This window comes from Caballeronia sp. A2-2 (assembly GCF_057612605.2).
In genome coordinates this window covers 288,021-403,363 of sequence record NZ_CM173618.1, presented here as the reverse complement: position 1 = coordinate 403,363, position 115,343 = coordinate 288,021, and the positions used below count along the sequence as shown (strand labels likewise).

At 56.7% G+C, this 115,343-nt stretch carries 97 protein-coding genes and 1 pseudogene (2 of these 98 cut by a window edge); 67 read left to right on the top strand and 31 right to left on the bottom strand.

From position 1 onward, the window contains the following. Positions 1–980: the 3' portion of a methyl-accepting chemotaxis protein gene (locus tag ACZCWR_RS25405; RefSeq protein ID WP_487305792.1), read on the top strand. The gene continues 610 nt to the left of window position 1, outside the view; 980 of the gene's 1,590 nt are visible here — the last part of the coding sequence; its start codon lies off the left edge, out of view; it ends in the stop codon at positions 978–980. Positions 981–1,110: 130 nt separating this feature from the next. Here ACZCWR_RS25405 and ACZCWR_RS25400 read toward each other — a convergent pair whose 3' ends face one another. After that, positions 1,111–2,055: an AraC family transcriptional regulator gene (locus tag ACZCWR_RS25400; RefSeq protein WP_487305791.1), complete on the bottom strand. Its 945-nt coding sequence runs from the start codon at positions 2,053–2,055 to the stop codon at positions 1,111–1,113. 300 nt (positions 2,056–2,355) lie between these two features. Between ACZCWR_RS25400 and ACZCWR_RS25395 the strand changes: the two genes are divergently transcribed. After that, positions 2,356–3,369 carry an SDR family NAD(P)-dependent oxidoreductase gene (locus ACZCWR_RS25395; RefSeq protein WP_487305790.1) on the top strand — a complete coding sequence of 338 codons (1,014 nt, stop codon included), beginning with the start codon at positions 2,356–2,358 and terminating at the stop codon, positions 3,367–3,369. A gap of 162 nt (positions 3,370–3,531) precedes the next feature. Continuing rightward, positions 3,532–4,614 (top strand): aldo/keto reductase, encoded by a 1,083-nt coding sequence (locus ACZCWR_RS25390; RefSeq protein ID WP_487305789.1) that lies wholly within the window; start codon positions 3,532–3,534, stop codon positions 4,612–4,614. A gap of 307 nt (positions 4,615–4,921) precedes the next feature. Here the strand turns inward: ACZCWR_RS25390 and ACZCWR_RS25385 are convergent, their stop codons facing one another. Beyond that, a complete protein-coding gene (locus ACZCWR_RS25385; RefSeq protein WP_487305788.1) occupies positions 4,922–5,773 on the bottom strand; it encodes a fumarylacetoacetate hydrolase family protein in 852 nt (283 codons plus the stop codon). Positions 5,774–5,892: 119 nt separating this feature from the next. Next, on the bottom strand, positions 5,893–6,816 hold the full coding sequence (locus ACZCWR_RS25380) for a LysR family transcriptional regulator (RefSeq protein WP_487305787.1): 924 nt from the start codon (positions 6,814–6,816) through the stop codon (positions 5,893–5,895). A gap of 181 nt (positions 6,817–6,997) precedes the next feature. Between ACZCWR_RS25380 and ACZCWR_RS25375 the strand changes: the two genes are divergently transcribed. The 6 genes from ACZCWR_RS25375 (at position 6,998) to tnpC (ending at position 13,236) form a co-directional block, all read left to right on the top strand. Beyond that, positions 6,998–7,756, top strand: coding sequence for a hydroxypyruvate isomerase family protein (locus ACZCWR_RS25375; RefSeq protein ID WP_487305786.1), 759 nt, complete (start codon positions 6,998–7,000; stop codon positions 7,754–7,756). A 64-nt stretch (positions 7,757–7,820) separates the two neighbouring features. Beyond that, positions 7,821–9,062, top strand: a complete 1,242-nt coding sequence (locus ACZCWR_RS25370; RefSeq protein ID WP_487305785.1) for a Rieske 2Fe-2S domain-containing protein — start codon at positions 7,821–7,823, stop codon at positions 9,060–9,062. Positions 9,063–9,162: 100 nt separating this feature from the next. Beyond that, positions 9,163–10,497, top strand: coding sequence for an MFS transporter (locus ACZCWR_RS25365; protein WP_487305784.1), 1,335 nt, complete (start codon positions 9,163–9,165; stop codon positions 10,495–10,497). A 379-nt stretch (positions 10,498–10,876) separates the two neighbouring features. Beyond that, positions 10,877–11,278, top strand: a complete 402-nt coding sequence (tnpA, locus tag ACZCWR_RS25360) for an IS66-like element accessory protein TnpA (RefSeq protein ID WP_465470193.1) — start codon at positions 10,877–10,879, stop codon at positions 11,276–11,278. Continuing rightward, entirely contained in the window at positions 11,275–11,619 is a 345-nt protein-coding gene (tnpB, locus tag ACZCWR_RS25355; RefSeq protein WP_487305783.1) for an IS66 family insertion sequence element accessory protein TnpB, read from the top strand. Before tnpA ends, tnpB begins: the two co-directional genes overlap by 4 nt. A 30-nt stretch (positions 11,620–11,649) precedes the next feature. After that, positions 11,650–13,236, top strand: a complete 1,587-nt coding sequence (gene tnpC, locus ACZCWR_RS25350) for an IS66 family transposase (RefSeq protein ID WP_487305782.1) — start codon at positions 11,650–11,652, stop codon at positions 13,234–13,236. Positions 13,237–13,706: 470 nt separating this feature from the next. On the opposite strand, the gene ACZCWR_RS25345 is transcribed toward tnpC, so the two are convergent. Next, a complete protein-coding gene (locus ACZCWR_RS25345; protein ID WP_487305781.1) occupies positions 13,707–14,780 on the bottom strand; it encodes a tartrate dehydrogenase in 1,074 nt (357 codons plus the stop codon). Positions 14,781–14,821: 41 nt separating this feature from the next. Then, positions 14,822–15,790, bottom strand: a complete 969-nt coding sequence (locus ACZCWR_RS25340) for a PDR/VanB family oxidoreductase (RefSeq protein WP_488876521.1) — start codon at positions 15,788–15,790, stop codon at positions 14,822–14,824. A gap of 621 nt (positions 15,791–16,411) precedes the next feature. On the opposite strand from ACZCWR_RS25340, the gene ACZCWR_RS25335 reads away from it, so the two are divergent. Both ACZCWR_RS25335 and ACZCWR_RS25330 read left to right on the top strand, forming a co-directional pair. Next, a complete protein-coding gene (locus ACZCWR_RS25335; RefSeq protein WP_487305779.1) occupies positions 16,412–16,906 on the top strand; it encodes a DUF305 domain-containing protein in 495 nt (164 codons plus the stop codon). Then, entirely contained in the window at positions 16,903–18,369 is a 1,467-nt protein-coding gene (locus ACZCWR_RS25330) for a YncE family protein (RefSeq protein ID WP_487305778.1), read from the top strand. Before ACZCWR_RS25335 ends, ACZCWR_RS25330 begins: the two co-directional genes overlap by 4 nt. Before the next feature lie 388 nt (positions 18,370–18,757). Here the strand turns inward: ACZCWR_RS25330 and ACZCWR_RS25325 are convergent, their stop codons facing one another. Continuing rightward, positions 18,758–19,558 (bottom strand): IclR family transcriptional regulator, encoded by an 801-nt coding sequence (locus ACZCWR_RS25325; protein WP_487305777.1) that lies wholly within the window; start codon positions 19,556–19,558, stop codon positions 18,758–18,760. Between the two features lie 224 nt (positions 19,559–19,782). On the opposite strand from ACZCWR_RS25325, the gene ACZCWR_RS25320 reads away from it, so the two are divergent. The 9 genes and pseudogenes from ACZCWR_RS25320 (at position 19,783) to ACZCWR_RS25280 (ending at position 28,053) form a co-directional block, all read left to right on the top strand. Beyond that, positions 19,783–20,436 (top strand): ABC transporter substrate-binding protein, encoded by a 654-nt coding sequence (locus ACZCWR_RS25320; RefSeq protein WP_487305776.1) that lies wholly within the window; start codon positions 19,783–19,785, stop codon positions 20,434–20,436. 177 nt (positions 20,437–20,613) lie between these two features. Continuing rightward, positions 20,614–20,853, top strand: a complete 240-nt coding sequence (locus ACZCWR_RS25315; RefSeq protein ID WP_487305775.1) for a hypothetical protein — start codon at positions 20,614–20,616, stop codon at positions 20,851–20,853. A 42-nt stretch (positions 20,854–20,895) separates the two neighbouring features. Then, positions 20,896–21,771 (top strand): annotated as a pseudogene (locus ACZCWR_RS25310) (branched-chain amino acid ABC transporter permease). Beyond that, on the top strand, positions 21,768–22,742 hold the full coding sequence (locus ACZCWR_RS25305) for a branched-chain amino acid ABC transporter permease (protein ID WP_487305774.1): 975 nt from the start codon (positions 21,768–21,770) through the stop codon (positions 22,740–22,742). The pseudogene ACZCWR_RS25310 and the gene ACZCWR_RS25305 overlap by 4 nt, the downstream one beginning before the upstream one ends. Further along, positions 22,742–23,512, top strand: a complete 771-nt coding sequence (locus ACZCWR_RS25300; RefSeq protein WP_487305773.1) for an ABC transporter ATP-binding protein — start codon at positions 22,742–22,744, stop codon at positions 23,510–23,512. Before ACZCWR_RS25305 ends, ACZCWR_RS25300 begins: the two co-directional genes overlap by 1 nt. After that, positions 23,490–24,197 (top strand): ABC transporter ATP-binding protein, encoded by a 708-nt coding sequence (locus ACZCWR_RS25295; protein WP_487305772.1) that lies wholly within the window; start codon positions 23,490–23,492, stop codon positions 24,195–24,197. Before ACZCWR_RS25300 ends, ACZCWR_RS25295 begins: the two co-directional genes overlap by 23 nt. A 77-nt stretch (positions 24,198–24,274) precedes the next feature. Then, on the top strand, positions 24,275–26,032 hold the full coding sequence (locus ACZCWR_RS25290; RefSeq protein ID WP_488876520.1) for a hydantoinase/oxoprolinase family protein: 1,758 nt from the start codon (positions 24,275–24,277) through the stop codon (positions 26,030–26,032). Between the two features lie 15 nt (positions 26,033–26,047). Continuing rightward, positions 26,048–26,365 (top strand): hypothetical protein, encoded by a 318-nt coding sequence (locus ACZCWR_RS25285; protein ID WP_488876519.1) that lies wholly within the window; start codon positions 26,048–26,050, stop codon positions 26,363–26,365. A 23-nt stretch (positions 26,366–26,388) separates the two neighbouring features. Next, entirely contained in the window at positions 26,389–28,053 is a 1,665-nt protein-coding gene (locus ACZCWR_RS25280; protein ID WP_487305771.1) for a hydantoinase B/oxoprolinase family protein, read from the top strand. Positions 28,054–28,312: 259 nt separating this feature from the next. Here ACZCWR_RS25280 and ACZCWR_RS25275 read toward each other — a convergent pair whose 3' ends face one another. Next, positions 28,313–29,902, bottom strand: coding sequence for a putative bifunctional diguanylate cyclase/phosphodiesterase (locus ACZCWR_RS25275; RefSeq protein WP_487305770.1), 1,590 nt, complete (start codon positions 29,900–29,902; stop codon positions 28,313–28,315). A 254-nt stretch (positions 29,903–30,156) separates the two neighbouring features. On the opposite strand from ACZCWR_RS25275, the gene ACZCWR_RS25270 reads away from it, so the two are divergent. Next, entirely contained in the window at positions 30,157–31,080 is a 924-nt protein-coding gene (locus tag ACZCWR_RS25270; protein WP_488876518.1) for a D-2-hydroxyacid dehydrogenase family protein, read from the top strand. Between the two features lie 443 nt (positions 31,081–31,523). Here ACZCWR_RS25270 and ACZCWR_RS25265 read toward each other — a convergent pair whose 3' ends face one another. Further along, on the bottom strand, positions 31,524–31,856 hold the full coding sequence (locus ACZCWR_RS25265; protein ID WP_487305768.1) for a hypothetical protein: 333 nt from the start codon (positions 31,854–31,856) through the stop codon (positions 31,524–31,526). Between the two features lie 202 nt (positions 31,857–32,058). On the opposite strand from ACZCWR_RS25265, the gene ACZCWR_RS25260 reads away from it, so the two are divergent. After that, positions 32,059–32,844, top strand: a complete 786-nt coding sequence (locus ACZCWR_RS25260; RefSeq protein WP_487305767.1) for an SDR family NAD(P)-dependent oxidoreductase — start codon at positions 32,059–32,061, stop codon at positions 32,842–32,844. 263 nt (positions 32,845–33,107) lie between these two features. On the opposite strand, the gene ACZCWR_RS25255 is transcribed toward ACZCWR_RS25260, so the two are convergent. Continuing rightward, positions 33,108–33,584: an EthD domain-containing protein gene (locus ACZCWR_RS25255; protein WP_487305766.1), complete on the bottom strand. Its 477-nt coding sequence runs from the start codon at positions 33,582–33,584 to the stop codon at positions 33,108–33,110. Positions 33,585–34,315: 731 nt separating this feature from the next. On the opposite strand from ACZCWR_RS25255, the gene ACZCWR_RS25250 reads away from it, so the two are divergent. Then, positions 34,316–35,452, top strand: coding sequence for an iron-containing alcohol dehydrogenase (locus tag ACZCWR_RS25250; RefSeq protein ID WP_487305765.1), 1,137 nt, complete (start codon positions 34,316–34,318; stop codon positions 35,450–35,452). Positions 35,453–35,501: 49 nt separating this feature from the next. On the opposite strand, the gene ACZCWR_RS25245 is transcribed toward ACZCWR_RS25250, so the two are convergent. The 7 genes from ACZCWR_RS25245 to ACZCWR_RS25215 form a co-directional block, all read right to left on the bottom strand. Beyond that, the gene (locus ACZCWR_RS25245; RefSeq protein WP_487305764.1) at positions 35,502–36,818 is read right to left on the bottom strand and encodes an MFS transporter; all 1,317 of its coding nucleotides are present in this window, start codon (positions 36,816–36,818) and stop codon (positions 35,502–35,504) included. Between the two features lie 337 nt (positions 36,819–37,155). Continuing rightward, positions 37,156–38,103, bottom strand: coding sequence for an NAD(P)H-dependent flavin oxidoreductase (locus ACZCWR_RS25240; RefSeq protein ID WP_487305763.1), 948 nt, complete (start codon positions 38,101–38,103; stop codon positions 37,156–37,158). 21 nt (positions 38,104–38,124) lie between these two features. Beyond that, positions 38,125–39,456, bottom strand: a complete 1,332-nt coding sequence (locus ACZCWR_RS25235) for an MFS transporter (protein WP_487305762.1) — start codon at positions 39,454–39,456, stop codon at positions 38,125–38,127. Between the two features lie 66 nt (positions 39,457–39,522). Then, on the bottom strand, positions 39,523–41,178 hold the full coding sequence (locus ACZCWR_RS25230) for an AMP-binding protein (RefSeq protein WP_487305761.1): 1,656 nt from the start codon (positions 41,176–41,178) through the stop codon (positions 39,523–39,525). Beyond that, positions 41,178–41,954 carry an enoyl-CoA hydratase/isomerase family protein gene (locus ACZCWR_RS25225; RefSeq protein WP_487305760.1) on the bottom strand — a complete coding sequence of 259 codons (777 nt, stop codon included), beginning with the start codon at positions 41,952–41,954 and terminating at the stop codon, positions 41,178–41,180. The genes ACZCWR_RS25230 and ACZCWR_RS25225 overlap by 1 nt, the downstream gene beginning before the upstream one ends. Before the next feature lie 30 nt (positions 41,955–41,984). After that, a complete protein-coding gene (locus ACZCWR_RS25220; RefSeq protein ID WP_488876517.1) occupies positions 41,985–43,103 on the bottom strand; it encodes a CaiB/BaiF CoA transferase family protein in 1,119 nt (372 codons plus the stop codon). A gap of 86 nt (positions 43,104–43,189) precedes the next feature. Next, positions 43,190–43,960 carry an enoyl-CoA hydratase/isomerase family protein gene (locus ACZCWR_RS25215; RefSeq protein ID WP_487305759.1) on the bottom strand — a complete coding sequence of 257 codons (771 nt, stop codon included), beginning with the start codon at positions 43,958–43,960 and terminating at the stop codon, positions 43,190–43,192. A 318-nt stretch (positions 43,961–44,278) separates the two neighbouring features. On the opposite strand from ACZCWR_RS25215, the gene ACZCWR_RS25210 reads away from it, so the two are divergent. The 7 genes from ACZCWR_RS25210 (at position 44,279) to ACZCWR_RS25180 (ending at position 51,196) form a co-directional block, all read left to right on the top strand. After that, on the top strand, positions 44,279–45,238 hold the full coding sequence (locus ACZCWR_RS25210) for a hydroxymethylglutaryl-CoA lyase (protein WP_487305758.1): 960 nt from the start codon (positions 44,279–44,281) through the stop codon (positions 45,236–45,238). Further along, positions 45,235–45,639, top strand: coding sequence for a PaaI family thioesterase (locus tag ACZCWR_RS25205; protein ID WP_487305757.1), 405 nt, complete (start codon positions 45,235–45,237; stop codon positions 45,637–45,639). Before ACZCWR_RS25210 ends, ACZCWR_RS25205 begins: the two co-directional genes overlap by 4 nt. A gap of 232 nt (positions 45,640–45,871) precedes the next feature. After that, positions 45,872–47,059 (top strand): alpha-hydroxy acid oxidase, encoded by a 1,188-nt coding sequence (locus ACZCWR_RS25200; protein WP_487306142.1) that lies wholly within the window; start codon positions 45,872–45,874, stop codon positions 47,057–47,059. A gap of 184 nt (positions 47,060–47,243) precedes the next feature. Beyond that, entirely contained in the window at positions 47,244–47,963 is a 720-nt protein-coding gene (locus ACZCWR_RS25195) for a (2Fe-2S)-binding protein (RefSeq protein WP_487305756.1), read from the top strand. After that, the gene (locus ACZCWR_RS25190; RefSeq protein WP_488876516.1) at positions 47,956–48,642 is read left to right on the top strand and encodes an FAD binding domain-containing protein; all 687 of its coding nucleotides are present in this window, start codon (positions 47,956–47,958) and stop codon (positions 48,640–48,642) included. Before ACZCWR_RS25195 ends, ACZCWR_RS25190 begins: the two co-directional genes overlap by 8 nt. A 50-nt stretch (positions 48,643–48,692) precedes the next feature. Beyond that, positions 48,693–48,935 carry a hypothetical protein gene (locus tag ACZCWR_RS25185; protein ID WP_488876529.1) on the top strand — a complete coding sequence of 81 codons (243 nt, stop codon included), beginning with the start codon at positions 48,693–48,695 and terminating at the stop codon, positions 48,933–48,935. 29 nt (positions 48,936–48,964) lie between these two features. Next, entirely contained in the window at positions 48,965–51,196 is a 2,232-nt protein-coding gene (locus tag ACZCWR_RS25180; protein WP_487305755.1) for a xanthine dehydrogenase family protein molybdopterin-binding subunit, read from the top strand. Between the two features lie 429 nt (positions 51,197–51,625). Here ACZCWR_RS25180 and ACZCWR_RS25175 read toward each other — a convergent pair whose 3' ends face one another. After that, a complete protein-coding gene (locus ACZCWR_RS25175) occupies positions 51,626–52,573 on the bottom strand; it encodes a LysR family transcriptional regulator (protein WP_487305754.1) in 948 nt (315 codons plus the stop codon). Positions 52,574–52,851: 278 nt separating this feature from the next. Continuing rightward, on the bottom strand, positions 52,852–53,658 hold the full coding sequence (locus ACZCWR_RS25170; RefSeq protein ID WP_487305753.1) for an IclR family transcriptional regulator domain-containing protein: 807 nt from the start codon (positions 53,656–53,658) through the stop codon (positions 52,852–52,854). Positions 53,659–53,903: 245 nt separating this feature from the next. On the opposite strand from ACZCWR_RS25170, the gene ACZCWR_RS25165 reads away from it, so the two are divergent. The 11 genes from ACZCWR_RS25165 (at position 53,904) to ACZCWR_RS25115 (ending at position 66,344) form a co-directional block, all read left to right on the top strand. After that, positions 53,904–55,070 carry a porin gene (locus tag ACZCWR_RS25165; protein WP_487305752.1) on the top strand — a complete coding sequence of 389 codons (1,167 nt, stop codon included), beginning with the start codon at positions 53,904–53,906 and terminating at the stop codon, positions 55,068–55,070. A 283-nt stretch (positions 55,071–55,353) separates the two neighbouring features. Beyond that, the gene (locus tag ACZCWR_RS25160) at positions 55,354–56,178 is read left to right on the top strand and encodes an NAD-dependent epimerase/dehydratase family protein (protein WP_487305751.1); all 825 of its coding nucleotides are present in this window, start codon (positions 55,354–55,356) and stop codon (positions 56,176–56,178) included. After that, positions 56,175–57,245 carry an alpha/beta hydrolase gene (locus ACZCWR_RS25155; RefSeq protein WP_487305750.1) on the top strand — a complete coding sequence of 357 codons (1,071 nt, stop codon included), beginning with the start codon at positions 56,175–56,177 and terminating at the stop codon, positions 57,243–57,245. Before ACZCWR_RS25160 ends, ACZCWR_RS25155 begins: the two co-directional genes overlap by 4 nt. Next, positions 57,235–58,128, top strand: a complete 894-nt coding sequence (locus tag ACZCWR_RS25150; RefSeq protein ID WP_487305749.1) for a hypothetical protein — start codon at positions 57,235–57,237, stop codon at positions 58,126–58,128. Before ACZCWR_RS25155 ends, ACZCWR_RS25150 begins: the two co-directional genes overlap by 11 nt. Before the next feature lies 1 nt (position 58,129). Then, the gene (locus ACZCWR_RS25145; RefSeq protein WP_487305748.1) at positions 58,130–58,969 is read left to right on the top strand and encodes a cupin domain-containing protein; all 840 of its coding nucleotides are present in this window, start codon (positions 58,130–58,132) and stop codon (positions 58,967–58,969) included. 202 nt (positions 58,970–59,171) lie between these two features. Next, on the top strand, positions 59,172–60,005 hold the full coding sequence (locus ACZCWR_RS25140) for an HpcH/HpaI aldolase family protein (protein WP_487305747.1): 834 nt from the start codon (positions 59,172–59,174) through the stop codon (positions 60,003–60,005). Further along, positions 59,995–60,786 carry an amidohydrolase family protein gene (locus tag ACZCWR_RS25135; protein ID WP_487305746.1) on the top strand — a complete coding sequence of 264 codons (792 nt, stop codon included), beginning with the start codon at positions 59,995–59,997 and terminating at the stop codon, positions 60,784–60,786. Before ACZCWR_RS25140 ends, ACZCWR_RS25135 begins: the two co-directional genes overlap by 11 nt. Before the next feature lie 188 nt (positions 60,787–60,974). Further along, positions 60,975–62,339, top strand: coding sequence for an MFS transporter (locus ACZCWR_RS25130; RefSeq protein ID WP_487305745.1), 1,365 nt, complete (start codon positions 60,975–60,977; stop codon positions 62,337–62,339). Further along, on the top strand, positions 62,336–63,367 hold the full coding sequence (locus tag ACZCWR_RS25125) for a D-2-hydroxyacid dehydrogenase (RefSeq protein ID WP_487305744.1): 1,032 nt from the start codon (positions 62,336–62,338) through the stop codon (positions 63,365–63,367). Before ACZCWR_RS25130 ends, ACZCWR_RS25125 begins: the two co-directional genes overlap by 4 nt. A gap of 67 nt (positions 63,368–63,434) precedes the next feature. Beyond that, positions 63,435–64,196 (top strand): class II aldolase/adducin family protein, encoded by a 762-nt coding sequence (locus ACZCWR_RS25120; protein WP_487305743.1) that lies wholly within the window; start codon positions 63,435–63,437, stop codon positions 64,194–64,196. Positions 64,197–64,964: 768 nt separating this feature from the next. Then, the gene (locus tag ACZCWR_RS25115; RefSeq protein ID WP_487306141.1) at positions 64,965–66,344 is read left to right on the top strand and encodes an amidase; all 1,380 of its coding nucleotides are present in this window, start codon (positions 64,965–64,967) and stop codon (positions 66,342–66,344) included. Positions 66,345–66,993: 649 nt separating this feature from the next. On the opposite strand, the gene ACZCWR_RS25110 is transcribed toward ACZCWR_RS25115, so the two are convergent. Beyond that, a complete protein-coding gene (locus ACZCWR_RS25110) occupies positions 66,994–68,412 on the bottom strand; it encodes an MATE family efflux transporter (protein ID WP_487305742.1) in 1,419 nt (472 codons plus the stop codon). A gap of 383 nt (positions 68,413–68,795) precedes the next feature. On the opposite strand from ACZCWR_RS25110, the gene ACZCWR_RS25105 reads away from it, so the two are divergent. From ACZCWR_RS25105 to ACZCWR_RS25080, 6 genes are read left to right on the top strand one after another with little or no spacing between them, the layout of a single operon-like run. After that, on the top strand, positions 68,796–70,058 hold the full coding sequence (locus ACZCWR_RS25105) for a tyrosine-type recombinase/integrase (protein WP_487302446.1): 1,263 nt from the start codon (positions 68,796–68,798) through the stop codon (positions 70,056–70,058). Beyond that, positions 70,033–71,577, top strand: a complete 1,545-nt coding sequence (locus ACZCWR_RS25100) for a site-specific integrase (protein ID WP_487302447.1) — start codon at positions 70,033–70,035, stop codon at positions 71,575–71,577. The genes ACZCWR_RS25105 and ACZCWR_RS25100 overlap by 26 nt, the downstream gene beginning before the upstream one ends. Beyond that, complete coding sequence (locus ACZCWR_RS25095; RefSeq protein WP_487302448.1) at positions 71,574–73,583, top strand: integrase; 2,010 nt, start codon at positions 71,574–71,576, stop codon at positions 73,581–73,583. Before ACZCWR_RS25100 ends, ACZCWR_RS25095 begins: the two co-directional genes overlap by 4 nt. Then, the gene (locus ACZCWR_RS25090; RefSeq protein ID WP_487302449.1) at positions 73,580–74,014 is read left to right on the top strand and encodes a hypothetical protein; all 435 of its coding nucleotides are present in this window, start codon (positions 73,580–73,582) and stop codon (positions 74,012–74,014) included. Before ACZCWR_RS25095 ends, ACZCWR_RS25090 begins: the two co-directional genes overlap by 4 nt. Beyond that, positions 74,014–74,454 (top strand): VPA1267 family protein, encoded by a 441-nt coding sequence (locus ACZCWR_RS25085; RefSeq protein WP_158948125.1) that lies wholly within the window; start codon positions 74,014–74,016, stop codon positions 74,452–74,454. The genes ACZCWR_RS25090 and ACZCWR_RS25085 overlap by 1 nt, the downstream gene beginning before the upstream one ends. After that, the gene (locus tag ACZCWR_RS25080; RefSeq protein WP_487302450.1) at positions 74,451–76,694 is read left to right on the top strand and encodes an ATP-dependent DNA helicase; all 2,244 of its coding nucleotides are present in this window, start codon (positions 74,451–74,453) and stop codon (positions 76,692–76,694) included. Before ACZCWR_RS25085 ends, ACZCWR_RS25080 begins: the two co-directional genes overlap by 4 nt. A 664-nt stretch (positions 76,695–77,358) precedes the next feature. Here the strand turns inward: ACZCWR_RS25080 and ACZCWR_RS25075 are convergent. From ACZCWR_RS25075 to ACZCWR_RS25035, 9 genes are all read right to left on the bottom strand, one after another. Then, positions 77,359–78,603, bottom strand: a complete 1,245-nt coding sequence (locus ACZCWR_RS25075; protein ID WP_487305741.1) for a CaiB/BaiF CoA transferase family protein — start codon at positions 78,601–78,603, stop codon at positions 77,359–77,361. Between the two features lie 20 nt (positions 78,604–78,623). Continuing rightward, on the bottom strand, positions 78,624–80,069 hold the full coding sequence (locus ACZCWR_RS25070; protein WP_487305740.1) for an NAD-dependent succinate-semialdehyde dehydrogenase: 1,446 nt from the start codon (positions 80,067–80,069) through the stop codon (positions 78,624–78,626). Further along, positions 80,066–80,986, bottom strand: a complete 921-nt coding sequence (locus ACZCWR_RS25065; protein ID WP_487305739.1) for an NAD(P)-binding domain-containing protein — start codon at positions 80,984–80,986, stop codon at positions 80,066–80,068. Before ACZCWR_RS25065 ends, ACZCWR_RS25070 begins: the two co-directional genes overlap by 4 nt. A 130-nt stretch (positions 80,987–81,116) precedes the next feature. Next, positions 81,117–82,448 (bottom strand): MFS transporter, encoded by a 1,332-nt coding sequence (locus ACZCWR_RS25060; protein WP_487305738.1) that lies wholly within the window; start codon positions 82,446–82,448, stop codon positions 81,117–81,119. 222 nt (positions 82,449–82,670) lie between these two features. Continuing rightward, positions 82,671–83,177, bottom strand: coding sequence for a MarR family winged helix-turn-helix transcriptional regulator (locus ACZCWR_RS25055; protein ID WP_487305737.1), 507 nt, complete (start codon positions 83,175–83,177; stop codon positions 82,671–82,673). Positions 83,178–83,963: 786 nt separating this feature from the next. Further along, positions 83,964–84,989 carry a PDR/VanB family oxidoreductase gene (locus ACZCWR_RS25050; protein ID WP_487305736.1) on the bottom strand — a complete coding sequence of 342 codons (1,026 nt, stop codon included), beginning with the start codon at positions 84,987–84,989 and terminating at the stop codon, positions 83,964–83,966. A gap of 98 nt (positions 84,990–85,087) precedes the next feature. After that, entirely contained in the window at positions 85,088–86,416 is a 1,329-nt protein-coding gene (locus ACZCWR_RS25045) for a Rieske 2Fe-2S domain-containing protein (protein WP_487305735.1), read from the bottom strand. A 75-nt stretch (positions 86,417–86,491) separates the two neighbouring features. Then, on the bottom strand, positions 86,492–87,667 hold the full coding sequence (locus tag ACZCWR_RS25040) for a Gfo/Idh/MocA family protein (protein WP_487305734.1): 1,176 nt from the start codon (positions 87,665–87,667) through the stop codon (positions 86,492–86,494). 780 nt (positions 87,668–88,447) lie between these two features. Beyond that, on the bottom strand, positions 88,448–89,128 hold the full coding sequence (locus ACZCWR_RS25035) for a GntR family transcriptional regulator (RefSeq protein WP_487305733.1): 681 nt from the start codon (positions 89,126–89,128) through the stop codon (positions 88,448–88,450). Between the two features lie 430 nt (positions 89,129–89,558). On the opposite strand from ACZCWR_RS25035, the gene ACZCWR_RS25030 reads away from it, so the two are divergent. The 6 genes from ACZCWR_RS25030 (at position 89,559) to ACZCWR_RS25005 (ending at position 96,375) form a co-directional block, all read left to right on the top strand. Further along, complete coding sequence (locus tag ACZCWR_RS25030; RefSeq protein ID WP_487305732.1) at positions 89,559–90,572, top strand: DODA-type extradiol aromatic ring-opening family dioxygenase; 1,014 nt, start codon at positions 89,559–89,561, stop codon at positions 90,570–90,572. Positions 90,573–90,612: 40 nt separating this feature from the next. Then, positions 90,613–91,104, top strand: a complete 492-nt coding sequence (locus tag ACZCWR_RS25025) for a RidA family protein (protein ID WP_487305731.1) — start codon at positions 90,613–90,615, stop codon at positions 91,102–91,104. 13 nt (positions 91,105–91,117) lie between these two features. Beyond that, entirely contained in the window at positions 91,118–92,644 is a 1,527-nt protein-coding gene (locus tag ACZCWR_RS25020) for a gamma-glutamyltransferase family protein (protein WP_487305730.1), read from the top strand. A 346-nt stretch (positions 92,645–92,990) separates the two neighbouring features. Continuing rightward, entirely contained in the window at positions 92,991–93,824 is an 834-nt protein-coding gene (locus ACZCWR_RS25015) for an ABC transporter substrate-binding protein (RefSeq protein ID WP_487305729.1), read from the top strand. A 51-nt stretch (positions 93,825–93,875) separates the two neighbouring features. Continuing rightward, positions 93,876–95,474 carry an amino acid ABC transporter permease/ATP-binding protein gene (locus ACZCWR_RS25010; RefSeq protein ID WP_487305728.1) on the top strand — a complete coding sequence of 533 codons (1,599 nt, stop codon included), beginning with the start codon at positions 93,876–93,878 and terminating at the stop codon, positions 95,472–95,474. A 49-nt stretch (positions 95,475–95,523) separates the two neighbouring features. Continuing rightward, on the top strand, positions 95,524–96,375 hold the full coding sequence (locus ACZCWR_RS25005) for a fumarylacetoacetate hydrolase family protein (protein WP_487305727.1): 852 nt from the start codon (positions 95,524–95,526) through the stop codon (positions 96,373–96,375). A gap of 410 nt (positions 96,376–96,785) precedes the next feature. Here ACZCWR_RS25005 and ACZCWR_RS25000 read toward each other — a convergent pair whose 3' ends face one another. The 3 genes from ACZCWR_RS25000 to ACZCWR_RS24990 all read right to left on the bottom strand — a co-directional run bounded on the left by ACZCWR_RS25000 (position 96,786) and on the right by ACZCWR_RS24990 (position 99,553). Beyond that, positions 96,786–97,541 (bottom strand): IclR family transcriptional regulator, encoded by a 756-nt coding sequence (locus tag ACZCWR_RS25000; RefSeq protein ID WP_487305726.1) that lies wholly within the window; start codon positions 97,539–97,541, stop codon positions 96,786–96,788. A gap of 134 nt (positions 97,542–97,675) precedes the next feature. Continuing rightward, positions 97,676–98,722 (bottom strand): transporter substrate-binding domain-containing protein, encoded by a 1,047-nt coding sequence (locus ACZCWR_RS24995; protein ID WP_487305725.1) that lies wholly within the window; start codon positions 98,720–98,722, stop codon positions 97,676–97,678. 60 nt (positions 98,723–98,782) lie between these two features. Next, positions 98,783–99,553 carry an SDR family NAD(P)-dependent oxidoreductase gene (locus ACZCWR_RS24990; RefSeq protein ID WP_487305724.1) on the bottom strand — a complete coding sequence of 257 codons (771 nt, stop codon included), beginning with the start codon at positions 99,551–99,553 and terminating at the stop codon, positions 98,783–98,785. A 218-nt stretch (positions 99,554–99,771) separates the two neighbouring features. Between ACZCWR_RS24990 and ACZCWR_RS24985 the strand changes: the two genes are divergently transcribed. The 14 genes from ACZCWR_RS24985 to ACZCWR_RS24920 form a co-directional block, all read left to right on the top strand. Continuing rightward, complete coding sequence (locus ACZCWR_RS24985) at positions 99,772–101,838, top strand: hydantoinase/oxoprolinase family protein (protein ID WP_487305723.1); 2,067 nt, start codon at positions 99,772–99,774, stop codon at positions 101,836–101,838. A gap of 1 nt (position 101,839) precedes the next feature. Beyond that, complete coding sequence (locus ACZCWR_RS24980) at positions 101,840–103,525, top strand: hydantoinase B/oxoprolinase family protein (RefSeq protein WP_487305722.1); 1,686 nt, start codon at positions 101,840–101,842, stop codon at positions 103,523–103,525. Positions 103,526–103,550: 25 nt separating this feature from the next. After that, a complete protein-coding gene (locus ACZCWR_RS24975; protein ID WP_487305721.1) occupies positions 103,551–104,489 on the top strand; it encodes a fumarylacetoacetate hydrolase family protein in 939 nt (312 codons plus the stop codon). 15 nt (positions 104,490–104,504) lie between these two features. Then, a complete protein-coding gene (locus ACZCWR_RS24970) occupies positions 104,505–105,719 on the top strand; it encodes a pyridoxal phosphate-dependent aminotransferase (RefSeq protein WP_487305720.1) in 1,215 nt (404 codons plus the stop codon). Then, positions 105,716–107,065, top strand: coding sequence for an NAD(P)/FAD-dependent oxidoreductase (locus tag ACZCWR_RS24965; RefSeq protein WP_487305719.1), 1,350 nt, complete (start codon positions 105,716–105,718; stop codon positions 107,063–107,065). Before ACZCWR_RS24970 ends, ACZCWR_RS24965 begins: the two co-directional genes overlap by 4 nt. Before the next feature lie 49 nt (positions 107,066–107,114). Continuing rightward, on the top strand, positions 107,115–108,272 hold the full coding sequence (locus tag ACZCWR_RS24960) for an ABC transporter permease subunit (RefSeq protein ID WP_487305718.1): 1,158 nt from the start codon (positions 107,115–107,117) through the stop codon (positions 108,270–108,272). After that, on the top strand, positions 108,272–109,369 hold the full coding sequence (locus ACZCWR_RS24955; RefSeq protein WP_487305717.1) for an amino acid ABC transporter permease: 1,098 nt from the start codon (positions 108,272–108,274) through the stop codon (positions 109,367–109,369). Before ACZCWR_RS24960 ends, ACZCWR_RS24955 begins: the two co-directional genes overlap by 1 nt. A gap of 16 nt (positions 109,370–109,385) precedes the next feature. Beyond that, positions 109,386–110,162 carry an amino acid ABC transporter ATP-binding protein gene (locus ACZCWR_RS24950; protein ID WP_488876515.1) on the top strand — a complete coding sequence of 259 codons (777 nt, stop codon included), beginning with the start codon at positions 109,386–109,388 and terminating at the stop codon, positions 110,160–110,162. Positions 110,163–110,201: 39 nt separating this feature from the next. Further along, the gene (locus tag ACZCWR_RS24945) at positions 110,202–110,552 is read left to right on the top strand and encodes a RidA family protein (protein ID WP_487305716.1); all 351 of its coding nucleotides are present in this window, start codon (positions 110,202–110,204) and stop codon (positions 110,550–110,552) included. 28 nt (positions 110,553–110,580) lie between these two features. Then, positions 110,581–110,967, top strand: a complete 387-nt coding sequence (locus ACZCWR_RS24940; RefSeq protein ID WP_487305715.1) for a RidA family protein — start codon at positions 110,581–110,583, stop codon at positions 110,965–110,967. Continuing rightward, entirely contained in the window at positions 110,954–111,625 is a 672-nt protein-coding gene (locus ACZCWR_RS24935; RefSeq protein ID WP_487305714.1) for a glutathione S-transferase family protein, read from the top strand. The genes ACZCWR_RS24940 and ACZCWR_RS24935 overlap by 14 nt, the downstream gene beginning before the upstream one ends. Before the next feature lie 100 nt (positions 111,626–111,725). Then, on the top strand, positions 111,726–112,814 hold the full coding sequence (locus ACZCWR_RS24930; RefSeq protein ID WP_487306139.1) for a branched-chain amino acid ABC transporter substrate-binding protein: 1,089 nt from the start codon (positions 111,726–111,728) through the stop codon (positions 112,812–112,814). Positions 112,815–112,832: 18 nt separating this feature from the next. Continuing rightward, complete coding sequence (locus ACZCWR_RS24925) at positions 112,833–113,531, top strand: dienelactone hydrolase family protein (protein WP_487305713.1); 699 nt, start codon at positions 112,833–112,835, stop codon at positions 113,529–113,531. Between the two features lie 783 nt (positions 113,532–114,314). Next, positions 114,315–115,343: the 5' portion of a porin gene (locus tag ACZCWR_RS24920; RefSeq protein WP_487305712.1), read on the top strand. It continues 120 nt past the right edge of the window; the window shows 1,029 of its 1,149 coding nt (coding positions 1–1,029); it begins with the start codon at positions 114,315–114,317; its stop codon lies off the right edge, out of view.

Sequence of the window (115,343 nt, the reverse complement as noted above, 5' to 3'; positions counted from 1 at the left end):
GCTGGAGACAGTTGGCCAAAGCGATTTCCCTGCCTCTTGCTGACGCGACTAAACATTTTGAAGCGATCGAGCGCGGGGACCTGACTTCCAAAATCGTTATAGCTCGCGATGATGAATTAGGGAAGCTCTTGGGGGCATTGGAGAACATGCAGAAGGGCCTGCGCTCAATGGTGTCAGAAATGTCAGTGGGAGCACGTGAGGTGGCGGAAGTTGCTTCAAACATAGCTGAGGGAAACGGAGACCTTTCAAAACGGACCGAGGAGCAAGCAGCCTCTCTCGAGGAAACCGCTGCCAGTATGGAGCAGTTATCGTCGACCGTGACGCAAAATGCGCGCAACGCGCAGCAGGCTAGCAGCCTCGCGATGTCGGGCAGTAAAGCTGCGGAACTCGGCGCCGAGTCGCTACTTCGCCTCTCGTCAACTATGAATGATCTCAAAGACGGTTCGGGGGAGATTGCAGAGATCACTTCGCTAATCGAGGGCATTGCCTTCCAGACAAATATCTTAGCTCTCAACGCCGCCGTCGAAGCCGCCCGGGCGGGTGAGCAGGGCAAAGGATTTGCTGTCGTAGCTAACGAGGTTCGCGCTTTGGCACAGAAGTCAGGCACCGCCGCCCGCGAAATCAAAGAGCTGATCGACAGTTCGCTAGCCAAGGTTAGCGCAAGCGCAGTTCAAGCCACTGACGCCCGTGCAAAGATGGATAACTCGGTTGAAGCGATTACCGCAGTCTCAGGGTTATTGCAGGAGATTGCTCAAGCCTCAAAAGAGCAGGCTCAAGGCGTTGAACAGATCACTGTAGCGGTATCTCATATGGATGAGGTTACACAGCGGAATGCGACGTTAGTAGAGAAATCCGCGTCGGCGGCTAATGTCATGAGCGACCGCGCTAAACTGATGCAAGCCTTGGTCGACGGCTTCCGGGTTGATAACGCAAGCGAATACCGAACCGTGGAGGCCAGGCTCGGCAACTCGGAGCGGTAGTCAGCCGAGGCTTGTAAAAGCATTCCACGGTAGAAGACGCCAAAAAAATGCCGCTGTGGAGTGCGCGCCGACCGGATCGGGCGTCTTCGCCGCGGCGATCACGTCGTTCGATGACCGATGGGGACGCTTTTCAATCCAAAGGCATGTTTTGCCCATTTGCATCTTCACAAATGGATCTCTGATATTTACCAGGGGAAACATTCGTGAACCTCTTGAACGCGCCACTAAATGCGCTTTCAGACGAATAACCAATCGCCGATGCTACCTGTGAAACCGAAGCTCCTGTGCGAAGCTCCCTTTTAGCCAGAGACATTCGCCAAGCCGTTAAATAGCTAAGCGGAGGTACGCCCATCATCGTGCGAAAACGGACAGCCAACGAAGTCCTGGACATTCCCGCTTTCTTGGCAAGCTCCTCAAGACTCCAATTTTTTGAAGGCTCACGGTGAATGCAGCTCAGAACGATAGCTAGTCGTTGGTCGCCGTATGCCTTCAGCCAGCCATCATCGTCGGCATCTGCCTGTAAGAGATAAGCTCGAAGCGTCTCCACGAACAAAAGCTGCGCTAGGGAAGAGACGACAAGTTGGCTTCCTGGGCGCCGCCATTCCATCTCCGCGACCAGTTGTTCGAGAAGCCAAGAGAATCGTTCGGCGCCCACCGCGGACTGCCGTACATGTATCAATGGCGGAAGGCTACTGAGCAACATCGCCTTTCGGTTTTCGTCGATATGGACCGTACCTCCGACCAAAACAAAATCACGGCCTTCCCCTAGGATAAAGCTGTGCTCACTATTTTTAGATAGTGGCGTTGCTGTCGCTCCGACTAGCAAAGAAGGAGAGCTTGCAAGCTTTAGAGCTCGTGTGCCGCTCGTAATGAGAATATCGCCAGCAAAGACCTGCTTGGCTTGATCGGTCCCCTCGAGTGAATACCAGCACTCGCCCTCCGCTATCGTGCAGAACTTCACAGCGCCGACATTGTTGAACTTGCGCGCCCACTTTCCTCCAGCGACCATGCGCCCTGAAACAGTGCACTCAGGCTGGAGAAAACCAAGCAAATCAGAAAGTGGATCAACACTCACGTGAACTCTCGCGCATAAATTTCGAACCTTTGAAGCTGTTCCGTACACAATGTGCAGTGTACCATTTGCTCGATGCACCGGCCTAACGATTCGGAGATCAGCGCATTTTTCGGAGCGATTATTACGGTCATAGGCGTCAAGTCGCCTTGCGGAACACTGACCTTTCTGCGTAAGCGATGTATTGGTCGACCGCTCAACGCGAAACGCACCAATATAAGCTGGAATCTGAGAGATAAGGTCATTTGTAACTCGGAATCCTTGATGGAGCCGATAAACGAGTAATGAAGGAAGGAACAATCTATGACAACACCTCAAATCGCTATTAGCTCAGGGTTCGACCGCTCATCGACGACGGTCGACGTCATTCGCGGAGTCGATTTAGTGGGCAAGGTCGCCATTGTGACAGGAGGGCACTCCGGACTCGGCCTGGAAACTGCGCGCACTCTCGCAAGCGCGGGTGCACGAGTGATCGTGCCAGCACGTGATTGCGACCGTGCGACCAAGGCGGTGTTGCAAGCAGGAGCTGGCATCGAAGTCAAACCGATGGACCTAAACAACCGATCGTCAATAGACGACTTCGCTCGAGAGTTTATAGATAGTGGTTTGCCGCTACATATCATGATCAATAACGCAGGGATCATGGCATTGCCGTCTCTGCAACGGGATCGTCACGGAAACGAGATGCAGTTTTCAACCAATCACCTCGGGCACTTCTATCTAACGTCGAAACTGTGGTCTGCCTTGAAGCGGGCAGGAGGAGCGCGAGTGGTATCCGTTTCTTCCGCGGGTCATCGATTTTCGCCGGTTATATTCGATGACATCAATTTTGAACGGAGGCCGTACGACCCATTCAAAGCCTATGGACAATCGAAGACTGCGAATGTCCTGTTCGCCGTTGCGCTTGATAAGCGAGGTGAGCGCGACAACATCCGAGCGTTTTCGCTTCATCCGGGCGGAATCGCGGGAACCAATCTTGGCACCCATGTTGGTACAGAAACGCTGAAGAAAAGCGGATTTTTGGATCAAGACAACCGGCCAGTTGTCGATTTGGCACGGGATATGAAGTCAGTGCCGCAAGGAGCAGCAACGCATGTCTGGTGTGCAGTCAGCCCGCAGTTGCAGGGTAAGGGCGGTGTGTATTGCGCTGATTCGGACATCGTTTCGATTCTCCCTGAGAATGAAACGGTTGATCTGTCTTCCGAGGATCGCAGCAAACGGCTCCCTGGTGTGAAAGCATATGCCGTGGACGGGGAAAATGCAGAACAGCTTTGGCGAGTTAGCGAGCAATTGACTGGCGCGTCCCTGGCCGCGTAGTCATCCCCGTAATTGTCTGCTGTTCATCACTGGTTGCCGAATCGGCAAGCAGTGACCAAGACGATCTAATGAAGAGGAGCGTGCAATGCTCCTCTTTTCGATATTCAAGCTTTCAGTTGAAGCTTGAAAACCTGATCAAGTTTTTTCCTGCAAGGGGAGTCAATGCCTCTCGATTCGTATATTTCGCTTGGGAAATCAGGACTAAGAGTAAGCCGTTTTTGCCTTGGGACAATGACATTTGGCGAAGATTGGGGATGGGGTGCGACCGTAGCTGAGTCAGAGTCCATCATGACCGAATACTTCGAGCGAGGCGGAAACTTTATCGACACGGCGAATTTATATACAAACGGCCATTCTGAGGCGATCATAGGGAATTATTTTTCCCAACGCAAAGGCACGCGTAACAAGATCGTTTTGGGAACCAAGTTTTTCGGAAACTTGGAGCTGGGAAACCCGAATGGCGGTGGTGCAGGGCGGAAGGCAATTATCAGGCAATGTGAGGAATCACTTCGTCGCCTTCAAACTGACTATATCGACCTTTACTGGTTACACAACTGGGATCGAGGTGTTCCGATAGAAGAAACACTCCGAGCTCTCGACGACTTAGTTACTCAAGGCAAAGTACGTTACATCGGGCTATCTGACTTGCCGGCATGGAAGGCTGCGCAGGCACAGATCGTTGCATATTTCCGCGATTACACACCGGCGATTGCGTTCCAAGCGGAGTACTCACTCCTTGCTCGCACCGTGGAAGGGGAGATCGTACCTATGGCACAAGAGTTAGGTTTAGGCTTGATGCCTTGGGGACCGTTATGTGGTGGAAAGTTGTCAGGTAAGTACGGGAGCCACAATGCTAAGTCTGTTAGGTCGGATCGAATTGGATCGAATATAGAATTAAACGAGAAAGAAGCCCTCGTACTTGGCGTCTTGGGTGATGTCGCCGCTGAGCTCGGTTGTAGTCGTGCGGCAGCCGCGTTGGCTTGGGTTCATGCACAGCCTGCAGTGTCATCGACGCTCATAGGTGCGAGGCGGCTAGATCAAGTCAGGGATAATCTAGATGCGATCAATGTGGTGCTCAGCCGCGACCAAATTGATCGCCTGAGCGCCGTCACTAAGCCCGCACTTAATTTCCCTGCGGATAACAACCGCGACCTAGCACCTAACCTGGCTTTTGCCGGCGCCGAGGTAGATGGAGTCCAGACTCGAGCACTGCCAATGTTGCAAAACAGTTCTACGCGCTATTAGCCCTACGTCTCCAGCGGAGTTTTGTCAATCGTGAAGGAGAGGCGGGGTAGGGACCAGTTTCTTCGCCTGCAGCAGCTGAGATGGGTTGGGGCTTTTCAGCCTGTCTCCATCGATGCAGTCGCGATTTATTTGCACTGCGCAGCGCTCGATTTTGCTTCACCATAGGTCGCTCATCAAGCTGAGACTGCAGGACCGGTCCGCAACAGAACACATGCGATGCAGCCATGCAATGGAACGAGCGCCAATCCCGACGCTCTGTTTCACTTAAGCTCAATATCGTTTGGTTTCGAGCCAAATGATGAAAGCGTCAACCTTCTTCGGCAACTGTGTTGACAAGCGTGCCAACACTGCTAACCTCAACTTCAACTCGATCGCCAGCTCGCATGAAGACCGGAGGTTCCCGTTTAAATCCTACTCCGCCTGGCGTCCCGGTCACTATGACGTCACCCGCTTGAAGCGTTGCAAAACGCGAGAGATAACTTACCAGGTACGGGATCGAGAAGGTCATCATGGCGGTTGTAGCTCGCTGCATCTCTATACCGTTCAGCCGTGTCACGAGCGCCAACTCAGAGCCATCAGCGATTTCGTCGCGCGTCACCAGCCAAGGACCAAAGGAAGCAGTAGCGTCGAAGTTCTTCCCAGGAGTCCATTGGGTCGTATGCCTTTGCCAGTCACGGATCGATCCGTCGTTGTAAACGGAATACCCCGCAATATGCTGCCAAGCGTCGGACTCGCTGATTCGCCTGCCGGCTCGGCCAATAACGACGGCGATCTCGCCTTCGAAGTCAAACTCTGTTGATTCGCGGGGGATGATTAGCGGCGCGCCGTGGCCCACCTGCGATGTGGCGGTTCTCAGGAAAATGGATGGCTCGCCGGTCTTCGGCCGATTTGCTTCAACTCGGTGAGCCTCGTAATTGAGTCCGACGCAGAAAATTTTTTGCGGTTCTGTAATCACTGGAAGCAAGCGCACGTCAGTAAGCTGATATTCGATTGGCTTCCCTGGTACTTCGTCTTCAAAGGTAGAAAGCACATCAGCCGAGATCGCGCTTCGTAGCGTCGGGTACCGCCCGCCGGACAGTCGCCCGAGATCAACGATACCTTGCTCGTTCACAACCCCCCAGCTCGCCGTACCACCCTGCTCAAAACTGACTAATTTCATTTCAGCTCCTCCATGGTGCTTTTGTGGCCTCGATCTTATGGCGACGGAGCAAAGGCAACAATACTCATTCGCTTATGAGTCGATGAGTTATCTTGTTAGGTGCGGACAGCCACTTCGGCCTAGCTTGGGGGGTTAAGCCGATGCGATAACGTGGGGGCTGCCGTGTAGTGCAGTAAAAAGTCGTGAAACGATTGGGCAGCGGGGGACAGAGTCTTACCCCGTCGCTGAAAGAAGCTCACCTGCCGCTCGACGATGGGCGAGGTCACCTCAAGAACCGTCAGCTCGAAGAGGGTGACTATCGGCATGGCGGACGCTGGAAGGGCTGCGATACCGTGACCGAACTTTACCATTCCAAGTGCCGTTGTCAGGAACGCGACTTCGTGTGCAGGGCGCAGCAGCAACGTAGGCGAGTGCGAAGCTAAGTCAGCTTGTAAGCGCGCTGTATAGTCGCTAGTGAGCGTTACGAACGGATGTTTGAGTGCATCTTCCCACGTGACGGCATTTGAACTTGACAAGGGGTGGTCCGAACGGCAGACCAGCTGGAATCGATCCCGAAAAAGTGGTTCTTGGAGGATGTCTTGTGAGGTCGGCCTAGTCGGCGCCACTGCAAAGTCGACTTCATCTCGAGCTACGCGAAGCAACGCTGCCTCGTTCAAGGAATCAAGGAGGCGCACATGGATCGCCGGAAATTCGCGCTGATATTCGCGCATTGCCGCAGGCAACAATCCGCTGCTGTAGAGCGGTGTACAGGCAATGCGAAGCGTCCCGCGTTGCATATCCTGCAACTGGAGCGTGCTGTTTACCGCGCTGTCAAGGTCTTGGAGTACCCGCAGGGCTAAAGGGTAGAAGTCCGCCCCCGCAACCGTCAATGTGATCCGCCGTGTACTGCGATCGAACAGACGTAAGCCTAGCTCAGTCTCAAGCTCCTTGACCAACAGGCTAAGTCCGGACTGCGTCAGGTACAGACGGGTCGCCGCATCCGTGAAACTCCCGGCGTCTGCGACGGCTGTAAACGCGCGCAGCTGTTTGAGCGTGATGTTCATAAGTTTCTGTCATAAATCGATGAGCAAGCCGGATTGGATGATAGGCCGTCCCGTTCTACGCTGTCACCTGTGGCCGACCCAGGTGTGATGGCGGATGGCGGCACATTCGAACAACTTTGACACGAGACTCACGATGCTACGATTTGATCCCAATTTGCGCTGGCTCTATACGGAGCTACCGATGGAAGAGCGTTATCGAGCAGCAGCACAGGCCGGCTTCAAAGGCGTAGAAGTGGCGTTTCCCTATGAGACCCCAGCTTCTGAGCTCGCAAGCCGTCTACAAGATAACGATTTGACCCTGGTGCAGATCTTGACCCCGTTCGACTGGGCAGCAGGCGAGCGTGGCATTGCAGCGTTGCCCGGACGTGAAGCCGAATTCCGTAAGAGCGTAGATGTGGCGGTCGAATACGCGACCCAGGTTGGCAAGCCACTATTACATGCAATGGCAGGCAACTTGACTGAAGGCCTTTCGCGCGAGGCTTGCCACGACACCTTCTTGAAGAATATTGACTACGCTGCGCGTACCGCCGCTCGTGAGGGTATGACGATCATTCTCGAACCGTGCTGCAGTGTACGTTTCCCAGATTACTTTTACCACCGGCTCGAAGAGGGCGTTGCTGCGATTGAAGCTATTGGTCATTCGAACGTGAAACTTTGCTTCGACACGTTCCATATTCAAAACGAAGAGGGCGCGCTGGCACAGAAGCTCGAGTCAACTTTCGCGCATATTGGACACATTCAGGTGGGCGATGTCCCCGGCCGAGCCGAGCCGGGTACTGGAGAAATCAGGTTCGCCTATCTTTTTGAGCTTATCGAGCGTCTCGATTGGCAAGGATGGATAGGTTGCGAGTATTCACCGTCGACACAAGACACAAATGCCGCGTTGGACTGGGCTTCAGCGTTTGGCATCGGCGTCGACAATTCCGCAGAAAAGAACTAGGGGGTTCGAGATGCTAAGTTTCCAGGACAATGAAACGCTGACCCGGACCGGCCCAGGCACAAGCATGGGGCAACTGTTCCGCCGCTTCTGGCAACCAGTCGCACTTTCCCGTGAGCTCCCCGAGAATGACTGTCCGCCGATCCGCGTGCGATTGCTAGGGGAAGACCTAGTCGCGTTCCGTGACTCGAACGGGCGCGTCGGTCTCGTAGAGCCGAAATGCCCGCATCGAGGTGCTGACCTATTTTTCGGCCGTAATGAAAAATGTGGACTGCGCTGTGTCTTTCATGGATGGAAGTTCGATGTTGACGGTCGGGCGGTTGACCTCCCGAACGTCCCGTCTGACTCAAATTACCACCAGAAGATTTCAATCCGAGCTTACCCAACTCGTGAATTTGGTGATGTGGTTTGGGCTTGGCTTGGACCGCGCGAGGCGATTCCCGAGTTGCCTCAACTCGAGTTCGCGACAATGCCCGCCTCGCATCGTTACGTCACGAAAAAGCTCCAAGAGTGTAATTGGGCTCAGTCAGTTGAGGGCGCACTGGATACGTCCCACTTTTCATTTTTGCACATGCCAGCGCCGAGTGTACCGTCGAACCATAACCCTGACGCTCCCGCAGACGAGCGCCGGTTGCGATGGATACGTGAGGATCCGATGCCGCGCTTTTCAATTCTTGACCATGAGGTGGGTTTCGTCGTGGGCGGGGCGCGCCGCACGGACAGCGAGCAAGTCTACTGGCGCAGCGCTCAGTTTGCAGTTCCATCGCACAGCACGACGCCCTCTACGCTACCTGGCGAAAATCACTTCGGGTACACGTTCGTGCCGATTGACGACGAGAATTGCTGGATTTACACGTATGTGTGGAATCCAGAGAGGGAGCTCACCGGTGAGGAACGTGCGCAGTTGCGCGGAGGTCATGGGGTCGTTGCGGAAGTGGACGACAGCTACGTTCCCTTACGCAATCGCTCGAACAATTATCTGCTGAGTCGTGCGGACCAAAAAACTATATCGTTCACCGGTGTGCGCGGCGTTGCAGAGCAAGATGCAATGGTGCAGGAGGGGCAAGGTCGCATTGCGGATCGCACGCGAGAGCACCTCACCGCGACTGATGCGGCTGTCGTCCGTTTTCGTCGAGTCATGTTAGGGCTCGCTAAGTCACTTGTCGCTGGCGAGGAACCGCAAGCCCCTTGGCATGCTGAAAGCTACAAATTGCGCTCGGGAAGCTGGATGGCCAGCGAAGGGACTTCATTTGAAGATGTGATGCGAGAACGCTTCGGTGACCCAGTTGGCCGAGTGCACAATCGTTAACTAACGTATTGGTCAAATGTAGTCATTCTCGCATCTTGCGAGAATGACCTGCGCGTCCGTAGTGCACGAAACATGATAACTAGAGCTACCGGAGACTCAAATGGAGAATTTAGTCGGCCCCCTCACTTCTGACGTGCCAGGCTCAAAATTAAGCGCAACAACCTACGCATTGGTACAGCGGAGGCTGCTGCCTTTTTTGTTTATCTGCTACGTTTTGAACTTCATCGATCGAGTTAATATTAGCTTCGCTCATTTACAGTTCAAGACGGATCTCGGTTTCAGTGACGCCTCGTATGGGCTTGGCGTTGGACTTTTTTTTATCGGCTATGTGTTGCTCGAGGTGCCCAGCAATTTGCTGCTGCAGAAAATCGGAGCACGCCGTACGATCGCGCGAATCATGATTTTATGGGGGCTGATTTCCGCGGGAATGATGTTCGTACGCACACCAACCCAGTTTTACATTGCTCGAATCTTGTTGGGGGCAGCTGAAGCAGGTTTTTTCCCCGGAATCGTCTTGTATCTAACCTATTGGTTTCCGGCTGCCAGGCGCGCTCGTATCACGTCCATCCTATTATCTGCGGTTGCTGTGTCTGGCATTGTTGGAAGTCCGGTGTCCGGGTGGATAATGCAGCACATGGGCGGAATAGGAGGCTTACGTAATTGGCAATGGCTATTTCTGCTTGAGGGAGTGCCCGCAGTCATCGCCGGAGTTGTGGCGCTCTTTTATCTCACCGATCGTCCAGCAGATGCCCGCTGGTTAACAGATGCGCAACGTGGGATCATCGAGTCGGCGTTGCAAGCCGACGAGCGCGGAAAGAGCACAGCCTCGCCGCACTCCTTTCGCCGGGCATTGTTAGATTACCGTGTTTACATCGCCGCACTTGGTTACACGGTAGTGCCGTGGGCGGGAAGCGTACTCAATTTTTGGGCGCCATCGATCATACACAGGTCTGGCGTCACAAATGTATGGCATGTTGGTTTGCTTTCGATGATCCCATTTGTTGTAGGTGGCCTTTTGATGATTGTGATAGGAGGCAGCTCCGACAAACGGCTCGAACGGCGTTGGCATTTCGCGGGCTGCGCTTGCCTCGCGGCGATCGGGATCGCATTCCTTCCTCTCGCCTCGGCTAACTGGATGGCATCAATCGCGTTGTTGAGCGTAGCGACAGTTGGTTACCTGTCGGCTGTAGCCCTGTTCTGGACTATTCCTCCGGCCTACCTCAGCGGCTCTGCAACGGCTGGTGGAATTGCTCTAATTAGCTGTTTAGGGCAAGCTGGCGGGCTCATTGCACCGGTCGTCATTGGAAAAATAAATGAACTAACCGGCAGTTTCACTTTGGGCCTTTATGTGGTCGTTGCAGTCCTTCTTACCGGTGCACTGGCGGTCATTGTTGGAATACCTGCAAAAGCGCTGCGTGAACGCTCCAATGTCTGAGTCAACGTGTATCAACGCAGCGATGTAGCGAAATTCGCAATCCAGCACTCGGGCAGGTCGCCTTATATGCCTCGGCGACCTGCAGAAAAGGCGTATATGAAACCGACGGTTTGCTATGCAGCTCGGGACTTTAGACAGCTCGCACTACCATTGTGGCTTTAAAACGATAGAAGCGCATCCCCGACCGGAAAAGCAGCGAGCTTGTTTATCGCCATGTCACTCGTGGCTTGTTAGCTTGCAGGCGAGAACATGAGCAAGGCCCACTGTTTCACCTCAGTGAGGTCACGCCTTGGGAGTAAGCGTCGCGGCACGGCCGTCTTGATTCGCGCAATCAGAGACGCCAAAGTGGTTCCCACCACTTCAAGTAGCGGGAATCATTTTGGGATCGGAAGAGAAGCTGGCCTCAGGAACGCGTAGAGGAAGCCCAAACCACAGCCCTGAATTTCGACGCCGTCTGGCCGCAGCGGCGTGTGAGCCGGGCGTCTCGGTTTCGAAACTCGCTAGAGAGCATGGCATCAACGCCAATATGTTGTTCAAGTGGCGACGTCGATATCGGGCCGAGCAGCTCGCCGTATCAACCGAGCTTGTTCCGGTGACGGTCGTGGAGGACGCGCCGGGCACAGTCACTCCGACACCGTCGGTCCAACAGGAACAGCTAATCGTAAAGCCCGCCGCGAGCGTGGGCACGATCGAAGTCCGGATCGGACGTGCTGTGGTCAAGGTCGATGGAGCGGTCGACGCCGAAACACTACGTACGGTACTGAAGAGTGTGCGATCGTGATCGGGCTTCCAATGGGTACGCGCGTGTGGATCGCAGCAGGTGTGACTGATATGCGCAGCGGATTTCCGGCGCTGGCCGCGAAGGTGCAGACCGCAGTTGAAGACAATCCACTGGGTGGCGACGTGTTCATTTTTAGGGGGCGTCGCGGCGATCTCGTGAAGATCCTTTGGGCAACCGATGACGGACTATGGCTGCTTGCAAAACGACTTTCGCACGGGCGATTTATCTGGCCCCAAGCCGATGGCGGCAAGATCTATTTGACGTCGGCGCAGCTATCGATGTTGCTGGAAGGCATCGACTGGCGACAACCCCGTCGCACGGCTGCGTTGTCGATGTTGTAAACCAAGTCAAAGGCTCGTAAACTGCCGTGCATGCCCGATCATGCTCCTCTTCCGGACACCGTTGCCGAGCTCCGCGCCTTGGTGCTCGAGCAGCAGGCGTCAATGACGAAGATGCGTCAGGAGATCGCCGAACGCGACCGGGAGATCGTTGAGCGAGACCAGGAGCTCGATCGCGTGAAGGCACAGATCGACAGGCTCCGGCGCATGCACTTCGGTCGCAAATCCGAACAACTCGACCGGCATATCGATCGGCTCGAAACTCAACTTGAGGACCTGGCAGCGGGTAGCGGCGTCGCCGATGTTCGACGCGCGCGTGCTCGTGCATCGAGTTCAGGCGCGTCTGCCACATCTTCGAAGGAAGCCTTAGCGCCGCATCTTCCACGCGAAGAACGAGTGCTTGAGCCCAATCCGATCTGCCCGAAATGCGATATCGGCATGGACCTGCTCGGCGAGGATGTATCTGAACAACTCGCGCGCGTCACAGCGATGTTCAAGGTAATTCGCACGATCCGTCGCAAACGGGTGTGCGCCAACTGCGGTCATATCGAGCAACGTCCCATGCCCGGGCTGCCGATTGAGCGCAGCATCGCACATCCGAGCTTGCTGGCCGAGATCCTTGTTGCGAAATATGCGAACCATACGCCGCTGTATCGGCAGTCCGAGATCGCGGCGCGCGACGGCGTCCGTCTCGATCGAGCGACCATGGCACGTTGGGTCGGGCAATGCGAAGAACTGTGTCGACTGCTGACCGAAGCTCTGCGTCGCTACACGATGGCGACTGCGAAGCTCCACGCGGACGACACACCGATCCCGGTGCTCGCACCCGGCAACAAGAAAACCAAAACGAGTCGGTTGTGGGTCTACGTGCGTGACGATCGACGCTCAGGTTCGAGCGAACCTGCTGCGGTCTGGTTCGCGTACTCGCCGGACCGCAAAGGCATCCATCCCCAGACCCATCTTGCCGAATTCCGAGGTGTCCTACAGGGTGATGGCTATGCAGGTTTCAACGAGATAACCGAAAGCGGCGAAGTTCGACTGGCATCGTGCTGGGATCACGCTCGACGATACGTGTTCAATGTGCACGAGACGGCGCCATCGGACACCACGAAAAGATGGCTTGACATGATCGGCGATCTTTACGAAATCGAAGCTGCTATCCGCGGTAAGCCACCCGATAAGCGGCAACGCGTCAGGCAAGAGAAGAGCAAACCGCTGCTCGATGGCATCGAGACGTCGATGAGGGAGAAGCTAGCGACGCTATGGCCAAAGGCGCCATTAGTCGAAGCTATTAACTACTCTCTAAATCGCTGGGACGGACTCACGCTATTCTGTGATGATGGCCGGGCCGAGATAAGCAACGTCCTTGCCGAAAACGCTTTGCGATGCGTCGCGCTTGGTCGGCGCAATTTTATGTTTGCTGGCTCAGACAGTGGTGGTGAACGAGCCGCCGCGATGTACAGCCTCATCGGCTCGTGCAAATTGAACGACGTCAATCCACGCACCTACCTGGAATACGTGCTCACGCACATCGCAGATCATCAGGCCAACCGCATCGACGAACTGCTGCCTTGGAACGTCGCGAAGCACCTGCACAGGCCTGCAACGCTCAACCTTTGAACCCCTCTGCCGCGCGCCACTCCGCAGGTGCAGCGCTTAACGTCTGTCCAGGAAAATCTTAACGGCCCTCACGCGACGCTTACCCTTGGGACTTGCTTTGCGACGGACCAAAAGCACGCAGCGTAAGCCGCTGTAGCCGAAACCAGCAAGCCGTGCTGGATATACTCGGATAAGGGGAGTACTAGACTGTGGCGCGACAGTCCGGATAAGAGACCTCATCTAGTTTGACGCGCGGCACTAGACAGAATGCCATCTTTGAAACACGCTCACTTACTTCGATTGGTTAACGGCTTTCCGCAAGTGCAGAGACGTCTGACCCGACTGAAGAATCCCGCCAAGTGAACGTCAAGTTCCAATCGTGCGAGCAGATAACTCGCTCGCCGGTATGCGAAGCGCGAAGAGGAACGCGGCTCGTTCTGTCACATCCATCGTCCGAGCCGGTTCCGAATTAGCACTTATCGCATGCAGCACTATCCTCGCAAGACCGCCACCTCGATAGCTGTACCCACGTGGCTGGTGTTAGCGGTTCCACCCAAGTCAGGCGTGCGGGGGGCTTCCGAGTCTAACAATACCGATTCGATTGCCTCAGTAATTGCATTGGCCGCCTGTGCATGGCCCAAATGCTCAAGCATCATTGCACCCGACCAGATTTGCCCAATCGGGTTTGCAATGCGCTGGCCAAAGATATCGGGTGCCGACCCATGCACGGGCTCAAATAAAGACGGCAGTTCGCGAGTAGGATTGATGTTCGCTGAGGGAGCAATACCAATTGTGCCAGCGGTTGCGGGGCCAAGATCCGAAAGGATGTCGCCGAACAAGTTTGATGCGACAATCACATCAAAGCGGCCTGGGTCCAGGATCATTTTTATCGTTATTGCATCTACATGATACTGGCTCGTCGCCACATCAGGATACTGCTTTGCCATTGCAGCAAATCGCTCATCCCAAAACGGCATCGTGACCGATATCCCATTGGACTTACTTGCGGAAGCGATCAGTCGTCGCGGCCTTTTTGAGGCCAACTCGAATGCATACTTCATGATACGATCGGTTCCGTATCGAGAGAATATAGACTCTTGCACGGCGATCTCTCTCTCGGTTCCCGCATACATTCGACCGCCGATGGATGAGTACTCGCCTTCTGTATTCTCTCTCACTACGTAATAGTCGATGTCTCCGAAGTTCTTCCCTCGAAGTGGCGAGACCACATTGGGCATCAACCTCACGGGCCTAAGGTTGACGTACTGATCGAACTCTTTGCGAAATTTTAGCAACGAGTCCCATAGTGAGACATGGTCGGGGACACGGTCCGGCCAGCCGGTGGCACCAAAGTAGATAGCGTCGAATGTTGCAAGTTGCGGAAACCAGTCCGCAGGCATCCATGCGCCAATCCGGTCGTAATTGTCGCAGCCCCAATCAAAATGCTGAAAATCCAACTGGATATCGAAGCGAGAGGCTGCCGCTCTCAAAACCTTCACTCCTTCTGGCATAACTTCTTTACCGATTCCGTCCCCCGCAATTACTGCGATGCGCTGACTCGTCATTTCTTCCTCCGTAGGATATGTGCCGTTAGTGGTGCGGTTTGCTACAGGTCAAGAGAAAGCGACGCACCCTTGCACCCAGAACAGCAAATCATCATTGAGCGGTTCGCGGCTCGCTCGCTCTCACTTAGCACGCTGTCGCGATGCTCGGGTATGCCTTCGACGACTCGGGTTTCGCAACTCCCGCAAACTCCTTCCTTGCATGCGTGCGCCACGTTTATCCCATTATCGAGCAGTGCATCAAGGATCGTTTGCCCGCTCGTCACCGTCACGGTCTTGCCAGACCGAACCAAGTGCACCTTGAAGCCCCCAGAAGTGTCCGGTGCACTTTCCGCAGAAAAGCGTTCAACGTGTACATGTTCTTTTGCACGCCCAGAGCACCTCTCGAGGAAGACGTCAAGCATCGCTGACGGACCACAGGCGTATAAATGGGCGTCGCGTGGAGCCTGGTTGATGCATTCATCAAGTGACATCCGCGTGCTTGGCTCAGCATCGAAATGAAAATGGACAAGCCCGCATTCGTCTTCGGCAAGTCTTTCCAAGGCATCGAGATACGCCGCGCGTTGGCGCGAGCGGGCAAAGTAGTGAAGATGCCAATTACGCCCAATTTCGTTCAGCCTCCTCGCCATTGATAGGAGGGGTGTGATGCCAATTCCACCGGCGACTAGAAAGCTCAAGTCGGCGCTCTCGTTGAGCGGGAAGTTATTGCGTGGGGCATCGATTTTCAACGCATCGCCCGCCTTCAGATGCTCATGCAGGTACTTTGAACCGCCGCGCGATGCGTTATCCAGATTCACAGCAATTACATACCGATGCTGTTCCCACGTCGAGTTCAAAAGTGAATAACTCCGTGTTAGTCCGTTGGGCAACAGTAAGTTAATGTGGGCGCCTGCGTCAAAGCGCGGCAAAGGGGCATTAACAACCGGTCGCAGATCGAACGAGCGAATGCACTCCGATTCAACTCGGACTTCATGCACACGCACATCGATCGAGGGTCCAATGGGAGGCAACATAGCTTTGATAGACCGTAAAAATAAGTCCCATCATAGATGCGCGCGACGAGTCGTCCCATCGCGAAATCTTCATCGATTCACGACTGCTGCTTATGGGATCAGGTGTCAGTTTGGCTCGATAGCCCGTCTGATCCGTTTATTCTTGTTACCCCATGCGACTTGGCGACGTCAGCTTCCGAGGGCAACTGCCAGCGCGGTTGCCACACTAGAATCGTTCCTTACTGTTCGGTCCACACCGCCGTCGGAGCGGCAGGTGGCGTAACGGGACACTTACCTCGCTTAATGCCCGCATCGAAGGCCTTCACGGCGCTTTACCCGCTGCGCGGCTTGTCCGCGGACTTGCGAGATGCCGGTTACAGATGGCTTGACGGTCTCCACTCGCAAACGCACATATGGCTCACAGCCGCCGTCTCCTATATGTGCGCCCCGCTCGACTGTCGCCATTCCGGGCAGACCAGGCGATACAGGTCCCTTCGCGGAAGTCGGTTCGTCGCTGCTCCGTATTAGGTTTGAGATGCTCCATGGACCGAATCTGACAATGGAAGCGGCCCAAGCATGAAAATTTGCCTCGGTCTGGAATAAAACGGAAGGCGGCGCTGTTTGCCGCGCAAAGAGGCAATCATGGAGGAACCGATGATGAGTTCACGACGACCGATACGGGGCGCAGCGTTATTCGCGGTCGCGCTGCTCTCTTGCGCTGTTGTAAGCGTCTCGTACTCGGCTGAACCGGAGCTTGCAGCCGGGCGGTCAGTAGACAGCGAATTTATGAAACTGAACGACGAGGCGATGGCACGGATGATGGAGGGCATGGACATCTCGCCTTCAGGAGACGTAGACCAGGACTTTGTGCGCATGATGATTCCACATCACTCCGGTGCCATCGAGATGGCTCAAGCTGAACTTCGGTATGGCAAGAACGAGCAATTGCGACGGATAGCGCAGGAGATCATTGTCGAGCAGCAGCAAGAGATTGCGGCAATGCATCTTGCGTTGGGCACGGCCTTGCCACCCCCAGCGCCGGCGCCAGACCAAATTAGTCCGGCTGCGAAGCAAGACTCGATGCCCATGCATACCCATACGCCCTCGCATTCATCAACTCCCAAGGGAAATCAATGAAGTCACTTACGTTGCGACCGAAGCTTATCCTGGGTGCAGTCGCATGGGCTGCCGCGTCCATGGCGTTCGCTGGCCAGGCTCCTGGCGCGGATAGCGCGCCGGATATCCCGGTGACCCACTACGATCGCGTCTACGCCGCCGAGCAGTTCTCGAACACGGTCTCCGTGACCGATCCCGCCGACAATCGCCTGTTAGGCGTTATTCGTTTGGGCGACCCGTCACCGATGAACTTTAGCCCGCTTTACCGCGGCCAGGTGCTCGTGCACGGCATGGGGTTCTCGCCGGATCACAAGACAATCGCCGTAGTTTCGATCGGATCTAACTCGGTCTCGTTTATCGACACGGCGACCAACGCGGTCAAGCACGTCACCTATGTTGGGCGCTCGCCTCATGAAGCCTTCTTCACCCCAGACGGCAAGGAGGTATGGGTCACGGTGCGCGGTGAAAATTATGTGTCCGTGTTCGATGGTTCGACCTATGAAGAAAAGACACGGATTACTGTCCCCGCCGGGCCGGGTATGCAAATTTTCTCGCCTGATGGGAAGTACGGATACGTTTGTTCGTCCTTCAACCCGGAGACGGATGTCATCTCGGTAGCCGATCACAAGATCGTGGGCAAGGTAAAGCAGGACAGCCCATTCTGCCCAAACATCGCCGCTACACCGGACGGCAAGCAGGTATGGTTCACGCTTAAAGATGTAGGCAAGACACAGGTCTTCGATGCACTTCCGCCTTTCACCTTGCTGAAGACCCTCGATACGGGACCGATTACCAATCACGTGAACATTGTCAAGAACGCAAACGGGATGTTTGCGTATGTGACGGTCGGCGGACTAAACGAAGTGAAGGTGTTCCGAACCGACACGTATGAGCTAGTCGCAACGATACCGGTCGGCAAGTTGCCGCATGGCATCTGGCCGTCGGGTGACGGAAGCCGAGTCTATGTTGGCTTAGAAAACGCCGATGCTATGGCAGCGATCGACACAATGAAAAATACGGTCATCGGTCAGGTGCCCATTGGGCAGGCGCCGCATGTGCCGAACGCGGTTCCGGATGGCGATGGCATGAGCAATCTTCAGCCATTAGGTGTTGCGGGCGACACGACACACTTGACGTTGTCCGCAGTTGGAGACAAAACGCATGGTGAGCACAACGCTCCGACGAGCGTGTCGCTTTTCAATCAAGGCCTTCTCGAGGTATTGCAGGCGTCGGTGACGGGCTTGAGTCCCAAGCAGCCGTACGTGCTCGGCCTTGCAGACACGCCCGACGGTAGCGGTAACATCGAAAGCCTCGCAAACTTCACGACGAACCCGGCCGGATCCGCGATCGTCAATGCTATCGGCCAGATTCGACAGGTGGTCTCCGTTAATGATCCAGAGCGACCAAGCACGCGTCGCTACCTTGTAATAGCGCCTCAAGTCGATGGCAAGCCTAGCAAGGCAGTACAGGTTCAAGCCTTGTGATCGTAACGAAAACGTCCGGGCGTCAGCGGCTTTGTGGATGGGACAGCCCGGACCGCTGTTGTTTGTGCCCTAAGGGAGCGGCGCGAGACGTGACCGATGCCGTGCGAGGAGGCCGCCCCGAAACCCCATCACCGTTGATTAGGAAATGGGCCAAGCCGCCCCTACGACCGCGGGGGTGAGCGAGGACTCCCTTTCAAACGCAGACCTGCTGACACGTAATGCAAAGGTTGCTATAACTCACCTGGTTGCGGTTTTCGAGAGGGAAGCTGATGGCGCGTTGGATCGGCTTCGCACCAGTGCGACCCGCTTTTCAATCAGTCAGTCATCAAGAATTGGCAGGCCGTTGGGTCCGGCGGGTTGGAGTTCCGGTTGGCTGTTTCGTTGCTTCTCAACGCTGAGACTGCGATCTCTTCGGCTGCTTCTCTACGCCAATTGCGATCGACGACGACATGTTTGTCGCATACCGCATCATGATCTTGGCGATTGGCTCGATGCCTTGTTGGAGCACTCGCCCGTACGGTCCAGTGATGCCAAGACTGAAAATCACCTCTCCGTCACCGAGCATGAGCGGCACCCCCACAGCAGCTAGTCCCTCGTCGATCTCGCCCAAGCATGTCGCATAGCCGCGCTCGCGCACGAGAGCAAGCTCCTCGCGAACTTCCTTGGGATCGGTCTTTGTCTTGCTGGTGATCTGGGTCAGCGGCTGAGCAAACAGCAGCCCAAGCGTTTCTTCACTTTGATATGCAGCGATCGCCTTCGCAGTTGCCGCGGAATGCACATGCATTTCGCTGCCAGGCAACACATAACCACGCCACGGTGTATCCGGCGCCTCGGTCAGGATCGACCGGACTACACCGTTCTCTAATTTAGTCACATAGGCGGTCTCGCCCGTCTCCTGCACAAGACTGCGTAGATCCGTGCGCACCAGCGAGTCGAGCCAGCCGTCCTCAGCTGTCGCAAAGATCAGACGGCGCATGCGTCCGCCGAGCTTGTAGCTTGTAGCACCGCCTTTGCGCATTTCAACGAGCCGACTTTCGAGCATTGATTTGAGCAGTCGATGTCCAGTGGGTTTCGGCAATCTGAGCATCGCGGCGATCTCAGAGAGCGAAAGGCCGTTAGGGAACCCAGCCAGTAGTTCAAGGATACGTACGTAGCGCTCCAGCGGAGGTGCATCTTCCAGCCCTGCCATATCGATCCTTGTGGTTATTGGCGCAAACAGGGGCTTACGTAGCTTGACAAGACTAAATCGGCTACACCAGATAACTCATAAATCGAAACTATATTTCGAAAATCAAAACTTTGCAAGCGGTTTTGTGTCAGTCTTTGGAGCCCGACGTGATCAGAGTTTTTCAATGCGCTTTTCCGACACCACTGGCTTGCGCGCTAGTTGTCGCCACTACGTTGAGTGCTTCAGTGGATGCACTCTGGCAACAGATCCCCGTCGGCGTGACGGCGCCGATGACCGGGTCTTTGTCGTTGACCGGCAAGGGCTATGTCGATGCGCTCAAGCTTGCCGAAGAGGACATCAACGCCGGCGGGGGCATAAAGGGCCGCAAGGTGAGTCTAAATTTTCAAGATGCGCAAGCCTCTAACGGCACAGCGATCAACGCGTTTATTAAAGTCGTGCAAGAAGCTAGGCCGGACTTCCTATTCTTGACGAGCTACAGCACGCAGAACGTCGCGGTGAGTTCGGAAGTAATCAAAGCACAGCGCCCGGCGATGTACGCGGGCGGCGCTGACATCGTCGCTGAACAGAAAAACCCGTGGATGTTTCGCATCCGTCCAAGCGACGGTTTAACAGCTCAGGCGATGGCGCGCTACGCGCACGAACAGTTGCATTCAACGAAACCAGGCATCCTGTACATCCAGAACGACTTTGGCCAAGGCGGTGCAAAAGCGGCAGAGAAAACCTTCGCGAATGTAGGCGTGAAGGTAGTCGGCACCGAGGCGTACGGACAGAACGACAAAGATATGTCGACGCAGATCCTGTCGCTTAAAAATAAGGGCGCTGACTCGATTCTGATGATCGTGTACCCACAGGACGCGCACTGCTACTGCATCAGATGAAGGCGCTTGGCATAAAACAACCGGTGGTCTCGTCGTCGGCAGCGTTCGTCCCGGCGGCAATGCAGCTGATTTCCGAGAATGATCTACAAGGCGTGTACGGCGTTGTTGACGCGGTGCTGGGGTCGCGGCCAAACGCGCAGGTATTCCTAAAGCGCTTCAAATCGACATATGGCGTCGATGCCGATCCGTACGCCGCCGCGTATTACGACCGCGATGATTATGGCGCAAGCAATGCGCGAAGTCGGCACCGATCCGACGAGAGTTCGCGACTATCTGCGCACTCTGAAGGATTTCAAGGGCATCGCGCACACGTATTCGTTCGATGCGGCAGGCAACGGCGCACACGACGTTTCCGTCGTTAAATTCACGCCGGGTACGAAGGACATGCAGTTGATCCAGCAGATCAACGCGCAATGACGCCCTGTCAACCCTTGAAATTGCGCCCGGAAAGCCAAGAACATGCAACAGCTCCTGCAACTCATAGTGAACGGGGTCGCGCTCGGCAGCGTGTATGCGCTCGCGGCACTCGGCTTCGTGATCGTCTATTCGGCGACTGGTGTCGTGAACTTTGCCGCGGGACAGTTCGTCATGCTCGGCACGTTCCTCGGCGTCGCGGCAATCGTTCAGGCTGGTATTCCGATTGGGCTCGGCTCTCTTGCCGCGGCTATCGGTATGGCGGTGTTTGGGGTGCTCTTTTTCTCTGGCGTGCATCTTCCATTAAAAAAGAGGCCGATCGTCTGAGTCATTATCGGTACGGTGGCGGCCGGTATCGTGATGCAGAACGCGGCGTTGCTGGTGTGGGGACCATGGCCGGTACGTCTACCGTCCCCGTTCGGCGAAAGTTCTTTGTCCTTGGGCGGCGCAGCTATCAGCGTTCATGCGCTTGCCACGATCGTCATAACCGCGATCTTAATTGCTGGGCTTTATGCGCTGATGTATCGCACGAGCATCGGTCGTTCGATGCGCGCGATTGCGCAGGACAGCGAGGCAGCACGCCTAATAGGTCTACCGGTCACACTGACACTGATTGTCACGTGGGTGCTCGCGGCCGTCTGCGCGGCCTTCGCGGGATTGCTTGTCGGTCCGATGTGGTTTGCCGACGTCAATATGGGCCAGCCGGTCGCGCTCAAAGCGTTTGCGGCAACTGTGATTGGCGGATTCGGCAGCGTGCAGGGTGCCATTCTCGGCGGTGTATTTGTCGGGCTTGTTGAGATTCTCGGCGCTTCGTATCTGACATCGACCTACAAAGACCTACTTGCGTTTGGTGTGATGATCGCATTCCTGCTGCTGCGCCCGCAGGGCATATTCGGTGAAAGGATCGGAGATCGCGGATGAATGGATTGCGAAAACTTTCGGCGGTGCAGATCGGGGGCGTGCTCTCTTTCGTGGTTGCGCTGGCGCTGTCGGCGTTCTGCTCTGACTACCTGGTGCGCCTACTTTGCATGGCTTCGATCGCAGCGATTGGTGTGCTCGGGCTCAACCTAGTGTTTGGCTACGCGGATCTCATCTCGCTCGGTCAGGCGGCTTTCGTTGGAATCGGTGCTTACGTCGTAGCGATTTTAACGACCAAAGCGGCTTGGAGCCCGTGGGTTGCAAGCCTTGTTGGCGTGATCGTGTGCGGTGGGTTCGCGTACGCGGTAGGCATCGTGCTACTGCGGCTCAAAGGTCACTATCTCGCTCTCGCGACGCTCGGCCTAAACGTGAGCTTCGGCATCGTCGTTTCCAACCTGACCAAACTTACTGGCGGCTCCGATGGTATTGCTGGGATTCCGTCGCCGTCGCTTAGAACATTCGTCTTTGACAGCGACGCGAGGCTTTACCTGCTTTCGACGATTGTATTGGCGGTGCTGTGCCTCGTAACCCGAAGGATCCGCCTGAGCCATCTTGGCCGCAGCATGATTGCTGTGAACGACGACGAGATGGCCGCAGCCATGAGCGGCATCGCAATCACCCGCGCGAAGGCTGCCGCTTTTGCAATCGGCGGCGCCTTTGCGGGTGTCTCTGGCTGCCTGTTCGCGATGCACAACCGCTTCGTCTCGCCTGACGACTTCTCGTACGTGCAGTCGATTCTGTATTTGTCGATGCTCGTGGTTGGCGGTGCGGGATCAATCATCGGCGCAGTGATAGGCGCGGTCGGTGTAACGCTGTTGCCCGAAATGCTACGCGGTACCGGTAACGCTTATCTGCTTATCTTCGGACTACTCGTACTGGTCGTGTTGCCGGACGGACTCGTGAGTCTCGCTCGTTTAACGATTTTTGGGCGTCCGCGCGTGCCACAGCTCGATCCGATTGCGGAGGAGAAGTGATGCCGATACTCGAAGCGCGTGGGCTGAGCGTTACTTTTGGCGGATTGAAGGCACTTGCTGACGTGAATCTTTCGATCGATGCGGGCGAGCTGTTGGCGGTCATCGGACCGAACGGCGCAGGGAAAAGCACGCTGCTCAATGCGCTCACCGGTCTTTATAAGGCAAGCGCCGGTAGGGTTTTCTTTGACGGCCATGACATCACCGGTAACCGCCCAGATGTCATTGTACGCGGCGGCATCGGTCGCATATTCCAAAACGGCAAATTGTTTCGTCGCCTCAGCGTGCTGGAAAACGTAATGCTCGGCGCGGCGATCGCGCCCGTGCCGGCCAAAGAGACTTCGCGCCCACGAACGGAATCAGCCTACCGGGAAGCAGCGATTCTGATGCTCGAGCGCTTTGGCTTGGCACCGTTGGCGATGCGCAGCGTTGACTCGCTGTCGTACGGCAATCGCCGGTTAATTGAAATGGCGAAGGTGCTGGCCGGCCATCCGCGGCTGCTGCTGCTCGACGAACCGGCAGCAGGGCTGAACCTCGGCGAAGTTGAAGCGTTGATGACGCGTCTGAGGCAGTCGCGCGCCGATCACGGGCTCACCATCGTACTCATCGAACACAACGTGGGCATGGTGATGCGGCTAGCCGAACGCATTGTGGTGCTGAACTTCGGGCAAAAACTCGCCGAGGGCACGCCGACCGAGATCCAGCGCGATCCACGCGTGTTGGAGGCGTATTTGGGAACTGGATACGAACATGTTGAAGTGCAGTCAGATTAAGGTCGCCTACGGCGACATCACCGCCCTGCGAGGTGTCGACATTGAGGTGCGCGAAGGCGAGGCAATCGCGTTGATCGGGGCCAACGGGGCAGGCAAGACCACGCTTCTACGCGCCATCTCCGGACTAATTGCCCTGAGGGGTGGAGAGATCAACTATCAAGGTGCCGATCTCCGCAGTTGCACACCAGAGGCGCGTGTGCGGCTCGGTATCGCTCACGTGCCGGAGGGGCGCCGAATCTTCTCGGGTCTGACTGTGCTGGAAAACCTGCTGGTCGGCGCGACCGCCCGGCACTCGAGCAGGGCGGAACTTGCCGAGGACCTCGCCTGGGTGCACGATTTGTTTCTACGTCTGGCCGAGCGTCGCGCGCAACTTGGCTGGTCGCTGTCGGGCGGCGAGCAGCAAATGGTCGCCATCGGCCGCGCGCTAATGTCGCGGCCGCGCCTCCTTCTGCTCGACGAGCCGTCGCTCGGTCTGGCGCCTCGTCTGGCCGAGGACGTCTACGCGCGCATCGGCGCAATAAATCGTAAGGGTTTGAGCATGGTGATTGTCGAACAGAACACGGTGCTCGCGCTGAAGGTTGCCGCCCGTGCCTATGCGCTCGAAAACGGCAGCGTGGCGATCGCCGGTTCGTCGATGGAACTGGCGAGCAATCCACGCATCCGCGAGGCGTATCTCGGCAAATAGCCGCGCGAAGGAAGTTGCATTTCCTCAGTCACACCGCAGCGATCATGTGCGCGCAGGGTCGATGGGTAGTCACGCGCGTGAACGGTTCATTTCGACAGCCGCCGCATGGCAGGCGCTATCTTGGAGTAACGGTAATGACGACTACGGTCGGAATCGATGTAGGCGGCACTTTCACCGATCTCGTGCTGATCGACGACAACACGGGCGAGGTGAGACTCGCCAAAGTCCCGAGCACCCTCGATAATCAGGCGCGGGGCGTGTTGCAGGCGCTGGGTCAGACCGGAGTCGCGCTGAGCGAGATCAGCAGCATCGTGCACGGGACGACGACTACGACTAATGCCGTACTCGAACGTAAGTTGGCCAAAGTCGGCTTGATAACCACGCGCGGCTTCCGCGACGTGCTCGAACTCGGCCGCCGCACACGCCCGACGGCATATGGACTGCGCGGGAATTTCGTGCCGCTGATTGCGCGCAATCTGCGCATCGAAGTCGACGAACGCTGCGATGCGCAGGGCAATATCGTGACGCCGCTCGACGAAGGGCAGTTTATCGATGCGATGATGCGACTCTCGCGACAAGGCGCAGAATCACTTCTTATTCACTTTCTGCATGCTTATGCGAATCCATCTCACGAGCAGCGCGCGCTCGAACTAGCCGCCGAACACTGGCCAAACAAGTATGTGACCGCCGGGCATCGGATCACCGCGGAGTTCCGCGAATACGAGCGTGGTACGGCGGGCGCGGTCAACGCTTCGGTGCAGCCGATCTTGGATCGCTATGTGCGGCGCTTGCAGGATGAACTGCAACATGCAGGTTTTGGAACGGACCTGTTGGTGATGCAGGGCAACGGCGGCACCGTTCCCGCGCGTGCGGTCAGCCAGACAGCCGTCAATACGGTGATGTCCGGCCCCGCCTCGGGCGTGATGGCGGCAGCGCATGTTTCACGTGTCTGTGGCTTTCCAAATCTAATCACCTACGACATGGGCGGCACGTCTTCGGACGTCGCCTTAATAGAAGACGGAGTTCCGAAGGTGTCGAGCGAGCTAGAACTTGAATATGCGATGCCGATTCACGTGCCAATGGTTGATGTGCATACGGTGGGCGCGGGCGGCGGTTCAATCGCGCGTGTCAATGCCGGCGGTATTCTCAAAGTTGGGCCGGAAAGTGCCGGCTCTATGCCGGGTCCGATCTGTTATGGACGCGGCGGTACATCGCCGACTATTACCGATGCGAATCTGATCCTCGGACGTATGAACCCGGACAGTTTGCTGAGCGTCGTGAACCGCGTGTCGATGGAATTTGTCGCTGAATGCATTCGTAAGGAAATCGCTGATCCGCTCGGCCTCGACGTTCACGGAGCGGCGGCGGCAATTCTGCGCGTGGGCAACCAGAACATGGCAAATGCGATGCGCCTCGTGAGCCTCGCGCGCGGATACGATCCGCGCGACTTTGCGTTGTTCGGCTTTGGCGGAGCGGGTCCGCTGCATGCCACCGCTCTTGCGCGCGAACTTGGAATTCCCACCGTGCTAATTCCGGTGCGCCCCGGCTTAACAAATGCGCTTGGCTGTCTGGTTGCCGATCTGCGTCACGATCTTGTGCAATCGTTCAACAAGCCGCTGAGCGCAATCGATGATGCTGATCTCGCCGCCAGCCTCGAACAGCAAACCGCGGAAGGCCACCGACGCATCGAGACCAGTGGCATCGCGGTAACAGAGATCGAACTGCGCCATACAGCTGAAATGCAGTTTCAAGGGCAGAGCCATCTGCTTGTCGTCGATATTCCGCGCGAACAAGCAACTCGCGCGGCATTAGCGGCCGCGTTCGAAAAAACCTAGTGGCAGCGATTCAAGGTGAGCCTTTCCGAGCTACGCCCGGTCTTGGTGACACTCAACACCAGCATCATCGCCAAGCGGCACGTTCCCGATCTCGGCACGCTCACTCAGTCAGAACCGAGTAGGTCAGTTGCTGATGCGCGCATCGACACGCGCCGTGTGTGGTTCGAGCAAGATGGCTGGCAAGTCACGCCGATATACCGGCGTGAGCGTCTTCCGGCGGGAGCGTTCAGCGGACCAGCAATTGTTGAACAACTCGACTCGACGACCGTACTCGAACCTGGCAACACCGCGACTCTCGATTCCGCAGGCAACCTCATCGTGCATCTCACGTAATGACAAGTGACAAGGAAATTCCTATGACGACCATCGATCCAGTCACCCTTAGCGTCATTCAAAATGGTCTGCAACAGGTCTGTAATGAAATGGACCTTGCGTTTTGCCGCGCTGCGTTCTCCCCGGTCATCTCCGAATCACAGGACCGGTCGAATGGCATATACGACAGATCTACTGGGCGCTTGATTGCCCAAGGCGATTTTGGTCTGCCGATCTTCGTCGGCACAATGCAATTCTCGACTCATGAAGTCATTAAACGCGCGAAGGATCTGTCTGAAGGCGACATATTTGTGATCAACGACCCGTATATGGGTGGCACGCATCTGATGGATGTCCGCTTTACGATGCCGTTTTTCTATCGCGGCGAACTGTTCGCGTGGCTAGCGAATACGGGGCATTGGCCCGATATCGGCGGCATGGTGCCGGGCGGGTTTTCCGCCCATGCAACCGAGATCGAGCAGGAAGGGGCGCGTCTGCCGCCCGTTAAGCTTTTCAAAAAGGGGCGGCTCGATGAGGAACTGATGGCGATCATCATGTCCAACATCCGCATTTCCGAACAGCGTATCGGCGATATCAAGGCGCAGGCAGCGGCGCTGACGATCGGCGCAGAACGGCTCACGCAGATGCTGGACCGCTACGGTCGCGACACGATTGAAACAGCGATCGCCGCGCTAAACGACCGTTCCGAAGCGCAGATGCGCGACTGCATCCGCCAGATACCGGACGGCATTTATCATGGTCGCTCACATTTGGATTCAGACGGCGTCGTCGACGAACCACTGTTAATCGACCTTATGGTCACCAAAAAGAACGATTCGCTTACGTTCGACATGTCGAACTCGAGTGCCCCATGTCAAGGGCCGATGAATAGCGTACTCGCGACGACCAAGGCGTCTGTGTATCTGGCGATGAAACACCTTTTTTCCGAGGTGCCTATCAACGCGGGCACGTTCGTGCCGATTGAGGTGCTTGATCCGGTCGGGACATTCCTTGACGCCAAGTATCCGCGACCGGTTTCCGGTTGCGCTGCAGAGGTAAGCCAGCGCATCGCGGAAGCGGTGTTTCATGCACTTGTCGATGCGCTGCCAGAGCTGCTTTTCGCGGCGCCCGCAGGCACAACCGCGAATCTTGCCATTGGCGGACACGACACCGAGCGCAACCGTTCGTACGTGATGTATGCAATCTCAGGTGGCGGTTACGGTGGCTATTTCGAAGGTGACGGGCTGACCAACGGCTGCTCGACGATCGGTATTTCGAAGTCGCAACCTGTCGAAATCCTAGAGCAAAACTATCCAATTCTTTTTGAGCAATATGCTATTCATGAGGGCTCAGGCGGTGCAGGCGCTTCCCGCGGCGGCATGGGTATCCACTTCCGCTTGCGATTGCTGCGTGGTACAGCAACGGCATCTATGGTGATGGATCACGGTAAGTTAGAGCCACCAGGGGCGCTCGGCGGCAAGGATGGCGGGAAGACGCGCATCGTAATCTATCGCGATGGTGAGTCGTATGAGCCGGCGCACGTTAGCAAGGATCAGGGGATCGTGCTGAAAGCGGGCGATATCGTCGAAGTTTTCACGCCGGGTGGGGGGGGCGGTGACCCGCGTGAGCGGCCGCGGGAACTTGTGAATGCGGACATCGCACTTGGTTATTACACGCAACATCTCGCCGAAGAATTGTTCGGCGCGTAGACGCCGCCAAGATCGTTCTCCATCGCGTTCTGCAACATCCACGCACTGAGCAGTCTTTCTGCGCGCATTGGGCGCGCTACCAATCCAGACTGGGTGAATCTGCTGAGTAAATCATGCAGGCAAGAGAGTTGGGAGCCGCGTCCGGTCCAACGCGCGCGTGAAAGGATGTGGGATACGAACGGTGTACTACATACCGCTGCAATCATTCTCACCTTCAAGATAAGCGGCTGGGCGCATCGCCGCCCATCGCGAGTCAATTTTAGGAAGAGGCGCACATCTCTCTGATGGCTTCTTCGTTCAGCATCGATAGGGTTGTTTCCGCTAACACTGCCTGACTGAACAGGAAACCTTGACCTTGCTTACACCCTAACGCGACGAGAGCTTCTTCCTCCAAAGGTTGTTCGATGCCCTCGGCGGTCACTGCAAGACCTAAGCCGGTTCCTAGCCCAATCATTGCCGCGACGATCTCGGCGCACTCTTTTTCCCGCATGGTGTGGATGAAGCTTCTATCGATCTTGATGCTATCAACCTTGAAATTTCGCAGATGATAAAGGCTGGAGTAGCCGGTACCGAAGTCGTCGAGTGCAATGCGTACGCCCGCGCTTCGAAGCGCCCCAAGCACGGTTCTGGCGAGCTCAAGATCGCGAACCATCGCACTTTCAGTGATCTCGATCTCAAGCCGAGACGGTTTGAGACCGGTTTCCGCCAGTATTTCGAGTATCGTGTGCGCCCGCCTTTCATTATGAAGCTCTGCTGGCGATAGATTGAAAGCCAAAGTGATTGCTTCGGGCCACTTCACCGCAGCATCACACGCCTCGCGCAGCAGCTGATCAGTGAGTTCGCCGATCAGCCCCAAATCTTCAGCAATCGCGATAAACCGCTCGGGCGGGACGTCCCCAAAAGACTCATGATGCCAACGAGCAAGTGCCTCGAAACCGATAATTTTGTTGGTCTGCAAGCTCACTAGCGGCTGGAAGTAGGGTTTGATCGAGTGCGTTGCGATTGCACGCCTGAATTCCCGCTCCATTCGATCGCGTTCGTGTATCTGGTTGTCCATGGCATCATCAAAGAAACGGATAGTGCCTTTTTTCATTCCCTTTGCCTTGTAGAGAGCCAAATCTGCACGTCTCAAAGCTTCATCGGGAGTGCATCCTTCGAACGGGAGCAAGCACACGCCTATCCCGGCGCTCAAGGAATGCTCGGCGCCGCCCACCATCAACGGCTTTTCAATGCTTTGGAGGAGGCGTAGCGCGAGTCCCGCCGCCTTCTCACTATTAGGCATTTGCGTGGCAACGAACGCAAATTCATCACCGCCTAGCCGGGCAACGAGATCATCGTCACGCATGGCAGCGAGAAGCCGCTGAGCTATTATTATCAAGGCTTCGTCACCGGCGGCGTGACCGAAGACGTCGTTGATCCTCTTGAATCCGTTCAGATCTAGCAAAAGCACGGCATGAGTTGCGCCTGCCGAAGGCGGTGATCGGACGACGGTGGAGAGTTTGTTGAGCAGACTGCGGCGATTCGGGAGTGCGGTCAACGCATCTTGAAAGGCCATTTCTCGAAGAGCCTCCTGCGCCTTCGTCCGAGCGGCTATCTCTCGCTTGAGAGCTCGCATCCGCCGCCACGAAAAAAACAACATCCCAACGCACAGCACTATTCCGAGCAGTGGTACCTCGCTGGCCTCGATCGTGTTGGGAGCCAGGACACTGCCAGGTGGCGTAAAAACCTGCACTTGCAACAACGTGTAGGCTGCCACGAGTACGCTGATTAAGATCAAGATGCTGTCTTGGAGCGCAAGCTTGTGGCGCATGATAAATTCTTTGTTTCGAAGAGCTTTTGGAGAAGCCATAAGGAGTTTTCGTCTTGCTCAGCAAAACGGATAACGTTGAGCAGAATGCATACCGACGTTTACGGCAGCGAGCCGAAAAATTGAATGCCTGCTGCGTTCCGAATTTGCGAACAGCGAAGGCGAAACGAAAGAACAGCAGGATTCGAAGAGGGCGCCCAGCGCTAAGCCAAACTTTAGGTCACACTAGCGTTTCGCCCGTAACAAAATCATCCACTATGTCTTTCAAAGCTACTACCAATTCAATTCGGATCGCTGTGCTCGACGACTATCAAGACGTCGCATTCAAGCTTGCAGACTGGGCACCGCTTGAGGGGCGCTACACAATCACAGTCTTCAATGATCATATTTCGGAACGTAGCGCTTTAGTCAAGCGTCTTGAGCCCTTTGAGGTCATCTGCGTCATGCGCGAGCGCACACCGCTGCCACGGGACATCATCGAACATTTGCCGAATCTCAAGTTGATTGTGTCAACGGGTCCAGCGAATGCATCCATCGATCTCGACGCAGCCAAGGAAGGTGGCATAGAGGTCAAGCACACAGGTTACGCGTCGACGCCCACTATTGAATTCACATGGGCGCTCATTCTGGCAACAATGCGTAACATTCCTCTGGAAAATCGTTCGTTACAAAGCGGTGGATGGCAGGTAGGACTTGGCTCTGAGCTCTCCGGAAAAACGCTTGGACTGTTGGGGTTAGGTCATATTGGTTCGGCTGTCGCGGCGATTGGTCGCGCTTTTCAAATGAACGTGATCGCGTGGAGTCAGAACCTGACGGAGAGTCGAGCGCAAGAAAAAGGCGTGCAGCGGGTTGATAAGGAAACGCTTTTTCGCACTGCGGACATCGTGTCGATTCACCTTCGATTATCGGATCGAACGAAACACCTGGTAGGCGCGCCGGAGTTCGCGCTTATGAAACAGACGGCGAGGCTTGTGAATACATCGCGCGGGCCAATTGTTGATCGGGATGCGTTGATCGATGCACTTACGTCAGAACGGATTACAGGCGCCGCCCTGGATGTGTACGACGTGGAACCGCTAGCCGCCGAGGATCCATTGCGCTCGCTGCCGAATTTGCTTGCGACTCCGCATATCGGTTACGTTACGGAAGAGCTGTATCGCACGTTCTATGCGGATACCGTGCGCAACATCGTCGAATGGATCAAGGCACGCAACGCATAGCTATATGCTTTGTGTCCTGTAAGCTCAGAATCCGGGCCGTCTGCAACCCACGGCGTAGACGGCCGGGTTAAAACAAATCTGTGCGTCAACCAAGCTTTTAAACGGGGGTTGTCGATCCAGTTGATCCCTCCGTTCGGTTGGCTTTTGTTGTCGGTCCCGCAACCACACGCTGACACGGCGGCATTTACCGGACGCCATGCTTTGCAACCCTCGAGCTCAGAAACGCCGTTTCGACGAGAGCCGCCATGCCCAGCTTGCCACCATCTGATGCTCGGTCCGCGCAAATTAATCGCTTGACGGTACAAGCTGCGATGTGTCGGTAGCCATGCTTTAAAACGTAAGCAAGACGAACTAGCGCATCATCGCAACATCGCCAATGGCTTCGTCCGCGGCGCAAATGATAAGCTTGATGTCCATGTCGGTCATGGGCGTACATAGTGCCATTAGTCCATAGCCCAAAAAAAACACCGCGATTTAGTAGGCCAAGGCTGAATCGACTTAAGCACTCGCATCGTCAGGCAGCGCAAAGCGCTGCGGTAGTCGACGACCTTGCGCGGCGTGAAATAAATCTTCAGAAGGGAGCCCAACCCTACAGCCGTTCCCTCGACGCCGCGCTTCTCAAAGGAGGCGTTGTCCCCAACACGTATCCGGTCCCCAATGACATTGAATGATTCGCTGGTGAGCAACTGGAGCGCAGCGATGTCAGCAAGCTTAGAAATCGGGTTTTCCGAAAATGTGACCCTGCAATAATGCAGGCTTGCCTTGCGCCGGGTCAAAGACTTCCATTACGTCGCGTCTTCCGCCGATAGCTACGACGGGAAACCGCTGCTGATCACCTTTCCGAATGTGATCAGGTTCGCCTCAATATCCCATAGCGGCTGTGCTACTCCATAACTGAGACGAAATGAGATGACCTCGTCAACAATGAGTACTGCACCGACTTTTCTTGTTTCCTCCCGTAACGCACGAATATAGTCCTTGGTCGCTGGCACTAGCTCCGCTCGATTCGGCATTCGATCGACGGTTGTAACTGGGGCGGTTAGCGGTGTCGGCGCGGAGACCGCGTTGCGGCTACATCGAAAAGGATTCGCGGTGATGCTGTTGGACCTCAACCATGTTATGGCCGGAGAAATGGCGCGGCGTCTAGACCCGCGTGGCGAATCGGCCCGTGCTTGCGCAGTCGATGTTCGAGACCGGCGCACGGTCGCAACCGCCGTGGCGCAAATTGAAGACGTCTACGGCCGAATCGACGCGCTCATCAACAACGCCGGCTCACCACAGACGAATCTTCCCTTCGAAGCCGTCGAACTGGAGGAGTGGCAGCGCATCTTTGATGTCAACGTTGCAGGAATTGTTAACCTCAGTGCTGCTGTCTCTCCGGGGATGCGCATTCGCGGTGCCGGGCGGATCGTCAATGTTACATCGGTGTCTGGCCTGCGCGCACGCCCCGGTATGAGCGCTTACTGCGCAGCCAAGGCTGCGGCGAATTCTTTAACGCATACCCTTGCATTGGAGTTGGCGTCGGACGGAATTCTGGTCAACGCGATTGCTCCTGGCTCGCTGGCTACGCCGATGTTCGGAAAATTCCTGCGCCCAAATGAGAGCTGGGACGAAGCGATGGCACGCTATCTTCCGCAGATTCCTCTTAACCGCCTTGGTCAGCCCGGCGAGATTGCCGATGCTGTGGTTTGGGTCGCCGCCGATGTGCCCCAATTTATGACCGGACAGGTGATCACTATCGACGGAGGTCGTTGCCTCGCCTGAAGTCGGTTCAGACAGTTGGATAGACTTCGACCGCCACATCTCGCGGGCAAAGAATACTTAGACGCCTTGTGCCGCGGCAGACCGAAGAAGGGCAGCACATGCTCGTTATGGACATTGCAGCCAAGCATGCGCACCGAAAACTGCTGGCGCGGGGGTGCCCACGCAGGAGCGAGAGGGCAGCATCGAACAGTTATTGCGTCCGTTTGATGCACAGAACCGGTCGAGGGCCAGATAGATATGTGATCCCGGGGACGCTGCTACTTTCAACCAATGGCTACCTTCTCATGTGTGACGAAGTTCAGTTGCCGCCCAATGAACGTTTCGCCCTGCGCGCGTAGCGTCTTTGTCTCTGGAGCCGAGTTATAGACTTGGAAGGCTGCTTCATCTGCGAAGTAAAGCTCGGCAAAGCCGTCCATCTCGATATCAAATGCTGGCATACCTGGACGTTTGCTCACAGAGTCGACTACAGTAAGGACGTAGCGGTTGATTCCTGGACAGGAGCGTGATAGTTCCACATGGTCAATAAGCCACGCCTTCAGAAATTGCTCCCGGCTAACTCCTTCTTTTCGCGCCAGAAGAGTAACGAACTTTAGTTGTGGAACCCTTCCCTTAATTTCGTCATCAGCAAACGCTTGACCGGGAAGCGCCATGCTACTCGCGCCAGTTGCGAGCCCCGCGAGACTGACCGCCGCTCCTTGCAATGCGATGCGTCGACCGATATCCATGCCTGATGTATCCATGATTGGTTCTCTATCATTTGAGAAGCGCCGATATCCGTCGACACGAAACTCAACACGCCTAACGCGAATGTCCCACTCAGGAAGCCCCCTACGTGTACCGATGGATTGGTCCTGTCTCCCTAGATATGTAACAGTATCAATTAAAAAAGTAATTTGGAATCATAGTATTTACCCTATAGCGCCGCGAGGATCGCGTCAGACGTACGAGGTGCGACGGATAAGTAATTGACGATCTAGCATATACATGGTCTGATAGCTCAATTTCCCGGAGACTCAAAGAACGGGAGCTATTGTGAAGAACGGTAGCGCTCTCGGACATCGAGGCTCCGTCCTAGCCGGACGGGTGGGGCAATAGGCTGGTGTGTTGCTAAAGGACTCTGGAAGGTCGCTCAGCGCTAGTTAATTTTCTACGCGTGCAGCGCTTTGCGAAGCATCTGGAGGCTGGTCGGTCTAGCGATGCCTGCAGTCGACTGGAAGTTGCGCGGCGTGTGCGCCGACCGCGTCGATGTACAACATCATGTGTAAGGGCGAGCGGGACAAATACCTTGAGTTCGCTTCGGATGGAATGTCCACACTGACTTCGCCCTTTCCAATCGCGTCTACCACGCTTCAAAGATCGGCTCGGGACACCGGGTCTGATTGGATATCGAGGCATTGCCCATCCTGCGAGGAGCAGTTTGGCAGCGCCCTAGCGTCTCACCGTCGCTCGTTTTAACTTGAAGGAGTGAACTATGGCAATAATGACGTTCATTAATAGAGTGAATATTGGGTTCGGCGCGATTAGCGACTTACGTGCAGAATGCGCAAGCCTGAACATTCGTCGCCCGTTGGTGGTCACCGATAACGGTATCCGTCTAGCCGCAATACTGAGCAAGATCGAGAATTTGCTCACCGGAATCGACTATCTTGTTTTCGACAAAACGCCTCCAAATCCGACTGAGGATGCGGTGCTCGAAGGGGCTCGAGTGTTCAATGACGGACGATGTGATGGACTGATCGCTCTTGGAGGTGGCTCACCACTAGATTGCGCTAAGGGCATCGCAATCGCAGCAACCCACGACGGCCCATTCAGTGATTATGCCTTCATCAATGGGGGCACCGCACGCATATCGAACAGAACTCCCCCAATAGTGGCTATTCCAACGACGAGCGGTACTGGAAGCGAAGTCGGCAGAGGGGCGGTATTCATTTTGAATGACCACCGAAAGCTTACGTTTCGTTCGGACTATATCTTACCGCGCGTTGCAATCTGCGACCCGGAGTTGACGTTCGGGTTACCGCGGGCGTTGACTGCTGCCACCGGAATGGACGCTATTGCACACTGCATTGAGACATTCCTGTCGAGCGCTTTTAATCCGCCGGCGGATGCCATTGCTTTGGACGGGCTACGTCGCGGGTGGTCCAACATTGAACTGGCAGCGGAGGAGGGAACAAATCGCGATGCGCGTCTAGAAATGATGCTCTGTGCAATCGAAGGAGCACTCGCGTTTCCAAAAGGGGTGGGCTGCGTGCACAGTATTAGCCACAGTCTAGGAGGCGTCGATCATCGATTGCATCATGGGACACTGAATGCGGTGCTGCTGCCAGCGGTACTTCGGTTCAATAGCCGAGCCTCTTCTGTCGTTCGGGACAGAAAGATGGATCGGCTCGCGGAAGTCATGGGACTTCCGCCGGATGTGACAGTCTCTTCAGCCATCGCGAATCTGAATCGTCGACTCGGGCTGCCGCCGGGTCTAAGTGCAATGGGATTTTCGGTGGAACATATGGAACAGGCGGTGGAGGGGGCTCTGAAGGATGCGTGCCATTTTACAAACCCGCGAGAAGCGTCGGCGGACGACTATAGGGAGATGCTCGGCGAGTCTTTATGACGACAGGCCGCGCCGGTGGTGAGTCTTCCGGCGCGCCAAGTGACTCTTATCATTGAATCTCGAGGGGCTCTCGAGCGGTCTCCTTGAGGCCGACCGAGACAAACAACGATATCAGCGATACGGAAATCAGAATCCAGGAGGGTGACGCGGGATTGCCTGTGTTGATGATGAGCCACGTCGCAATGTATGGTGTCGTTCCGCCGGCAATGACTGCTGCAATGTTGATTCCTAGGCTAATTCCAGTTGTCCGAACCGATGTCGGAAACCGCTCACAATAGGTTGCCATTATCACGGACATGTATGCAGCTTCAAAGATTCCCAACGCAATCTGAGCCGCAATCGCTGCGAAAGCGGAGAGGTTCATCGCAAGGAACAAGGGATATGTCAATGCGACGTTTGCGACAGTAACGCCAATGAGTAACGGCTTTCTGCCGATCCGATCGCCGAGTATGCCGAGGGGATAAATGGCTGCTGCGGCGACGATCATTGCGACAGTCGACGACCAGTTGGCCATCCGTGCCGACATGATGCCTTGCTTTTCAAAGTAGGTTACAAGGTACGTGAAGACGAGGTAGTAAGCCGCCATATTGGTTATCCCAAGACAGGCGATGCTGGCAACGCCTCGGGAATGACCCTTTAGCACCGACAAGAGCGGCGCTTTGCTAAGTTTTCCGGATTGCGACAATCTGGCGAAGTCGCTGCTTTCTTGGATACGGTTGCGGACTAGCAGGGCTATTACGCCGAGGGGCAGTGATAGTAGGAATGGAATCCGCCATCCCCAAGCGAGCAGTTGTTGTTGAGACAGAAGGGTGTGGAGCAAAGCCACGGTTGCGGCACCTGTCAAGGTGCCGACCAAGACGCTTACCTGTGTCGTGCTTGTGAGCGCACCGCGCCGTGCATCGGGCGCTACTTCCGCCACATACGCGGCGGCACCGCCCATTTCTCCGCCGGCTGAGAATCCTTGTATGAAACGGAGGATACACAACAGAAACGGTGCAGCGGCTCCGATTGTGGAATGAGTAGGAAGGAGTCCAATCAGCGAGGTTGCTCCGATCATCCCGACGACGGATATCATCAAGGAGGGCCGCCTTCCGTAGCGATCTGCGACCGCGCCAAGTACGATGCCTCCCAGAGGACGAACGACGAAGGCAACGCCAAAGACAGCGAAGGTGTAAAGCAGAGCCGCGGCGCCGCTTGCAGGGAAAAAAAGCGTTGCCAAGGTCGTCGCAAGGAAGGCATAAATCGTGTAGTCGAAGTATTCGACAAGCGTACCGAGTGCGCCTGCCCAAACGGCGCGTCGGATGGGCGTAGAGGTCTCCGGCGTGAGTGTCGAAGTGGCCGGGCTGGCATTTGTTATCACGGCCATGTTAGTGCTCCGTCTCGAGAAAAATAGGTAAGCAAATTTTGCTCGACCCAATCAAACGACTATTGCGAATCATTGCGATGTCTCCATTTTTCAACCGATGAAAGGCGTTGTGCTCCTCCAAACATAGTTTTTCTGTCGCTGTTGGTAGGAGCTCTTGCTGATAGAAGAGTTTTCGTCACCTCGCAATTGTTGACGTGTAGAATTTTGGCTCGCGCTCTACACCGATTCTCGTGACGGAGCGCGGCAAGAACCGTAAAGATCTCACGAGTTTTTCGGAATGTGCGGAATCTGATAACCTCGTGACATATGCCCAGTTGTGCAAAGGCATGTTTGCACCTTAGCCTGTGAGCCGTGCAACTGCGTCGCGATATTCAGCGACGAGGCGTGACACGACTTCTGCTGCGCCGGGGAGATCGTGTATCAATCCCGCTGATTGACCTAGCTCGACCTTACCTCGCTTGGTATCGCCGTCGAGCGCAGCATGCCTGAGCGTGCTGCTTTTGAAGAGCTCTGCGTAGACAGTATTGTCTGGTTCGTGTTTATCCGCGTGCAAGATGTCAATTGCAAACTGATTCTTTGTCATGCGCACCGGAAGGTTGCGAATGCCGACCAACACTGTTTGATCAATCTCGGTTTCCAGGACTGCCTGCTTGTAGTTCTCGTGTACGCCGGCTTCTCGGGTGGCAATGAAACGGGTGCCGAGCTGGACCGCATCCGCTCCCAGCGCAATGAGTGCCGCGATGCCAAATCCGTCGGCCACGCCGCCGCCCGCGACGATCGGTACAGTGAACTCCTGGGCGGCTCGGCGGACGGCGATCAAGGTGCTGACGCCATTTGCGGGTGGATGACCACCAGCCTCTGCGCCAACGATGACCAGCGCATCGACGCCGGCGGATGCAGCCTTGCGTGCATGTTCCAGTGTTGAGACAACATGAATCCATCGAATCCCGATACGCTGAAACCGGTCGAGATGTGCCTTCGGCCCACCTTGCGATGCGAACACAACCGGAATGCGTTCCTCCGCTATCACATCCAGGAATAGCTCCGCATCTGGACGATTCAACGGGAGATTCACGCCGAAAGCGGCTCCATTCGTGGCCTCTCTGACCTCCCGAACCGTCTTGCGAAAGGCGTCGACATACATTGGGCCTGCGGCGATCACGCCGAGCCCTCCAGCATTACTAACGGCGGCAGGTAGTGCCGAGTTGGAGGACGCCCAACTCATCCCGGCCTGAATGATGGGGTAGCGGATGCTCAGCATGCGGGTGAGGCGGGTCGGAATCACGGCGTGGTCCTTTTGAGCGTCTCAGTCAGCGCGGTTTAATAGGCGTGCCGGGATGCCGATGACTAACGTCACTCCACCCACGAGAACTAGGCACCCAGCGAACTGAATGCCGAGAGTCAAACTTCCCGACACGGATTTTATGTAACCAATGATGCTCGGTCCTACGAGTCCACCCAGCGATCCGATACTGCTTACCAAGGCTATGCCCGCCGCAGCAGTCGTTGGATTAAGGTAGGTCGGCGGAATGGTCCAGAAGACAGAAAGACTGGCCAGATGGCCGGAAGTAGCTATGGCAAGCAGCAGCACTGAAAGCATCAGATCATCCCGCGCGAACGGCAGCGCCATCAAACTTCCCGCCGCGCACACCAGAGGTAGTGCGGCGTGCCAGCGGCGCTCGCTTCTACGGTCCGAACGACGACTGACAATATTCATTATCACAATGCCAGCGATTGGCGGAATCGCAGCGAGCATGCCCACCTGAAAGGGGTCATGTACGCCAGTCGACTGGATCACCATCGGTGCAAAGAACGCGATCGTACTAGCTAGGACATATGCGCAGAATGACACGAGCCCAGCAATGTACACGCGCCAATCACGCAGCGCGGTAAGCGCGCCGCAGTGGCCGAGCGATGCACGCTGACGGCGTTCGGCGGAAAGCGCAGCTACGAGACTCGCCTTTTCATCAGCAGTCAACCATCCGGCAGCTTCGGGCCTGTCCTCAAGCCAGAAGTAAACGATAACTCCTAGAAGGATTGCAGGAACGCCCTCAAGCAAAAACATCCACTGCCACCCCGTGAGGCCGTGGAATTGGTGAAAGCGTTGTATGATCCAGCCTGAAAGCGGCGCACCGATCATTGTCGCAACGGGAATTGCGATGAATGACAACGCTGTCACGCGCGCACGCCTTTCCGCCGGGAACCAGTAGCTTAAGTACAAAATAATGCCGGGGAAAAAGCCCGCCTCGGCTACGCCGAGTAGCATTCGTGCGATGTAGAACTCCCATGGCGTCCGCACGAACATCGTTGCGGCCGAGACGGTGCCCCAGAGCACCATGATGCGAAAAAGGGTGAGACGAGCGCCCATCCTCGCGAGAAGCAAGTTGCTAGGGACTTCAAACAGTAGAAAGCCGACAAAGAAAAGTCCCGCACCTACGCCATACACAAGATCACTAAAATGCAGATCCGCCTTGAACTGAATCTGGGCAATCCCAATGTTCGCTCGGTCAATGTAGTTAATGATGTAGCAGGCGAAGAGCAGCGGCAATATGCGACGGCTGATCTTGCGATACGTCGATTCACGGACGCCTTCTTCCACGCTTTTCATGCCGACGGCGTCGGTCGCGTACGTCGTCATAGTCTCCTCCTTCCTGATAGCTTTTGCCTGCGTCAACGTTCGAGGCGCCAGCCGTGCCTCCATCCGCTACGCGAGGTTGAATTCGCGAATCGCGTAGTCGCGCAGTTTATTTTTTTGAACCTTGGAGCTGCCGGTCATGCCGATGTCGTCGAACGACTGAAGTACACGCAGATAACGCGGCACTTTGAAGTTCGCGCAGCGCCCTTTGCACCATGCGGTCAGTTCTTCGCTAGTCGCGTCAGCATCGGCGCGCAAGACGACGAACGCTGCGGCCACTTCACCAAGACGCGGATCGGGCACCCCGACGACTTGCGCGAGCTGCACAGCAGGGTGGGCGAAAAGTGTTTCCTCCACCTCGGCAGGCGCTACGTTCTCGCCACCGACCCGAAACACGTCCTTCAGGCGGCCGAGCATGCGCATGCGGCCGTCGGCGTCGATCACCCCGAGGTCTCCGGTGCGCAGCCAGCCGTCTTCGCTAAAAGCTTTGGCAGTCTCCTGCGGCTTGTTGTAATACTCTTTCATCACGCTCCAGCCGCGGACCTGGATCTCTCCGGGCGCATTGGCCGGCTGTACCTCGCCTGTTTCTGTTGATACCGTCCGAATCTCAATGCCCGGATGCGGCGATGCCCAGCCCGCGACTCGCATCTCCAGCGGATCACGCCAATCGTTCAGTACGACATTTGGCGACGCCTCCGATTGTCCGTATGCCCCGACCATGTGCTTCACGCCCATAGCGTCGTGAATTTTCCTCATGATCTCGGGCCCAGCCGCTGCCCAGCCGCCGCGTAAATGAACGCGTTCCCTCTTGAACTCCGGGTGGCTCATCATCATCAGGAAGATGGTGTCGTTGCCAGACGTGAGCGTGCAGCGTTCCTCGTCTAGGATGCTCAGGACTTTCGGTACGTCGAAGGATGGCACCGAGAGCAGACATGCGCCCGCTACGAGCGACACGAGCAGCGACATGGTAGTGCCCGCCACATGGAAGAATGGTCGCACGCTGAAGTAACGGTCATCAGCTTTAATGCCCATGCGTTGCGCCACTGCCGCTGCGTTCATTAGCATATTGCGGTGCCTGAGAACAACGCCCTTCGGAAACGATGTCGTGCCCGATGTGTACTGAATTAACAAAGTGTCGTCCGGCGATACATCACTGGCGCGTGCCATGGCTGCGGCGCGGGTTTGCGCGTTGTCGGCAAACGATTCGAAACGCTTGACGCCTGCGGGCAACGCTCGTTGCGTTTCGCCGACGAGTACGGCGCGGCGGAGTAGCGGTAGCATGTCTCCGGGCAACTGCCCGTCTATAGCCGGCTCGACTTCGCGCAGCAGCTGCGAATAGTCGATATTCAGAAACCTGTCAACATAGAACAGCATGCGCACATCACCCTGCTTCAGGCAGTACTGCAATTCGTCGTGTTTGAAACGTGTGTTCACGGGCACTGTGACCGCGCCGATCGATGCCGCCGCATAAAACAGCACGACCCATTCAATCGAGTTGCCCATCAAGATGCCGACGTGGTCGCCATGCTGCACTCCCGCCGCAATCATTCGCGCAGCGGCGCTTTGCACCCGCTCGGCAAGCGCGCTGTAAAGGATGCGCTGGCTGTCGATGACCAGCGCCTCCGCATCTGGGGTCGCGGCAGTGCGAGCGGCAAGAAGCGCGGGTAGGGTGACCGGATGCGACAGGCCGAAAAGTTCCGCGTAGGTCAGATAGTCTTCAGTCATCAAGCGCTCCCGGTATCGCCGTCGTCGCTGCGTCGGCCGAACCCGGAGATGGACTGCTTCCAATCTGGGTTCTGCAGCACTGTGTCGATAGCGAGAATCTCAATAGCAAGCGCACCGTTAGGGTCTGTTTCCACTCCACGATCGATGCAATCCCGCGTCAGTTGCATAGCGAGTGGCGGCGCAGCAGCAATGTCTCGGGCCATCTGTCGAAGGGTGTTGACCGCCTCATTCGCGGGCACAATCCGGGAAACCAGTCCTGCCTGGACGGCTTCGTCGGCATTGAGGGTGCGGCCCGTGTATGCCATGTCTTTCGCGAGCCGCTTGCCGACTACACGGGGGAGACGCTGCGTCGCACCCACGGTCCCCCACAACGCTTCCGGTGTACGAAAGCTCGCCTTCTCCGTTCCAATGATGAAGTCACAGGCCATCGCGATTTCGCCGCCGGAGCCGACCGCTGGGCCTTCGACGAGTGCGATGCACGGCTTGCCAATTTTCTCGATAGCGTCGTAGGCTGCGAATGCCTTCAGTCGCCGCGCGCGCACATCGTCGGCGGTCATGCCTTTTCGCTCTTTCAGGTCTGCGCCCGCGCAAAATACTGGTCCGTTGGCTCGCACGATCACGCAGCGGATCGAGTCGTCAGTGCGCAGACGCACGGCAGTGGCGCGTAGCTCCTCACACATCGTCGCATTCAGCGCGTTGCGCTGCTCCGGACGATTAAGGATGATCTCGGCGACGCCGTCTAGGCGCTCGACAATCAGCGTTTGGTAATCGGTCATTCAGTTCCCCTTGATGCTAACTCGTGCAGCTCACACCGCGCCGTCGCGGCGCAATGCAGCAATGTGTTGTGCGTCGTAACCCAGACGCTCTCTCAATACCACGTCCGTATGCTCACCGAGCAAAGGCGGCCGAGCGACCTCAGGGTTGGCGAAACCATCGAATTTGAATGGAAGCGGCAAGGCGCCGAAGATACCGATGCTTGGATGCTCGAACTCGCTGACCATCCCGCGTGCATTCACATGCGCGTCCGCGAGCACTTCAGCGACATTCTTGACCGGTCCGGCAGGCACGCCTGCTGCGTCGCAGGCATCGCACAGCGCCTCACGTGTCCACGCCGAGATAGCGTGACCGAGTGCATCCATGACTCGGTCGCGGTGCTTGACGCGTCCTGCATTGGTCGCAAGCAGCGGATCGCTAGCAAGCCCATCCACGTTAAGCAATTTGCACAGCGGCAACCAGTGCTGATCGCTACACGTGATATGGACAAACGCGCCATCGCTGCATGCAAAAGTCGCGGACGGCACCCGTCCAGGATGCTCCGTGCCGAGACGCGGCGGCACTTCTCCTAGTGCGAAGTAGCGGCCAGCTGCCAGCGTGAGCAAGCTGACCTGGCCATCGAGCATCGAAAAGTCGATGTGACAGCCCTTGTTTGTCGTTGCCCGTCCTTGCAGCGCCGACAGCAGTCCAATCGCGATCCACATCCCTGACGTTAGGTCGGCAATCGGGAGGCCAGGTTTTACAGGGCCGCCGCCGCGCTCTCCCGTCAGGCTCATGAGCCCGCCCATAGCTTGGAACACTGTGTCATAGCCCTTGCGCTTTGAATACGGGCCCGTCTGACCAAAGCCGGTGCACGAGACGTAAATGAGTCGATCGTTTTCGGCCCGCACGGTCTTATGGTCGAGACCGTAACGGGCAAGCGTGCCGACCGGAAAATTCTCAATAAGGATATCGGCGTTTTGTGCGAGTTCGCGTACGATTCGTCGGCCCGCATCGCTCTTGAGATTGACCGTAACCGATTGCTTGCCGCGATTGCACGCAAAATAGTATGCGGACTCGTCGCCCACTTGTGGCTCAAAACTGCGAGTCTCGTCGCCCGTTCCTGGCTGCTCAATCTTTATCACTGTCGCGCCAAGTTCGGCCAGAATCATGTCCGCAAATGGACATGCAAGTACGCGCGCGAGCTCCAAGACAGTTACGCCAGTGAGGGGCTTGATTGGCACCGACGATGTTGCGCTCATTTTGCGGTTGAGCGTTCCTTGCGGAAGCTTCTCATCATGAGGTTGGTATCGAGAGACGCATCGAGAGCTTGTTGCAGGGGCAGGTCCGCAACACGATGGAACAAGCGCTTAGTTGCATTCATTGCTGGTGCGTCAAAGGAAGCAAGTCGTTCTGCAATGCCCACCGCAGTGTCAAGCATCTGATCGTCGGCGACGACGCGATTGGCTAAGCCAAGCGCGAGCAGACGCTGGGCGTCAGCCGCTTCTCCCAGAGACACGAGTTCAAACGCTGTCTTGCGTCCAACCTGGCGCACAAGGTTTGCCATCACGATTGCCGCCACGATGCCGTGCTTCAGCTCCGGATATCCGAGCTTTAGACTCTCACCGGCAACGAGCATGTCGCAAGCGAGTGCCAGACCTGCGCCTCCTCCCATCGCGTAGCCATGCGCCGCACCAACAATGGGCTTAGAAACCTGTGAAAACATGCGATGCAAATTAGTCGTTAGGTGCGCGCGATCGAGCGCCGCTTGGGCGGCGTTCGAGGGATCGACCTCGCCAGTTGCAACGAATCCGCTGAATTCCTTGACGTCTGCGCCCGCACAGAACGCCTTGCCAGCGCCTGTTAGAACGAGTGCCTTCACTGCAGGATCACGGTCCGCGGCTTGCAGTGCGACCAGCAATGCTTGCGTGAGCTCGTTATCGAGAGCGTTACGCTTCTCTGGGCGATTCATTGTTAGTATGCGCACTGCGGCGCGGTCTTCGATGCGAAGGCTACCGGTGGTGGTCATGATCAGTTAAGTCAATGCGATATTGAAAGAATAGGTGTGGTGTGTTGCAAAGTCAAATAAATATGCGAGTGGAGTGATCGTGGGAGGCCTTCCGCTCGCTTGGCACTCGAGGACAGATTGCTATGGGTTTCGGAGGCTTGATTCATGGCGCTAGACGGAAGAAATACGGCACAGAGAGCGCGATGCGCCGAGTCCGCGGGGCCTCCGTTTTTTTGATCTGACGAGACGGAAAGCGATGACTGGGCCAATTTCACAATAGTTGACAATGTATCATAAAGGTGTTCTGATGCGCGGACTTCCCCTACTTTACTGAACACCATGTCCGATGTGACCCTTTGTGAATGCTTCGCCCGCGATGGGCTTCAACATGAGGCGGAATTCATCGCCACAGCGGAAAAGGTGGCCTTGATCCAGCGAATCGCGAGCGCGGGATTCAGGCGCGTGGAAGCGACTTCATATTCGAACCCAGCGGTCGTTCCCCAGTTTGCTGATGCAACCGAGGTGTTGCGCACCCTTCCACGGCAAGATGGCGTTTTCTACAAGGCAACCTGCGCAAATCTGCGAGCGGTGGAGCGCGCGCTTGCGGATCAGGGAGCAGGGTTCGGAGCAAACGAGATCAGCTTGCTAGTGTCAGCAAGTGAATTTCACTCACTGCGCAATCTGAAAAGTTCGCGGGCAGATCAATGGCAGCGCATTGCATCGATGGCCACGGCCGCAAAAGGTAGTTTTCGCCTCATTGGCACGATCTCAGTGGCCTTGGGCTGCCCATTTGAGGGGGAAATAGGAGTGTCAAGCGTCCTAGCTGACGTTGAACGTTTCGCCGCACTCGGCGTCGATTACGTGACGCTTGGCGACACGGTCGGTGTCGCGACACAGGCAACCACCCGTGAGCTCTTCAGCGCCATGCTTCGGGAGTTCCCGCATATCAAAGCGATTGCCCATTTTCATGATACGCGCGGCACCGGCATTCTCAACTATCTGGCGGCGCTGGACGCTGGGGTCAGTTATTTTGATGTGGCATTTGGCGGAGTTGGCGGCCACCCCGCAAAAGTGAAGTACGGCGGTGGGGTAACCGGGAATGTTTGCACGGAAGACTTTGTGAACGTCTTGGAAACGATGGGCGTCACAACGGGGATCGATCTCGGTCTAATGATGGAGGTGTCGTTGGCTTGCGAGACAGCACTGGGCCGGCAGCTAGGAAGCAGGGTGGCTCGCACCGGTTTGAACCCGATGCTCGTGACCGCAAATGACAGTGTCGCCGCGAGTGTTTCGCTATGAATAGGTTTCCGAGGACGCGACCGCTTGTTCTTGAGTCGATGTTCTGTGTTGACCAGGGCTTTGAATTGGTCGACTACGGAGACGGGTGGGCGACAGTCACTTGTGAAGTTCAGCCACGTCACACCAATCGTCGAGGAAATGCGCACGGCGGTGTGGTGGCTGCACTGCTGGATACGGCGATGGGCCTAGCCTCGCGTTCTAACGGGCGCGTCGACAACGTCGGCACAGCAAGTCTCACGGTCAATTACTTGAAGCCAGCGGTGGGAGCCCTCTCAGTACACGGGAAATTGCTGCGCACCGGGCGTAGGCTGGCCTTCTGCGAAGGCGAAGTGCGTAATGGGGATGATGAGATTGTGGCCACCGCAACCGCCGTTTTTGCCGTCTCTGACATTACATCTTAACCGCGCGACAACTTGGACCCTAGTGCAAGCGGGGGTCAAAAAGAGGCTGGGACTACATAGGTGTCTCGCTGCCACTCGGCAACGACAATCAACAAGGATCGCTCGGGTTCGGTACCGCGATTCGCGAACTTCACACGACCCTCCTCACTTCGCTACGACGTACGTACCGTTGTTGCGAGGTTCGGAGCGAACGAAGTGAGTGACCGGGGATCCGCGTCCAATATTGTTCATTATGGATGCACCTGCAAAATCACCTTCGTGCCTTCGAGGCATACTCAATCTAGCCGACTTCGAGGCAGCCGCTGAACGACACTTACCCCGGTGCTTGTTCGGGTACTTGTCGGGCGGAGTCGAGGACGGCGTATCTTTGTCGATGACGCGGCAAAGCTTTCGCGCATATAGCTTTGTGCCACGCGTATTAGTGGGTGTGCAGGGACGCACTGCCGAAACGACGCTGTTTGACGTCTCATATTCAAGCCCCATAGGGATCGCCCCAATGGGTCTGAGCGCCCTGTTCGCTTACCGGGGAGACGTGGTAATGGCGCGTGCAGCTCGCGAAGCAAAATTACCCATGATAATGAGTGGCTCTTCACTCATTCGCATGGAAGAAGTTGTCGCGGCCAATCCGGAAACATGGTTCCAAGCATATCTGCCCGGCGATGAACTGCAAATTATGGCGCTCATCGATCGAATAGGAGCCGCTGGATTTAAGACGCTCGTAATTACGGTGGATACTCCGGTCCCAGCAAATCGCGAGAATAACGTCAGAAACGGCTTTTCAACTCCGCTGCGGCCATCGATCCAACTGGCGATTGACGGGATAAGCCATCCGAAGTGGCTGTTCTCTACGTTACTAAAGACAATCGTGAGGCATGGAATGCCTCATTTCGAAAACAACTATGCTGAGAGAGGTGCTCCGATTCTCTCTCGGACTGTGCTTCGCGATTTTTCCGATCGTGGCCATCTAACATGGCAACACCTAGAACGGATTAGATCGGCGTGGCCGGGGAATCTGGTGGTGAAGGGGGTGCTGAACGCGGCGGACGCACTCAAGGCTGTCGAAGCTGGAGCCGACGGAGTAATCGTATCAAACCATGGTGGCCGTCAGTTCGACGGTGCGATTGCACCATTGTCGGTTCTGCCAGAGATCGTGGCGGCACTTCCGTCGGTCCCGGTAATGCTCGATAGCGGTATTCGAAGGGGCACAGACGTGTTAAAGGCGATGGCGCTCGGTGCGAAATTCGTGTTCGTCGGACGTCCTTTCGGTTATGCAGCGGCCATTGCGGGGCAGGCCGGCGTCGCGCACGCCATGAGAATCTTGCGAGATGAGCTCGAGCGGGGCATGGGCCTTCTTGGTGTCACATCCATCGACGCGATTAACCGTAGCCATATCCGAATGACTAGCGGCGTGGGCACCTGATTCGGGCGCAAGGCGACCTTCGGGGCCGATGGAGATGCTGTCCGCGCCATGATCGGCAGCAAGCGACTTTGAATCCGCCTTAATTTTAACTTACAAGCGTTTGAAGCCGAACCTGCTGACGGTTGCTGGGTAGATGGTCCTACAGTGAAGCCGACGCGTCCTCGGGCGCATTGAGGGAATTTCCATGGGCAAGAAAGACGAATCGGCTCGCATACCGGAGAGCAGACAGGACGCGGCGCCTTCCCAACAGGCGCATAGCGAAAAGGCTCGTCGAGGGCCGGGGACGGATGTTTCACGGCGCCGATTTTTGCAGTCTGTGGGCGTGACAGGAATAGTGGTCACGAAGGGCGGCCTGCTGCCTAGTCAAACTGGCGCATCGCCGGGCGCCCCAGAGAGACACCTCGACGCGTCGCTGCAGGAAGAGCAAGTCGCCGTGCGCATGGTAGTTAACGGTACGCCCCGACAACTCTCGGTACCGCCGAATGCAATCTTATTGGACGTGCTAAGGGACACCTTAGGTTTGTTCGGAACGAAAAAAGGCTGCGACCATGGCCAGTGTGGCGCGTGCACGGTACACGTCAACGGAGTCGCGGTTAACTCATGTCTGTCGCTGACTATGATGCACGACGGCGATGACGTGACGACCATCGAGGGCCTCCAGAAGAAAGACCGGCTCCACCCCGTACAGCAGGCCTTCTGGAATCACGATGCATATCAATGTGGCTATTGTACCTCTGGCCAGATAATGAGCGCGGTGGCTCTGCTTTCGGATGCGAGGATACCGACTGACGACCATTCGGTAAGGGAAGCGATGAGCGGAAATATTTGTCGTTGCGGCGCATATAGAAACATTATCGCGGCGGTCCAGTCCGCACGATCTAAGGCGGCTGGCAACGATGCGTAATTTCCAATACCTGCGCGCAGATTCCGCCGAAGCGGCCGCGGCAACCGTTACTCAGCAAGGTGGGACGTTTCTGGCCGGCGGCACTACGCTTCTTGACCTCATGAAGCTTGATATAGTGCGTCCCGTGCGTGTCGTCGACGTTCATAAGCTTCCGCTCGACCGCATAGAGCCATTGGAAGACGGACGTGTTCGAGTGGGCGCAATGGTGACGAACACCACGCTTGCCTATGACAGTTATATTCGTTCCTCGTATCCGGTTCTCTCACAAGCCTTGCTCTCAGGTGCCAGTACGCAGATACGTAACAAGGCGACCACTGCCGGCAACATTATGCAAAAGGTTCGTTGCGGCTATTTCCGGGATGGTATTTCCCCGTGTAACAAACGCGTACCCGGTTCTGGCTGTTCTGCCATCGGTGGTCAAAATCGGAACGTCCATGCGGTACTCGGCGGAAGTGCTCACTGCATTGCTGCGCACCCATCCGACATGTGCGTAGCGATGGCTGCCATCGGCGCGACGGTGACGGTGCACGGCGTCAATGGCGCGCGCGACATTGATTTTCTCGATTTCCATTTGCTACCTGGCAATACGCCATCGCAGGAGCACGCGCTGCGTGCGGGTGAAATTATCACCCACGTGACGCTCGACGCACCGATCCGGCGAGCAAGTCTAGCTACCTAAAGCTTCGCGATCGTTCGTCCTATCAGTTTGCGCTTGCATCGGCTGCTGCGATTCTTTCTCTGGAAGATGGAGTAGTCCGCGCGTGCCGGTTAGCACTGGGCGGCGTTGGCACGCGTCCTTGGCGAGCACAAGCAGCGGAAAGATTTTTGGTCGGAAAGTCAGCGTCGGTCGATGCGTTCGTTCAAGCTGCGGCCATTGCGATGGACGGAGCGCGTTCATATGGGCAAAACGGCTTTAAGATCGCGTTAGGCCAACAGGCCATCGTACGAAGTCTGACGCAACTTAGCAACTAGCTATTCAAGTCATACCACTGAGGGAAGTAATGGGCGACCGAGTTATAGGCCAACCGCTCAAGCGAGTAGACGGCCGTCTGAAAGTGACAGGGCTGGCGCGATATGCGGCGGATCACAACCTGCTAACAATGGCCTACGCATACGGAGTGTTCAGTACAATCGCTAGCGGGCGGGTTGTACATATCGATACGGCCGACGCCAGGCGTGTACCGGGGGTGATCGACATCCTTCATCACGGGAACTGTCCGCAGCTTTACCGACCACCGAAGATTGCTAGTACGCCTACTACGGTATTGACCGGACCAAACACAAACGAAGGCCGCCCGCCGTTTGAAGACAACGCAGTCAACTACGCGGGGCAGTTCGTAGCACTTGTTGTAGCCGATACTTTCGAACATGCGCGTGAGGCAGCATTCAAGGTGAACATTGCCTACGCAGCGACCAAGCCTATTGTCACGCTCGATCACGGGTTAAAGTCTTCTGGAACTCGTGACGGGGGGCGCGGCCACACTCGTGGCGACCCGGCTGCCGCGTTTGACAATGCGACGTATAAGGTGGATTTGACATATCGGACGCCGGTAGAGACTCACAACCCAATGGAGATGCATGCGACCGTCGCACGCTGGGATGGTGATCGACTGTATGTGTATGAGTCGACGCAGGGCGTAATGTCGCACCGTAACACCCTTGCGGCAGTTTTCGGGCTGACACCTGATCGTGTGACCGTCCAAGCTCCATTCATTGGATCAGGCTTCGGAAGCAAGCTATTCATGTGGCCACACTCGGTCGCTGCGAGTGCCGCCGCTCTCCAGGTTGGCCGTTCAGTAAAGCTCATAGTGCCACGTGCGCAAATGTTCACGACGACCGGCCACCGCCCTGAAACCTTGCAACGTCTCAGGCTATCGGCAGATGCCGATGGGATGCTCTCGTCTTTGCGGCACGAGTCGATAAACACGGTTTCGATGACGGATTCGTTCACTGAGAATTGCGGTGGCGTGTCGAGGAGCCTGTATTCGTGCAAGAACGTTCTGATAAGTCATAAGACCACCCAAGTCAACCGTGGGTCGCCAACGTCCATGCGCGCGCCTGGCGCAGCACCGGGCCTCTTCGCACTGGAGTCGGCTATTGATGAGCTCGCGTACGCCGCAGGCGTCGATCCACTTACTTTCCGACTTGAAAACATTTCGACGTACGACGAGGCTGTCAATCTTCCCTGGTCCAGTAATCATTTGCGCGAAGCGATGTTGACCGCAAGCGAAAGATTTGGATGGGCGAGGCGCAATCCGGTTATTGGATCCATGCGCGAGGGTAACGAATTGATTGGCTATGGTATGGCCGCATGCAATTGGCATGCCTATCGCATGCCGGCAGAAGCGCGCTTACAGCTTCGAAATGATGGGACAGCCTTGTTGTCTTGCGGTGTTCAGGATATTGGAACAGGCACATACACCATTGCGGCGCAGGTCGTCTCGCAGATTACCGGACTGCCAACTGACCGGATCGAGGTGCGACTTGGCGATTCGTCTTTCCCGCCAGCTCCGTTATCTGGTGGGTCGTGGGCGACCGCGAGCGTCACGCCTGCGATCGCTGAGGCCTCACGTCAGGCGATAAAACAACTGAAGACATTCGCAACGGGCGAAGGGGGGTATTTTGCTGGTGCTAAGGAAGAAAGCCTGACTTTTCAGGAAGGAAGGCTAACCGATGGGAGTCGGAGCGAAACCTTCCAGGCGATCCTCAAGTCCCTCCACCTTGCGAATGCGGAGGGATTCGCTCATACCGGGGCTGCGCCAACCGGCCGCTTTTCTTTTCGCTCTTTCGGGGCTCACTTTGTAGAAGTGCGTTGGGATCCAGGTATTTCCCGTCTGCGCGTGGCTCGTGTCACCAGCGCAATTGATGTTGGACGCGTTCTCAACCCTCTGACGGCTCGCAACCAGGTCGAGGGTGCGATTGTTATGGGTATCGGGATGGCGCTGTTTGAGGGAACTGAATATGACTTGCGCTCCGGGTTACCCGCGAACAACAACTATGCAGAATATGTCGTGCCCGTCCACGGTGATCAACCGGAAATAGACGTTATCTTGCTGGACTATCCAGATCTGGAATTGAACGAATTCGGTGCTCGAGGAATAGGCGAGATCGGGATTACAGGTTTGGCAGCAGCGGTAGCTAACGCTGTCCATCACGCGACGGGGCAACGAGTCCGAGACCTGCCGATCACGATGGAGAAGTTGATGCAGGGGTCGCAGGTACCGGTCGCGTGAGCGAGCTCGGCGTCCGCTAGCGCATAACGAAATTTGTCTGGACGATGACTGTCATGTCCGCGGCCTCCAACAAGAATTTGGAGGCCGCGCAGCGCGGATGTAACGATTTCCTCGCTCGCCGTACGACCGAGTCCGCATGTTCGATAAACTTCGATGAAAGAACGCAGCTGCCGCAGTTACATGGTGAATGTGTCGCCGTTCGGTTCGGTAATTGGCAGCGTGCGCCGCACATCAAAGCTCGTGAAGACCTGGTGTACGAACGTCGTGACGCTGCATGATGGACGGCAAGCGCGGCGGAAGCCGAACACTGTTCACGGGCAACTATGTTCACGGCCGCGCGTCACCCAGCCGGAGCTGGGCAGCCGACAAATCTAATGAAGACCGACACCTGATACATGCGAGAAGGCCGATCGGTCGAGTCGCGTACCGCTATCCGTCGTCTTTCGGTAGCTGAAAGTTCGCGAGACCGGGCGAACTCTCAATAGGCGCCTCGCTTCTTAGGAAATCAATGAAAACGCGAAGCTTGGGTGCGACGTGACGGCGATTGGGGAAGAACAGCGTGAATCCGGGCAGCTTTGGACTCCAGTCCGATAGCAGACGTACAAGAAGTCCCTTATCAATGAGTCGCTCAACGTACCCGTTTATCATATAAGCAACTCCGAGTCCATCGATTGCGGATTGAACTAGTGTCGCTGAATCGTTGACGATGAGACGGCCTTCTACTGAGAGGTCCAACGTCTCGCCGTCGCGCTCGAAACGCCAACGCTCGATCTGCCAGGACGAATCCTGGCGGAACCCGATGCAATCATGCTTCATAAGGTCATGCGGATGCATAGGCGTTCCATTCCGAGCGATATACCCTGGTGAAGCGAGAAGTGTCGCCTGGATCGGCGGACCTACTTGGATGGCCACCATGTCGTGCTCGACCAGATGTCCAAACCGGATGCCGGCATCAAACCCCCGCCTCACGATGTCAGTTAGCGTCGATTCAATGCACACCTCCAGCTTGATCTCTGGGTAGAGAGCCATGAATCTTTGCAATATAGGCTGAAGAACAATCATGAAACCGGCGCGCGCAACATTAATCCGTAGCAAGCCTGTGGGCTGCTGGGCGTTTGCACGAAGCTCGTCCGACGCGAGCTCGAGTTCTCGCAAAGCCGGCTGAACTCGCTCGAAATAGCGCTGACCAGCCTCGGTTAGCCGTACTCCCCGTGTATTTCTCGTAAATAAAGCGGTTCCGAGGCGTTTTTCAAGGTTTCGGACGCTCTGACTGACTGCAGACGGGGAGATGCCCAGGCGCGTCGCAGCAGTGGAGAAATTTTGGTCAGTAGCGACAGTGACGAAAGTGATGATTCCGTCGAGTTGACCTTTAAGCACTCGTCATCCCTTCACAATTGAAGTCGCGCGTAAGCGCGTTCGGGTTCACGTCAGCATCTGAGTGCCGGCAGTGCCACACGCGCATCGAGCACAGCAATGACCGCATCAACCTAGGGAAGAGAGGATGCGCCCTGACCGTCACACGAGGATCGCGAACCGTGTCGCAACAGCATGGCCACCGAGCCACCAAGACAATGCGTCGGATAAGCCCCCCGCTGAGAGGAATCACGGCGCTCGCCAGCGTCCGCTCCTGGCATCTCGTAATAGCGATTCAGCGATTACTTTCGGGACCGCAATGCCAAACTAGCTTGTTCGGCTGCCCGCTGTAGGACTGGAAGGAAACGCTTGACCATGTCTTCCTTCGTTGCGCGGCTCGTAGGAGCGACAATCTTCAAGGCAGCGATCACATTGCCCTGTCGATCAGTCAGTGGAACCGACACCGATCTGACTCCTTCTTCATACTCCTGGTCGCCAAGCGCCCAGCCGTTTTGCCTGACTTGCTCAAGGACACGTTGGAGCTTTGCCTTGTCAGTGATCGTATTGGGGGTCCTCGGAGTCAGGACGGCATCTTCGAGGTATTTGTTCAATGCATCTTGCGGCAGATTCGCGAGGAGCACGTGCCCCAAGGAAGACGCGTGCGCGGGGATTCGCGAACCAACGTTGAGCGTCGCATTGACAACGCGTCGCGCTTGTACCCGACACACGTACACCACGTCCGGCCAGTCGAGGACACCAACGGTGCAGGACTCGTTTAGTTCGGTGACGATCTGCTCCACAAACGGCTCGACGATTTCCCACGCCTCGTGAGAGGCAAGGTATGAATAGCCCAAGTCAAGGACCCGAGGGCGCAGATTGAACCTCTTACCGTCCGTTTCGGCATAGCCAAGATCAATCATCGTCAGCAAAAACCGTTGAGCGGTGCCTCGCGTCAATCCTGTTTCCTTGGCTACTTCGCTGATCGTCATCGACGCGCGCTCCTTCCTGAACGCTCTCAAGATGTCAAAGCCCCGTTCGAGGCTCTGCACGAAGTACGGAGGCCGACTGCGCGCGACTGCCTTGACTGCCGTGGATGCTGCCTTAGCCATGTTTCTCTCAAAAAGGTCCGCAATGCGGACATTGTGCCGCCGCAAAAAATCAAAGTCAATGACAACGTCCGCAATACGGACAGTTGTCCGGGAGTTGACCGTTCCGCCTGAGCGTCCTAGTATTTGATTTCGTCAAACATTCTAGCTCTTGCGGCACAGTCCCTTACGGTGGGAGATGGGGCGAACGAAGCAAAAGTGGATGTTCTGACGCTAGATAAGCCAAATAACAACTTGGAGGACGACGGATGAATCGGTTGATCTGCGCCGGTGCGCTGATTTGTGCATGCTCGACTGTAGCAAATGCTCAAAGTTCTGTAACGCTGTACGGGATACTCGATACCGGTCTCAATTTCGAGTCGAATGTTGGTGGACATGCTGTATATGCGCAGTCCAGCGGGCTAATGCAGGGAAGCCGCTTTGGGTTTCTCGGCTCAGAGGATCTTGGTGGCGGACTTAAGGCCATCTTTCAACTTGAGAATGGCTTCGACCTTACTAACGGGAAGCTTGGTCAAGGTGGCCTTTTGTTTGGACGTCAAGCATTCGTCGGAGTCGCGAGCCGAGTTGGTACGGTCACTTTCGGTCGACAATATGATTCTCGAGTCGATGCGATAGCAAAGTTTGCAGGGTCTAATCAAGGCGTCTCAGTGGCTGCCGCGCACCCTGGAGATCTTGACAACATCAACTATACGGATCGCAGTAACAATACCGTCAAATACACGAGCCCCACGCTGTTCGGCCTGACTGCCGGCGCACAGTATTCGCTCGGAGGCGTTGCGGGAGATCCAGCACGGAACCAGATCTGGGCGTTGGCACTCAGCTACGCAAACGGCCCGATTGCTGCGGGGGTGGGCTACCTTGACGCAAGAAATCCCAACGTGGGCTTCTTCGGTACGTCGTCTCAAACGCCGCTGACGTCCGCAACGGCGAACAATGTCTCCCCGGTCTTTAGCGGGTTTCTGTCCGCACACTCCTACAAAGAAGTGGCCGCCGGAGCGTCTTACACCCTGAACAAGGTCACTATCGGTGCGTTATTTTCAGATACTCGGTTTGTCGGCTTGAACGACCTTTCGTCGGGGCCCAACCCGCTCCACTTAGTCGGAAACGCAACTTTCGATACTTATGAAGCGAACGTGCAATATCAAGCGACGTCAGCTTGGTCGTTTGGCGCGCAGTATCTGTTCACAAACGGGAGCACGTCAACAGGCGTCGTCGGCGCGAGATATCAGCAGGCGGCCGCCGACATGCACTACTTGCTCTCAAAGCGCACCGACGTCTATGTCGTATATGTGTATCAGCACGCGACTGGCCGCGATTCGACGGGCCACACCGCCGTTGCGGCGATCAACGGCTTGACCGCATCTGGCACGAACAACGCAACGCTGGTGCGGCTGGGAATACGACACAAATTTTAAATGTCCGCTATACGGACATGTGTCCGCATAGTTGACGCTCTTGGCGTTCTGTCCTAATATGCAAACCATACGTTTGTGAGGGAATCGCTGTCTCGCTGGATCTGAAGAGTGGCTCAACGCACGCGCTTGCTAGGGTTTGTGCTGGCCGCCGCTGTGTACCTGTTGCGTCTAGGTCCGCGAGGGTAGGGCCTGCCGGACCCCGATGTGTCTCTAGGCGTCCGGCGACAGCGATGTGTAATCAGTGGTCGCTTTCCACAATAATGTTGATACGGAGGAGGTTTTTGTGTCTGAGCCATTAGTGGTACTTACTGGTGCCGGCGGCAAGATTGGAAGCCGTACGCGGCAATTTCTTAGAGGCAAGTGCAGACTAATAAGCTCTGACATCGTGGACCTCGGAAAGGCGACAGACGGTGAGCAGACAGTTCAATGCGATCTGTCTGACATTGACGCCACCCGTGCATTGTTGACAGGGGCTACACTTGTCGTCCACCTCGCTGGTATCCCACGCGAAGCTCCTATCGAGAAGATTGCGACAGCTAACGTCACGGCGACTTGGAACTTGTACCAGGCCGCCAGAGAAGCTGGTGTACGCCGCGTCGTATTTGGCAGTACCAATCACGTTGTAGGTTTTTATCAGCCAGAGGAGCGTCTTGGCGTCGATGCAGTGCCACGCCCCGATACCCTCTACGGCGCAAGTAAGGTGTTCGGCGAATCCGTTGCCCGCTTGCATTGGGACAAGCATGGAATTGAATCCGTATGTCTGCGGATCGGGTCGGCGCTGGAGAGACCGCTTAACCAACGGCACCTGAGCACGTGGGTCAGCTATGACGACTTGAATAGGCTGATTTGGGCATCACTCACTGCCGAGCGTGTTGGGTACACGGTCGCTTATGGCGTCTCGAACAACAACAGGGCGTGGTGGAGCAATGACGGCGCAAGCCATTTGGGTTACCAGCCCGCCTCGAAAGCTGACGATTACTCGTCCGAATTCGTTTCGACTGACACGCTCACGGCAGCCCGCGATGTCAGAGTGCCGGAGATAAGGTTCCAGGGTGGCCCGTGGGCGGCAGATGGCTTTTCAGCGGACAGCATCCCAGGGAAAAAATGAAAAAGATCTTCAGCATTGCAATCTTGGCTGCAGGCGTCACCTTCGGCAATCTGGCTGCCGCCAACGCCGCCGTGTCCGGCCCAGTCGACCGGTACATTGAGCCGGATCAGACTGGCGCATATCGGCTTCATGTGCATGCGAGACAGGCGAAGAATCTGTGCGAGAAGCCACCGGTTCTTCTGCTGCATGGCTACGGAGTTCCGACGTCGATGGCCTTCGACGTGCCGGGCGCATCGCTCATGGAGTATCTCGCCAGTACGGGGCGATCAAGTTTCGCAATAGATCTTCCAGGATTTGGTCGTTCGGGACGACCTCCCGAAATGAGCGTCGCTCCCGCTGGGCAACCGGTTATCAGAGCTGCAGACGTGCTCAAGGACGTGACGCGTGCGGTGAAATACGTTCAGACTCTTTGCCCCGGAACCAAGGTTGATGTCATGGCATGGTCATGGGGTGGAGTCGTGGCTGGAATGTGGGCGGCTACTCAGCCTGCCGATCTTAGGCGGCTTGTACTTATCGACAGCATGTATTCGACCCATGTTCCCTCGATCACGAAGCTGTTCGCTGACCCGTCCGATCCAGACCACATAAATCTGAAGCTTCCTTCATACAGCGTCGTGCCAGTCAAGGCAATCGTTGATCAATGGAATGGGATGCTCGATACAACGGGGCTTTCGTACGACCGCCTACGGGATCCAAAGACTTTGCAGAGAGTTTCAGAAGTCTTTCTCGACTCCGATCCAGCACGCCCGTCTCCGGTAACTGTACGTCGCCCTTTGGGACCCATTGTCGACCTCTTTGAGGTTTTCAGTGGTCGCCCTATCTACGATGCATCGAAGATCACTGCGCCGACGTTCATTGTTCATGGAGACGCCGACAATTTTTCCGATTCGTTTATTTCACGGCTGTCGAACAGCTGTGGACGGAGGGAGTTGACGATCGGCGATGGAACGCACTACATGATTTTTGAGCGGTCACGTGGTCAGGTTTATCGTGCGGTCGATGACTTCCTTTCTACAAATCTTCCAGAATGCGGCCCGCGTAGGGGCGAGGAGACACATGAAAATTAAAATGAAGTACCCGCTGGCGGCTCTCGTCGCCACGCTGGGGGTGACGTCTTTTATGGCACAACACACTATGGCTGCTGAGTCTTTGGATTGTCATGCGCTTGGACGTAGTACGGCTCAACATTGGCTAGACCGTACGCCCATGCCATTAATTGATACAGGCCTGACAATGGAGCAGGCGGAATGTGCACGCGCCGAGTTTCTCAAGACATTGCAGCCTTTGCTCGGACCAGCGGTCGGATATAAAGTTGCCGCGATCACGCCGCCAGCCCAACGCGATCTCGGCGTACGGGACCCGCTAAGTTCGACCTATCTGGCTGGAATGTTCCAGATGGTGGACGAGCAAGATACGGTTATCCCCGTGAAATACGGGGTGCGTCCCATCGTTGAAGCGAAACTCATCGTGACGGTCAAGGACGCAGGGATCAATGGCGCCAAGACGGTTGACGAAGTAGCTTCGCACATCGCGTATGTCATTCCATCGATTGAACTCGGCGATAGCCTCGTACAGCCGAATCAGAAGCTGACGGGCCCAATTCTGACTGTCTACAACGTAGGCACACGCGCGATGTTGAACGGACATCCGATCCACTTTGAGTCGCCCGAGGCGTTGGCGCAGGCGTTGCGAAATATGACGGTTACGACCCGCGATGGCACCGGCAAAACGATCGAAGTTGAGCGTGGTACGTCAATCATGGGTGATCCGCTCAAGGCGATCCTCTGGATTGTTCAAGACCAGAACTCGCGCGGCGTGCAATTGAGAACCGGTGACAAGCTCGGGCTAGGTGCAATGTCACGCTTGCGTCCGACGAACGGCACGGTTATGGACACTCTGTGGGAAGGCCTCGATACAAATCCTGTGAAGCTTCAAGTGAGGTTTGATTAAGATGAACGTCGTACAACCCCAACCGCGGGTCGTCAACTTTGACGCAAGTGGGTCGCACTTGGCTGGGCCGGGCAGCATTACCCGCTATGTTCGCGCACGGTCGTTCCTCGTCGCCTTGACGGAGGCTTCCGAAGCTTGCACGCTGACCGAAGAATGCTTGGAAGACGTCATGGTACTTCTTCCGGACGTGGGCGCTGAGATTACCTGGCCTAGCGGCGCGATTTCGGTCCCAGGAAAGTCGGTTGTCGTTCTCCCGGCAGGCAAATACGATATTCAAGTTGCTGGAAAAGGTCGTGTTGTACGGCTGTACGCGACCGTTCCTGAGGGGCTGCAAAGCGTTCCGTTGAGCGCAGACGCAGACGGCCCAGCACTCAAAGATACCACTCCATCTTTTGCGCGAGCGAGTGGCGAATCTGTGCCGCTTTTCTATTCGCTCGAGCAACTTCCCAATTCGCCGGGTATGCCACGGGCGAAACTCTTTCAGTCGGCGACGATGAGTATCAACTGGGTAGAGTACGAAGGCCCTCGGAACAGGTCCCAACTGTCTCCTCATTCGCACGAAGATATCGAGCAGGGGTCACTTGCTTTGGCCGGAGATTTTGTCCACCACCTTAGGACGCCCTGGTCCAAGGACGCTAACGAGTGGCGCGAAGACCTCCACTTCGAGTGCACCGCCGGATCAATAGCGTTGATTCCGCCCGGTATCGTTCACACTACCGAAGGGGTAGGGGATATGCGCCACGTCCTTATCGACATTTTTGCGCCACCGCGACGGGACTTTATCAAAAAGGGGCAAGTCCTTAACTCGACAGACTACGTGGACATGCTGAGGTCCGTCTAATGGTTCAATCGACATACTGAAAGGCGCGGTAGCGTGCGCCCATCGTGCCAGTGGCCAGTGGCTAATCGCGGTGGAGCGCTATCAGAGCGCCCCTTTCATTGGGACGCGTGGCACCACCTTTCATCAAACGTATGTTGTAGGGCGTTGGCGAGACTTAATCGAGACTAGCGAAATTGTTTGCATAACTAAAGACGAACGAATTATGTCATATGAAGCGCACTTGACACGTTTCAGAAGCGCGCTGCGCGCGCGAACGCGGATGTACGGCGTTTTTGTGAAGTCTTCTGTGCCCGCGAACGTCGAGATCCTGGCGTCGGAGGGGTTCGACTTTGTCGTCATCGACGCGGAGCATTCCCCATTGGGACGCTCAGAGGTTGATCAGCTAAGCCTAGCGGCAAAGGCCAGTGGTGTTCCGGCCTTAGTCCGCGTTCCCGACTCCTCTGCAGCCACGCTTTTGTCACCTTTGGACGGAGGGGCCGCAGGTGTTGTTGTTCCGCATGTTATCTCGAGGGACGCCGCTACGCGTGTTGGTCTTGCGTGCAAATACCTCCCAGGCGGGCGTGGCTTCTCCGCAGCAACGCGGAGCGCTGGATATGGAAGTCGCCAGTTGGCGGACGTTACTGCAGAGTCGAACCTCTACACCGCCGTGATCGTACAGATTGAAGATGAGGAAGCCCTAACAGACTTGCAAGGAATTCTGTCCGTAGAAAGCGTCGACGGGGCACTCATTGGCCGCGCTGATCTGGCCGTGTCGCTTGGCGAGGCATCCTCAAATAGTCCCCGTGTGATGGAAGCGGTGAAGGACATCTGTCAAGCCAGCGCGGATGCGGGAAAAGCTGCAATTGTCTTTGCTGCGTCGGTCCAGGAGGCGGAAGCGCTGTTCAAAATCGGTGCGACGGCTGCGGTAATTGGCTCTGATCAAGCGCTCCTCCGAAGAAGCGCGCGGGACGTCATGGCCGGCCTGAAAGGCGGTAACAACACGCCAAGTCAAGGGCTCGCGGGAGCCGATAGCAAAGGAACGGATCGTGGGCGGTGAGAACGGTATTTGGGACTGCCATCTGCACATCTTTGCTCCATCAAAGAGTCAGTCTGAAGGCACAGAAGCGCAGACCTTGGACGAATATATGCGCACTGTCGCCGGACCGTTGGCGATTAAGCGCATGGTCTTTGTTCAACCCAGCAAATTGGGAGAAGACCACACTGTAATGTTCGTGGGCCTGACGCGTTTAGAGGGGCGCGCGCGAGCAATCGCAGTACTGCCGCATGACGGTGCAAGCGTCGATTTCAACGCTTGGCGAGGACTTGGTGTCCGCGGGCTACGTTATGCCCCGCGGCTCAAGCAAGGGGGGGAACTTGAGCGCCTCTTAGAACTCGGACCAACACTCGCTGAAATGAATTGGCACGTCCAAGTGTACGCAGACGTCGATACTTTGCCGGAAATTGTCGACAAGCTGTCTAAGGCGGGAATACCCATCGTTCTTGATCATTTCGCTCGATTGATGCCCGGCGTAGCCTCAAGCGATAGTGCAACTGAGCTTGTTGTTGACGCACTCCGGGGAGGGAAATGCTGGATCAAGCTATCGGCTCCTTACCACTTCGCTGCTGCGGAGCACTGCTTCGGCGGGTTAGAGGCTCTTGCAAGGAAACTCTTCGATGCAAATCCGGGGCGGATCCTATGGGGCACTGATTGGCCGCATCCCAATGTCACTGAACCTGTAAGCGAGCGGGCATTGCTTCAGGCGTTGGACGTATGGGGTTTCGACGATGCAGAGAAGACCAAGATTCTGCTGGAGAACCCCGCCGCTCTTTACGCGTGAGGTGGTATTCGACAGGGCTCGCCGCCAATCAACGAGCGGCGAGTAATGATTTTTTTCGTCAGTTATCAAAAAAGTGATGGCAATTGTGTCGACTTTTTCTTGTTTGCGTTGTTGGAACTCAGTCAGCGCCTCTCGCTGGGCCACTGAGGTTAAGTGTATTAAACATCTATAAGATATTGGAGGGACAAATGTTGGCTGATACGAAGGTAGTTCTAACAACCAAACGAGACGAGAGCACGCCGTCCCAGCGAGCAGTCTACAAGAAGCTCACGCTGAAACTGATGCCTTTCCTTCTAATTTGCTATCTGGCGAATTACATCGACAGGTCGAATGTAGCGATGGCAAAGCTGCAGTTCATGCAGGAACTGGGCTTCAGCGAAGCCGCCTACGGTCTGGGTGCGGGCTTATTTTTTGCCGGTTACATCTGCTTTGAGGTGCCGAGCAACTTGTTGCTCGCTCGAATTGGCGCCCGAGCAACGATGTCGCGAATCATGGTGCTTTGGGGTTTGGTGACCGTGGGGACAATGTTCATCCGAACGCCTACTGAGTTTTATATTGCGCGGATCTTGTTGGGCGCTTCGGAAGCTGGATTCATTCCAGGGGTCCTGCTGTACATCACGTATTGGTTTCCTGCTGCCTACCGCGCGCGAATGACGGGGATCTTCTTCCTTGCCGTTCCTATGGGGGCCATATTTGGAAACCCGCTAGCGGGTTACATCATGCATTCGACGTCGGGAGCGCATGGTCTCATGGGATGGCAGTGGCTGTTTCTTTTGGAAGGAATCCCGGCCGTCATGCTTGGTGTGATCGCGTATTTCTGGCTCGACAATGGACCGGCTGACGCCAAATGGTTGTCTGCGGCCGAGCGCGAACAGATAATCGCTGACCTCGAGGCGGAACGGAAGGATAATGGCGGTCGCCCAGGAGGGTCGCTGTCGCGAATCATTCGCGACCCAAAGACCTACATTATTGGTTTTCTGCTGTTCGCTTCATTCACCATGGGTAACCTCTTGTCGTTTTGGACACCGTCGATCATCCAACGCTCTGGGGTCAAATCTATCGTTGATATTGGCTTGCTCGGCGCGGTGCCGTCGATGGTTGGCATGATTAGCCTTATCCTGTCGAGTTGGCACTCAGATCGAAAGAAGGAGCGCAGGTGGCACGTAGCGCTTCCTTTAATGATTGCATCAGTCGGATTGGTCGTTCTAACATACATGAGCGCGGAACCGGTGCTCGCGTTGTGCACGCTCGTTGTCATCATCGCGAGCCACTATTCGACTCTTCCTGTCATTTTCACAATCCCAAGTGACTACGCTTCAAGCCGTGACGCGGCTGGCGGAATCGCGTTTATGAGCTGCCTTGGAGCGACCGGAGGCGCGTTCGGTCCTGCGTTGTTGGGATATGTCGCGAAGACTACGGGCAGTTTGAATGCCGGTCTGTTGGTTGCGGCGGCTATTGTGATGGCGGGAGCGCTTGCGCTTATCCTCGGTGTGAAGCCAAAAGACTTAGCCCGGGATCCGGGCGCCAAATCTACGGGCAATCTTCGAAAATGAACGAATTGCAGACGGAAACTTGCGGAATTCTCGTATCACGAGAGGTCGCCGACGAGTATGGCGAGATGTTAGTCGCGGCTGGCGCTAGAGCGCGCCAGGCAGTTGAACTTCTCGTCATCGATGGCGCGCAACCCCTCACCCCGGAGCAGATTAGCTCTGCTAGAGTAGCTCTGCTTTCGGTCGACGTAATGGGATCGTCGACGCGTAGCTATAACGCACCGACCTTGGAGCGTTTTTCTAAGCTTGCGCTGGAAGCTACTAATCTCGAGTGGCTGCAAATCTGCGCTTCTGGCGTCGATCGTGCATTCTATTCAACTCTTCATCAGAGGGGCGTCCGAATCACTAACGCAGCCGGCGTGAATGCTGCAGCCGTGGCACAAACTGCACTGGCGGGGATGTTGGCGATCGTGAGACGTGTTCCACTCTGGATCGAAGCTCAGAAGGAACGCAAATGGCAACCGCTTCGAGGAGCACTCGTACCCGACGACCTTTCCGGCCGAAAGGCAGTCGTGGTGGGTACTGGTGCAATTGGCCAGGCGATCGGTCAGGCGCTCCGGGCGCTTGGGATGCATGTGAGCGGAGTTCGGCGCTCCCCAGGCCAGATGGCCGCCTTCGACGCTTTGTACACCTTTGAAAACTTTGAAGAGTTGATGCCGACTACGGACTGGTTGATACTCGCCTGTCCTCTCACCAGTACCACGCATCATTTGATCGATGCCAAAAAACTCGCCTTACTTCGGAAGCACGCGTTCCTGGTGAACGTTGCGCGAGGCTCGGTGGTTGACGAACCTGCGTTGATTGATGCATTGAGGGATAAGCGTTTGGCTGGCGCATACCTTGATGTATTCGAGGCCGAACCATTGCCGGCCTCGTCTCCTTTGTGGGATATGCCCGGCGTATTGATTTCGTCCCATAGCGCTGGATGTTTCACCAGACATCAGGAGCGGTTGCTATCGCTGTTCAGTAGTAACCTCGCACAGTTCTGCGCTGGTTTGCCGTTACAGAACGAGACCGTCCCTACAGCGTAGCTCGGGTTCGGGTCGCGCTTCGCGCTAGAAACCGCGTATGTACAATCGCATCGATTAAGGAAACGTTATGGCCAGCGTCATCAGTTCCGATACTCAGAGTTCGCTTGGCTCGCATGCAAGTGAGTGGCAAGCACGTATCGACTTGGCAGCGACATACCGCCTCTGTGGGCATTACGGTTGGAGCAGCCTTATCTACAATCACATTTCGTTCCGTGTCCCGGAAGAGCCCGGTTTCATGCTCGTCAAGCACAACGACATGCTGTTCGAAGAAGTCACTGCGTCCAACTTGATTAAGGTCTCGTGCAGTTTGGCTGCTGACGAAGTCGGCCGTGATGTAAATAAGGCGGGCTACACCATCCATACGGCTGTGCTGAACGCCCGGCCAGAATTGAACGCCTGTGTGCACGTCCACACCGTGCCCGGCATGGCAATGTCCGCGTGCGCAGACGGACTGTTGCCGCTCAACCAGGGTGCGATGAGATTTTTCAATAGGCTCTCGTATCACGACTATGAGGGAGTCGCGACACATCTGGACGAGTCTGAGCGGATTGCCCGCGACCTTGGGACACGGAACAAAGCGATGATGATGCGCAACCACGGACTGTTAACTGCCGGAACCAGCTGCGCAGAGGCGCTTTCGATCATGAGGTCGCTGGTGGCAAGTTGCGAGACTCAGCTCTTGATTCAGGCGTCGGGTAACCGTATCACGTTTCCGGACGAAGCGGTATGTGAGCGTGCCGCGAGGCACTGGGATAAGCTCGATTCAACCATCGAATGGCCTGCTCAGTTGCGGTTTGCCGACCGCATTTCACCCGGGTTCCGCGAATAGACAGGGATCAGCAGAGGCAGGCCCGTTCGCACCATCGCGAAGAAAGGGTTCTGTTGCGCCCGCGGTTGTGAGGGGCTTGAAGGGGATTAACGTGTATCTTGGGGGTGTTCGTTCGGGCTGCCGCGCTCTTTCTGGTGTCGCCATGCTGCAGGTACGGGTTGATGAAGGCGCGTGCGTCCTGTTGGAATAAGCGTTGGCAAGTCCCGCTAGGGGGGGCCTTGACAGTGAGTATTCTCGGGAATCGAAGTGACCAGATGGCTTGCCGAAGCAAGCTGCGGAGTGCCGTGGTTCTTACACTGATGGGTGCAGCTGGTCGGACCGAGAGATCTAATCCGTCCTCGCGGGATATCAGACAGAGGTTTCGCTATGGCTTTGAACAAGGAATGCTTTTCGACGCTGGAAATCTGGGACGCAAGTTATGTTCGTTGGGAGACGTACAGACCGCGGGCAATCGTCGAGAGGGCAAGTGTACTGCGGAGCGAATCAAGCGAGAGTCGAGAGGCCAAATCGAGGCGAAGCTGGCCCGTTCCGGGGAAGACTGTTTCATATGAACCAGCTTGACCGTCGCTTCGCTTCGCCCAATCAATAGTTCGAGCACACTCGGGTGAGCGAGTTCACAACGCGTCGTTTATGCGCACAGCTTTAGAAGTTCTGACTGCTTTGCCGGACGTCAACCGCGGACTGCGCGCTCACCAAGATCTGCATACCGCACTTGCTCCCGCAAGCTCGGTAGCGAGAAGATACATTGCAATCAAGCGAATACTGCATATGCCTGGCGCACCGACCCCTTTTCCACCGCTTAAGAAGCTCGCGGAGGATCTTTCCGCAAAACGTACAACCAGCCGGGCGCTCGTTGAGACGGCGCTTGATCGGATCAACGACCCCTGTGGTCAGGGTTCAGCTGTTTTTACTTTTGTAAATGCCGACCTCGCGCGTGCCGCTGCAGACGAACAGGACAAGTTACGGTCTGCAGGTGTGTCTCTCCCGGTTCTTGCTGGTATTCCTATTTCCGTCAAAGACACGATCGATGTGGAGGGGCAGGCTACACGAGCGGGCTCCCGGGTGCTCGCCGATGCCCCACCTGCCATCGCTGATGCGCCAGTGATTTCCCGTCTGCGCTCTTCAGCAACTGTATTCGTCGGCCGCACGAACATGAGTGAGTTTGCCTTCGATGCGTTGGGGTTGAATACCCTTCATGGAAACCCGCTGTCGCCTTATCACAGAGACGTTGTCGGCGACGAGCGCATTGCCGGTGGCTCGTCTTCTGGCGCGGCAGCATCCGTGAGCGATGGGATGGCGGCGGTGGCCCTGGGAACCGATACCGGCGGCTCAATAAGAATCCCAGCGGCAATGTGTGGAATGACTGGTTTCAAGCCGACGGCAACACGGATTCCTCGCGAGGGGCGTATTCCATTATCCGTTACCCTTGATTCCATGGGTGTAGTGGGTGTAACAGTCTCGTGTTGCGCGATCCTTGATAGCGTCCTGAGAGGTACTGTATATCGCGAAGACGGCCTTCGTCCGTTGGCAGGCGTCCGTCTTGGCGTCCTTTCGAACTACGTTATGGACGGACTCGACCCTAGCGTGGCGCGCGCATTTGCTTCCGCTGTCGATTGCCTGTCACGTGCCGGGGCCAACATCAAAAATTTACGCCTGCCGGCACTGGATCGGCTCCCGGAAATCAACAAATTCGGCTTCTCGACCATCGAAAGTTATGCTTGGCACCGCAAGTATCTAACGACGCGGCAGGATGCCTACGACCCCCGTGTGTACGCTCGCATTATCAGAGGCAAAGCAGCGAGTGCCGCAGATTATCTCGACCTACTCGCAGCACGTGCGGCGATGCTCAGTGAGACCGAAACCAGTTTGTGGAGCCAGATTGATGCCGTGATGGTCCCAACAGTTCCAATCGAACCTCCCAGGCTCGCGGACCTTATAAACGATGACGAAGAATTCGCACGCACTAACGCTCTCGTTTTTCGAAATTCAAGCGTCTTCAATTTCTTAGACGCTTGCGCATTGTCATTGCCTTGCCACCGGTACGAAGACGCCCCTGTCGGGCTCACGCTGGCCGCCGCGCCGCATGCCGATGAAGCGCTGCTTGCAATCGGAAGAAGCATCGAATCGACCATCTCAAGTATTCGATAGCGTTTTTCATGGCTTATCAAAAGATCATCCCGAACTGGCTCGGGGCTACATGGGCTTGTTTGACGGTCATGATAGGCTCTCGGCGCTGTGAGACAGGAGACTACATAAAAATTGGGCGGCGCTGGATGCGCGCACGCCGGGAGACGAAGAGTTCCACGATACGGCATGCAAGACACATCGGTTACGACCGGAACTGCCGTTTGACCGGTCCGGCGGAAACGCCACCGCATCGTTGCGCTGCGTCGTTTTGATCCGGCGCGCGCGCCACAAACCTTCGAGGCCACCACCTTCATCAGGCGCGTAACCGTCCAGCGCGCGACGTTTACGCCATCGCGCGACAACTTTCAGTTCCTTCAGAGGCGCCATTTCCGAAGTTGCCGCGCCCGCTCGTTAACCCCGGTCCCGCTCAGCTTGAATGATCTAGTCGCGAAGCTTCTCGCGCGACATCCCAGTCCCGAGGCGGTCGAGCGGATCGCCGCGCCCCGCGTTTGGTACTGGTGTTGATGCTCAAACACCATCCGGACCGCTTGCTCACGGACCTCATTCGAACATCGGGTCCCCGTGGGGCCTCGTCGTCTTGCCGTCGTTTTCCTCGCTCCAAATTTTCGGTTTCAGTCAAGATTTGAAGTTTCTGCACTTCCGGGCCGATTCAACCTGCACTGCGCCGTCCCCAGGCAGCGAACAGCGTCCAAGCCGTGAGGATGGAGCCGTACAGCAGCAGCCCGGCAGCGATGACTGCATAAAGCGAAACCACGGACCCCGTCACGCTCAGCACGAGCCAGCCGCCAGCGCCTACGAGAAGGAGCCGCGCCAAACCGCCAAGCACGGGCCAAAGCAGCGTGCCTGCACCTTGGTTCGCGAAGTAGAGCGCGAATCCAAAACCATAAAAACCGTAGAAAGGCCCGACGATACGAAGGTAGGTGGAGCCAGCGGCAATCATTGATGGATCTGCGCCAAACAGGCGCAGCCAGAGGGTAGGAAAGAGCGCCGCTGCAAGACCGAGCCCTTCGGTCATGACGAAGCAGACAGCGCCACCGACCAGCGCAATCGTCCTTGCGCGGTGACCACGGCCTGCGCCGACGTTCATGCCAACCATCGCGACAAGTGTGCCGCCTACGCCGAAGATCAGGGGGACGAGGAGATATTCGAGGCGCGCTCCGGTGCCGAAGCCGGCGACTTCGGCCGTTCCGAACCGATGACCGATCATGGACGTTGCTGCTGCGATCGTGGCGTTCGTGACGATGGTAGAAATCGCCGCGAGCAGGCCGACGTGCAGGATCTGCGCAAACATCTGCGGGTGCAGGCGCACCCAGCGAAAGCGCGCGGCGTTGCGACCACTCACGATGTACCACCCGAAGAAGATGGCCCCGCACAGGTAATACACCAAAAGTGCGACCGCGCCCCCGGCGATGCCAATTTTTGGAAATGGCCCCCAACCAAAAATTAGGAGCGGCGAAAGCGGTACCAGAATGACGACGCCGCCACAGATGCCAATTGCCGGGATTAACAGATTGCCCGTACCGCGAATCACCGCCGCGAGGCTATTCATGATCCACAGGAGCGGCATGCCCAAAAAAATGACATTCGAATAGATTAACGCCGCCCTTAGCGAGGCACCCTCGCCGCCGAGAACTCGATAAATCGATGGACCGAACGACAGGATGACGACTGAGCAGATCAGGCCAAGCACGCCGGATAGCAGAATCGAGTGAAGAACCAGGGCGTCAGCGTCGTCTGTCCGGTTGCTTCCGATCGCTCTGGCAATGGCGGACGAGATGCCCCCGCCAAATGCACCGCCTGACAGCGCTTGCACCAGCATCAGGACGGGAAAGACGATGGCCATTGCGGCCAGCACATCGGTGCCCAGGCGCGACAGGTACCACGTCTCGATCAGCCCCGTTGTCGCCTGCGCGACCATGATGATGATGTTGGGCCACGACACACGAACGACCGTGGAAAGTATCGGCCCGTCGAGAAATAGCGCACGACGAAGGGAATGGCTGCTTGCTACAGACTCAGTCCGGGTGGGTGTCTGCAATTGTTCTGAGCGGGGCGTACCTGCGTTCATCAACGCTCCAGGAAGTGACGTGTCACGGTCGATAACCGCATCGGAGGCTCTTTATAAAATTTTGGACCTAGTAGTTAATCAAACTTTATTGCAAGACTTCTACCTAACGTTTTTCTTTCTTGAGGTGCCTGCGTGAGCGCGACGACGTCGTTTCCGAAATCAAACAGGCCGTGCCGGAGTGCCATCAACAAGGGGGTCGCTCTTGGTGTCGTGGTGACAGCCGGCACTGAGAACGACATCCTTTTTTAAATCCGACTAAGCGTTTTTTTTGTTGGTAGAAGCCTGCTTCCCTTTTTGGAAGCAGGCTTTTTCTTTACCAACATATTTTTTTGTGCTTTACTGATGACGGGGATAAACTATTACTTGCTGAAAATGGTGGGTAGATGGCCGATTATTTTGCCAAGCGGATTCGGTTTCGGAATGGAGAGCGCCTTTCAGTTCTCCAGGTTTCCTTTGGACTTCCGGTCCACGAAGTCACGCTCTACCTAGACAGGTACAGACGGAAGGGGCGTGCTGCAAACACCATTCACTTCGTTTGCCTGACCTTGGCGTTGCTGTACCGGGAACTCGCTAAGGCCAAGGTAGACCTGCTCGGGCGTTTGTCCACGGGGCAATTTCTCACTGCTCCCGAACTGAACCGGCTTGCGTCATCGGTGCAGTATCGGATGGATGACCTCGATGCGGATGAGGTAGGCAAGGGCAAGCCCAATGTCATAAATCTGTTGCGAGTTCGACCCCGCCGGAAGGGCGGAGAGACGGAGCGTGAGGCGGTTGACGTTGCGACGCAAGCCTCTCGCCTCCGGTATATGGCCGACTATCTGGCGTTCCTGGCGGACTATGTCGGAAGCACGCTGCCTCAGCCTGAGCGCAGGTCACTCAAGGCTGAGAAAGAAGACGCTCTTACGGCATTCCGTGCAAACATCCCGAAGGTTTCAAAGCGAGCCAAGTTGAACGCTCGCGTGGGTCTGAGTGAAGAGGAAATGGCGCGAATTCTCGCCGTCGTTCACCCTGAATCACCAGATAACCCGTGGGAGCGGGGTTTCGTCCGCCTGCGAAATTGGCTGATTGTTGTACTTCTGTTGGCAACCGGGATGCGGCGCGGGGAACTCTTGGGGCTCCAGATTGGAGACCTGCACCCCAGTGAGCCGAAGCTGCGCGTCATTCGTCGTGCAGACGCTGAAGAAGACCTTCGTCGCATCCAAGCCAACACGAAGACGAACGACCGCGAGATTGAACTCAGGCCGGCCATCATGAAAGCGCTATGGAACTTCATCAACAAGGACCGCCGTGCAATCAAGGCCGCCAGGAAAGTCCCGCAAATATTCGTCTCAGATGAGGGAAAGGCGCTATCGCAATCCAGTGTCGACAAGTTGTTCGCGCAATTGCGCGCGGCGTGTCCTGGGTTGCCAGTGAGGTTGACGAGCCACGTTATGCGTCACACGTGGAACGACCGATTTTCCGAGCAGGCCGAGGTCCTTGGGCTTAGCGATGCGGTCGAGGAGAGGGCGCGAAACGCTCAGCAGGGCTGGAGCGATAACTCCGCGATGGCCGCCACTTACACGCGTCGGCATACCGCTCGTAAAGGGCGACAGGTTGCATTGAAGCTGCAGGAGCGACTTGATGAAAAACTCAAACAAGATAAATAAAGAGCGCTCAACTGGCCTCGCGCTTCGGCTGCCGGACGTCGCATTCACCCGGCGGGGCATCGCATTCAATCCGAACGACGATGTATGGGATTGGATTGACGGGCCGTTCCGGCTCCATTTGGATTTCCGCAAGTTCGATGGACCGTACGCGTTACTTCGCAAGCCATTGAAGCATGCCCTTCTGGTTTTCGCAAAAGGAAGCTCTGCGAGCCATTTGACGAACCTGTTTCAGGCATTTACACACTTTCTTGCGCTCCGGGACCCGTCTATCCCCCTGCCGTTCATCACGGCTGCGGAAGTGTCGAACTACGCTGCACGTCTCAAGGACCATGAGAAGTGGCGTCTGGGCACGTTGAATGTTTTGCTGCAGAAGTGGGGGGCGATTGGTCTTTACGGTATCGAGCCAGCTTGCACCAAGTACTTGCGCGAACGGCGTAAGCCGGGAAACACCAAGGGAAAGGCCGTCCTCACCCGGGACCCTGAGGAAGGGCCCTTTACCGAAGCCGAATACACGGCACTCTACAAGGCCGTTGATACAGCGTACGGCACTGGGGAAGTATCTCAGTGGGTCGCCGTTCTTACGCGATTGCTTTTTGCCTGCGGAGGCCGCATTTCCCAGTATGCGTCCCTCAAGGTAATGGACCTGACCGTACGCGATGGCACGTTCGTTCTTCGGCTTCCCCAAGTCAAGACACGAGAGGCGCACTCCCGCGTGTCTTTCAATGAATTCGATATAAGCCCACAGACGGGGCGGTTTGCCGAGCAGTACATTGATGGCCTGAGAGCCACAGGGTACGGTGACGACGCACCGTTATTTCCCGAAGGCGTCGTGATGGCGCTTGGGCCGAGGGTAGACCGGCGTGCCAACGATGACATGTTCTTTGGACACTGTACTAGCCAAGCGCTCTCTAAGGGGTACAGCGGTGCGTTGAAAGACATTGCTCCCCCCACTGAACGACTTGAGTTCGCACCCATCCCGGTCATTCCCAAGCGATTCCGGTACACGTTTGGCGTACGCCTTGCTGAAGAGGGTGCTAGTAAGACTGTCATCGCCGACCGGCTGGGACATGCGGACCTACAGCACGTCGGCGTCTACGTGCAGGCCTCGCCTAAGATTGCCGAAAACATCGACAAGGCGATAGGCACTCAACTGGCTCCTCTGGCTCGCGCGTTCAGAGGCCATCTGGTCGAGGACGAGCAGCACTCGACGCACAAGGGCGCGCCCGGTAGTCGCATCATTGACTTTCGGGTCTCGAAGGACCCGGTTGGCAGCTGCGCCGGCAAGGGTGGCGGATGTGCCTTCAACAAGCCGGTTGCGTGCTACACCTGTTTCAAGTTCGAGCCATGGCTCGATGCACCCCATCAAAAGGTGCTTCAGCGTCTGCGGACTGAACGCGAAAAGTGGGCAAGCGACCAGAGGCTCGCCGCAATCAACGACGACGCCATCCGCGCGGTCCAGGAAGTCATGGCCGAGTGCGCAGTGGTGTGGGCGCAGCGCGAGGAGGAGCCAACATCGTGAGCGCGACGGTTCTTCATTTTACGCCCCGTGCTGAACTGGAGCCGCAGGCCAATCTCGATGCTTTCATTGCGCTCTGCAAACAGTCCGAGGTGTTGGACGCTCGTGCGCAGTTCGGGCTGAACGTCTGGAAAATTGGGCGCCTGAAGGGCCACAACAAGGTTCACCGAGCGGTGTTCAGCACGCTGGAGGCTGCAAGCAACGACGCGCCTGAGCCGTGCATGCCACCGCCATTTCTTGACTTCGCCAAGGCGGCGCTCGTCTATCTGCACGACAAGCGGCCGGTCGTTTCGCAAAGCGTCCGCGTTGCGGCGTTGCGATGTCTTGAAGCGGCGTTGCGTGAGTGGAGCAAGGGCTCCCGGCCGACGGCGGTGAACCCTGATGTGCTGGACACCGCCGTGGAGCTAGCCAAGAAGCAGGTCTCGCTTGGCGTTGCGTACCGGATTGCTGGACAGCTCGAGATGATTGCGGAGCTGATGAGCTCCAATGGCTTCATCTCGCTCCGGCAGCCGTGGGCTCACGGTATGAAAAAGCCCCAAGAGCTAGGGTCCAGAATTTCGAAAGCGGCGTTGGCAGCACGACAAGAAAAACTGCCTTCAGCGGCGACGTTGCGAGCACTAGCCGGCATCTTCCATCAGGCTACCGAACCGGCAGACGTGCTGGTCTCCAGCTACACAGCGTTGTTGGTCTGTGCGCCAGAGCGCATCAATGAAGTTCTCCGGTTACGCAGGAACTGTTTGGTCGAAGGGGACGGCGAATTCCACGGAAAGTTCGGACTGCGTTGGGCGGGGTCGAAGGGGTTCGAAGACACGACGAAATGGCTTCCTTCCGAAATGGCACCGATTGCAAGAGAAGCGGTCGCGAAGCTTTTAAAGATGACGGTACACGCACAGGAGATTGCGGCCTGGTACACCGCAAATCCAGCGTCCCTGTTTCTGCATGAGGCCGCAGAGCACCTCCGTGACCAAGAGCTGTTGACGGCAGCGGAGCTGGCCTTGGTCTTATGGGGCGACGGGGTTACGAAGAAATCGAGGAACGCCGCGAACACTTGGGCCCGCGCTAAACATCTCGCCGGAGTGCCGCTAAGCGGCCGCCGGATTGGTTACCGGTTCGTCGACGTGGAGCGTGCGGTGGTCGCCATGCTGCCAGCAACGTTCCCCTTCGTTCCTGGCGCCCCTGAGCTCCTATGCAAAGACGCCATGGCTATTATTGGAACCAATGGAATGCATCTTTCGAAGGCGACCTACCTCTGCATGTTCCACTGCATCGATTACAGCAGCGTCACAAATGGACTCGGTATCGCCAGCCGAAGTTCCATCTTTGAGCGCTTCGCATACACCGAGGACGACGGCTCACCTATCGAGCTCAAGAGCCACAGCCTGAGGCATTATCTGAATATGCTGGCTCAGATGGGCGGCCTCAGCAGTACTGAGATTGCCATCTTCTCTGGTCGCAAGGATGTCGGGCAGAACCGAGCCTACGACCATATGAGTTCGGACGAGGTGCAGGCGCCCATCAGCGCGGCTCTGAAGGCCGGGTTCACTTCGAATTTGGTGGCCACGGGCGGACGGGAGCTCATCCTACGCAGTGAGTTCCAAAGAATTGGTATCGTCGCCGCCCACACAACCGAGTACGGCTGGTGCACCCACAACTTTGCCAGCGAACCTTGCCAGATGTACCGCGACTGCATGAACTGTGAGGAGCAGGAGTGCGTCAAGGGCGAAAAACACAAAGAAGCCAATCTTCGTTTGCTGAAGGGCGAGACGGAATACCTGCTCGGCCAGGCTCGAGAAGCCCTGAGCGACGAGGAGTTCGGCGCCGACAATTGGGTAAAGCATCAGTCCCAGACGCTTGAGCGAGTCAATGCCATGCTGTCCATTCTGGAGGACCCATCGGTGCCGCTTGGCGCTCGAATCCGGCTCGACCTGGCCAACGCTCCGCTCATCTCCGATGCCAATGCGCGACCCGTCAACGTCCTGAAGAACACTGAGCGAGAGGTGCTGCCATGAAGAAGACTCGCGCGCCCGACCTGACCGAAGAGCGAATCAAGGTCGTAATCGATATCCTTGACGATTGGACGGGCAAGCTCACGTGGGACTTGCTGTTGGACGCAGTGGAGAAGGCCTCCGGCGTCAGGTATTCACGCTTCACGTTTGCAGAGTACGCGGAAATAGCCAACGCCTTCTCGCTCAAGAAGGATGCGCTACGCGGTACGTGGAAGGGCGAACCCAGTCAGCCTCGGGATGAGCGGGTCCGGGCAGCGCTGGAGCAAACGGCCCGCTACAAGGCCAAGGTAGAGCGCCTCGAGAAGGAGAATCAGCTACTCCTCGAGCAGTTCGTCACGTGGGCAACCAATGCTGAGCGCAAAGGCGTGACGATGGCTATGCTCAATACCCCGCTGCCCAAGCCCGAACGGGACCGAACCATAAGGGTGAAGTGATGGCGAGCGGACAGCAACTGGCGGAAGAAAACGTCCGGAAGTTTGCGACCTGGGCTGCTTCGAAAACGGATGAGGACTTCCGTAACATGGTGGCACGTGGAGTCCTGTCACGGACGGAAATTGCTGCCGAATGTGGTTTTGCCAAGTCGGCGCTGGCACAGAATCCTCGCATACGCGATGCGCTGAAGGCTCTCGAGACATCGCTGCGAGAGCGTGGCGTGCTCCCGCCTGTCGCGTCGGTTGGGGAATCGGAGGCTGACGCCGCCATTCCGGTGCGACGAGTTGAACCCATGCGTGCAGCGCGGGATGCGGAGCGCCTGTCGCGGTTGGAGCAAGAAAACGCTAGCCTGCGCGCGGAAAACGCCGAACTCAAGCGGCTGTTAGCTCGCTTCTCGGTGCTGCAGGACGCCTTGGCTGAGACCGGGAGGCTGCCTCGATGACGGAAGCCGTCACGGTGACGCTCCGGGTAACAGGCGTGCGCTCGCAGAATCCTCGCGGCTTCGGCGGTGCAATCTTCACCGGCGTTCCAATCGACGCGACCGGTTCAGTTCCTGACACGCGTGCGTATGTCGTAGTTAAGGCTAGCCGGACGGCGCTAGGCACCACGCGTGTGGAGCGCGGCCAGTGGTGGCATGTCAGCGGTCCGGTTACCGAGCGGCGTGTCGTCGTCGACGGCTTCGAGCTGCTTGAGCGGCAGGTGGAAGCTGCCGTCCTTCATCTCGCGATGCCCGCCGGCGAGCACATCATCAAATATATAGCCGATAACCCCGCGTTTGAGGGCCTCGGTTCAGTCAAAGCGCGTCGGCTGTGGGAGCGATTCGGCGAGCGCCTGTATTCCATCTTGGACGCGGGAGATGCGTCGACGTTAGCTGACGTGTTGACTGACGACGCCGCGCAGACTCTGGTCAACGCCTGGGCAGAGCACGGCCAGTCGCAGACACTTCAGTGGTTGCAGGTGCATGGCTTTGACTTGAGCGTCGGTCGCAAGGTATTGAGGTACTTTGGCCGCGAGGCGCAGGCCCGCATCGAAGAAGACCCTTACCGCCTCCTTTCTTTCCTCGGCAAATGGACAGATGTCGACCGGCTGGCGATGACGCGATTTGGCGTTTCGGCGGATGACCCGCGACGCCTGCGCGGCGCGGTCGAGGAAGCATGCTACCGGATGTTTGCCAATGGCCATACGGCCATGCTCAAGTCTGACCTCGAAAAGCTGGTGGTTCCGCTTCTCGGCGAATCACGAGGCGTGTCCTGGCGAAGCCTGCTTGCCGAAGCTATGAGCGAGGGTTTGGCCAATGGCAGCGTCGTGGAGAGCGCCTTCGGGTTGCAGCCGCTAGGCGCGCTGGTCATGGAGCGGCAGGTGGCCAAAGCGATTTGCGAACGGCTGACAGGCACTGTGCATAAACTGCTCGCCCGCGCTGAGGTGGACCGAGTCATCGCAGCGGTCCAGGCGGAAGACGGAATCAGCCTGAACCAGGAGCAGCAATCCGCCATACATCTTGCTGCGGAGCAGGCGTTCGCTTGCATCACGGGTGGGGCTGGTGTTGGCAAGACAACCGTCCTCAAGTCGCTCTACCGTATCTACGACGGTGCGGGTGTAAGGGTTCTCCAGGTCGCTCTCGCGGGCCGTGCCGCCAAACGAATGCAGGAGGCAACCGGCCGCGCGGCCGCGACGATTGCCAGCTTCCTGAAGGCGATGCGAGATGCTGACTTCGACGGCCCCACCGTGCTCGTTATCGATGAAGCGAGCATGGTCGATATCGTTTCGATGAGCCGTATCTGTGAAGCGCTACCCTCCCGGGTGCGTCTGCTGCTAGCTGGGGACCCTCATCAGTTGATGCCTGTAGGCCCTGGATTGGTCCTCCATTGCATCATGCGGACGCAAGCCATACCCTCCGTAGAGTTGATGACAGTGAAGCGATACGGCGGTGAGATAGCTGAGGTGGCGTCGGCGGTTCGCGCCGGAGTCTGGCCCATCGTTGGAGCGGACCACGCAGCTGCGGTCGCCTTCATTCAGTGCGAAGAGCGGCAGATTGCCGAGCGAGTCGTCGAGCTGTATGCCATGGACCCCGAACGCACTCAGGTGTTGTCTCCCTTGCGTAATGGGTTGGCGGGAACGAAAGTTCTGAATCAGCTATGTCAGGAGCGTTTCACGAAGGGGTGTGCTGCAGTAACCCGGTGGAATGACGAGTTCGAGAGGCCAGAGCATTGCGGGTTCAATCTGGGCGACGTGCTCTTGTGTACGCGCAACATGTGGGACAAAGCGCTGCAAAACGGGTCACTCGGCAAAGTCGTCCGGGTGGAAGCGCCGCCTGTTGCAGCAACCGCAGAGTCACCAGCAGTCCTCGCTTGGGTCGAATGGGACGATGGCATTCTCCGCGCGTTGACGGAGGACATGCTCGAGGATGTCGAGCTGGGTCGCGCGGTCACGGTGCATAAGGCTCAGGGCTCGCAATGGCCCCGTGTCATCGTGCCGGTAACTGACTCAAAGCTGCTAGACCGTACGCTGCTGTACACCGCCATCACGCGCGCGCAGATACAGGTTCTGCTGGTGGGCAATATGGAGGCGGCTCGCCGCGCAGTGCTTGCGCCACCAAAGGCACATACTCGCAAGGTAGCGTTGGACCTCGCGCTCGCGAGATATCTCGAGCAGGCCAAAGTCAGTGCATCCGAAGTAGCGTGATTCGCTGACAGCGCGGAACGGGTCAAGGGCGGGCGTCAGCCCGGCGTAGCGAACCCTTGACGCGCGCAGGGGTTCAGACGCTATGGCCTGGTTGGAAGCTCAGCATTATCGGGCTTCCGACCATGCCATTCTTATGCGTTCTTGCCATACACCTCAGCCTGAAGCGCTACCCACAAAACCGGGCTCGAGGGCTCGATATGCGTTGAAAACGCGCCTCGAGACTGCCGCTACCAACAGTCCTGTCGGGCGGGGTTGGCGGAGAAGCTTTCACTCACTCACATCGCGTCGACTACCAACATTTGTTAGTGTGGATAACCGTTCTGAGGAAGTGATGGGAGGCAAACCCCGAAACGGGGCGCCAATGTCGCCAGACAGGGTTTTCGGGGTACCTTAATGATGGGGCGACGGGGCTGATTCGCGCTGGTGGCGACTTTGACGCACTCCCGCCCATCGCAATGAACGGGAGTGCCCTTAACGCCGATCGCGAGGCGTGCCTGGATGCAAGCATGAACTCATCTGCTGCGCACTGGTGATTCGCGTCAATCAACGATTCAACCGGTACGCTACGCCTAACTCATACGTCCACGTCGCGCACCCATGTTCCGTCGAGGGGCAAATAGTCCATCGTCCGAACTATCCGACGTCCGCCGGGTCTCCTGTTCCACTACGCACATTGCGGCGATTCGGCGAAGGCGTTCCCTGTTTCGATCAACGTTTCGATCTCATTCTTGTTGTAGCCAAGCTCTTGCAACACCTCGCGGGTGTGCTGACCAACGTGCGGAGCATGAGATCGAAGTGTAGGATCTAGACCAGTCACATCGATTGGCGGCTTTATATTCCAAACGGAGCCTAGGCTAGGATGCTTCACTTGTTCCAACAGGCCCACATCTCGAAGATGCTCGTCGTCGAGCAGGGAGTCTATCGAATGACACGGCATTACGGGGATATCTGCGCGGTCCAATACCTCAGTCCAATGCGCCGTAGTTTGCTTTGCGATCTCTGCGGCGCGGATGCTAAAGAATTCCGAGATGTGTTCGATTCGATTGGCCGCCTTATTGAAGCGCTCGTCGAACTTCAAGTCTGGTCGGCCGAAGGCGTCGAAAAGCGCTAGCACCTGCGCATCAGTATTTGTCGTGATGCAGATATGCCCATCCTTCGTCCTAACCGGCTTCGCGTTTAGATCGAGCAAGCGTTGATCACCAGCGGGACCGCAATTCGGTTCAAACGTTCTGCCATACATGTGCTCGCTTAGGATTAGCGAAACATAACTTTCGAACATCGGCACTGAAACCTCGATTGCACCTGGCTCTCGTTCTCGGGAAAACAAAGCGGCGAGGATCGCGCTCGACACCATTATGCCCGCCGTACGGTCGACTACGACGTATGGTACATAGCGCGGCTCACCGGCTTGGACCGACAGCAGACTCGCTAGCCCGGTGCCACCCTGAAGGATCGAATCATATGCCGGGCGGTCCGAATAGCGCCCTTTCTTCCCAAAGCCGACAATCTCGCAATAAACAATGCGCTGGTTGATCTTTGAGATCTTTTCAAAGGTTAGGCCGAGCCGTTCTATGGCACGAGATCGCATGTTATGGACGAAGACGTCTGCGTCGGCAACGAGGCGCTCCAGTGCTTCTCTACCGCCGGGGGTCTTGAGATTGAACGAGACACTTCTCTTGTTTCTGTTCATGTGCAGGAATTTTCCTGACATGCCGGGTTTGGGGGAGCGACCGGAGATCCATCGAATGATGTCGCCGGACTTCTCTTCCACCTTAACGACTTCGGCGCCGTAATCTGCCAGGATCTGGGTCGCGTAGGGACCTACCACTGCCGACGTTAAGTCGACGATTTTGATTCCTTGCAGGGGCGTGCGACGCCCGCTCTGTTTTCCACCTTCTGATGCTTTCATTAGAGATTCTCGATAACCAATCAGCGAACCGCGAAACTGTGGGCCACGAATTTAGTTGTGAGGTAAGAGTCCATACCTTCGAGGCCTCCCTCTCGCCCGTATCCGCTGTCTTTCACTCCCCCGAACGGCGTCTCTGGTTCAGACACTCCGAATCGATTGATGCCGATGACTCCCGCCTCGAGTCTCCTGCCAAGTGTTTCAGCAGTCGCAGCATCACGAGTAAATGCATAAGCGGACAATCCGAATGGAAGGCTGTTGGCCTTCGTGATCGCCTCATCCAGGCTATCGAATGGTTCGAGAAGAGCGACAGGACCGAACGGCTCTTCATAGGTTAATTGAGCTTCGGCACCGGCGCCTTCGATTGCAGTCGGAGCATAGAAAAATCCTGGTAGATCAATCCGTCGCCCCCCGGCCAATACGCGTCCTCCAGTGCCCACCGCTTGAGAGACAAGTCCCTCAATGGCTGCAAGCCGACGGGCATTGAGCAGAGGACCCATCTGCGTTTCCGGATCCCGCGCGTCGCCCACGCGAATGGCAGCCGTTTTCTCGGCGAATGCCCGACTGAACGCGTCATAGACTTTGCGACTTGCATAGAAGCGGGTCGGAGAGATGCAAATTTGGCCCGCGTTACGAAACTTCGCTTTGACACAAGCTTCCGCAGCAGCTGCCGGATCCACATCGTCGCAGATGATCACAGGTGCGTGACCGCCGAGCTCCATCACCGCACCCTTCATGTTGTCGGCTGCAAGCCGGGCCAGTGTTTTACCGACCGGAACGGAGCCAGTAAAGGCGATTTTCCGAATTACCGGTGACTCGATAAGCTGCTTAGCGATGTCACCGGGAGAGCCGAATACGAGATTGAGAACGCCTTTGGGCAATCCGGCGTCATGGAACGCTTGCACCAAAGCGGTTGCTGTCGCAGGCACCTCTTCTGACGGTTTCAAGACCAGTGAACAGCCAGCTGCAAGTGCGCCTCCAATTTTCCGCGCCGGCGAAATCGCAGGGAAGTTCCAAGGCGTAAGTCCTGCGACCGGTCCGACGGGTTCTTTGATTACGGTCTGCTGCACACCTTGCTCGCGGGCCGGTATCAGTCGACCATACACTCTGCGCGCTTCCTGGGCGCAGAACTCGATCATATCGGCCGCGCGTTCCACTTCCGCTTTGGCTTCGAGCAAGGGCTTTCCTTGTTCGGCGGTGAGCGCTTGCGCGATAGTGGCGCTTCGGGATCTTATTAGGGCAACCGCGTCCAGGATGATGCGGCTGCGCTGCAGGGCAGGTGTGTTCTTCCATGCTTCAAACGAGTCGCGCGCAGCTTCTAGCGCGTCCTCGACGTCTTCGACAGTCGCATGTGGCAACAGACCAAGCACTTTGCCCGTACTTGGATCAAGTACGCGCTCATAGGATCGGCTGCCCAGTTCGCGCCATTCGCCGTTAATGTAAAGTGCCAAGTTATCGAAAATTTTCATTGTGGGACCTCTTCAGTTTCCGCGAGGAGCGGCTGATATGGAGCTAGGCCTGCTTGGTCCCTGAGCACTAGGTACAAAGCGGTGAAATCGCTCGCCGCATGACCGGCTTCTTCGGCCGCGGCATAGATGGTTTCAGCAGCGACACCTATATCCAAAGGGACGTTGATTGCCTTGGCCATCTTCAAGGCCAGTTTCAAATCCTTATGAGCGAGTTGAACCGAGAACCCTGGCTTCAAATTGCCTCGAAGCACACGTGTGGGGTAGGTAGCCGTCATATGCCCGGCTCCAGCACTAGTTCCGCGCATTACGTCGAGCGCCGTCTTGACGTCGAGTCCGCTGGCTTCGGCTAACAAGATACCCTCAGCAGTCAGGGCGTTCAACGCCATCGAGACATAGTTATTAACCAGTTTCATCCGCGAGCCGGCGCCGATAGGTCCACAGTGCACTGTCTTATCGCCAAGTACGTCAAAAATAGGCTGAACCTTCGTAATGTCGTTTTCGGAGCCACCGGCCATGATCAGCAATGTGCCTTTCCACGCGTGGGCAAATGAACGTCCTACGGGTGCATCGACGAACGAAAGTCCCGACCCGATGACGCTCTCGGCGATGCTTTCTGTTTCTGCAGGCAGAATGGATGACATGTTTACGACAATCGACGGCAAAACGTCGGACTCGAGCACTCCCTGCGGTCCGATAACTGCTTCTGCAACGTGTGCGCCGGTCGGCAACATCGTGATGACAACATCGGCCTCAAGTTCACTCGCCGAGTGTTTGATCACTCCGCCTTTCTCTGCAAAAGACGCAAGTGCCGCCTCATTGCGGTCGTAGCCATTAACCGAATAACCAGCCTTCAAGAGGTTCAGCGCCATGGGAAGACCCATCGTGCCCAACCCGACGAAACCCACTACCTGTCCCATTTTTCACACCTCGAAGTGACAATCTACATAGACGTGCGGCGCGTGCATGTCTTCATGAAAGTCGTAGTACTAAAAAAGATGAATCCCGTCGATCCATGTGTAAGTCGCGATATGAAGAATTCGCTACGGCTTACTCGCTAAGGTCCGCCGTCGAATGCTTCGGCACACCAAGAATTAGGGTAATTGCCCCAGAAAAAACCACGCCAGCAGAGATGAGCAAACCAACTTCTAAGCTGCCCGTGACTTTGTTGATCCAGCCTAATGCGATTGGCGCGACGGCCCCCCCAGTTGCTCCTAGGCAACTCATAAGTGCGATGCCCGCAGCTGCTTGTCGATTCGAGACATAGTCGGAAGGTATGGACCATATGACAGGCAAGGTTGAATAATGCCCAGCAATTACAAGTATCAAAGTCCCGAGTGCAAACATTGGCGTATTGATGGCGGAGGGCAGCAGTGCCAAGCCCAGTGCGGCGATCATTAATGGTATCGCGACATGCCAGCGGCGCTCATTTCGTCTGTCAGAATGCCACCCCGCGATGAGAAGGCACACCACGCCTACGATAGGAGGGACAGCCGCCAGTAAGCCAACATTCAGAAAGGTCTTTACACCGGAGCTATAAATGATCGTTGGGGTCCAGAACGATATGACGGTGGCCAATGTAAAGCTGCTGAATAGCACGTAGCTGATAAGGTAGGTGCGCGGGTCTTTCAATACCCCAAATCGACTGGCTTCCGAACGGGCCGCCTTGCCGGACTCCTCAAGGGCTAAATCAGTCAGGATTTGCTGCTGCTCGGTCGGAGACAGCCACTTTGCGTCGCTTGGCCGATTGTCCAAGTAGAAATAGGCGACGATGCCCAGGAACACTGCAGGAAGGCCTTCAATCACAAACAGCCATTGCCAGCCATGAAAGCCGAGCCAGCCGTCGGCGAACTGTATGATTGCCCCGGCAGCGGGATTACCGATGATTGCTGCAACCGGGACCGCCACGAAGAAAACTCCGTTCATTCGTGCCCGATGACTCTTCGGAAACCAGTAGCTGAGATAGAGCAGCGTGCCGGGTATGAAACCGGCTTCGGCGGCGCCCAATACTACGCGCAGAATGTAGTATTCCGTTGGCGTCCGGATGAACATCGTTGCAGCGCTAACGAGGCCCCAAAGAATCATAATGCGCGTGAAAGTCGCTCTCGCGCCGATCCTCGCCAGTAGCAGGTTGCTCGGAACTTCAAAAAACAAGTAACCGACATAGAACAATCCCGCGCCCAAGCCGTACGTCGCTTCGCTGAAGCCAAGCTGATCTTTGAACTGCAACTTGGCCATTGCGATATTGCTACGATCGATGAAGTTCACCACATAACACACGAAAAGTAACGGCAGCAAACGAAGAAAAACCTTTCTGTATGCGGTGATTGCAGCGCTGCGGGCCTGCGTGTTCGTTGCCTCCAACTGAGCATCTATCTGCATCGTCTCCTCGCTGTTTTTGTCGACGTGACCTGACGGCAGCGTTGAAGGCACGACATGTGAGGATAGGGAGCCTAGTCGTCAGATGAAGTATCGCGGCGCAGCCGGTTCGGGAGGCGTGAGAAACCCGACCCCGAGGTACGCGGGACATGGTCGCCCGGGCACCCGGTCAGTTCCAGAATAGAGCAGATATGATTCAAAGTCAACTAATCGAGCATGGCAAATTCATTCATTACCACTGTCGCTGGCGTTTTCGCGCTCCTGATCGAGCATAACTCTCGCTTGGTGCGTGAGTTTGTCAAGGATCTGCGGGAGCATCTCACGCTCAGATCTGGTCAGAACGGAGAGTAAGCGCTCATTTAGCTGTTCAGCGACGGGGAAAACTTTCGTAACGAGCTTTCGTCCTTCGGCGGTAAGCGTCAACACGATGCCGCGACCGTCTGTGCTGTCTTGCTGACGACTTACGTATCCCCGCTGTTCCAAGGCGGTGATTGTGCGACTGGTTAGACCCCGATCGAACTGCGCATGCTCTGCAAGACGGTTGAGTGATAAACCCGCCTGGTTCTGTAACAGCGCTATGCATCTCCACTCGTTGAGTGTTAGGTCGAAGGACCTCTCGTAAACGCTAGAGGATCCTTTCGTATAAAGGTTCGTCAGTTGTCGCAGCCGAAAGGATATGAGATTGCGAAGATCGCTCTCGTGCGACGGTGCATTGGTTCGCGGTTTTTGCATGACATCACCAACTTTTTTAGGGACGGCTAGATGCTAGCACGGCGACCGGCCGCTGCTGCGGGTGTCCTGCCTATCGACGTCGAGCCGCTGTAGAGAGGTTCCGGGTTTGATCACTTTGCCTCGCTGCATCGAGAGTTCACGCCTACGCTGTAACGAAGCAACTGGCTGTGTACCAGGAGGAACCGAGGCGATGCGGGTGATCGAGGCACTGTCAACAGCGTGACTTCACATAAGTCAGTGCGGCCTGTCTGACTTGGCGATGCCGTAACCGTCCTAACGGTCTGCTAACCTGCGGCAGCTGCGCCGGACTACGTGTCGGGGAGCGGGGCAGCGGCGGGCACCCGTGGAAAGAGTCGAGCGCGATTTGCTGAGGGGAGGCGCAGCGCATTGCTTGCTTCAAACGGCCAAGCGCGCCAAGATGGCAGCGCAAACTGTTCCGTAAGGAGCCTTGGCAAAGAGCGACAAGAGGCGCGCCGCGCAGAAGACAGAGCCGACTCGGGCTCAAGCTTGCCTATGCATGCAAAATTTCGCAGACCGCTGCCGCTTGCACGCCAACTGCAGAGGTCTTCGCCATGAAGCGAGCGCAAAGGCTCATCAGGTTGCCAAAGCCGAGGTTAGCGTCATGGTGCGAACGCGATCTCTTGGCTGCCAGGGTTTCTGATTATGTTGTTCTCTCGGCGTCGCCGGTAGCAACAGACGCAAGCGCATCTGCTTGTTCAGCCGAGAGGTCGCATGGTTCATCGTGGTCGGTTGAATCGTATGGCCGACGACTGGACGCAGGCTTGGCTACAGGTCGAGAACGATTCGCTCGGTCTTGGCGCCTGAGCAGCATATCAGCATCTTGTCGTTGGCTTCGCGCTCATCTTTGCTCAGAATGAGATCGCGATGGTCTGGAATGCCTTCGAGGACTCCGACCTGACAGCTCCCGCATACGCCCTCCATACAGGAATATGGCACGTCGATGCCGCGCTTGATAAGCGCATCAAGGATGGTCTCACCCGGCTCGATATTCACACACTGGCCGGAACGATGGAGGACCACCTCGAACCCTCCCTCAACAGCCGGTGCCTCCTGCGCGCTAAAGTATTCCGCGTGTACGCGCGCCGACGGGATCAACGCAGTAGCTTTCTCGAAGTCTTGCAGCATGCCGGCTGGGCCGCAGCAATAGAAGTCGGCTTCAGGGGGGCTAGTCTGGACCGCGTGATAAAGGTCGAGTGTCGGGCGTGCAGAGCGATCGGCGTTGAAATAAAAGTGCGTCCTTGGTTGCAAGGCCTCAAGCCGCTCGACGAACGCGGCGTTTGCCCGTCCCGCTGCTGCGTAGTGCAACTCCCATGAACGTCCGAGCGATTCAAGCCGTTCGACCATGCTGTACAGCGGCGTGACACCAATTCCGCCGGCAAAAAATATCGAGTGAGTAGCCTGCTCGTTGAGTCGGAAGTTGTTGCGCGGAGCACCAATCGTCAAGTGCTGCCCGACGCGCAGTTCGGTATGCATGAATCGCGAGCCGCCGCGTCCCGATATTTCGTGTTTTACCGCAATCAGATAGCGGCCATGATCGCGCTGAGTGTTGATCAGGGAGTAACTGCGGCTCAACCCGTTTGCGAGGTGCAGATCGATGTGCGCGCCCGGCTCGGCAGCGGGGAACACTTGCCCGCGGGAGGGACGTATATCAAAAATGAAAATGTCCTCTGCTTCCTGCGTAATCGAGTGGAGTCGGGCCTCGAGGTGAGACGGGGTCTGTCCACCGTTCGAGGTCGGATCCTGAATGTTGCTTAATACGGCGTTTTCGGGCGCGTCGATGGAATGCTGCATGGTCGGTACACAAATGGCGGTGGTTCGTATGCGAGCCGCGGGGCGCTGCTCATGGTTCTAGCAGCTGGGCCGCCGGCTCGCCAATAAGGACGGATCGCTTACAGCGACGGTTCAACGGGCCGCAGGGATTGACCGTGAACATGCATGAACTCGTCAAAGTCTGCGATCGGCGACAACTTCGCGACGCCGCGGACTCCGTACTGATTCGCGCTGGACGCGGCCTTAGGCTCGATACCTTGCATCAGGTCTCGGGCGAGCTTTGTTAGCATGCGCCGAGCCGACATGATGGGTAGGTCGGATTTGACCAAACGTTCTGCCGAACGGTCGACGATTCCGACTTGCCCTGGAATGCTCAACATCGATTCTTGCAGTGCTCGGTCCTGCTCGTTGACGCCGAGAATGCCAGTGAAACTGGTCGTAGCTTGCAAACCGCGATCGATGAGGAAGTCATTGTCAATGTTTGCGTCTGGCAGATATGTATCGATGACATAGCCGTGCGGAAGCCTGAAGATTCCTTTCTTCGAGCGGGGAGGGAAGCGCTCTCCAGCGGCGACTTCGTCATGCTCCTTTGCGGACAGCGGTCGATCGGGCGTGTAGATATAGCCGAATCCCGTCGTCGTATAGTCGTCGATAGGCACCCACGCGCGCCCGGCAAGTACCGGGTCATCGATCGAGCGTGGCACGGCGCTCCACATCGGCAGCATCCATTGAGTGACGCGCCAGAAATACTGGCCGTCGAAGTTTCGGCGGGAGCCGTAGACGAAGCCGTAGTCCGTTTCGCGCACCGTTATCTGAGGAGCACCGTCCTGAGCGAGACGCTGCCAATCCGGTGAATCCTTCCCGACGTTGACCCGGCTGTGGAGAAAGCTGATATGGGAGGTATCAATTTCGCCTTCTGCGGCTTGAAGCCAGTTGCTCTGATGGAGCCAACGGGAACACTTCACTTGGTCGTCGCCGAGACCGACCCATTCCATGCCCGGCAACTCGGGCATCAGCTCCTTCGGTCCCATGTAGACCCAGACGATGCCACCGCTCTCGCGCGTCGGATAGCTCTTGATGCTGGCCTTCTGCTTCAGCGCGATGAAATTGTCCGGCGGGACAATGTTCGGAATGTCGACGCACTCGCCGTTTACGTCAAATTTCCACCCGTGATAGACGCAGCGGAGACCACATTCCTCATTGCGGCCGAAGAACAGCGGCGCGCGCCGATGCGGACAATAAGCGTCAACGATGCCGATCTTGCCATTGCTGTCGCGAAATGCGACGAGGTCCTCGCATAGTAGCCTGATGCGCGCGGGCGGGCAGTCGGCCGCCGGCAACTCCTCACTCAGGAGAGCGGGCAGCCAGAAGCGGCGGAACAGGTTGCCCATTGGCGTACCCGGGCCGACGGCAGTCAGGATGCGATATGGATCTTCGCGTTCAGTCATGATTGTTCTTCCTAATACTTTGCGACGCCTGGTCGGGTCGTGGTTTATGGGTGAGTATTTGCGGTCTGGGTCGTTCTAGGCGGTTACGGCTACTTCCCGTCCCGTCTTCGAGGATTCGAGGATCGCCAAACAGGCGAGTACGGTGTTGCGGCCGAACGCTGCGTCACGTAATGTCGGAGCGCCGCCCGTGACTGCGGCATAAAGTTCGTCGATGGTGTCGCCTTGACCGTAGGCGCCCTTCCCGACGTGAGCAGGCACCGTTCGGGGACCGTCATCGCCGTAAATGAGAACCCCGTCGGGGCTTGGCCGGAGATCACCGCGTTCGCAGGTCGCGATGAATATCCCGAAGTGCGGTTGCTTGCGTTCAAACTGGGTGGCCGCGTACGCCTTGGCCACCGGGCCGCCGTAACCGAGGCGCGCAGTCTTGAAGGCGGCCTCTTCTCCGGCCGGGATTTCGGTGAGAAGCTTCCGTGCGTTTCCGTGAGCAGGACGCTTCTCGCGCCCGCTCTCTGCGATCCAGAACTGAAGTTCATCGCTGTCGAAATGGTCGTAACCGCTGTAAGCGAGCGTAGCGAAAATACCGTTGGATAGGGTCACGAAGGCCGCGCAATGCCCCTCGGTCGGACGTCGTGGATCGAGACCTCCCGAACCCGCGCGCACCGAGACAACACTGGCATCCGCAATCGTTTTGATTACATCGAGCTGATGCGGCAACTGGCTGAATAGGATGCCTCCGCCCTTAGACGTGTCCAGCTCTTCAGGACGGCGGGGCCGATAAAGGTAGTCGGTATAGTTCCACGCATTGACCATCGCCAGCCTGCCGAGCTCACCGCTGGAGATGATCTCTCGCATCGTCCTGACAATAGGGTCATGGCTGCGGGATGTACCCACCACAACATGAACACGATTGCGGCTGGCCGCTTCGACCATCTGGCGTGCCTCCTCGTCGCTCAGCGTAAGAGGTTTTTCCACGATGATGTGCTTGCCACGGTTGGCGGCAAGCACTACTTGTTCGCAGTGGTATTGATGCGGCGAGGCGATATATACAGCGTCAATCTCCGTGTGATCCAGCATCTCGTCCAGACGCTCGTAGGTCGGCACAGCGTAATCCCTGCCGAACGCCGCCCGAATCTCAGGGTTAGGATCGCATGCGGCGACGATGGCCGCGTTTGGGTGTTGCTTCATGGGCGGTGCCATGAGGACGGACCCGGCGAAGCCCAGTCCGCAAATGCCGAAACGCAATCTGTTCATTACTTCACTGCTCCAAGGCGCGATCTCGATAAGAACATCCGCCTCGGCGCCTAGGTGTGCAGCCGCGCGACTTCTATCGGTGTTTTCGATGTGGCTCGGTAGCTATTCAGGCCGCCAAGTATACGTATCAGATAGCAAGGATACTAAATCAGAACAGATCGTCAATAGAAATCTGCGACCCTGACTGTGCAGAGGGTCCGGAACAAACTGCCTGCCGGCGACGAGGGGGGCGATACAGCGCCGAAGTGCGCGGGTGGTCCGAGCTGGCAGTACAGCAGCACGCGGTCGCTATAGCCGCCCATAGGGCGACGTGAAGAAGGCGGTTGGGGTGTTGGGAGAGTTAAAAAGACTTGGCGGCGTGCGTGGCGGACGCCTTGAAAGCAGGTAGGGATTCACCTGCTCAGTGGCAACCGATGACGCGTTGGCGCTAAAGACTGCCGGAGGTGAGTCCAGCAGCGGCCGGAAGGTGTGCCGTGGCGGCGCAGCCCCGCCGCAAGTTACCGACTCAGAGCAGATCAGAAAGTGTACAGAGCGAGGAAGTTAGGAAGGCTTCCAGAGCAAACAGTTCCGACGATATAGTGCACTGCAAACGCAACGTCGTCGCTCGGGGGGCGGGGAGTGGACGTCCGCTACGCCGGCTATCCGATATCGTTGCGAGCGACAGGAGATCTGACGTTTGCGGGGCGGTTGACGTCGTCCGATACGCCTTATGCCCGCGGTGCTTGCGACGCTGCTGGATTAGACCGGTCGAACGTGAGCTGACCCGGGCCGGGATCAATCTCATCTGCTTCGGGAGCGAGAAAGCGTGTCATCGAAAAGATTCGATTTGCCCTCTCGTATGGAGCGCGCCGCCATGGCCTCAGTATGTCGTAGGTGATTTCGCGTGATTGATGCCGCATCCTCGGCGCGCTGGTCGCGGATCGCCTCGTAAATCGCGAGATGCTCGTGGGCTGTATCTGAGCGCTCGTTCCACTCCGACTCAAAGAAGTAACGAGCAAGGCGTAGTTCAAGATCGTGAATCACGTCGTAGGCGCGCTCATTACCTGCAGCTCTCGCGATCAGCGAATGAAATTCAAGATTCACCCGAGAGCTCGTGACGAAGTCATTGATCTTCAGCGCGGCCTCGGCTTCCTCAATTAGCGCCGCGAGCTGCTGAAGATGCACAGCTCGCCGACGATGCGCTGCGAGCGCAGTGGTCTCCGGCTCGATAATCATGCGCAGCTCGAACAACTCGTGCAGCTCGCTTAGCGACAATGCACGCACGTAGGTGCCCCGTCGTGGAGCGGATTCAACCCAGCCTTTCGCTTCGAGCGCTTTCAAAGCCTCGCGCACCGGAATCTTACTCACACCGAAGCGTTCCGCGATGTCGTCGATCATTAGCCGCTGCCCACCTGGGAGTTGACCGGTAACGATCTCGCGAAAAAGCGCTTCGTAGACGCCTTCCTGGGGCACCTCGATCATGTTGCTAGCTGCTCCTTCGTGAGTATGCGTTGCCATTCCAATCCTCGATTTGTGTGACTGCGCGCCGGCCCACAGGTATCTGCCGTGCCCATGAAGTATATCTGACCGGCGTTAAATCCTGCTACCGACGTCTACGTGCCCCCGAAGTGGGCGTCGAAGCTCCAACTGGCTCATAACTTTTTCGACCCCATCGTAATTTCTTATTGACGCAATTATTGTCTTGGGTATTCTAGATGGCAACAAAGTATACCCAATGCGGCGCATCGCTACTTCGCGTCGATTTGCATTTTGGCCTCGGCGCTACGGTTCGCCGACGGTCAGTTTTTGGCAGGGAAAACTTATGGTAATGCAGCGGCTTGTCCCGTCGACGACCGGTGTTGCGGGGATCATTGGAGTGGCAGCAGTACCGCACGCCCCGCAATTTCTCTCTATGCCTGACACCGAGGACCGCGCCCAAGTCGAGCGTGTTCGGGCCGTGATGGCCGAGCTCGGCGCTCGCTTTCGCGCGCTCGAACCGGACTGCGTAATTGTCCTGTCGAACGACCACGGTGATCACTTCGTGACGCACTCCGTGGCGCCGTTCTGCGTGCACGCGGCCGACCGGGCTGACGGCATGCACAAACATCGCGGAGACTGGGCCCTCGATTCGTCGATGGCCTACCCGCTGGTGCGCGCTATGGACGAGGAGGGTTTCGATCTCGCCTTCACGCTTGATGCAAACATTCCCACCTCATTCACCATTCCGTACGAGTTCATGGGTTTCGGCCGCGACACGCCAATGACCGCAGTCTTCGTGAATGCGTACGTGCCGCCGCAGCCCTCGCCATTGCGTTGCTATGCATTTGGACAGGCGCTTGCCCGCGCCGTCAAACGCATGGGGCGGCGCGCAGTACTGATCGCAAGCGGAGGACTTTCTCATTATCCAGGCACGGTGCATTACCCAAAGCCCGATGTCGAAACCGATCGGACGTTGTTCGAGCAAATGGCAGCGGGCAATCTCGCGCATCTCCTGGCCTATGACGAGGACGCGCTTGATCGCACGGGCAATCTCGAACTCCGCATGACGCTGGTTGCGGCCGGAGTCGCAGGTCAGCGCCAGCCATTCGTAGCGGCGTTCGAGCCTTCATGGCATCACACCTATGCAGTGCTCGGATGGGATCTTACAGAGCCGGTGTCCCGCAAGTCGTTCATCTATCCGGCTTTACCTCCCGAGAGAGTGGCGCTTGTTCGCGCGGTGCAGACGCTGCGTGTGGACGGTGCCGCGGCGCGACGCTTTCTCGACGATCCCGGTGGCTATTGCGACGAGTTCGCGCTTGCTGCCGATGAAAGAGCAGCGCTCGTCGCGTCGGACTTTGACGCACTACGCGACAACTTCGACATTCACGCACTGCTGACTGCAGGCGCAATGGCTCAACTGCGAATTCAGCGCGCCAGTCGCGGCTGACTTCTTCCCCAATTTTTTCTCTCCTAAACAAGGAATTCAGATGACGCTCGCAGTTTTTGAAACGTTGAAGGGTAAGACGCCAGAGGCGCGCCTTACTGAACTTGGCTATGAACTGCCCGAAACGCGCAAGCCGGTCGGCAACTACTGTGGCGCCGTCACGACGGGGAAGCTTGTCTTTGTCGCCGGTCATGGCACGTTTGTCGGTCCGAAGCAGACGCATCACGGAAAGCTTGGTGCAGAAGTGACGATCGAGCAGGGTTATGAAGGGGCACGCCTTGCGGTGATTAGTGCGCTTGCTTCCCTAAAGGCGGAGATCGGCGAATTGTCGCGTGTGAAGCGGATCGTCCGGTTGTTCGGCATGGTCGCATCGACTGCGGACTTTCACCGGCAGCCCGAGGTAATCGACGGCGCTTCGGATGTGCTTACCTCACTCTTTGGCAAAGCCGGCGTGCATGCCCGCTGCGCAGTAGGGTTCGTCGCCCTGCCTTTCAACATGCCGATTGAACTCGAGATGGTTGTCGAGATCGAGTGAGGCCGGTTCAACCATGACGACCACGCAAAGGCCTCGCGCCCGCCAGTTCGGTACCCGCTACGCGGTGTCGACGGGGCATCATCTCGCCAGCCACGCTGCCATGGCGGCGCTTGAGCGCGGCGGCTCGTTGACCGACGCAATGATTGCGGCATCCGCGATGCTTGCGGTTGCTCTTCCGCATGCGACGTCGCTGGGCGGCTGCGCCATGATGCTCATCTTCGATTCGAGCTCAGGTGAGTTGCGTGCGTTAAACGGTAGTGGGACCGCGCCGGACGCGGCTACGCCATCGCTTTTCACGGCTGGCACCGTTGACGCGCGGGGCCCGCGAAGCTGGGTCGTACCAGGGCTAGTTGCGCTGTGGGCGAAAGCCCACGCGCGCTGTGGGCGACTAGCTTGGGACTCGCTTTTCTCCGAGGCGATTTCGGCGGCGCGGGAAGGTATTGGCTTTTCGAGTGAACTCGCCCGCAACCTCGCTTTGGCTCAACCGGCCGTGCGCAAGCAGCCGGGCTTCACGGCAGCGTTTCAGGTCGAGGGGCGCGATCGGCGTGCTGGCGAGCCGTACCGTCAGCCAGCACTGGCCGCTACGCTGGAGCAGATTGCCGTCGATGGTCCGTCGGCATTTTACTGCGGACCCATCGCGCAATCGCTAGTTTCATTCTCTCGGAACCACGGCGGGCTGCTTCATGAAGACGACTTCCGGCGCTTTGATGCGGAATGGGTTGAACCTGTCCGGCAGTCTTTTGCCGGCCACGATGTATGCGTTATGCCGCCAAACTCTGTGGGCGTCCTGATGCTGGCCCAGCTATCGAGGTTGCGCGCCCTGCCGCAGTCTAATCGCGATCATTCACTCGAGGCTCAGATACTAACCGCGCGAGCTTTGCTCGGATCGCTTCGCGATCGCGTGGCCGATCATGAGGCCAAATGGCCGTTACCATCGGACGACGGCGCAGATTCAGAACACAGCGCGCTACGCATCAGCGAACCTGGGGACACCGCGGGAATCGTGATGGCCGACGCGCAAGGCAACGCGCTGGTGATGCTTCAGAGCGTATTTCAGCCGTTCGGGAGCGGTTGTGTCGATCCGTCGACCGGAATTTTGTTAAACAACCGGCTGCACGAGTTCGATCTTGATGCGGATGCTTTCAATCGTCTCGCACCGGGAAAACGACCGGTCCACACTCTCAATCCCTATCTCGTCTTACGCGATGGCCGGCCCGTCTGGGGTGCGGTGTCGCCTGGGGGAGTCAGTCAGACTACGACCGGCGTGCAATTCATCGTGAATGTGCTCGACCGAGACATGACGCTCGCCGACGCAATCGACGCGCCGCGGTGGAGTCTTTCACGCGATGGCGACTTGTTATGTGAGCCTGGATTCCCACCGACGGTCATGGAGCGGCTGCAAGCGCAGGGTATCGCTGTGGAGCGCGATTCACTGCACCCGTTTTACTTCGGATCGTTGAAGGCGGTACACGTACATGGCAACGGGATACTCGAAGCGTCGGCGGATTTGCGTCGCGAAGCTAATGCATTAGTTGTCTAAGCAGGTCCGTTTTTGAAAGATAGCTGGCTAGTTCTCGGATCGGACGCTTAACGCTTCAAAACGACCTTTCACGCGCTATGTAACGCTAGTTAAGTCAGTAGAAGTCTGGACTGTCGCGGAGGTGCGCCCTGCGTGCGCCCCTCGTCAATGTAACCGCAGCCGTCCATTGGGCAACTCACCAGTGCTGCCACTGGAATGGTCCTCGATTTATGCAGATGCCGCTGCTCGCATTGCGCTTGTTGGCTTTTTAGCCGGCGCTTGTTCGAGCCGCGATGATTTAATTTTTGAACAGAGCCTTCGCGACGCCCGGACGGGCATCGCGTCCCTATAGCGAGCAGAGGTCCGTATGAACATCTCCAGGCAGTTAGGCCGTCTTTTAGTGGGCACCCTTTTCACAGGTAGCGCCATACTGGCTTTTATACCCGCAGCCGCACGCGCTGACTCGCCATCCGGAACAATTGCGGACGGTTACCTAAAGGTGGCCATGGCGGCGACATATCCACCGTTTGAATCGGTGCAGAACGGAAAGATCGTTGGCTCCGACCCGGACTTCGGCAACTTGCTGGCGAAGCAACTCGGGATGACCGTTTCATTCGAGGACGCGAAATTCTCAACTTTGATCCTTGGACTGTCCGCGCATCGGTATGACGCCATCATCTCAGGTATGTACATCACGCCTGAACGGCTCGCGCAGGCATCGGCCATACCCTATGCGCAGACGTCAAGCGCCATACTCGCAACCGCCGCGAGCGGGCTCACCCCTAAAAAGCCTGAAGACCTCTGTGGCCTTCATGTAGGAATCGTGTCGGGGACCGTCTACCTTCCGAAGCTCCGCGAATTGTCCAACGGCTATTGCAAGGCGTCGGGGAAGGGGGAGATCAATATCAGTGAGTACCCGACAACCGCCGAGGCAATTCAGGCAATGCTTTCCAACAACGTGCAGGCCGGCATGCAGGTGGCCAACAATGCCTACACGCTGGCTTCCAGATCGAACGGCAGGATCGTCGTGTCGTCGAGCGAGTTGATCTATCCGCAAACCATCGGCATCTATGTCAGGAAGGACAACGCCGCTCTGATTGAGACCATCAAGAAGGGCATAGACGGCATGAAGAAAAGCGGTGAGCTCGATAAATGGCTCAAAGAAAATCATCTTTTCATGGCTCCCGCTACCGCGAGTTGACTTCGCGCACTGTGGTTCCGTGTTGTGCATCACGCATGAGAAGAGAAGCTTATGAAATTCGACCTGCAATACATGCTGTCACTGTTTGCCATGCCGGAGCTCTGGCACGCGGCGTTGACGGTTATAGAACTTAGCGCGCTGTCCTGGATCCTTGCGGTGGTGTTGGGATTTCCCATAGCTTGCGCGCGGCTCTCACGAAGACCTTGGCTGTCGACGCCCGCGCGTCTCTACATTTGGTTTTTCCGCAGCGTGCCTCTCTTGGTCGCGGTCATCGTGACTTACAACTTGCCACAGATGTTTCCGGCAACAGGCGGATGGTTCTCGCATCCGTTCTTCTCTGGGACGGTCGCCTTGGTCCTCACTGAGACCGCTTATATGGCCGAGATCCATCGGGGCGGCCTTACCGCAGTTGCCAAGGGCCAGTACGAGGCAGGCTACGCGCTGGGGCTGCGACCGGTCGGAATCCAGCGCCTTGTGATCATTCCACAAGCGCTGCGAATTGCCTTGCCAACACTCGCAAACCAGTACATCGCCTGCGTGAAGCTTACATCGTTGATTTCTGTAATTTCCCTGGGCGAGTTGCTTCTCGTTGGCCAGCAGCTTTACGCTCAGAATTTACTGGTGATGGAGACGCTCTGTGCGATTACGGTGTACTACGTCGGCATCGTCACTGTGTTCGGGTGGATCATCCAATTCGTTGAGAAGCGCTTCGATCTTCAGGCGCGGCGTCCTGTGGCCCTGGATACGGCCCAAGTCCATGCGCTTCGCGGACGCATTCCGGCGTTGGCCGCCGTCAAGAGCGACGCGTCGACGCGAGAGCTTACGCCCGCGCTGACTCTTAGGGGCCTGCAAAAACGCTATGGCGATCACCACGTTCTAAAAGGAATTGAACTAGAAGTGAGGCGGGGCGAAGTCATTTCGATCATTGGGCCTTCCGGTTCAGGGAAGACTTCGCTCATCCGAACCATCAATGCGCTCGAGGCGCTGGACGACGGTGAGGTGCTCCTGTTCGGCGAGCCGTTTCTTTCCGCGAGCGGTCGTAATCTCGGGCGCCGTGGTCGGAAAGGGCTCTTGAACATTGGGATGGTGTTTCAGACGTTCAATCTCTTTCCGCACCGGACGATTGCAGAAAACGTGATGCTTGCCCCGCGCTATCACGGCCGCCGAAATGCCGCGGAGGCACGCGCACAGGCGCTGGCCATGCTCGACAAGGTAGGGCTCCTTGCACACGCAGAGAAATATCCTCATCAGCTCTCTGGCGGACAGCAGCAAAGGGTTGCGATTGCTCGTGCCTTGGCGATGGAGCCGGCGATCATGTTATTCGACGAACCTACTTCGGCACTCGACCCGGAGCTGGTCGGAGAGGTACTAAAGGTCATCTCTGCGCTGGCGGACGAAGGGATGACTATGCTGATTGTGACGCACGAAATGGATTTCGCTATGTCGATATCAGATCGTGTGGTCTTCATGGAAGATGGTCGGATTGAGCTCGCCGCCTCTCCGGAAGAAATCCGCGACAGAGCAGATGCTGAACGAATCCGCCGATTCATTGGCACGGAGCACAAAGGAGGCGGATCGCCGGTGAGTCGTGCGTCCCGTCCGGTGCCACCTGTCATTCTGACCAACCAGGGTGCATTAGGCAGTGCATGACAACTGCAGTGCCGAACGAAAATGAAAAATCTTCAAGGACTTTGAGCGCATGAAACTTGTTAGCTTTCGACATGCAGGACGAGATACGTATGGTGTCGCTACAGAGCACGGCGTTGTCGACGCCGCGCCGTTTGCGGATGTGCTTGGTGCGACACTCAGGGAGGCTCTTGAGCGAGGGTCGATGCGCGCGCTTGCTGAGCGCGCCGAACAGACATCGGACCTTGTCGCCTGGTCGGACGTTGAATTGCTTCCAGTAATCCCCGAGCCGCAAAAGATTCTTTGCGTCGGCATCAACTATTTGTCGCACGTGAAGGAGACCGGCCGTGAACTACCCGACAAGCCGATGATCTTTGCACGGTTTGCCGATTCCCAAACAGCGCATGACGGACCGATCTTGAGACCGCTCGCGTCGGAGCGTCTCGATTTTGAAGGTGAGCTCGCCGTAGTGATTGGCAAGCGGGCGCGCCATGTCGCTGCGTCGAACGCGTTCGACGTGGTTGCCGGCTATTCGTGCTACAACGATGGCAGCATCCGTGATTGGCAGCGACATACCTCTCAGTTCACTCCAGGCAAGAACTTTCCGAAAACCGGCGCCTTCGGGCCATGGCTGGTCACTCCAGACGAGGTTGGAGATCCATCCGAGCTCACGCTGACCACGCGACTTAACGGCGAAGTCATGCAATCCGCCACTATGGATGACCTAATTTTTTCCGTGCCGCAGCTTATCGAATATTGCTCAACGTTTTGCACGCTGCTGCCGGGAGATGTCATTATCACTGGCACTACGGGCGGCGTGGGTGCTTTCAGGCAACCGCCTCTCTGGATGAAGGCGGGGGATATCGTTGAGATAGAGATATCCAAGATCGGGACGCTGCGTAACACGGTCGAAGATGAGCACTGAACCCACCGAACGCTTAGTTCACGAGGCTACCGTAAGACGGGCCAATTGATATGAACGTCTAACGTCTCGCGTGTGGGGCTTGACGGGACGGCTGCTGTTTGTCATGACTTCATCCCGATTGCCACGTGATCTTGGCTAGCGCATCCAGGTGTTGGCATGCTTTGCAGATCTGGCCTGTTGACGGCGGGGGGTCCTTCTGGCGGATCGGCGATGCTGCTACGCGCCTTGTCTTCGACTCGACCGGCCATGCATGGTCGGTCGAGTTTCTGAATCACCGGGTCAGTTCCCGACGATCATGTGCCTGGTTTGAATGGCTCCAGCGCGTTGGAGCAGGGTGGCCAGCGCGACACACAACAACATCAAGGCGAATTGCTCAATAGCTCGAACGGCACTGCCTGGTTGCCGCCCAATCAGCCGACTCTGTAACCCAGCGTCTCTGATACGCGAGCAGCAGTGCCAATCACATCGGCGGCCAGTGATCGTAGCGTCTTTGCTGATAACCGTTCGCTGGGCCCATTGATAACGATAGAAGCGATTGGTTTGTTTTCGCCACCCCAGACGGGGGCTGCAAGGCTGTTCGTCCCGGACCGAAACTCACCGATCGACGTTGCGAAACCATCGTCGCGAATCTGTTTGAGGCGTTTCCGCATCTCCGTCGCACTCTCTGCAGTCATCCAACTCGGGTCGACTTCTTGCGCCACCGTAATCGCCTGTTCAATCGTTGCATCGTCCTGAAAAGCCAGGATCGCTCTGCCAGCGGCGGTACGAAGAGCTGGCAGACGCATTCCTATCATGCAGAATACTCGATTCGGATCGCTACCTTCGATCTTGTCAACGTAGATTATGTCGAGGCCGTCCCCCACGCACAGGAAGATCGTCTCCCCGCAATGTTCGTGCAGTCTGCGCAACTGCGAGGCCGCAGCCAGGCGAACGCGATCGCGGGACAAAGCTTTATACCCAAATTCCCACATCCGCAGAGTAGGGCTGTAACGGCCCGTCAACGCGTCTTTCTGGGCATATCCGAGTTCAACCAACGTGCTCAACAAACGCTGAACGTTGCTCTTGGTAAGGTTCATCTGACGGCTGAGCTCCGTCACACCGCGCGGCTGATCGCTCTCCGCTAGCCGTTCCAACACCGTGAGCCCTTTGAGGATGGTGGTATCCATAGTCCTGATTGCAATTTAGTCCTGCCCGAGGCCCGCTTGGAATGCCCTACGCCAGGCGAACCCGGTTCCCTGCCGGGCCTTGTGCAAGATTATAGTAGCTCCGGGCTTGAGCCTGCTCGGCAGGCCGCTCCCGCTCAGTCGAACGTAGGGGAGTACAGCAGGCCGCCTTGAGACCAAAGCGTGTTCTGACCGGGCGGGAGCTTGTAGGGACTCTTGTCCCCAAGATTTCGCGCGTAGATCTCGCCGTAGTTGCCCATTTGCTTGATAACGTTATAAGCCCAATCGTCCTTCAGGCCCAGACCTTCACCAACGCCGGGTGTTACGCCCAGAAGATATTTGATTTCAGCTGTACTGTTCGCGTCGGCGCGTTTCGCCTCGACATTCGCTTGGGTGATGCCCAGACGCTGCGCCTCGATCAGCGCTCCGAAGGTCCAGTTCACGATGTCCAAGAAAGCATCGTCTCCCTGTCGAACGGCCACGCTAATCGGCTCCATTGACACGATGTCTGGAAGGATCAGCTGCTCGGGCGTCTTCAATTCGCCAGCGCGGAGCGCCGCCAGGCCCGGACCTGCGGCTGACAAGGCGTCGCAACGTTTGTTTTTGTACGCAGAGACAACGTCCGCAAAATTCTCGAACGTCACCATCTTGTACTTGACGTTGATCCCTCGCAAATAATTGACGAGTTGTCGATCTCCGGTGGATCCGGCGACGGCACATATCGTCGCACCGTCGAGCTCCTTCGCTGACTTGACGTTGAGCGAAGCGGGAACCATGAGGCGTACACCGGCGAAAAGGTAGGGGTTGCTGAATTGGAGTCCCAGCTTCGCGTCCCGGCTTCGAGTCCAACTGGTGAACATGGCTATTAGGTCGATCGAACCTGACTGGAGTGCAGGGAAGCGATCGGCCCAACTCACTGCCGAGAAATTCACCTTGGGGTTCGGTCCGAAGATTGCGGTCGCGATCGACTTACAAATGTCGATGTCGAGTCCATGCCAACTGCTATTGGCACCGACTTCGGAAAATCCCAGGTACGGCGACGTCGGCACCGGGCAAACGAGACTGCCACGGGTCTTGACGCGTTCCAGGGTAGGCGAGTTCGGGCCCGCTGCATGCGCGGTCGGGCTCGAAAAGGCAATCGCCGCGCCGGCGAGAACAAGAGCATGTTTGAGAACGGTTTTCACGGCTTCATATCCCTAACGAATGTTGAGTTTCTGCCTCGCGTCGGCGCGCCGACAGGTGCCTCAAGCGGCAGCCGGAACGTCGCAGGTGTAGTTGAGTGCTAACCGTCCACCCTCGACATAGATGACTTGGCCGGTCATGTAAGAGGCATCGTCACTCGCCAAGAAGGCAGCAACCGACGCGATTTCGCTGGTTTCGCCCGGGCGGCCCAAAGGTGTGCGCGACAAAATCCGGCGACGTGATTCTTCCGTGGCAAGCACTCGAGCCTTTGACATCTCGGTAAGGATTGTGCCGGGGCCGATGGCGTTAGCGCGGATGTTGTACTGGGCGAGCGAAATTGCCATGACTTTCGTGAGCTGGTTCAAGCCACCCTTCGAGGTCACGTAGGCCGTCTGATTGGGCAGGGCGACCTGACCATTGATCGACGACATGTTCACAATTGCGCCAGGCGCCTTACGCGCCACAAGTTCGCGCGCAAAGCGCTGCGACGCCGAGAACGCTGACGTCAGGTTGATTCGCAGCACGCGCTCGAAATCCTCGAGCTTGTAATCAAGGAAGTCTGCAGGACTAGTTACCGCGGCGTTGTTGACGAGCACGTCAAGCTTGCCGGCGTGCTTTAGAGCAGAGTCGAAGAGTCTGGCGATGTCAGCCTGCACGCCCATATCGGCAGTGATTCCGATGCCGCCGATCTCCTTCATGACGTCTGCCACATTCTCTTGGAGGTCTGCGCCGATGACCAATGCGCCTTCTTGCGCGAGTCGCTCGGCACAGGCAAGACCAATTCCCTGCGCCGCGCCGGTGACCAGTGCGACCTTGTTTTTGAAACGTTGCATCTAGAAGTCCCTCAAGGCAGGTTGCCGGCGAGCCGCCGCCGGATGTATCTCATTATACAAAGTTCTGTTCCGAATATCAGGACATTGAATCAGTATTTACCCCAATGCGTTTTATTTTGATCTGTCCTAGTATTCGGTCCAGGCGACTGGATATCGAAACATGGCAGCGGCGCGGACGACATGGAGTCGTCCGGCTGCTTAACCGAAGGGAGAGCGTTGTGATCCGACTGGCAGTAGACATTGGCGGGACTTTCACTGACGTCGTTTTAGACGTTTCCGGTACCCGTTTCACAGCGAAGGTGCTGACCACGCCGAGCGACCCGGAGCTTGGTTTCCTTGAGGGCGCTAGCGCGGCGTTGGCCAAGGCCAACGTGGTGCCCTCCGACGTTGGCGCGATCGTTCACGGGACGACACTCGCCACGAATGCCATCATTGAACGCAAGGGAGCCCGGGTCGGCTTGGTGACTACCGAAGGGTTCCGTGACTCACTAGAGATCGCGTATGAACACCGCTTCGAGCAAAGCGATCTTTACATGGTCCGCCCGGAGCCCCTTGTGCCGCGCGAACACCGCTGGGGCGTAACGGAACGGCTTGCGGCCGACGGGACTGAGTTGCTGCCGCTCGACGAGGCAGCGCTCGAGGAAGTCGCTCGCCAGATCAAGGACGCTGGCATTGAGGCGGTTGCGGTCTGTTTCCTCCACAGTTACGCAAATGACGCGCATGAGCGTCGTGCCGGCGAGATACTGGCTCGTCTGCTTCCGGGCATTCCGGTCTCGCTGTCCTGCGACGTCAGCCCGGAAATCCGAGAGTACGATCGCGTTTCGACGACTGTGGCGAACGCATACGTCCGTCCGCAGATGCAGGGATACCTGCAGCGGCTCGAAAAGCAGCTCGCGGAGCGGGGCTTCCATTGCGGCTTGCTCATGATCACGTCGAGCGGCTCAATGACGACACTCCAGACGGCGTGTGAATTTCCGATCCGACTCGTGGAATCGGGCCCGGCAGGCGGGGCCGTCCTGGCAAGCAACCTGGCGGAGGAGCTTGGCGAGCGGAGCGTAGTTTCGTTCGATATGGGTGGCACAACTGCAAAGATCTGCTTAGTTGATGATTACCGTGCACTTCAATCCCGCACGTTCGAAGTTGCACGCGCCTACCGATTCCTCAAGGGCAGCGGGTATCCGCTCCGCATTCCTGTTATCGAGATGGTCGAAATTGGTGCGGGCGGCGGTTCGCTGGCCGGAATCGACGAACTGCGTCGAATTACAGTCGGCCCGGAGAGCGCCTCGTCGGTGCCTGGCCCGGCGTGCTACGGCCGCGGTGGCAAACGGCCGGCCGTCACCGATGCAGACTTAATGCTGGGTCGTCTCGATCCTGACCGCTTCGCTGGAGGACAAATACGTCTTTCGACTGAGGCTTCCGCGAACGCTCTCAATGAAATCATTGGCAAGCAACTCGGCATCGACGAGCAGGCGTCTGCAGCGGGCATTTCCGAAATTGTCGACGAGAATATGGCAAATGCAGCGCGCGTTCACGCTATTGAATGGGGTAAAGACCTGCAAGAGCGCACCATGATCGCGTTCGGCGGGGCCGCACCCCTGCATGCGGCGCGCTTGGCGGACAAGTGTGGGATTCGTAAAGTGGTGATTCCCACTGGCGCAGGAGTCGGTTCGGCGATTGGCTTCCTGCAAGCGCCGATCGGCTATCACGTGACGCGCTCGCGATACGTGAATCTCGACGAGTTCGAGCCCGCCTCGGTCAACGAACTGTTTGCGACGATGAGCGCAGAGGCTGCTGCTGCTATCCGTAAGGCTAGCTCGAGCGGGACGATCGAGGAAAGCCGCGTCGCCTATATGCGCTACCGGGGCCAAGGTCATGAGATCGACGTTGCATTACCGTCGCGCGATCTTACCGACGACGACAAAGAGATGATGGAACGTCTCTTCGCGGAGCGATACGAAGCACTTTTCGGAAGAACCATTCCTAACCTCGGCGTTGAAGTCATGACGTGGAGTCTGGCCGCCCTTATTCCAGTTCCGGCGCCGGTTACTCAACAAGCAACAGCTCGTGCCACGACGGCCGTACCGACGTCACGTCGACAGATCTTCGATCCGGAATTGATGAAGGCGCTGGACCACGGCATCTACGTACGCGGCGACCTCAAGCCCGGAATGATTGTGGAAGGCCCAGCAGTCATTGTTGAGGATGAGACTTCTACGTTGGTAGGGCGCAACTTCGACGCATTAATCCTGAACTCCGGTTACATCCAGCTCGAAAGGAAGAACTGATATGAAGTCCGATTTGATCCAACTCCAGGTAACGTGGAGCCGTTTGCTCGCGATCGTCGAAGAACAAGCGCAGACGCTGATCCGCACTTCATTCAGCGTGACTACTCGTGAGGGCGGCGATGTGTCGGCTGGGGTATTCGACGCCGAAGGTCGGATGCTTGCGCAGGCTGTGACAGGGACGCCGGGGCACATCAATACGATGGCTATGGCTGTGCCTCACTTCGTGAATCGGTTTCCGATCGCGGAGATGCGTGAGGGCGATGTCTTTCTAACGAATGACCCGTGGCAGGGAACGGGCCACCTCCACGACTTCACCTTCGTTACGCCAGCCTTCCTCAACGGTCGTGTGGTCGCCTTTTTTGCCTGCACCTCGCACGTTGTGGATATCGGTGGAGTCGGCTTCTCACCAGAAGGGCGCACGGTCTACCATGAAGGCCTGCGGTTGCCGATTATGCGCTTTGCTGACCAGGGCAAAGCAAACGAGTGGCTGGTGGAGATCGTGCGCAACAACGTGCGTGAGGCCACGCAGGTGGTAGGCGACATGTATGCGCTCGCGGCTTGTAACGACAATGCGGTGAAGTCGCTTACCGCGCTGATGAATGAATACGAGATTGAATCGCTGGACGCGGTCCGCGATTACATCTTCGAGAACACCCGTCACGCGATGCTGGATGCGTTTGCCGCGCTGCCAAAAGCAAAAGCGAGCAATGCAATGCGCACCGACGGCTACGACAAGCCCGTTGATCTCGCGTGTTCGGTGACCATAGAAGACGAGCGAATTGTCGTCGACTTCGCCGGCAGTTCGCCCGTCTCGGATTTTGGTATCAACTGCCCGCTTTGCTACACAGCGGCTTATGCCTCGTTCGCGGTCAAATGCGTCGTGGCACCCAAAGTGCCAAACAATTCGGCATCACTCGACATGATCGTCGTGACGGCGCCGGAGAACACCATTGTCAACGCTCCTTTCCCTTCCGCAGTCGCCGTGCGAAGCGTTGTCGGCCACCTCGTGCCGGACGTCGTCTTCGGCGCGATGCACGAACTGCTGCCGGGCCGAGCGCCCGCGGAAGGTGCGGGCTCATTGTGGGGCGTCAAAGCTGGCGCTGGTATGGGCCTGACGCCTGCGAGCGGTGCAAAGCAGACCAACTTCATGATGATGAGCCTGCACAGCGGCGGCATGGGGGCACGCTCGAGCAGTGACGGGCTTTCTGCGACTCCTTTCCCTAGTGGCGTGAAGAATATTCCGGTTGAGGTTACTGAGGCGATTACGCCGTTGGTCGTCTGGAAGAAGGAACTGCGTCAGGACTCGGGCGGCGCTGGGAAGTTCCGCGGTGGCCTGGGGCAGACGATGGTTGTCGGAAGCCGGGAAGACGCGCCGTTCGCGATCCTTGCAACGTTTGACCGCATCAACCATCCACCACGCGGACGTGCCGGCGGCAGCAACGGCGCCAACGGCAAGCTCCAACTGGAGTCGGGCGAGCTCTTGAGACCAAAGGGGCGGCAGTTGATTCCGGCGGGTGATCGAGTTGTGCTCGATATGCCGGGCGGCGGCGGATTTGGAGATCCGAAAGACCGACCGCTGGAACTCATCGAAGCGGATCTGCAGCGCCTACTGATCAGTTGGGATGCAGCAGTCGCGCAGTACGGTGTCAGCCGCGACGCGAACGGCAAGCTGGTACGCGCTTCCTGAAACGTCATTTGAGGAAATATACGCAATGCGACTTTGCCAATATGACACACCGGAAGAACAATACTGCCACGTCGGCGCATATTTGCCCTTTGGACTGGTTGTGGATCTGTCCGCCGTGCTCAAGCAGCCTATCCGGTCAATGGTTGATTTCATCAAGCTGCACGAGGGCGGAGAAATCGATTTTTCTGCCCTTAGAAATACGCTTGACGCGTTAGATAAAAAGAATGCGATGGACCTCGGTGCTCTTTCGCTCGACCAATTGCATCTGCGCGCGCCAGTCACTGAACCCCCCAAGTTCTTTGCCATAGCGATTAATGGTCGCGAAAATTTTGAGCGTTCTATTAAGCCGGCGAATCCACGGCCGCAGTACTTCATCAAGCTACGCACGTGCATCACCGGACCTTTCGATCCGATCGAGTTGCCCGACATTGGATGCGTCGGTCCTGAAGTTGAACTAGCGCTCATCATCGGCAAGGGCGGGAAGCATATCGCAGCGGCTGACGCCTATGAGCACATCCTTGGCTACACCGTCCATAATGATCTGACGGCACACCACCTTCGCGCAACGTCGGAATGGATCCGGCTTCGCCGCAAGGACGGCAGTGAGGAGCAGCTGACCTATCCGGGGCGTTGGAAGAACTTCGACACGTTCTCGCCAATGGGACCTTTCCTTGTGACGATCGACGAAGTGCCCGATCCGCACGCACTAAAGCTCGATGCGCGGCTGAACGACGAATTGGTGCAGGCTGGGACGTCGGCCGACGCGGTCTACCAGATTCCGGAGCTGATCGAGTATCTCTCGGCGGCGCATACCCTCGAGCCGGGCGATATTGTGTCAATCGGAACCGTTCCTGCCGTGGAACCCTGGAAGATGGCGACGATCGATCTGCGTAAGTACGGTGGCACGATCGACGTCAGCATCGAAAGTGTCGGTCGCTTGAGTAATCCGATTGTCGCCGTTTGAGTGGAACCCGAGAACATGTCTACAACTTTCACTCGCTCTACGGCATTGTCGCGAATTAGTCCTTCCGCGACTATCGCAATTACGCAGAAAGCGCGCGATCTTCGCGCAGCCGGACGCGACGACATTCTCTCCTTGTCGATCGGGGAACCAGACTTCGACACGCCCGAGCATGTATGCGAAGCAGCGAGAGCCGCCATCGCTGCAGGAAATACGCGGTACCCACCGGTCTCGGGTGTTCCTGAGCTGAAGGAAGCGGTAGCGGCGAAATTCCAGCGCGACAACGGTTTGCATTATGGCCTCAACGAAGTCATCGTCAGCGCCGGTGCGAAGCAGATAATCGCGAACGCCCTGTTAGCCACGCTTAATGCCGACGACGAGGTGGTTATTCCGGCACCGTATTGGGTGTCTTACCCGCAGTTGACTCAATTGTGCGGCGCCAAGCCGGTATTCGTTACGACGAGCGCTTCTGACAAGTTCCTCCCGCGGCCCGAGGCGATCGAAGCGGCTATTACGTCGAAAACCCGATGGCTGATCCTCAATTCGCCGAGCAATCCATCGGGTGCGGTATTGAGTCAGGGCTCCCTGGCTGCGCTGGGCGACGTTTTGCGGCGGCATCCGCACGTATGGGTACTTACTGACGACATCTATGAGCATTTGATCTACGCCAGTGAACCTTATATGACCCTCGCGCAAGTCTGCCCCGATTTGGCGAATCGCACGTTGACCGTGAACGGGGTGTCTAAGGCTTACGCGATGACGGGATGGCGGATCGGATTCGCGGGGGGGCCGGCACAGCTCATCAAAGCGATGGAGTTGGTACAAAGCCAGTTGACAGGAGGAGCGTCATCGATCGCTCAGTATGCGGCAGCCGCCGCGCTTCACGGACCGCAAGATTTCGTGGAGAAATGCCGAAGTTCTTTCCGCGCTCGCCGAGATCGACTCATCACAGCACTGCGCGAGATCCCGGGGGTCGATTGCGCCATCCCCGACGGCGCGTTTTACGCGTTTCCGTCTTGCGCAAATTTCCTGGGAAAGACGACTAGTTCGGGCGCCGTCATACGAACGGATGAAGACTTTGTTCGCGAGCTTCTGCAAGCGGTCGGAGTCGCTGCCGTCCATGGTTCTGCATTTGGTAGCCCTGGACAATTCCGTATCTCATACGCCGCATCGCAAGAGATTCTCGACGAGGCTTGCCGGCGTCTGAAACTGTTCTGTGCTGGAATCCAATGACATCTGACCTCCATTCTGCCGACGACGCCGTGGGCACGCTAGCGGGCGAGTTGCGCCTTGAACCTTACTGGGCCGAGGCGCGGCCGACGGAAATAATGTTCGAGCCTCTCCCGTTGCCGCAGCGCGCAGATGTCGTAATAGTCGGCGCCGGGCTCACGGGAGTCGAGGCTGCGCGGGTCCTCGCAGAAGGAGGCCGTGATGTACTTGTTGTTGACGCCGGCCGGCCAGGAGCCGGAGCTAGTACGCGCAATGGCGGACAGGTTGGACGAAACTTCAAGCATAGTTTCAGCGAGTTGTGCAGTTCATTCGGCGAGTCAACGGCGACCGAGTATTTCATGGAACTGCGCACGGCCTACGACAAGCTGGCTGCTCTCGGTAACGAAGTGGGAGATCTCATAGGTTGGCGAAAGTGCAGTCGCGTAATTGGAGCGATGAGCATGTCTCATCTCGCAAAGCTTATCCGTGAATACGAGCGGCGCTCCCGCTCACTAGGTGAGGAAATCGAGATACTGGACCGCAATGCGATTGCGCGGGAGCTAGGGTCTACTCTCTATGTGGGTGGGGTACGGGTGGTCGAGAACGGAGCAATTCATCCCGGCATGTACTTCGAATTCATGGCGAGCCGGGCTTACGCTGCCGGAGCCCGAGTTGAGGGACACACCGCCGTCTATCGTATTGAACGGAATAACGATGGCTTCGTCGTCTACACCGGGCGCGGCTCAGTCGCCTGCAGAAACGTGTTCATTGCGACGAACGGCTACACCGACCGCTCCCTTGCATGGTTTCACTCACGCCTAGCGCCAATCAACTCATACATGATCGCGACGGAGCCGCTACCGGCAGCGGTTTGGGCGGAGGTCCTTCCTGAACGCCGCACTTACCACGACAATCGTCGACGGTCACATTTCATGACGTTCTCTCCAGACGGCAAACGACTGTTATTTGGTGGTCGTACAGGGGACGATCCTGCACGGTTGCGTAGCACTATCTCCGCGCTGGTGGACGACATGCGTTTTATCTTCCCAAGCCTTGCCGGCGTTCGAATTACACATGGGTGGACTGGGCGATGTGCAGGCACGCGCGACCTATTTCCACATGTAGGCGTCAACCCCGAAGGTATGCATTATGCGTTGGGTTATTGTTTCTCGGGGAATGCAATGGGGCCGTATCTAGCGCGCAAGGCTGCTGCGCGCATTCTAGGTAAGCATGAAGAAGCTCAGACGATCTTTGAGAGCAATCGGTTTCCCGAGTTGCCGGTGATAGCGCGGAGTAGGTGGACTATGCCGCTGCTTCTGAACTATTACGCGTGGGCTGATCGACCGAAGGGGCTCACACGAGCCATATAGCGATACGTCAATCGTTGTGCCGCTACAGTCAAACTTCGAGAGGTACAAGGTGAAACAGAAGAACGCATATCGAGACAGCCGAATCGCGAGTTGGGCGATGCAGATCGGCGTACTCATAGTTCTCGTAGCGCTAATCGGCTGGTCGATGGATACCGCCTGGCAACGCATGCACGCGCAAGGCATCGCATATGGGTTTGGCGTGCTTGAACGACCGACGGGCTGGCAGATCAACTCGCCGTTCATAAATCAGAGCGCCGATGATCCATACTGGTGGACACTGGTGGTTGCCTTCGTGAATACACTAGGGGCAAGCTTGATGAGTATCGCGCTCGCTTGCTGCGCAGGCATTCTTATCGGAATCGGACTGCTGGCCCCCAATCGTGTCGTAGCACGTCTGTTCCGGTGCTACGTCGAGATTTTTCGAAATATTCCGCTCGTACTGCAGGCGCTGTTCTGGTACGTAACGCTGACATCACTGCCTTCGCCACGCGCAAACCCGCCCTCGCTGCTAGGCTATATTTTTATCACCAACCAGGGCCTGTTCTTACCGTCTATCACTGGGGGTGCAGGTGCTTGGGGCTGGGCGTGGGTCGCGCTTTTTCTTGTCACTGTTGCGAGCATCGGTTTATGGCGCGCCAGTCTTGTCGGGAGTGCGCGTCGACGCGTCTCGTCAGTTTTTACCATCGTTAGCTTGATCGCGTTGGTCGGTTTAAGTACCGTGCTTTTGATAAACGGAACTGTCTCAGTCGATCTGCCGCATAAGACAGGATTCAGCTTTCGCGGTGGCTGGAATATTCCGCTGGAGCTGATCGCCTTAGTGCTGGCGACCGTGCTGTTCTCGGCCGCATACATTGGAGAGATCGTCAGAGGGGGGCTCCAGTCCGTGCCTCGCGGAATGATCGAGGCGGCTCAGGCGTTGGGCTTACCTGCGAGCACGGTCTTCGCTTCGGTGCGATTCCCAATTGCCTTGCGTTCAATGTTGCCCGCCGTTAGCAACATTTTCCTCTTCATTGTAAAGGCGACGGCGATTGGCAGCGCGATCGGCTATTCAGACGTTTATTCAGTATCCGTTGTTAGCATTAGCCAGACAGGCCAGGCAGTGGAGTTTCTTATTGCAATGATGGCCGTCTACTTCGCTTTGAACTACACCATCACGCTTCTAATGAATGCGCTGAATCGAGCAATCGCGTTTAAGGGGAATCGCTAATGGCTAATATAGATCATCTTTCTCTTTCGCAAGACGCGGCTCGCAAGCGGACGCAAGCCGGTGAGGGGCCCCCCGTACCAAAGAAGATCAGACTGAACCCTTTCGACTTCGTTTTGTCGACCCTCGGCACGCTTGTGGTCGCATTCATGCTGTGGCGCGTTCTGTCTTGGGCAGTCGTAAACGGCGTATTCGGGACAACATCGCTGAGTTGTAGAGATGCGGTCGGTGCCTGTTGGTCAGTTATTGGCGCTCGTTGGCGAATCATTCTGTTTGGTCTCTATCCAGTGGAAGAGCAGTGGCGTTCGGCGCTTGCCTCGCTGATAGCGATTGGAACGCTGGTTTTGGCATGCACGCCGCGGATGTGGAGCGCGACACGCATGGTCCCTATCTGGCTTTGCGGTTATCTGCTGTTCCTGCTGTTCATCCACGGCGGTGTCTTCGGACTCGAAGTGGTACCTTCGTCGCGTTGGGGCGGGCTCACGCTTACGCTATTCATCTATATCACCGTGATTGCTTTTGGCCTGCCGATCGCCATCGGGCTCGCGCTACTTAGGCAAAGCCAGTTTCCAGTGCTTCGCCATGCAACTGCCTTCGTGGTCGACCTTACACGCTCGCTTCCGTTGCTGACCATCCTGTTTTCCGCAACAGTGATCATCCCGCTAATGCTTCCCCACGCACTTCAAGGCGACAAGCTAGTGCGTTCGCTCGTAGGCTTCACGTTTTTCTTCGCGTGCTATCAGTCGGAGATCGTGCGTGGAGGTCTGCAGGCCGTGGGCAAGGGGCAGGTTGAGGCATCGCATGCCCTTGGTATGAACTACTGGCACACCACAGCAGTTATCACCCTTCCACAGGCTTTTCGCATAGCGATGCCCGCGACTATCAATCAGTTCGTAATTACGTTCAAGGAGACGTCACTAGTGATCATCGTCGGGCTCTTCGACCTTATGGCGTCGTCGCAAGCAGCGTTTAACAGTGGAGAGTGGAGTGCGTATCACACGGAGGTGTATGTCTTCGTGGCTCTTATTTATTTTATTGGGTCGTTCAGTCTGTCGAAGTACGGCAAGTACGTTGAGCGACGCTTTCAAACCCCACGCTAGTTTCAGCGGAGTGCACATGTCCATATCAACCACCATGCCATCGAAACACTCGGACGGCGGCCAACCGGCTGTTGAATTGCGGGGAGTTAACAAGTGGTTCGGCCGTTTCCATGTGCTGCAAGACATTAATCTAACGGTGCGTGCCGGTGAGCGGATTGTGATCTGTGGGCCGTCCGGCTCTGGCAAGTCGACAATGATCCGTTGTGTCAACGCGCTCGAGGAACATCAGCAAGGGACGATCGTTGTGAATGGTACGGAGCTGTCCGGTGCAACGAAGAGCATTGAGAGGGTGCGCCGGGAGGTTGGCATGGTATTCCAAAGCTTCAATCTGTTCCCCCACATGACGGTGCTGGAGAATTGTATGCTTGCGCCGGTACGGACGCGACGCCTAACACGAGAACAAGCGCACGATAGGGCGATGCATTTCCTGGAGCGGGTGAAAATTCCAAATCAAGCGGGCAAGTATCCGGGGCAATTATCAGGTGGGCAGCAACAACGCGTGGCAATTGCGCGCGCTCTTTGCATGAACCCGAAGGTGATGCTTTTTGACGAGCCGACGTCAGCGCTTGATCCAGAGATGATTAAAGAAGTATTGGACACCATGGTGGCGCTGGCAGACGAGGGCATGACCATGCTATGCGTCACTCATGAGATGAGCTTCGCGCGTCGTGTAGCCGATCGGATCATCTTCATGGATGCAGGCTCTATCATCGAAGACCAGTCTCCAGAAAGCTTCTTCACCAATCCGACGAGTCCTCGAACTAAAGATTTTCTTGGCCAGTTGATGCATTGACTGCCTCATCCTCCGCTTTCTTCCTAAAGGAACTGACTAATGAGCGACATCAAGCGTTTTGATTTCCGTAAGCGCATTCATATGAGTGTTGTGCATGCTGGAACCGTCTATCTAACAGGCCAGGTGGGCACACCAGGCAAAACAGCAGCTGCTCAAATGACGGAGATTCTCTCAAAAGTTGAAGCGCTGCTCGAGCAAGCGGGAAGCGATAAGTCGCGAATTCTGAACACGACGCTGTTGCTGTCTGATTTAGCGGACTATGAAGCCGTTAATGAAGTGTGGGACGCGTGGGTTGACAAAGACAACGCGCCGTCACGCTCAACGATGCAGGCACAACTCGCCTCCAAGGGCCTATTAGTGGAACTCATTGTCATCGCTGCAACGCGATAACACGAACGATGGTTGATTGGAGGTGGTGATGAAGAAGCAGTTCATTGAGCCAAAGGGAACCCACGCGGCGCCGACGTACTCGCACGCGGTAAAGGTAGGCAACACGATCTATCTTGCGGGTCATGTGGGGCGTGACATTCACGGGAAAGTTGTCGAAGGTGGGATCGAAGCGCAGACCGCACAGGCATTTGAGAACCTACAACGGACGCTGGAAGCAGCAGGCGCGACACTTTCCGACATCGTGAAATTGACAATCCATGTTACGGACATTGGCGCAATGGCGACCGTTCGGGAGGTTCGTTCACGTTATTTAGCGCCCCCGATGCCCGCGAGTACGGCCGTTGAAGTCGCACGCCTGGCACCGGGTGTTTTGATCGAGATCGACGGTACGGCGGTCATCGATGGCGATACTTAATTCGTCTGCGCCATCCGGCCTGAGACTTTACTACTCGCCAGAAGCCTGCTCGCTTGCTGCGCACATATCGCTGGAAGAAGCGGGTGCCCGCTTCGACCCCGTACGTATTGCGCTAGGCGAAGGTGAACAACGCACGGCGGGATATCTGGCAATCAATCCGAAGGGGCGTGTACCTGCACTTGTCCATGGCGACTTTGTCGTTACCGAGCTCCCTGCGGTTTTGTTCTACATTGCGCGCCTTTATCCAGATGCGAACCTATGGCCCCAAGACGCGAAGGACGGTGCTCGATGCGCAGAATGGCTAGGTTGGTGTGCGTCGGGCCTCCACGAAACTTTCGGACACGCGCGGCGACCGGAGCGCTACGCTGACAGTATTGCAGCGCGAGAGGAGGTTGCTGAGAAGGGGCGCGCGTCGTGTCGGCTTGTATGGGAAATGGTCGAGAGGCGACTTGTCGCGCAGGACGATCAGTGGTCCTCGGGCCCGCATTATTCAGTCGCGGACGCCTGTCTGCTCACCTTTTGGATGTGGGGGCGTGGTCGGACGTTGGAGTATGACATGCAGAGCATGTTTCCGACCTGGACCGCTCTCGCGAAGCGCGTTGCCGATAGAGACGCAACGCGACGTGCACTTTTGCGCGAAGGACTTTCTCCTCCCTAAAAGAGGTTGAGAAAGAAAATAGCTAAAGACACACACTCACAGATGGAGGGCGGTACCCATGCGTCACATCGTAGCGGTGGCAGTCACAACGACGGTTGCCATGAGTTATTCGTCGGCATTCGCACAATCAATCGTGAGAATAGGGAGCGTCGCGCCCTTGACCGGCGGTATGGCGCATGTAGGCAAGGACAATGAAAATGGAGCGCGCCTGGCTATCGAAGAAATCAATGCCAGCGGCTTAATGATTGATGGGCGCAAAGTGACGTTGGAATTAGATGGTCAGGACGATGCCGGCGACCCTCGCCAGGCGACGCAGGTCGCCCAAAGGTTGGTTGACGATAAGGTCGTCGCCGTGGTTGGACATCTGAATTCAGGAACAACGATCCCAGCGTCGAAGATTTATAGTGATGCTGGCATCGTCCAAATTTCGCCCTCCGCCACGAATCCCACCTATACGCAGCAAGGTTATAAAACCACGTATCGGATGGTCGGCACGGACGCGCAGCAAGGACCGGCACTCGCGAAATATGCGCGTGATGGCCTACATGTGAAGACTATTGCGATAGTTGACGACTCGACCGCGTATGGGCAGGGACTGGCCGATCAGTTCCAGAAGGCGGCCGCAGCGCAAGGGCTCAAGGTCCTCTCCCGCGACGCGACAAACGACAAGGCTGTGGACTTCCGCGGAATCCTGACGAAGATCAAGGGAGAGAATCCCGACGCTATCATGGTGGGCGGGATGGATCCCACAGGCGGTCCGTTGGCTCGTCAAGCCCGTCAGCTAGGTTTGCGCTCGATGATTCTTGGTGGCGACGGCATGTGTACTGAGAAGATGGCGACACTGGCAGGGGACGCGTCGGCGAGCGTAGTCTGCTCGGAGGCAGGAAAAGCGTTGGAAAAAATGCCAGAAGGTCCTAGTTTTGCAGCCAAATACATGAAGCGGTTTGGCGAGCCGATCCAGATCTATGCGCCGTTCGCCTACGACGCTGTGTACATCGTTATCGATGCGATGAAACGCGCTAACTCAACCGATCCTGCCAAGATACTTGCAGCGATGCCTTCGACAAAGTTCGATGGCATTACAGGAGAGACGACCTTTGACGCACACGGTGACCTGTCCCACGGTGTAATAACGCTATACACATACAAGGGTGGAAAAAAGACGATCCTTGATATGGTCACTCTCTAATACATTATCTGAGCCAGTATGTCTGCGACATCGTGGATTGATATAGAAGCGTCCGACGGCGGGTCCTTCGAAGGGTTCCTTGCACTTCCGCCTTCCGGTAGAGGCCCCGGCATTTTGATATTGCAAGAGATTTTCGGCGTGACGGGCCACATTCGGGGCATAGCCGCGCAGTTCGCAGCTCAGGGCTATGTTGCGCTAGCACCCGATATGTTCTGGCGCATTGCGCCCCGGATGGAGTTGAGTTATCACGGCGAGGACCGGGTTCGCGCCAACCGCTTATATGACGAGAAGCTAGACAAAAGGTTAGCTGTTGCCGACGTTGGCGCTGCTGCTGCTCGGCTTCGTGCTTTGCCGCAAGTAGTTGGTCGGATTGGGGCTGTGGGTTTCTGCTTCGGAGGATGGCTTGTCTTCGCCGCCGCAGCTTCTCGGTTGATAGACGTTGGCGTGTCTTACTACGGCGGCGGAATCCAAAACGAACTCGACTCCTGCGATCGCATCGTCGCTCCAATGCAGTTTCATTTTGGTGAAAGCGATCCATTTGTCCCAATTTCACTGGCGCATGCGCTGAATGAACGTTTCATCGGTCGTGATGCCGAGGTACACACCTATCCCGGTGCGGATCATGGCTTCAATTGTTGGGAGCGGGAAACTTACCATGCAAAGGCGGCGGGACTTGCCCATGAACGAGCTCTGGATTTCTTGCGGCGACACCGTTGATGTTCCAGTACCTGATGCAGACAGTGCCCGGATATTTTCCTTGAAGCCGGAGGTGGGAACAGGGCTCTTGCGACGTTGGCGGTTCGCTGATGGCGGAGCATACTGCTTTTCATTGCAAAAATAAGCCGGGACTTGACAAATCATTGCAACCGCGCATTAGATCCGTTCGGCGTGTGAACCGGAATCATGCAGGCGGGTTGATGCTTGCCGACACGCTTCGACTACGGTGCCGGGCTACCTGCGACACGACCGCAGTTGGTTGCGGCACAGCTACACTTGCAACGATTGTCTGATCAGGATGTTGTGTAGTAATTCTTGCGAAGCCCTACTGGCAAATCTCAGCTGGCAAGACACTACTGTAAAAGGATCCTTCAACGCAGATACGTTGACGAGAGCACCTTGGTGAAAGCAGGTGTCAAACAGGTGTTCTCGGCAACGATTGACACCGCGAAGGGTGCTATGCCTCTGCTGATTCTCGACCGAGAGTGTCGCTGTCGGCGAAATCGATTAGTTAAACTAATTTATCGGATCAGAACTTGCCTTGTGGGATCATTCGAGATGAGTGGTTTCGTCTGTCTCAATCTTATATGGCACCGTAGTTCACGATTGATTGAGGGGAGAGTAAACCCTAGGTATTGCTCATTTTTTCTGCGTCCTACTATGCGGTACGCAGGGGCAAATAATGAACCTACAACTGTTAGACCGTCAGCGGCTAGTCGCTGCGATCTCTTTGTGGGTGTCAAGGCTAAGCAGTCTAAACGGCAATCAACGAAGGGAGAGAGAATGAATAGCAGGCATCGCACGAAGGTTGGATTAGTAGTCCTAAGCGCAATCGGTATCTGCGGATCGGACGCCAAAGCGCAGAGCAGCGTGACACTCTATGGAGTTATGGATCAATCCATTCAGTACGCAACAAATGCGAACGCTTCAAATAAAAATGTGTTGGCCATGGGAGGCGGCAATCTTTCGGGCAATCGGTGGGGGATGCGAGGAACTGAGGACCTTGGCGGTGGGCTCTCCGCTGTATTCCGCTTAGAGAACGGCTTCAGCCCTAGCAACGGGAGTTTGGGTCAAGGTGGACGTATGTTTGGGCGCCAAGCCTATGTAGGCCTTTCGCACAGCAGCTGGGGAACTCTGACGCTCGGACGACAGTACGATCCAACGGTTGATCTCGTCCAACCGCTTACCTCCGACAACATATGGGGAAGCCCTTTTACGACTCCGGCAGACCTGGACAACAACGACAACACAGCACGTACGAACAATTCTGTGAAGTATGCATCACCGGTTTGGTCCGGCTTTCGCTTTGAGACTTTCTATGCCCTTGGCGGCGTACCTGGAGCAGTTGGATCAGGGCAGACATGTTCGCTTGCGACAAGTTATACAATGGGGAACTTCAGTATTGCCGCAGGCTACGTCAATTTTGATAACGCTAACGCCGCTGAGGCACGTTCCGGCGCATGGAGTTCTACGGCCACCGGTGACGGTACATTCAACTATTCAATCAATCGGCCGTTTGCTTCAGCAAAGTCACGCAGGATTGCCCAAATTGCTACCCAGTATGCAGCAGGACCAATCACTGTCGGTTTGCGGTATAGCAACGTTCAGTTTAAACCTGACGCATTTTCCTCATTTGCAACAACGCAACGCTACGACGTAGGCGCAGGCGTACTAAATTACAGAATCGCGCCTCCAGTTCTTGTCGGCGTTGGATATCTATATACGCACGCTAGAGGTAATATGTCTCAGTCGTATCATCAAGTCTCGATCGGAGGCGACTACTCTCTTTCGAAACGAACTGAGCTTTATCTC

Excerpts from the sequence above, each read along its gene's own strand:
- ACZCWR_RS25235 (WP_487305762.1), bottom strand. The coding sequence starts at position 39,456 with ATGACGACGTACGCGACCGACGCCGTCGGCATGAAAAGCGTGGAAGAA.
- ACZCWR_RS25100 (WP_487302447.1), top strand. The coding sequence starts at position 70,033 with ATGAAAAACTCAAACAAGATAAATAAAGAGCGCTCAACTGGCCTCGCG.
- ACZCWR_RS25055 (WP_487305737.1), bottom strand. The coding sequence starts at position 83,177 with ATGCAAAAACCGCGAACCAATGCACCGTCGCACGAGAGCGATCTTCGC.
- ACZCWR_RS25225 (WP_487305760.1), bottom strand. The coding sequence starts at position 41,954 with ATGACCGATTACCAAACGCTGATTGTCGAGCGCCTAGACGGCGTCGCC.
- ACZCWR_RS25085 (WP_158948125.1), top strand. The coding sequence starts at position 74,014 with ATGGCGAGCGGACAGCAACTGGCGGAAGAAAACGTCCGGAAGTTTGCG.
- ACZCWR_RS25125 (WP_487305744.1), top strand. The coding sequence starts at position 62,336 with ATGAACGAATTGCAGACGGAAACTTGCGGAATTCTCGTATCACGAGAG.
- ACZCWR_RS25075 (WP_487305741.1), bottom strand. The coding sequence starts at position 78,603 with ATGAAAGCATCAGAAGGTGGAAAACAGAGCGGGCGTCGCACGCCCCTG.
- ACZCWR_RS25115 (WP_487306141.1), top strand. The coding sequence starts at position 64,965 with ATGCCTGGCGCACCGACCCCTTTTCCACCGCTTAAGAAGCTCGCGGAG.
- ACZCWR_RS25315 (WP_487305775.1), top strand. The coding sequence starts at position 20,614 with ATGCCGATCCGTACGCCGCCGCGTATTACGACCGCGATGATTATGGCG.
- ACZCWR_RS25015 (WP_487305729.1), top strand. The coding sequence starts at position 92,991 with ATGAACATCTCCAGGCAGTTAGGCCGTCTTTTAGTGGGCACCCTTTTC.
- ACZCWR_RS25200 (WP_487306142.1), top strand. The coding sequence starts at position 45,872 with ATGGATGCACCTGCAAAATCACCTTCGTGCCTTCGAGGCATACTCAAT.
- ACZCWR_RS25005 (WP_487305727.1), top strand. The coding sequence starts at position 95,524 with ATGAAACTTGTTAGCTTTCGACATGCAGGACGAGATACGTATGGTGTC.
- ACZCWR_RS25280 (WP_487305771.1), top strand. The coding sequence starts at position 26,389 with ATGACGACCATCGATCCAGTCACCCTTAGCGTCATTCAAAATGGTCTG.
- ACZCWR_RS25070 (WP_487305740.1), bottom strand. The coding sequence starts at position 80,069 with ATGAAAATTTTCGATAACTTGGCACTTTACATTAACGGCGAATGGCGC.
- ACZCWR_RS25090 (WP_487302449.1), top strand. The coding sequence starts at position 73,580 with ATGAAGAAGACTCGCGCGCCCGACCTGACCGAAGAGCGAATCAAGGTC.
- ACZCWR_RS24955 (WP_487305717.1), top strand. The coding sequence starts at position 108,272 with ATGGCTAATATAGATCATCTTTCTCTTTCGCAAGACGCGGCTCGCAAG.
- ACZCWR_RS25230 (WP_487305761.1), bottom strand. The coding sequence starts at position 41,178 with ATGACTGAAGACTATCTGACCTACGCGGAACTTTTCGGCCTGTCGCAT.
- ACZCWR_RS25335 (WP_487305779.1), top strand. The coding sequence starts at position 16,412 with ATGGAGGAACCGATGATGAGTTCACGACGACCGATACGGGGCGCAGCG.
- ACZCWR_RS25155 (WP_487305750.1), top strand. The coding sequence starts at position 56,175 with ATGAAAAAGATCTTCAGCATTGCAATCTTGGCTGCAGGCGTCACCTTC.
- ACZCWR_RS24950 (WP_488876515.1), top strand. The coding sequence starts at position 109,386 with ATGTCCATATCAACCACCATGCCATCGAAACACTCGGACGGCGGCCAA.
- ACZCWR_RS25385 (WP_487305788.1), bottom strand. The coding sequence starts at position 5,773 with ATGAAATTAGTCAGTTTTGAGCAGGGTGGTACGGCGAGCTGGGGGGTT.
- ACZCWR_RS24990 (WP_487305724.1), bottom strand. The coding sequence starts at position 99,553 with ATGCAACGTTTCAAAAACAAGGTCGCACTGGTCACCGGCGCGGCGCAG.
- ACZCWR_RS25205 (WP_487305757.1), top strand. The coding sequence starts at position 45,235 with ATGAATAGGTTTCCGAGGACGCGACCGCTTGTTCTTGAGTCGATGTTC.
- ACZCWR_RS25375 (WP_487305786.1), top strand. The coding sequence starts at position 6,998 with ATGGAAGAGCGTTATCGAGCAGCAGCACAGGCCGGCTTCAAAGGCGTA.
- ACZCWR_RS25300 (WP_487305773.1), top strand. The coding sequence starts at position 22,742 with ATGCCGATACTCGAAGCGCGTGGGCTGAGCGTTACTTTTGGCGGATTG.
- ACZCWR_RS25395 (WP_487305790.1), top strand. The coding sequence starts at position 2,356 with ATGACAACACCTCAAATCGCTATTAGCTCAGGGTTCGACCGCTCATCG.
- ACZCWR_RS25025 (WP_487305731.1), top strand. The coding sequence starts at position 90,613 with ATGACGCTCGCAGTTTTTGAAACGTTGAAGGGTAAGACGCCAGAGGCG.
- ACZCWR_RS25325 (WP_487305777.1), bottom strand. The coding sequence starts at position 19,558 with ATGGCAGGGCTGGAAGATGCACCTCCGCTGGAGCGCTACGTACGTATC.
- ACZCWR_RS25130 (WP_487305745.1), top strand. The coding sequence starts at position 60,975 with ATGTTGGCTGATACGAAGGTAGTTCTAACAACCAAACGAGACGAGAGC.
- ACZCWR_RS25040 (WP_487305734.1), bottom strand. The coding sequence starts at position 87,667 with ATGAACAGATTGCGTTTCGGCATTTGCGGACTGGGCTTCGCCGGGTCC.
- ACZCWR_RS25020 (WP_487305730.1), top strand. The coding sequence starts at position 91,118 with ATGACGACCACGCAAAGGCCTCGCGCCCGCCAGTTCGGTACCCGCTAC.
- ACZCWR_RS24965 (WP_487305719.1), top strand. The coding sequence starts at position 105,716 with ATGACATCTGACCTCCATTCTGCCGACGACGCCGTGGGCACGCTAGCG.
- ACZCWR_RS24975 (WP_487305721.1), top strand. The coding sequence starts at position 103,551 with ATGCGACTTTGCCAATATGACACACCGGAAGAACAATACTGCCACGTC.
- ACZCWR_RS24970 (WP_487305720.1), top strand. The coding sequence starts at position 104,505 with ATGTCTACAACTTTCACTCGCTCTACGGCATTGTCGCGAATTAGTCCT.
- ACZCWR_RS25010 (WP_487305728.1), top strand. The coding sequence starts at position 93,876 with ATGAAATTCGACCTGCAATACATGCTGTCACTGTTTGCCATGCCGGAG.
- ACZCWR_RS25305 (WP_487305774.1), top strand. The coding sequence starts at position 21,768 with ATGAATGGATTGCGAAAACTTTCGGCGGTGCAGATCGGGGGCGTGCTC.
- ACZCWR_RS25060 (WP_487305738.1), bottom strand. The coding sequence starts at position 82,448 with ATGCAGATAGATGCTCAGTTGGAGGCAACGAACACGCAGGCCCGCAGC.
- tnpC (WP_487305782.1), top strand. The coding sequence starts at position 11,650 with ATGCCCGATCATGCTCCTCTTCCGGACACCGTTGCCGAGCTCCGCGCC.
- ACZCWR_RS25220 (WP_488876517.1), bottom strand. The coding sequence starts at position 43,103 with ATGATTCTGGCCGAACTTGGCGCGACAGTGATAAAGATTGAGCAGCCA.
- ACZCWR_RS25255 (WP_487305766.1), bottom strand. The coding sequence starts at position 33,584 with ATGGATACATCAGGCATGGATATCGGTCGACGCATCGCATTGCAAGGA.
- ACZCWR_RS24980 (WP_487305722.1), top strand. The coding sequence starts at position 101,840 with ATGAAGTCCGATTTGATCCAACTCCAGGTAACGTGGAGCCGTTTGCTC.
- ACZCWR_RS25050 (WP_487305736.1), bottom strand. The coding sequence starts at position 84,989 with ATGCAGCATTCCATCGACGCGCCCGAAAACGCCGTATTAAGCAACATT.
- ACZCWR_RS25250 (WP_487305765.1), top strand. The coding sequence starts at position 34,316 with ATGGCAATAATGACGTTCATTAATAGAGTGAATATTGGGTTCGGCGCG.
- ACZCWR_RS25245 (WP_487305764.1), bottom strand. The coding sequence starts at position 36,818 with ATGGCCGTGATAACAAATGCCAGCCCGGCCACTTCGACACTCACGCCG.
- ACZCWR_RS25110 (WP_487305742.1), bottom strand. The coding sequence starts at position 68,412 with ATGAACGCAGGTACGCCCCGCTCAGAACAATTGCAGACACCCACCCGG.
- ACZCWR_RS25080 (WP_487302450.1), top strand. The coding sequence starts at position 74,451 with ATGACGGAAGCCGTCACGGTGACGCTCCGGGTAACAGGCGTGCGCTCG.
- ACZCWR_RS25000 (WP_487305726.1), bottom strand. The coding sequence starts at position 97,541 with ATGGATACCACCATCCTCAAAGGGCTCACGGTGTTGGAACGGCTAGCG.
- ACZCWR_RS25390 (WP_487305789.1), top strand. The coding sequence starts at position 3,532 with ATGCCTCTCGATTCGTATATTTCGCTTGGGAAATCAGGACTAAGAGTA.
- ACZCWR_RS25190 (WP_488876516.1), top strand. The coding sequence starts at position 47,956 with ATGCGTAATTTCCAATACCTGCGCGCAGATTCCGCCGAAGCGGCCGCG.
- ACZCWR_RS24930 (WP_487306139.1), top strand. The coding sequence starts at position 111,726 with ATGAGTTATTCGTCGGCATTCGCACAATCAATCGTGAGAATAGGGAGC.
- ACZCWR_RS25140 (WP_487305747.1), top strand. The coding sequence starts at position 59,172 with ATGTCATATGAAGCGCACTTGACACGTTTCAGAAGCGCGCTGCGCGCG.
- ACZCWR_RS25330 (WP_487305778.1), top strand. The coding sequence starts at position 16,903 with ATGAAGTCACTTACGTTGCGACCGAAGCTTATCCTGGGTGCAGTCGCA.
- ACZCWR_RS25105 (WP_487302446.1), top strand. The coding sequence starts at position 68,796 with ATGGCCGATTATTTTGCCAAGCGGATTCGGTTTCGGAATGGAGAGCGC.
- ACZCWR_RS25030 (WP_487305732.1), top strand. The coding sequence starts at position 89,559 with ATGCCTGACACCGAGGACCGCGCCCAAGTCGAGCGTGTTCGGGCCGTG.
- ACZCWR_RS25345 (WP_487305781.1), bottom strand. The coding sequence starts at position 14,780 with ATGACGAGTCAGCGCATCGCAGTAATTGCGGGGGACGGAATCGGTAAA.
- ACZCWR_RS24945 (WP_487305716.1), top strand. The coding sequence starts at position 110,202 with ATGAGCGACATCAAGCGTTTTGATTTCCGTAAGCGCATTCATATGAGT.
- ACZCWR_RS25145 (WP_487305748.1), top strand. The coding sequence starts at position 58,130 with ATGAACGTCGTACAACCCCAACCGCGGGTCGTCAACTTTGACGCAAGT.
- ACZCWR_RS25380 (WP_487305787.1), bottom strand. The coding sequence starts at position 6,816 with ATGAACATCACGCTCAAACAGCTGCGCGCGTTTACAGCCGTCGCAGAC.
- ACZCWR_RS25035 (WP_487305733.1), bottom strand. The coding sequence starts at position 89,128 with ATGATCGAGGTGCCCCAGGAAGGCGTCTACGAAGCGCTTTTTCGCGAG.
- ACZCWR_RS25065 (WP_487305739.1), bottom strand. The coding sequence starts at position 80,986 with ATGGGACAGGTAGTGGGTTTCGTCGGGTTGGGCACGATGGGTCTTCCC.
- ACZCWR_RS25365 (WP_487305784.1), top strand. The coding sequence starts at position 9,163 with ATGGAGAATTTAGTCGGCCCCCTCACTTCTGACGTGCCAGGCTCAAAA.
- ACZCWR_RS24935 (WP_487305714.1), top strand. The coding sequence starts at position 110,954 with ATGGCGATACTTAATTCGTCTGCGCCATCCGGCCTGAGACTTTACTAC.
- ACZCWR_RS25340 (WP_488876521.1), bottom strand. The coding sequence starts at position 15,790 with ATGTTGCCTCCCATTGGACCCTCGATCGATGTGCGTGTGCATGAAGTC.
- ACZCWR_RS25180 (WP_487305755.1), top strand. The coding sequence starts at position 48,965 with ATGGGCGACCGAGTTATAGGCCAACCGCTCAAGCGAGTAGACGGCCGT.
- ACZCWR_RS25120 (WP_487305743.1), top strand. The coding sequence starts at position 63,435 with ATGGCCAGCGTCATCAGTTCCGATACTCAGAGTTCGCTTGGCTCGCAT.
- ACZCWR_RS25165 (WP_487305752.1), top strand. The coding sequence starts at position 53,904 with ATGAATCGGTTGATCTGCGCCGGTGCGCTGATTTGTGCATGCTCGACT.
- ACZCWR_RS24925 (WP_487305713.1), top strand. The coding sequence starts at position 112,833 with ATGTCTGCGACATCGTGGATTGATATAGAAGCGTCCGACGGCGGGTCC.
- ACZCWR_RS25150 (WP_487305749.1), top strand. The coding sequence starts at position 57,235 with ATGAAAATTAAAATGAAGTACCCGCTGGCGGCTCTCGTCGCCACGCTG.
- ACZCWR_RS25275 (WP_487305770.1), bottom strand. The coding sequence starts at position 29,902 with ATGGCTTCTCCAAAAGCTCTTCGAAACAAAGAATTTATCATGCGCCAC.
- ACZCWR_RS25210 (WP_487305758.1), top strand. The coding sequence starts at position 44,279 with ATGTCCGATGTGACCCTTTGTGAATGCTTCGCCCGCGATGGGCTTCAA.
- ACZCWR_RS25195 (WP_487305756.1), top strand. The coding sequence starts at position 47,244 with ATGGGCAAGAAAGACGAATCGGCTCGCATACCGGAGAGCAGACAGGAC.
- ACZCWR_RS25045 (WP_487305735.1), bottom strand. The coding sequence starts at position 86,416 with ATGACTGAACGCGAAGATCCATATCGCATCCTGACTGCCGTCGGCCCG.
- ACZCWR_RS25295 (WP_487305772.1), top strand. The coding sequence starts at position 23,490 with ATGTTGAAGTGCAGTCAGATTAAGGTCGCCTACGGCGACATCACCGCC.
- ACZCWR_RS24940 (WP_487305715.1), top strand. The coding sequence starts at position 110,581 with ATGAAGAAGCAGTTCATTGAGCCAAAGGGAACCCACGCGGCGCCGACG.
- ACZCWR_RS25215 (WP_487305759.1), bottom strand. The coding sequence starts at position 43,960 with ATGACCACCACCGGTAGCCTTCGCATCGAAGACCGCGCCGCAGTGCGC.
- ACZCWR_RS25170 (WP_487305753.1), bottom strand. The coding sequence starts at position 53,658 with ATGGCTAAGGCAGCATCCACGGCAGTCAAGGCAGTCGCGCGCAGTCGG.
- ACZCWR_RS25370 (WP_487305785.1), top strand. The coding sequence starts at position 7,821 with ATGGGGCAACTGTTCCGCCGCTTCTGGCAACCAGTCGCACTTTCCCGT.